A 109,811-nucleotide genomic window follows, 5' to 3' on the forward strand; every position below is an offset into this window, starting at 1 on the left:
GAGCCGGGGGCACCGGCCCCGGACACCCTGCCCGCCGTGGCGCCCCGCCAGCTCGGTCCCGACGGCGGTCCCGCCTTCGTGGAGGAAGGGGCGCAGCAGCAGTGAGCGACGTGATCCTCTCCCGGATAGCCGAGGCGCTGACCTGGACCGGCCGCTATGTCGAGCGGGCCGACGCCACCGGGCGCATCCTCGACGCCTACCTCCACCGCACGCTGGAGGACCCCTGGCGCGACGAGGACGCGGCCTGCCGGTCGCTGTACGCGATCCTCGGCGTCGACGCGGGCCCCGAGCGCGTCGACATGCAGCAGGTCCTTGACCAGCTCGCCTTCGACTCCCGCTCCACCTGCTCCATCGAGGGCGCGCTCGGGGCCGCCCGGCTCAACGCGCGCAGCGCCCGTGAGGCCGTCTCCTCCGAGATGTGGGAGTGCCTCAACTCCACCTGGCACGCCCTCGCCGACCAGCGCCGCGCGGCCCGCCGTACCGGCCCCTACGCCTATCTGGAGCTCGTACGGGCCCGTGCCGCGCTGTTCTTCGGGCTCGCCGACTCCACCATGAGCCGGGACGACAGCTGGCGTTTCGTGGTGCTCGGGCGGAGCCTGGAGCGGGTGGACATGACCGTACGGCTGCTGTCGGTACGGGTGTTGGACGCCGCGCACGCGCCGGACTGGACGACGCTGCTGAGCGCGTCCGGCGCCGACGAGGCGTACGCGCGCGTGCACAGCGGTTTCGGCGACAGTGCGCGGGTGGCCGAATTCCTGCTCCTGGACCGGGACTTCCCGCGCTCGGCGCTGCACGCGCTGACCACGGCGGAGGAATGCCTCAGCGCGCTCGGCCGCCCCCGCCAGGACCCCGCGCGCCGCCCCATCGGCCGGCTGCGTACCCGCCTCGAATACCTCGACTCGCCCGCCCTGACCGATCAGCTTCCGGCGCTCCTCGGGGACTTGCAGCAGGCCTGCATGGCCTCGGCGGAGGCGGTGGCGGAGCGGTTCTTCCCCTACCAGGGGCCCGTGATCTGGGCCCAGGAAGGAGCCTGACGTGGCCCGTCGTCTCCGTATCAAGCACGTCACGCGGGTGTCGTACGCCCAGCCCGCGGCCTCCTCCCATAACGAGGTCCGTATGACCCCGCTGACCCTGCCCGGCCAGACCACCCTGGACGCCCGGGTCAGCGTCAGCCCGGCGACCGCGACCTGGTCGTACTGGGACTACTGGGGGACCCAGGTCACCGGTTTCGACCTCCTCGACCCGCACGCCGACCTCACCATCACGGCCTCCAGCCTGGTCGAGACGGCCCCGCCGGAGCCCCTGCCCGAGCCACCGGGCTGGACGGAACTGGCGGAAGCTACGACGAGTTCACGCCTGTTGGAGTTCGCGGGGCCGACCGCCCGTACGACGGTCCCCGCGAAGCTCCTCAAGAAGGCGCGCAAGGCGGCCGCCGGCCTCGACCCGCACGCGACGGCCGCCGCGGTCTCCGCCCTGGTCGCCGACCGGGTCGCCTATCTCCCCGGCGCCACCGGGGTGAACACCTCGGCCACCGAGGCCTGGGAGCAGGGCGCGGGCGTCTGCCAGGACATCGCCCATCTCACCATCGCCCTGCTGCGGGGCCTGGGTCTGCCGACCCGGTACGTCTCCGGCTACCTCCACCCCGAGCGGGAGGCGGAGCTGCACCGGCCGGTCGCGGGGCAGAGCCACGCCTGGGTCGAGTACTGGGCGGGCGACTGGTGCGGCTACGACCCGACGAACCGGACGCGCGCCGACGAGTCCCACGTGGTCGTGGGACGGGGCCGGGACTACGACGACGTCACCCCGCACAAGGGCATCTACCGAGGCGTACCCGGCGGACCGCCGGAGGTGACGGTGGAGTTCACGCGGGTCGCGTGAGGCCCCTGGGGGAGGGCGCCCCGGCCCTCCCCTACGCCGGCGCGAACGCGAAGAACCCGTCCTCCGTGGCCAGATACCCGTACCCGCTCGCCGCGTCCACCGCCGGAATGCTCCCCTCCGGCAGGTCCTTCGCCAGCACCTTCCGGGTCTGGGTGTCCACGGCGGGCGTCTTGTGCGTGCCGACCCCGTCGAAGGTCTCGCCGTACAGCACCTCGCCGTTGCCGGAGGCCTACAGGACGGTGTTGACGTCGGCGCGCGGTCCTGGACCAGTTCTTGATCTTGCGTTTACCCGGACCGGCCTCCGGGCGGGCCAGGGGCCACATGCCCCCAGAACGTTCACTTCTTCCCGTCGGCGGCGCACAATCGCCCCTATGCCGACAGCGCGCCCGCTCCGCCTCCTGGCAGTGCCTCTGACCGCCCTGCTGCTCACCGTCGGCTGCGGAGGCGACGGCGACGAGCCCGGTACCGGTGCGGTCCAGCGGCCCCACAAGGACGGGCACCTCACCTTCACCCTGCTGTCCCTGCGCTGCGGGATCACGGGGGTGACGGGGTCCCACGCGGACGCTCCGCCGGAGGGACAGTTCTGCGCCGCGCGGCTGCGGGTCGAGAACATCGACCCGAACTACCACACCTACGAGTCGGCCCGGCAGCGCGTCGCGGGCGTCACCGGCGACCGGGCCAGGCCCGACTCCTTCGCGATGGCGGTGCGCCGCCAGTCGGAGACGGTACGGCTGGGCGGGCACACCCTCATGGAGGTCGAGCTCTGGTACGACGTCCCGAAGGACGCGAAGGTCACCGGTCTGAAGGTGTCCGGCGACAACGACCCGACCAGCTTCACCAGCACCAAGCCCGTCGGGCGGGCGCCGGACGGGGTGTTCCTCCCCATGACGCCCGCCGGACCGAGCGTCAGTTCAACTTGATCGCGGCGCAGGCCGAGGCGATCTTGGCGGTGCAGATCTGCTTGACGGTGTAGATGCCGTCGGCGACGACCGTGCGCTTGATGTTGGACTGCGTCAGCGCGGACACCGACACCAGCTGGGCCGGGATCTCCTTGTCGGTGGGGCTGTCGACGCGGTCCTGGGTGAGCGAGTCGAACAGGATGTCCTTGCCCTGGACCTTCGCCACGGCCATCTCGGCGGCGGCCTCGGCCTCCAGCGGGTAGGACTTGTAGACGCTCATGTACTGCTCGCCGGTGACGATGCGCTGCACGGCGTCCAGTTCGGCGTCCTGGCCGGTGATGGGCGGCAGGTCGGTCATGCCGGCCTCCTCCATCGCCTCGATGGCGGCGCCGGCCATGGCGTCGTTGGCGGAGTACACGGCGGCGATGTTGTCCTTGCCGATCGAGGCGATCGCGGCGGCCATGTCCTTCTTCGCGGTGGCCGGCTTCCAGCCGTCGACGTCGTACTTCGCGGAGATCGTCACCTTGCCGTTGAGCTCGGAGAGCGCGCCCGCCTTGAACTGCCCGGCGTTCGGGTCGGAGGGCGAGCCGTTGAGCATCACGATCTTGTCGGAGGTGTCGAGGCCCGAGCCCAGCGACTCTATGAGCGTGCGGCCCTGTACCTCGCCGACGAGTTCGTTGTCGAAGGAGACGTACGCGTCGATGGGGCCCTCGGCGAGCCGGTCGTAGGCGATGACCGGGATACCGGCGGCCTTGGCCTTCTTCACCATCGGGGCGATGGCGTGCGAGTCCACGGCGTCCAGCAGGATGACGTCGACCTTGTCGTCGATCATCTTCTGCATCTGGGTCGCCTGCTTCTTGGCGTCCGCCTCGCCGTTGGCGTAGACGGTCTGGCCCAACTTCTTCGTGAGCTCCGAGACCTTCTCCTGGATGATCGGATAGTCGAAGTTCTCGTAGCGCGTGTTGGTCGTCTCCGGCATCAGCACGCCCACGGTGACGTCGTTGCCCTTGGTCGGACTCGCGTCCGCGCTGTCCCCCGACACTCCCAGGGCCCCGCAGGCCGTCAGCGACAGGGCCATCGAGGACGCGGCCATGCAAAGGGCGATACGACGCATTGCGGTGCTCACTTCTGGTGCCTTCCGGACGCGGGCGCAGCATTGCGACCCAGATGACTGAAAAGCCAACGCGGCGACGCCCCCCAGCGTCAAGCGGAACCACTTAACGAGTGCGCAACGCCACTCTCCGTCTGCCTTGTGAAGACATCACGCAACCGCCTCCAAACACCCTTTACGGACCCTCCATTCAAGCGGAGCCCCGGCGGAGGCAAAGATCCGTACAACCAACTCCATTCCTCGCGAGTCGTGATCACGACGGCTTCAGTCGGCCGTTCCCCATCCGTGCAGAGGATCGAATGAACCCAGCCAGACGTACGACGATCACGTCCGCCGCCGTGCTCGCCGTCACCGGCGGTCTGCTCACCACGGCCACCGCCCCCGCGTCCGCCGCCACGACCTGCGTCTCCCCGGTCTTCAAACGGCAGTTCTTCGCGAACACGACGTTTTCCGGCACGCCGAAGAAAACGGACTGCGACAGCGCGATCGACCAGAGCTGGACCGGCGCACCCGTCTCCGGCCTGCCGTCCGACAACTTCGGCGTCCGCTGGTCCGTGACAAGGGACTTCGGCTCCGGCGGCCCCTTCGCCCTCACCGCCTCGGGGCTCGACGGGATACGGGTGTACGTCGACGGCGTACGCAAGATCGACCTGTGGAAGAACACCTCCACGACCGTCTCGAAGAGCGTCAACCTCACCGTCCCGTCCGGCAAGCACACCCTGCGCGTCGACTACGTCAACTGGACCGGCAGCGCGAAGGTCAAGTTCGCCTACACGCCCCGCACCTCCGCCACCGTCGACAAGGTCAAACCCCTTGCTCCGACCGGCGCTTCCGTCACGTACAGCCAGGCCACCGGCAAGGCCAAGCTCAGCTGGACGAAGAACAACGAGATGGACCTCGCCGGATACAAGGTCTACCGCCGCCTCAAAGGCACCTCCTTCGGCAGCACCCCGCTCGCGACGACGACCGGCACCTCGTACACCGACACCCCGCCCCCCACCGGCGAGACGTACTACTACGAGATCCGCGCCCACGACAAGGCCGGCAACGCCTCCACGGGTACCGCCGACCAGGGTGTCACCACCGTCGACCACACCGCCCCCACGGGGATCACCGGTCTCACGGCGGACGGTACGACGGCCGGTGTCTCCCTGAACTGGCAGGCCTCCGCGGCGAAGGACGTCGACCACTACGAGGTGTACGCCTTCCGCGACGGCGCCCCCGACCCGGACGGGCCGGACTTCGTGTTCGGGACGTCGTTGGCCTACCGGGTGCCGGCCGATGACGCGGGTGTGCCCTACGCCTTCTCCGTGGTGGTCGTCGACACCGCGGCCAATGTCTCACCCATGTCGGACGGAGTGCCCGCGAGCCGGGCCGTGGCCTCGACGGCGGCCGCGCCGACGGGGCTCGCGGTGCAGCCGCCCGCCGACGATCTCACGATGGTCACGTGGACGGCATCGCCCGACGAGGCCGGCGGCTACCACGTCTACCGCCGGACCAGCCCGACCGGTGCCTGGACGGCCATCGGTGCCACCAACGGCACCGGGTGGGAGGACCGGACCGCGCCGGCGGGCAAGGCCTCCTACTACGTCGCCACCGTGGGCGCCGACGGTCTGGAGTCGCTGCCCTCCGAGGAAGTCGCCGCCGAGCGCGTCACGAAGGCCACGGCGGTCGGGCCGAAGGCTCCGCAGCTGACACTGGTCACCAACGGTGTGCCCGGCCGTTCGGCGATCCAGGTCACCGCCGCGCCGGGCGCGGGTGACGAGGGCCGACAGCTGAAGGGGTACTCCTGGGACATCTCCGGGGCGTGCGGCGACAGCGGCCCGCAGGTGTCGGCCACGGGGGCGATCTCGTGGGTCGCGCCGTACAACGGGCCCTGCATGGTGACCGTCCGCGCCGTCGACCACTACGGCCGGGTCGGGTCCGAGGCCGCCTCGCTGGAGTTCTTCAGCGGACGGTGAGGACCACGGCACGCGGAAGGGGCCCGGAGGACGAACCTCCGGGCCCCTTTCCGTGCGTCTGTCTAGTCCTTGGCCTTCTTCGGCCGCCACACCACCAGCGCGCTGGTCTGCTGCACCTCCTGGTACGGCACCAGGTCGCGTCGGTACGACGCGTGCACCGCGGCCTCCCGCTGGCGCATCGTGGCGGCGGCGCCCTCCAGGGCCGCCTCCATCTCCGCGACGCGGGACTGGAGGCCCGCGACCTGGTTCTCCAGCTCGATGATGCGCTTGATGCCGGCCAGGTTGATGCCCTCGTCCTGCGACAACTGCTGCACGGTGCGCAGCAGTTCGATGTCGCGGGCCGAGTAGCGGCGGCCCCGGCCCGCGGTGCGGTCCGGGGAGACCAGGCCGAGGCGGTCGTACTGGCGAAGGGTCTGCGGGTGCAGGCCGGAGAGCTGGGCCGCCACCGAGATGACGTAGACCGGGGTTTCCTCGGTCAGTTCGTACGGGTTGCGTCGACGGCCGTCCATCTTGGTCATGCTCCCTTCGCGGCCTGGAACAGCTCCGCCCGCGGATCCTCGTCCGCGGTCGCCTCGCGATACGCCTCAAGCGCTTCCCGAGCCTTCCCCGTCACGTCCTTGGGGACACTCACCTCGACGGTGACCAGGAGGTCGCCGCGGGTGCCGTCCTTGCGGACCGCGCCCTTGCCGCGGGCGCGCATGGTGCGGCCGTTGGGCGTGCCGGGCGGCAGTTTGAGCGTGACGGGCGGGCCGCCCAGGGTGGGGACCCGGACCTCGCCGCCGAGGGCCGCCTCCGCGAACGTCACCGGGACGGTGACCGTGAGGTTGTCCTCCTTGCGGCCGAAGACCGGGTGCGCGTCCACGTGGACGGTGACGTACAAGTCGCCCGCGGGGCCGCCCCGTTCTCCCGGCGCTCCCTTGCCGCGCAGGCGGATGCGCTGGTTGTCCGTCACCCCGGCGGGGATGCGGACCTGCATGGTGCGCGAGGACTTGGCGCGGCCGCTGCCCTTGCAGTCCATGCAGGGGTGCTCGGCGATCAGCCCGCGGCCCTTGCAGTCGGGGCAGGGGTCGGTGAGCGAGAAGCCGCCGCCCGAACCCCGCGCCACCTGGCCGGTGCCGACGCAGGTCGGGCACACGCGCGGTGTGCCGTTCTTGTCGCCGGTGCCCGAACAGGCCTTGCAGGGGGACTGCGAGGACATCCGCAGCGGGACCGTGGCCCCCTCGATGGCTTCGGTGAAGCTCAGCGTGACCTCGGTGTCGATGTCCTGCCCGCGCCGCGGCTGCACCCGGGTGCCCCCGGTGCCGCCGCGGTTGAACAGGCCGCCGAACACGTCGCCGATCCCGCCGCCGAAGCCGCCTGAACCCTGGCCGCCACCGCCCTGGGCGCCGCCTCCGAAGAGGTCGCCCAGGTCGAAGTTGAAGGAGCCGCCGCCCGCGCCCGGCCCCGGACGGAAGCCGCCGTTGCCGAAGAGGGCGCGAGCCTCGTCGTACTCCTTGCGCTTCTTGGGGTCACCGAGGATGTCGTTCGCCTCGGAGATCTCCTTGAAGCGCTCCTCCGCCTTGACGTTGCCCTTGTTGGCGTCCGGGTGGAACTCGCGGGCGAGTTTCCGGTACGCCTTCTTGATCTCGGCCTCGGTGGCGTCCTTGGGGACGCCGAGGACCTTGTAGTAGTCCTTCTCGATGAAGTCCTTGGTGCTCATCCTCGACGCCCCTCCTCTCGATCGGTCCAGGTGACGTCAGCCCTCTTCAGAGCTGTTGTCCTTCTCCTCGGTCTCAGCGTCTTCGGCCTTGACCGTCTGCGCGCCCGGCTGCGGTTCGGCGACGGCCACCCGCGCGGGGCGGATGGTGCGTTCGCCGATGCGATACCCCGGCTGGAGGATCGCCACGCAGGTCGTCTCGGTGACGTCCGGCGCGTAGCTGTGCATCAGGGCCTCGTGGATCGTCGGGTCGAAGGGCTCGCCCTCCTTGCCGAACTGCTGGAGACCCATCTTCGCCGCGACGGTCTCCAGCGACTCACCGACGGACTTGAATCCGCCGACGAACTCGCCGTGGTCCCGGGCGCGGCCGATGTCGTCGAGCACGGGCAGGAGTTCGGTCAGGAGGTTCGCGACGGCGATCTCCTTGACCGTGATCCGGTCCCGCTCCACGCGGCGGCGGTAGTTCTGGAACTCGGCCTGGAGCCGCTGGAGGTCCGTGGTGCGCTCTTCGAGCGCCTTGCGGGACTGGTCCAGCTGGGCGGTCAGACCGGCGATCTGTGCGGTTGCGTCCCCGGCCGGGGCCGCCCCCTCGCCGTTCGACGAGGGTGCGGCCTTCGACTCGGCGTCGTCAGGGGTGGCGCCGGAGGGGACGTCGGGCTTCTCCTCGAAGCCCGGGGTCTCCTCCGTCACGCGGCACCGTCCTTACGGTCCTCGTCGACGATCTCGGCGTCGACGACGTCGTCGTCGGCCTTCGGGGCCTCCGCACCGGCCTCGGCGCCGCCCGCGGCCTGCGACGCCTGGGCGTCGGCGTACATGGCCTGGCCGACCTTCTGCGAGACCGCGGCGACCTTCTCGGTGGCGGTGCGGATCTCGGCGGTGTCCTCGCCCTTGAGCGCGGCCTTCAGCTCCTCGACGGCGGCCTCGACCTCGGTCTTGACCTCGCCGGGGACCTTGTCCTCGTTGTCCTTGAGGAACTTCTCCGTCTGGTAGACGAGCTGCTCGCCCTGGTTGCGGGTCTCGGCGGCCTCGCGGCGGGCGTGGTCCTCCTCCGCGTACTTCTCGGCCTCCTGGCGCATCCGGTCGACCTCGTCCTTCGGCAGCGAGGAGCCGCCGGTGACGGTCATCTTCTGCTCCTTGCCCGTGCCGAGGTCCTTCGCGGTCACGTGCATGATGCCGTTGGCGTCGATGTCGAAGGCGACCTCGATCTGCGGGACACCGCGCGGGGCCGGCGGCAGACCGGTCAGCTCGAACATCCCGAGCTTCTTGTTGTACGCCGCGATCTCGCGCTCGCCCTGGTAGACCTGGATCTGCACCGACGGCTGGTTGTCCTCGGCCGTCGTGAAGATCTCCGAACGCTTCGTCGGGATCGTCGTGTTGCGCTCGATCAGCTTGGTCATGATGCCGCCCTTGGTCTCGATGCCGAGGGACAGCGGGGTCACGTCGAGGAGCAGGACGTCCTTGACCTCACCCTTGAGGACACCGGCCTGGAGGGCGGCGCCGATGGCGACGACCTCGTCCGGGTTGACGCCCTTGTTGGCCTCGTTGCCACCGGTCAGCTCCTTGACGAGCTCGGCGACGGCGGGCATACGGGTGGAGCCACCCACGAGGACGACGTGGTCGATCTCGTTGATGGAGATGCCGGCGTCCTTGATGACGTTGTGGAACGGCGTCTTGCAGCGCTCCAGCAGGTCGGCCGTCAGCTGCTGGAACTGAGCGCGCGTGAGCTTCTCGTCCAGGTGCAGCGGGCCCTCGGCGGACGCGGTGATGTAGGGCAGGTTGATCGAGGTCTCGGTGGACGAGGACAGCTCGATCTTCGCCTTCTCGGCGGCCTCGCGCAGACGCTGGAGCGCCATCTTGTCCTTGGCGAGGTCCACGCCGTGACCGGACTTGAACTGCTGCACCAGGTAGTCGACGACGCGCTGGTCCCAGTCGTCACCACCGAGGTGGTTGTCACCGTTGGTGGCCTTCACCTCGACGACGCCGTCGCCGATCTCCAGGAGGGACACGTCGAAGGTGCCGCCACCGAGGTCGAAGACGAGGATCGTCTGGTCGTCCTTGTCGAGGCCGTACGCGAGCGCGGCCGCGGTGGGCTCGTTGACGATACGGAGGACGTTGAGACCGGCGATCTCGCCGGCTTCCTTCGTCGCCTGACGCTCGGAGTCGTTGAAGTACGCCGGGACGGTGATGACCGCGTCGGTCACCTTCTCGCCCAGGTACGCCTCGGCGTCCCGCTTCAGCTTCTGGAGGATGAACGCCGAGATCTGCTGCGGGTTGAAGGGCTTCCCGTCCAGCTCGATCTTCCAGTCGGTGCCCATGTGACGCTTCACCGAACGGATGGTCCGGTCCACGTTGGTGACCGCCTGGCGCTTGGCGACCTCGCCGACCAGCACCTCGCCGTTCTTCGCGAAGGCGACGACGGACGGCGTGGTCCTGGCACCCTCGGCGTTGGTGATGACGGTGGGCTCGCCGCCTTCGAGAACGCTGACGACGGAGTTAGTCGTGCCCAGGTCGATGCCGACCGCACGTGCCATGGTTGATTCCTCCAGCTGACTTGAGTGGAACGGACTCAAGTGTGCATGACGCACGCGTTTGGTGCAACAGACCTGAGTCTGTGACGCTCAACTCTTATCCGTTCCTTACACGCAAGGGCCCTCTGACCTGCGGCGACGCCTGGGCCGGTACCGGTCGAGAACCCCCGGAGGACTTCACCCGCAGCAGCGCGAGGACGACGACCAGGGCGCCCGCGGCCACCCACAGCGACCCCGTCGCCCCGACCCACCCGAGGTGCTCCAGCACTCCGACGAGCACTCCCGCGAAGGCCCCGAGGCCGAGCAGCACGACCGTCCCCTGCGGGGTCAGCCCCAGCCTGCGCAGCCGGTGCGCGAGATGGTCCGGGCCGCGCCGCCCGGCCAGTCGGCGGGCGACGACGACCAGAAGGACGTCGGCGACGGCCACCGCGTTGAGCGCGAACAGCACGCCCGCGCTGGAGGCGGCCTCGTGCCCGGTGCGGGCCACCACGCCGGCCGCGGCGAGGACGAACCCGGCGAACAGCGCCCCGCCCGAACCGAGCCCCACGCGCGCGGGGGGCCAGTTGTGCATCAGGAACCCGGTCAGTGCGGCGGCCAGCACGCTCAGCAGCACCGCGAGGCCGTCCATCACCTCGGCCGCCGCACAGGCCCCCACCCCGAAGGCGGCGACGACCCCGACGGTCCCGGCCAGCCCGTCGGCATGGTCGAGTGCCCGGAACCCCAGCGCGACACACGCGATCCAGCCCACGGCGAGCATCCCGCCGACGACGCCGGTCTCCTCGTAGGGCACCACACAGGCCGCCGCCACGGCCGTACCGACGAGGAGCACGCGCGGGCGGACCCGCCACAGGTCGGCGACGAGGCCGAGGGCGGCGACGGCGGCGGCCGCGACGAGCAGTTCGCCGCCGCCCGGGGGCGCGATGCCGGTCCGCTCCCCGGTGACGACGACCGCGCAGGTCGTGAGCACCACCGCGACACCCCCGGACAGCGGCACCTTGCGCTGCTGCCTGCGCCGGTCGGTCAGACCCAGGCGCAGGGCGGGGGCGCGCAGCAGCGCGGTGAGTACCGCGGTCAGCAGCAGGGCGGTGGTGGCGGCAGCGATCCCATAGAGCACGAGTCTTAAAGTAGTCACGAATGTACCAATTTGGTACGAATAACACGTTCAGACTTTCCACCGGCTCTTAAGGCAACCCTCAGCGACACAGATCACCGCAGTGCTGGCTACAGTGCGAACGAGGATGCGGGTACCCTCAAGAGAACTGCATAAGTTACCGCTTAGTAATCTCGCCCCGCCCAGGCCCGAGGAGCCCCCGACATGCAACTCGCAGCGATCATCGTGTCGCTGGTCCTGACCGTGGTCGGTGCCGCACTCTTCGCACGCGTCATCGCGCAGTTCGTCCGCTTCTTCATGCTCGGACAGCCGCTGCCGGCCGGTGCCCGGACCGACAACCCGTACCAGCGCAGCGTGACCCTGGTGAAGGAGTTCCTGGGCCACACCCGGATGAACCGCTGGGGCGTCGTGGGCGTCGCCCACTGGTTCGTGGCGATCGGCTTCCTGACCCTGATCCCGGTGCTCGGCCAGGCCCTCGGCCAGCTCTTCCAGGCCGACTTCCAGCTGCCGGTCATCGGCGGCTGGCTGCCCTGGGAGATGTACGTCGAGTTCATCACCGTGATGACGGGCCTCGGCATCGCCACGCTCATCGTCATCCGGCTGCTGAACCTGCCCTCTCGCCCCGGCCGCAAGTCCCGTTTCGCGGGCTCCAAGGCCTGGCAGGCGTACTTCGTCGAGTACGTCATCCTGACCATCGGCGCCGTGATCTACGTGCTGCGCGGCCTGGAGGGCTCGCTGCACCACGTCGACCACTACGAGGCCGCGTACTTCGCCTCGTACCCCCTGGTCGCCGCCCTGCGCGACCTCGACGTCTCCACGCTGCAGAACCTGACCTACCTGTTCGCGGGCATCAAGGTCAGCGTCTCCTTCATCTGGATGATCGTCGTCTCGGTCAACGCCAACATGAGCGTCGCCTGGCACCGCTTCCTCGCCTTCCCGAACATCTGGTTCAAGCGCGAGGGCGACGGCGGTACCGCGCTCGGCGCGCTCCAGCCGATGACGTCGGGCGGCAAGCCGATCGACTTCACCGACCCCGGTGACGACGACGTCTTCGGCGTCTCCCAGGTCGAGCAGTTCTCCTGGAAGGGCCTGCTGGACTTCTCCACGTGCACCGAGTGCGGCCGCTGCCAGTCGCAGTGCCCGGCCTGGAACACGGGCAAGCCGCTCTCCCCGAAGCTGCTGATCATGTCGCTGCGGGACCACTCGCACGCCAAGGCGCCCTACCTGCTCGCGGGTGGCGGCAAGACCATGGAGGGCGAGGAGAAGGCGTCCGAGGAGCAGCTGGCCGGTGTGCCGGCGGCGGCTCTGGCGGAGGCCGAGCGCCCGCTGATCGGCACCCTCGAAGAGAACGGCGTCATCGACCCGGACGTCCTGTGGTCCTGCACCACCTGCGGCGCCTGCGTCGAGCAGTGCCCGGTCGACATCGAGCACGTCGACCACATCGTCGACATGCGCCGCTACCAGGTGATGATCGAGTCCGCGTTCCCGTCCGAGGCGGGCACGATGCTCAAGAACCTGGAGAAGAAGGGCAACCCCTGGGGCCTGGCCAAGAAGCAGCGCCTGGAGTGGACGAAGGAAGTCGACTTCGAGGTGCCGGTCGTCGGCAAGGACATCGAGGACCTCTCCGAGGTCGAGTACCTGTACTGGGTCGGCTGCGCCGGCGCCCTGGAGGACCGCGCCAAGAAGACCACCAAGGCCTTCGCGGAGCTCCTGCACATGGCGGGCGTCAAGTTCGCCATCATGGGCGGCGACGAGAAGTGCACCGGTGACTCCGCCCGCCGTCTCGGCAACGAGCCCCTGTTCCAGGAGCTCGGCATGGAGAACGTGGCCGCGCTGAACATGGCGTTCGGCGAGGACGACGAGGACGAGAGCACCAAGAAGCCGAAGTCCTCCAAGAAGATCGTCGCCACCTGCCCGCACTGCCTCAACACCATCGGCAACGAGTACCCGCAGCTCGGCGGCGACTACGAGGTCATCCACCACACCCAGCTGCTCCAGCACCTGGTGGACGAGGGCAAGCTGGTCCCGGTCACCCCGGTCGAGGGCATCATCACCTACCACGACCCCTGCTACCTGGGCCGGCACAACAAGATCTACACGCCGCCGCGCGAGATCATCGCGAACGTCCCGGGCCTCAGGAACGAGGAGATGCACCGCCACAAGGAGCGCGGCTTCTGCTGTGGCGCCGGTGGCGCGCGGATGTGGATGGAGGAGCGGATCGGCAAGCGCATCAACAACGAGCGCGTCGACGAGGCTCTGTCGTTGAACCCCGACATCGTCTCCACCGCCTGCCCGTTCTGCCTGGTCATGCTCACCGACTCGGTGAACGGCAAGAAGAACGAGGGCAAGGCCAAGGAGTCCATCACCGTCGTCGACGTGGCCCAGCTGCTGCTGGAGTCGGTCAAGACCCCGGTGGACCCCGAGGACGCCGCGGAGACCGAGAGCGAGCCGGAGCCCGAGCCGGTCAAGTAGTGGTCGTGGCCGATACGGCCGTACGACGCCGCCCCCTGTCCGAGGAATCGGCAGGGGGCGTCGCCGTTAGCCGGCGCGCGCCGCAGATGACGAAGGTGACGCTGATCAGCAGCGCCCAGGACACCCACTTGCCGATCGCGACCGGCTGCCAGCCGTCCAGCTGGTCGGGATAGGTCCAGGCGCCGAGATACGTCGCCATGTTCTCCGCCAGCCACAGGAAGAACCCGATCAGCGCGAAGGACAGGGCCAGCGGCATCCGGTACCGGTGGGCGCCGATCGTGTAGTGCACCCAGGTGCCGGCGGTCGCCGCCAGCAGCAGCGCGGCGAGCGGCCAACGCAGGTCGGGTATCCAGTGGTGGGTGAGGAAGTTGGCGTACAGCAGCACGGCGACCGCGGCGGTGGCGCGGGGCCGGTAGCCGGTCAGGGACAGCCGCATCAGCCGCCAGGAGCGGCAGACGTAGCTGCCGACCGCCGCGTACATGAAACCGCCGTACAACGGCACCCCGGCGAGCTTGGCCAGGCCCGGCTCCGGATAGCTCCACGAGCCGACGTGCACCTTCACCACCTCGAAGGCGAGCCCCAGCCCATGGCAGAAGGCGACCACCGCCACCTCCCGCCGTGTCTCCCACCCCAGCAGGAAACCCACGCCGGTCAGCAGGACGCCGTACGCCAGCAGCAGGTCGTAGCGCGTCACCGGCAGCGGCGGGAGCAGTGTGGACGCCGCCATCCCGCCGAACAGGGCGACGGCGAAGGCACAGCAGCGGGCCTGGAGCCAGGTGAAGCGGGCGAGTTGGCGAAGGAGACGCATGGTGCTGTAGATCGCCGGCGGGGCGCGGACGGTTGCAGCGGTGACGCGATCTACATGGGCAGCGAGTGCAGACGCGCGCGGCCCGGCGGCCATGCGGCGCCGTCGGCGAGCGGTGTCCACATCGTGCGCAGCGGATGGTCGACGACGACTCCACCGGGCTGCTCCACCCGCATCCCGTCCGTCGACTCCCGCCAGCCGAGGCGCCGGTAGAGCGGCACCCGGTCCGGCAGACAGAACAGGAGCCCGAACTCCACGCCGGTGCCCCGGGCGTGGGTGACGGCGGCGTCCACGACCAGCCGCGCCAGCCCGTGTCCCCGCAGGTCCGGCGCGACGACGACGCCACCGAGACCCGCCACCGGGAACCGGTGCTCCCCGACCGACACCGTGGCGTCCACCAGCCCCGCGTGCGCCACGAGCCGCCCCTGATGCCGGACGCCGAAGTGCACGTCCTTGTCCCGGGACCGCACCCCGAACGCGGCGACCTCGAAGGGGTCGTCGAGGCCGCCGGTGATCTCGTCGAGGTCGGCCTTGGTGTACTGAGGGAGCCGGATGACCGCGTATGCCATGAAGATCATCGTCGCGCATCGGGCAGGGGGGTGGAACCCAGCCCCCTCAGCCACTCCGCGCACGCCGCCTCCCCCGCCGGAAGGCTCGCGCCCGGGAAGAGGCGGGTCCAGGCGCGGGTCGGGGCGAGGGCGCCCAGGCGGGTCGCGAGGGTCAGGGCGCGGCGGAGTTCCGGCAGCGTACGGCCGTCTTCCGTCCAGGGTTCCAGGTAGGCGTCGCGCAGCCCGGGGAGGGCCTCGGGGCCGTGCCGTTCGCGGACTCGGCGGGCCGGGACGGTGAAGCTGCAGAAGGGGTGGGAGACATGGGCGTCGCCCCAGTCGAAGAAGGTGAAGCGGCCGGGGGCGGGACGGAAGAGCTGGCCGTCGTGCAGGTCGCAGTGGTCGAGGGAGTCGGGGACGCCGGTGGCGGCGAGTTCCGCGCACCAGTCGAGGAGGCGGGGGCGCAGGGCGTGCAGACGGGTCCGGTCCGCCGGGTCCAGCGCGGTGTTCTGCGCCAGGGCGGTGTCGAAGATGCCGGGGAGAGCGGCTGCGCGCGCGTCGGGTACGCCGAGCCGGTCCATCTCGGCGGCGTACGGGATCAGCGCCCGCTGCATCCGCGCGTACTGCCGCAGCGCCTCCTCCCACGCCCGGACGTCGGCGTCGCCGCGCTCCAGCACATCCCGGAAGAGATCACCGCCGTGGGGCAGCAGCGCCCAGCCGCGCCCGGCGTCGACGGCGAGCGGCTCCAGTACGTGCTCCGGCACCCAGCCGGCCAGCGCGGCGGTGAGCGCGCCCTCGAAGGCGCTGCCGGGCGGATTGGCCTTGAACCAGACGTCGGCACCGTCCCGCACCGCGATGCGCACGAGGACCGACCACGGCCGCAGCCGCACGCCCCACCGCCCCGCCGGCCGCAGCCCGCGCGCCGCGAGCTGTTCCTCCGCCCAGCCGAGCGCTGTTTCCCGCCACTCCTGCTGTTCCCAGGGGGTCACGGTGTCCTGGTAGCTCCCACGGTCCACGACCGTCGACGTCTCGTGCCGCACCGGCCCATCCGAACATCCCCGGCGCCCCTTCCACCAGCGGTTTCCGTACGAGAAGATCACCGGGACCGTAGGCATGCGTGAGGTGGGGGAAAAACATGGGGCTCGTCGTGTTGCTGGGCATCCTGGCGTTCGTGGTCTTCGGGTGCGTGTGTGTGGTGTGGGCCGCGCGCGGCGGGCCGCGATGGGTGCGGGGCGTGGCCTGGGTGACGACCGGGCTGGGTGAGGTCGTGATGGCCCTGGCGAAGAGCAGCAAGGGGAAGAGCCGCTCCAACTCCAGTAGTGACGATGGCGACTGAGCCAACCCCTTAACCCCACCGTCGAACACGTGCATCATTGCGAGGTCGTTGTCGATGATGCTGACGAGGTGAGCGGTGCGCGTGCGAGGAGCCGGGACGGGGACGGCCGTGCTGTGCGGTGTGCTGCTGCTCGCCTCCTGCGGACCCCACCAGAACGCCGGCGGCGGCGACGGCCCGAGCGGCGCCCCCGTACGGGCCAACAGCGCGCCCGCGCTGCTGCCGGTGCCGCGCGGTGACGGCAGCAAGGTCGCGGACGACTTCAACGGCGACGGCCACCGCGACCTCGTCCTGAACGACCTCGTCAAGGCGGAGAGCCACACCGACGACCCCGGCATCGGCATCGTCTACGGCAGTGCGCGCGGACTCCGGGCGGGTGCACGGCAGTTGGTGAGCGCGAAGAAGCAGGCGGTGGCCACCAAGGGCCAACTCCCCGCCGTCTTCGACGCGGAGGCCGGCTGCGACCTCGACAAGGACGGGTTCACCGACCTCGTCGTCTCCACCGACCCGCCCTTCGACGGGCAGGGGCAGCCCCCGGTCCCGTTGCAGGTGCTGTTCGGCTCGCCCTCCGGGCTGACCGGCAGGGCCGTCAAGCTCGCCGTCCCCGCCAAGGCCCGCGCGGGCAACGACTGGGCGGACCAGCCGGTGTGCGGGGACTTCGACGGGGACGACGCCGCGGATCTCGTCCTGCACGCCTCGGGTGGCCAACTCACGTATCTGCAAGGCCCGTTCAGCAGAAAGGGCGCCCCGCGCAAGGCCGGTGCGCCGATCCGGTCGCCGGGGCAGGTACCGGTCGGCCCCGCCGCCGACGTGAACCTCGACGGATACGACGACCTGGTCGTCCGTACCGCCGAGGGCACCGCCGCCTCCGCCGTCGTCCTCGGCGGCCCCACCGGCCCGACCCGCACCGGCGCCACCCTGCCCACCGGTGTCGACGTGGCCCTCGGCCGCTTCGGCAGGGGCAGGGCGTGGGACGCGGCGGTCGGCGCGATGGGCGGCACCGCCCTGCGCTACGACCTGCCCACCGCCGTCCGCGGCACCCTCGCCTCCCCCGGCTCGATGCTCGACGCCGCCGACTTCGACGGGGACGGACTGAGCGAACTCGTCTCCAGCGGCTCGCGGGTGAAGGTTTTCAGGGGCGCTACGAAGGGGCTGTCCGCGGCGGCCATGGTCACCGTCGAGCCGAAAGCCGTCGGCACCACCCGGGTCGTCGGCATCGGCGACTTCGACGGCGACGGGCGGGCGGACCTCGCGCTGCGCACCTACCGGGGCGAGACGAAGGACAGCGTCACCGTGTACTCCGGGGCGAAGAAGGGACTGGTGGCGACGGAGCCGACGGTCACCTTCTCGACGGCGGCGTTCCTCGCCTCCTGACCACGAGCACCGGACGCCTCACCTCGCACAAACATTTACCGAACTCACGTACAACCCTTGCCCACCGGCAGAGGTCTCCTGATCGCCGACCGTGCTGTGCACCCGAGATGAGCCGAGAAGAGCTCCCGGAGAACCCGCGCGGTCCGCCCCCATCGACTGCGGGCGCCCGCCAGGCGCCCCCCGCATGCCGCAGGAGAACCCGCATGCACCAGCGTCATCTGCGACTCGCCCTCGCGACGGCCACCGCCGCCGCGCTGACGGGCGGTCTGCTGACGTTCTCGGCCGTGACCGCGACGGCCGCCGACTCCACCACCGTCCCGCAGGCCGACTTCAACAACGACGGCATCGGGGACACCGCCTTCTCGGCCGACGGCGCCTACGTCGGCGGCAAGAAGAACGCCGGTCAGCTCGTCGTCCTCTACGGCACCCGCTCCGGGGTGTCGTCCGCGCAGCGCTCCGTCGTCAGCCAGAACACCACCGGCACCCCGGGCACGGCGGAGACCGGCGACGGCTTCGGCGTCGACAGCGCCTACGCCGACTTCAACGGCGACGGCTACGACGACCTCGCCGTCGGCTCCCCGGGCGAGGACGTCGGCGACGACACCGACGGCGGCAGCCTGGCCGTCCTGTGGGGCTCGGCGTCCGGCATCACCGGCAAGGGCGTCACCATCCCCGACCCGGCGCCCGGCAAGCACGACCGCTGGGGCAAGACCCTCGCCGCCGGCGACTTCGACGGCGACGGCAAGGCCGACCTGGCCGTCGGCAGCACCGGCGCCGCGGTCTACGTCTTCAAGGACGGCATCTCCGGCGACGGCACCACGGGCGGCCAGTACACCGTCACACCCCCGATCGCGAGCCACGACGGTGCCGGCGCACTGCACCTGACCGCGGGTGACGTGACCGGCGACGGCCGCACGGACCTCGTCGTCGACGGCTACGAGAACACGACCGAGCACGGCTGGAACCGCAACTACTACTTCCCCGGAGTCTCCGGAGGCCTGTCGGACGGCCGCGTCAAGGAACTCAAGGCGGGCATCGTCAGCGGGATCGGCGACATCAACCACGACGGCTACGGCGACATCGTGACCGGCGCCTCCTGGAACGGCGATCCGAACTCCGCCACCGGCGGCAAGATCTGGATCACCTACGGCACGGCGGACGGCCCCGGCACCGTCAAGGGCATCACCCAGGACACCGGCAGCGTCCCCGGCACCTCCGAGAAGGACGACCACTTCGGCTGGGACCTCGACCTCGGCGACATCAACGGCGACGGCTTCCAGGACCTCGTCATCGGCGCCCCCGGCGAGAACATCGGCGCCATCACCGACGCTGGCATGGTCACCGTCCTCTACGGCACGGCCTCCGGCCTCAACACCTCCTCCGGCGCCCAGTCCTTCGCCCAGTCCACCGCGGGCGTCCCCGGCGAGGACGAGGCGAACGACGCGTTCGGCGCCGACGCCAAGCTCGACGACGTCAACGGCGACGGCAGGGCGGACCTGCTCGTCGGGTCGTACGAGAACGACGGCAACGGCGCGGTCCTTTACCTCCCCTCCAACGGCTCGAAGCTCACCACGGCCGGCTCCCGCACCGTCTCCCCGAGCGCGGTCGGCGTCTCCACGACGGGCGTCCCGGCGTTCGGCGTCAACTTCGCCGACTGACGTCCGCCGGCAGAGCCCACCTCCCTCACACCTCATCTGCTGACCCTCACCGGGAGCACTCCATGCGCAGAAGCACCGCGGCGGCCCTGACCGCCACCCTCCTCGCCACCGGCCTCACCCCGCTGTTCCTCGCCGCCCCGGCCTCCGCCGCCGTCGCCAAGCACTACGACGACTTCAACGGCGACGGCTACCGCGACCTCGCGTACAGCCACTACTACAGCGGTATCTCCGGCGACGACGGCTGGACCGGCGGCGCCGTCAACATCGTCTACGGCAAGGCGAGCGGCCTCGACACCTCGCACACCCAGGTCGTCCACCAGGACAGCCCCGGCATCCCCGGCACCGGCGAGGAGGACGACTACTTCGGCGGGTCGCTCACCAGCGCCGACCTCAACAAGGACGGCTACGCCGACCTGATCGTCGGCAACGACAGCGAGCACGTGGGCAGCGCGGAGTACCGCGGGACGGTCACCATCGTCTGGGGCTCGCGCACCGGCCTGTCCGGCGGCACCAGCCTCGCTCCGAAGGCGGGCGCGAGCGGCTCCCAGTCCCACTTCGGCAGCGCGCTCGCCAGCGGCGACTTCAACGGCGACGGCTCGCCCGACCTCGCGGTCATCGGCGGCGGCGAGGCGTGGCTGTACCGGGGCCCGTTCACCAAGTCCGGTACGACGGGCAGCGTCAGCAAGATCGACAAGGTGGACCAGGGCTGGTACTCGAACGGCCTCGCCGCCGGCAAGGTCAACGCCGACGGCAAGACCGACCTGGTCGTCCTCGGCACCCAGTTCGTCGACAACAAGCCGGCCCACCGCATCTGGTACCTCAAGGGCGCCTCGTCCGGCCTGACCTCGGGCGCCTCCAAGACGTACGCCAGTGAGCCGTGGAGCGCCACGATCGGCGACTTCGACAAGAACGGGTACGGCGACATCGCGGTCGGCCTGCCCGACAACAACGACGGCAAGGGCATCGTCAGCGTCTGGCGCGGCACGTCCTCGGGGCCGAGCGGCTCGATGACGTACAACCAGGCCTCCTCCGGCGTCTCCGGCAGCCCCGAGGCGGGCGACAACTTCGGCTACTCCGTGTCGGCCGGCGACACCAACGGCGACGGCTACGCGGACCTCGCGGTCGGTGTGCCCTTCGAGGACGTCGACGGCAAGGAGGACCAAGGCGGCGTCACCGTCTTCCGCGGCGGCTCGGGCGGCCTGACCGGCACCCGCTCCACCTGGATCCCGCAGACGGTCATCGGCCCGGCCGACTCCTACGCCTCCTTCGGTGCCCCGGTCCGGCTGCGCGACCTGAACCGCGACGGCAAGGCCGACCTGACGGTGGGCGCCAACGGCGACGCCCTGTTCATGCCCGGCACCGGCACCACGCCGACCGCGACGGGCTCCTTCCACCTGCCGGAGTTCGGCGGCGGCTTCCTCGACTGACGTACCTTCCCCCTCTTACTGGAGCACCTCTATGCGCCCCCTCAGAACCGCGCTCGCGACGGCCACCGCCGCCGCCCTCACCGGCGGTCTGCTCACCCTCACGGCCGCCACGACGGCGTCCGCGGCTCCTTCCGGACTCGCCGGCGACTTCAACGGCGACGGCTACCGCGACGTGGCCGTCGCCGCGCCCATCGCCAAGGTGAGCGGCAAGACCGGCGCGGGCTACGTCGCCGTCGTCTACGGCACCAAGAGCGGCCTCGACACCAGCAAGCGCCAGATCATCAGCCAGGCCACGGACGGCATCCCGGGCACCCCGGAGGCATCCGACTACTTCGGCGACCGCCTCACCTCGGGCGACTTCGACGGCGACGGCTACACGGACCTCGTCGTCGGCGTGCACGGCGAGCGGATCGGCTCCACCGACTCCTTCGGCGCGCTGACCGTGCTGTGGGGCGGCGCGACCGGCATCAAGTCCGGCACCGACATCTCCTCCCCGCTGCCGGAGTACCGCAACGAGCTGGGCTGGGTCATCGCGGCCGGTGACTTCGATGGCGACGGCCACACCGACCTCGCGGCCGGCAACAACTCCACGCCGGCCCTGAACATCTTCAAGGGCCCCATCTCCCGCACGGGCAAGGCGAGTTCGCTGGTCGGGATCGACACCGTCGACCAGACCACGATCTACCCCGACGGCCTGATCGCGGGCGAGGTCAACGGCGACGGGAAGACGGACCTGCTGGTCATGGGCCAGGAGGAGACCAGCACCGGCGACTACCGCACCCGCAGCGTCCTCTACAGCGGCGACGCCACCACCACCGTCAAGGCCGGCAAGAAGCTCGCGGGCGGCTACGCGGGTGTCATCGCCGACGTCGACAAGGACGGCTACGGCGACATCGTCACCGGCAACTTCATGGAGAAGTCCACGTCCGAGCCGAACGGCGGGCTGGGCGGCGCGGTGACGGTGACGTACGGCGCGAGCACGGGCCTCTCGTCCCGCACCCCGGTGAAGTTCACCCAGGACTCGGCAGGCGTCCCGGGCACGGCCGAGAAGAACGACTTCTTCGGCTGGAGCCTCTCCGCCGGTGACGTCAACGGCGACGGTTACGCCGACATCGCGGTCGGCGCCGAGCAGGAGAGCATCGGCTCGGCGAAGAACGCGGGCACGGTCACCATCCTGCGCGGCTCGTCCACCGGCCTGACCGGCACCGGCTCGAAGTCCTTCTCCCAGAACACCACGAACGTCCCCGGCACGGCCGAGTCCTACGACCACTTCGGCTACGCGGTGCAGCTCACGGACATCGACAACAACGGCCGCACCGAGCTGGTCGCCTCCGCCTCCGGCGAGAACAGCAGCGACGGCGCGGTCTGGTTCCTCAAGTCCACGACGTCCGGCATCACCGCCACGGGTTCGAAGTCCTTCAGCGGCCCGACCCTGGGCGGCCCGACGGGCGACGCGTACTTCGGCGACGTCCTGGAGGGCTGACGGCGACAGGAACCTCGCGGTACCACTCGCGGTACCCCTCGGGGATCCCCCGTAAGGGATGTCACAGCTCGGCAGCAAAGCCGGGCCCGAACCCTCGGGCCCGGCACGTCACTCTCCGGGAGCAGGTACGTTCGAAGGCGTGGCTGGATTCAGGATCGGACGCGGCCGGGACAACGGCGCTCCTCATACGCGACCGCAACAACCTCCGTACGGGCAGCAGGCCCCGCAGGGACCGTCGTACGGCGGCTACCCCGCGCCGCCGCAGCCGTACCCAGGGCAGCAGCAGGGGTACGGCGGCGGTCACCAGGGCGGTGGCTACGACGAGCCGGAGTACTTCGGCGACGGCGGCTACGGCCACCAGGGAGGGCATGGGGGCCAGGGCGGCCAGGGCCACGACCCGTACGCGGCGAACAACCCCGGTCACACCCAGGCCTTCTCCGTCGGGGAGGACCCGTACAACCAGGGCGGTACCTACCGCGCCGGCTCCACGCCCCCCGCGGGCCCCGTCGGCCCCCGTCTGCACTGGAAGCCGCTGCTGAGGGGCATCCTCACCGCCCCCAACCAGACCTTCCTCCAGATGCGCGACTACACGATGTGGGCGCCCGCCCTCATCGTGACCTTCCTCTACGGCCTCCTGGCCGTCTTCGGGTTCGACGGCGCCCGCGAGGAGGCGATCAACGCCACCCTCTCCAACGCGGTGCCGATCGTCCTGACGACCGCGGTCGCGATGGTCCTGTCGTCCTTCGTCCTGGGCGTGGTCACCCACACCCTGGCCCGCCAGCTCGGCGGCGACGGCGCCTGGCAGCCCACGGTCGGCCTCTCCATGCTGATCATGTCCCTCACGGACGCGCCCCGCCTGGTCTTCGCCATGTTCTTCGGCGGCGACGCGACCTTCGTCCAGGCCCTCGGCTGGGCCACCTGGGTGGCGGCCGGCGCCCTGCTGACCCTGATGGTCTCCAAGTCCCACGACCTGCCGTGGCCGAAGGCGCTCGGCGCGTCCGCGATCCAGCTGATCGCTCTGCTGTCGATCGTGAAGCTGGGGACGTTCTAGGGGTTCAGGCGGGCCATCACCGCCTCGAAGACCTCGGTGTACGCCGCGTCGCGATGCAGGTCGACGGTCAGGGTGTTCATGTCCCGCAGGATGTCGGCCAGCCTCGGAAGCCGGGCCCGGATCTCCGTGTAGAGGTCCATGTCCTCCCGGAACCCGTCGAGGTTGGCCGACGACACCGTCTTGAGCGCCTCGTCCAGCTCGCTCGTCCGCTGCTCCCAGTACCGGACGTACCGAATGCGGTCCACCGGTTCGTGGATCAGGGCGTCCGGGAGCACCACCGGGAACACCCGGTCACGGAACTCGCCGCGCGCGGCGACCTGAAGCAGCTCGAACAGGCAGTTCGGTGACTTCAGATACGCGTCGCTGATCACGAGGATCACGCACTTGCCCTGGCCGATCCGCTTCATGAAGTCACCGATGGACGCCTTGTAACCGGCGTCCCGGCGGTCCCGCACCATGGTGATGCCACGCTCCTGGAAGGCGCGGTCCAGCTCGTCGGCCAGGGCGTTGCTGTCCGCGCTCCAGGAGTACGACAGGTAGACGTCCGCGCTCTCCTCGGCCGACAGCTGCAACAGCCGCTCGGCCGTGGTGTCCACGAGCGCCATCCGAAGACCCCCGCGCAGCCCCTCGAACGCCGGGTGGCTGAACGGGATCGCGTAGAGCGTCAGCACCAGGTCGAAGAGGTTCACGACATACGCGAGGTCGTCCCGGAAGTCGCCGGGGACCAGCCCCCGCAACACGGCCGGACATGCCTCCTCCGCGAAGACGCCCCGCATCAGCGGGACGACCCGGCTCCGTGGGCCCCCGGGCGGACTCCGCCGCGCACGCAGCAGACCGGCGTCGTCGGCCAGCGGTCCCTCCGGCCGGGCGAGGGTCCTGCCGTACTCCGACGTCACGACCGCGAGGACGACGTCGTCCTCGCGTACGTCCTCGACGTCCTCCACCACCAGCACACCGGCCTTGCGCAGGTCGCGGGTGAGCAGCGCCACCCAGTCCGCGTCCTCGGGCAGATGGCTGACGTAGCACCGGGGTGCCGCACGGTCCGCGCGGAAGCTCTTCACCCGCACCAGGCGCGTCTCGTACGCACTGCGCACGCGGGCGACCGCCCGCTCCTTGCCCACGATCCGGTTGTCCTCCGCCCCGAGCGCGACCGGCCCCTCGATCTCCGGCAGGGTGATGCGCTCCCCGCACCGGGAGCAGAACATCGTCCGCAGCTCCTCGCGCAGGGAGCCGATCACCACCGTACGGTCCTGCTTGTGCCCGTTGCCGCAGGCGACCGGCGGGAACGGGGACACCGTCACGCCATGGCGCTCGTACAGAAAGCCTTCGAGCAACCCCTGGAAGGCCCTTCTCCCGTACGACGGCACCGCCTCGCTGTAATGCAGCACGAGCTCGATCTCGCCCTCCCGCTCCTGGAGGAGCCGCAGCCCGCAGATCTCGCCGCGACCCATCTCGAACTGGGCCTGGTTCTGCCACTGGTTGACCCGGACGAACCGCCGGGTGTGGCCGAGCAGGACCACGAGCGCGGGATAGACGTTCTCCACCCGGCCCCGGACGACGTAGGTCATGTCGTCGACCGTCTCCACGGTGTCGAACAGCGGCCGCTTGTACTTGATCAGCCCGGGGAAGATCAGCAGGATCTCCGCGCCGAGCGTCTCCCGGAAGCAGAGGTTGTGCTCCAGGAAGCGCACCACTGCGGCGTCGAGAAGGACCTGACGCTCGTCCGGCGACAACGCCTCGACCTCCGGGAACCGGTGCTCGCCGGCCAGCAGCGCGGCCTCGCTGACGGCACCGAGCTCCTGCGGGTGCTTGTCCGCCTGGAGGAAGATCGAGGAGGCCAGGTCGACCAGCAGCTCAGGGGCGAGCAGGATCGCCCGCGCGCCGGACGACGTCCGCAGCACGCACACATAGCCGTGGTTCTCCAGGTGGCCGACGGCCGTCATCATCTCGGCGTCGGTGAACTCCCAGTCGGGGTCGGTGGCCTCCAACCGGCGCCGGAGATCGGCCGGCAGCACCAGGACCTCCCCGCGCTCCGGCCGTTCCTTCAGCGTCAGGACGAACTCCTTGATGCGCTTGAAGGTGACGGTGGTGACCGTGGTGGTCATCCGCTCCCACGGGATCTGCTCGCGCAGCAGTTCCATCAGCCCGCCGACGCCGTCACCGGTCGCCGCGCTGGTGCTGACGTACCCGCCGCTGATCCCCTGCTGTTGGCAGAACTGTTCCAACTCCGCCCGGGAGCAGGCCGAGTCACCCCGGTCCACCCGTGCCCCGATCAGCACGGCGGGAGGCAACTGCCGTCCCCCGGACAGCTGCTGGAGCCAGAACCGCACGCCCTTCAGCGGCTCCTGCCGGTTGGTGGGGTCGAAGAGGACGAGTGCGACATCGACGTTGTCGAGGAAGATCGCGTGCACGGGCCGGTAGATGTGCTGTCCGGCGAGATCCCACAGCACGGCCTCGCAGTCCGTCCCGTCCACGCGCCGTGTCCGCATGGCGTCCACGGCCCAGAACTGCTGTCCGTGGGTGGAGGCATGCTCCCGGAACTCGTCGTGCGCCAACCGCCACCCGAGCCCGGTCTTCCCGACCCCGGAGTCACCGACGAGCACCACCTTCGCCGTCATGTAGCGCACGGATTCGACGGGGGCGGGCCGACCGAGGAGGACATCGGGGTCGTAGTCCCAGAGAGCCGCGCCCGTCCGACGGGACTGGACGGCGATACGAGGCAGGGTGGGGTGGAAGGCGAGGGCGGGGGCGGAACGCCAGTGGTCGTCGTCGCGCTGGGGGTTGTCGGTCTGGACGCCGATGCTGGTGCGCAGGACCGGGCTGCTGGGGCGGAGGGGCCTGTCCCGGACCGCCGCCATGTCGCCGGGGAGCTCCAGAACCGCGACGGTCGTCCAGTCGTCGGTGCGCCACAGCCGTACCGTGCCGTCCGCCGAGGCCGTCCCCAGGAGCGTCCCGTCGGCCGAGAACCCCACGTCCGAGACGCTGTCGGTGTGACCTTCCAGATGGACGAGGCCCGTGTCAGGGGAACTCTCATGGATGGGCAGACAGGTGACCTGGCCCCCACTGGTACCCACGACGAGCAGCTCGCCGTCAGGGGACCAGGCGAGGCAGGTCACGATGTCCGACTGACCCCAGTCTTTCCACTCCCGGGCGCCGTCGGACAAGGCATCGGTGTTCCACACCACGACGACCCCGTCTGCCGAACCGGTCGCCAGCCGACGATCGTCCGGCGACCAGGCGAGGCAGTTCACATACCCGCCGCCCGTGCGGAGGATGTGCAGCGGCACCCGACTGCGGATGTCCCAGACCACGGCATTGCCGTCCTGTCCACCGGAGGCGAACAAGTCGGCGGAGTGCGACCAGGCGACCTGGCCGACCCAGCGCCCGTGCTGCTTCAGACGCAAGGGCCGGTTGGGACGGTCGAGCCGGTTGAGACTGTCGAGCCGCCACACCCTGACCTCGTCGAACCCGCAGGCTCCGGCGATCCGTGACCCGTCCGGCGACCAGGACACCCGGTTGACGAAACCGCCGCCGGCGTTGCGGAACGTCGCGACCTCCACGACGCTCTCGGCACTGTCAGCACTCTCGACATCAAGGATGCGCACATGGCTCGGCCCGCTCGGCACGGCGAGCAGCCGTCCGTCCGGCGCCCAGGCGACATAGCGCCCGCAGTCCTCGTCAGCCGGCTCCCCCAGCCCCCGCGCGAGCCACAGCCCGGCGCTGGACGCATACCCGTACTCCGTCATGGCCCCCGCCCCTGCCCACACCCCACCGTCCGCCGCTGTGCGCATCAGGGTAGGGCGGTCTGCGGCCGGTGGCGGGCTGTGGACGATTTTTGCCCTACCGGTTCACAAAGCAGCAGGTCAGCGGCGTGGCACGGCGATCCTCGTCGTGATCTGTGCCGATGGCCACAGCGAGCGGGGTGCGCGGAGGCGCATACTGAGCCATGACAAAGCCTGCGGCATCGAAGCGTCATCTGCCTACCAGCCCCTTCCGGGCCCCGGTCGCACCGGCCACCAAGCACTTCGCCGAGGGCGACCGGGTCAGCCACGACATGTACGGTCTCGGGCGGGTGATCGGCGTCGAGGACGGCATCGCGGCGCTCGTGGACTTCGGCGCCACACAGATGCGGATCCTGAGCCCGTACACCAAGATGACCAAGCTGTAGGACTGCAGTGCCCGGTCGCGGCACACCGGGCCCCGTCCGGGGCCTGTAACGAAAGGCAGACTTCCCATCGACGCAACGTCGCTGTTCTCCGCCGTGGAAGGGCAACCCCGCCGTTCGACGGCACCCTCGCCGCCTCCGACGACGAGCCCCTTCCAGGCACCGGACTTCGGAGCCGACGAGCTCTCCTGGTCCGAGGACGAGGACACACAGGAGCCCGCCTCGGTCCCGACTTCGGTCCCGGCCAGGCGTAAGGCACGGCCCAGGGCCGCGTAGCGGTTGTCGTGAAGACCATGATCCGCAGCAGGAGAGCCCCTTGACGATCAGTCAAGGGGCTCTCCTGCTGCGGATCAGACCGCTTCCTTGTTCTCCTTGGGCGCCTCGCCCGCCTTCGCCACCGGAGGCAGCACACTCCACGGGAAGTTGATCCAGTCGTCGGTCCGCTTCCACACGTACTCGCACTTCACCAGCGACTGCGACTTCTCGTAGATCACGGCGCTGCGCACCTCGGCGACGGCGTCGAGGCAGAAGTCCCGGACCAGCTTGAGCGTCTTGCCGGTGTCGGCGACGTCGTCGGTGATCAGGACCTTCTTGTCGGAGAAGTCGATCGCGTTGGGGACGGGGGCCAGCATGACCGGCATCTCCAGCGTCGTCCCCACCCCCGTGTAGAACTCGACGTTGACCAGATGGATGTTCTTGCAGTCGAGGGCGTACGCCAGCCCGCCCGCGACGAACACCCCGCCCCGGGCGATGGAGAGCACGATGTCCGGCTCGTACCCGTCGTCGGCGATGGTCTGCGCGAGTTCACGGACGGCGGTGCCGAACGCCTCGTAGGTCAGGTTCTCCCGCACGCCCGCGCCGCCCTCGCTCATACCTGGGTCCGGTGGAAGTTGAGGAAGGAGCGGGAGGCGGTGGGCCCGCGCTGTCCCTGGTACCGGGAGCCGTACCGCTCGCTGCCGTACGGGAACTCGGCCGGCGAGGACAGCCGGAACATGCACAGCTGGCCGATCTTCATACCGGGCCACAGCTTGATGGGGAGGGTGGCGAGGTTGGACAGCTCAAGGGTGACGTGACCGCTGAACCCCGGGTCGATGAACCCGGCGGTGGAGTGCGTGACGAGCCCGAGCCGCCCGAGCGACGACTTGCCCTCAAGCCGTGAGGCGAGGTCGTCAGGGAGGGTGATGACCTCGTACGTGCTGGCGAGCACGAACTCCCCGGGGTGGAGGATGAACGGCTCGTCGCCCTCCGGCTCCACCAGCCGCGTCAGATCGGCCTGCTCCACGGAGGGGTCGATGTGCGGGTACCGGTGGTTCTCGAACACCCGGAAGAAGCGGTCCAGCCGCACGTCGACGCTCGACGGCTGCACCATGGATTCGTCATAGGGATCGATCCGCACGCGCCCGGCATCGATCTCGGCCCGGATGTCCTTGTCTGAGAGAAGCACGTCCCGAGGATACGCAAGGCGCGCGGACCGATTCGCATCGGAGGCCGCGCGCCGCTGTGACTGCGTACTGCCGCTTCTACTGCCGCTGCTTCTCCAGGGCCACCGGTACGACGCTACGGAGCCGAGCGCACCGCGGGCATCGGACCAGCCGGCCGGGGCCGAGCCGCTCGGCCTGCTGCATCGGGAACGAAGCGGTGCTGAACACGTGCCCATCGGCACAGCGGACGACGGTGCTTTCCATCAAGTCCTGTAGTCCCTTCCCCAAGAGCCCCGTCCGGCTGCTGCTCGCCGGACGACAAATGCCACATTACGGGATGGAAGGAACGACTCTCCAGGCGGCACTCCGGCCACTCCCGGACCCTCTCCCACCCCTCCACCGTACGCCCCAACTCCGGCCCCCCGCAGCCCTGTCACACCCCTTTAACGCACTCAGACCCCACGGCTCCAGCGCCGGGGGTCTGGCATGAGGTACAGTGGCGGAGCGTTCCGACACCGGTTCCGACCGGCGTCTTACGCGGGTGTAGTTTAGTGGTAGAACATCAGCTTCCCAAGCTGAGAGTGCGAGTTCGATTCTCGTCACCCGCTCCATGTGCAGCCCCAGGTCAGCGACTTGGGGCTGTTTTTGTATGCGGAAATCAGCGGTGCCGGGTCACAAGTGGACACGGCACTGGCCTCTGGCTAGGCTCGAATTACGGGTGCCACACCTGAAGTAGCCGTTGCGGCGCAAGGAAGTTGGCACGGTGCGCGTCGAAAATTCGCGGTTCACCACTACGCCCTGCGTTTTACGCAGTGAGGCCTCTCGGCTAAGCCGTCTTAATCAGGGGCAGGAGTCTGACATGCGGAAATTCAGCAGCATCAAGAGAAATACACTCGGTTCCGTCGCGGTGGCGGCCTCGCTGACGCTCGCCGCGTCCGTGGCAGCGGTCGGCACCGCGCACGCCGCTGTGAAGGTCACGATCACCGGAACGGTGAGCTGCGCCAAATTCGATGCCTCGACGCCGCAGCTCGTGACGATCACCCCCAAGACGGGGACTGCCGGCTCGGACGAAACGCCCGGCGAGGAGCAGGTCGAGCAGTACACGATCAAGCTCACGGGAATTCCGAGTGGTGGCACGACCGTCACCGCCAAGGTTGTCTGCGAAGACGATGAAGGCGACACGAACACGTACAAGGTCAAGAACGTCCCGATCAAGAAGCCCGCGAACGGCGCCCCTGTGACCCTCAACCTTCCGACATAGGGAGTCCAACGGTCCCGCCGCGGTACGGCACCCTTCGAGGCAGCGATCATCAGCAGACCCCATCGGCCGTGGCCGGACGCGAGCAGGCAGACGGTCGGTGGGGCCTGCGGCTGACTGGCCAGGCCCCCCTCCTCAACTCCGTGGGGCGAAACCACGTTGCGGCCAGCCCCAGGAACGCAGGGCCTGAAGCATCCGGGTGTCCCCTCGGCACACGAGCGTGACGCCGAGGGCCGCGTCGTGGTCGTGCAGCAGCCTCTTCTGCAGGCGTCGGGCGAAGTTCCAGTCGCGGCCCGGCGAGCAACAGGGCGAACCCGGGCCGGCATTCGGCGGCCACCAGGCGCCGCAGGAAGCGGGCACGAGCCGCCTGGCCGCCGTCCGAGCTGTGCGCGCAGGGATCGCGTCCTGGCCGCGCACATGCCGGAGCCGCCGAGCCGGGAACGAACGGCGCCGGCGCACGCGAGATCCTCGGCTCTTCCACGGAACTCCCGGGCACCCGACAGCCCGCGCATGCGCCGGAGGGCGGGATGATGGCCGCCATGCGCATCCGCATCGACGCCGTCGACCTGCCCGGCCACGGCGACCCCGCCCGCGGCGACCTTTACGTCGCCGTGCAACGCCGCGACCGTCCCGCCGAAGTCCTCGCGCCACAGCCCGGCAGCGGACCGTCCGCGACCTGGACCCTGGAGTGCACCGCAAGCACCTCGCCGACCGGTACCGAGGTCAAAGGCCCCTACGTGCAGGACCGTCTGGGCCGACGGTTCATCTATCTGTCGTGGGGCACGGTCGACGAGTCCGGCACCTTCACGATGTTCCGCCGGGCCAAGCTCATGCTCGACGTCATCCCCGCCGACGTGCTCGCCGCAGCCGCACGCGACGGGCTGCTGATCGGACACCTCGGCCTGACCGACGCGCAGGGCGGGCCGCTGTGCGCACGCGTCGAGCCACCGCACATCACCTGGACCGCCGCACGGGCCGACTGAGAAAGACTTCATCCGCGCGGATCAATATCTGCATCCGCGGCATGAGAAATAGACACGGTACACGGCGAGTATTCCTCGATCGCCGACCCGAGCAGAATTACTGACCGAACAGAGTCGCTCGCACCGTGCTAACGTAGTTGTCAGTTGCAGGTGTGGTTGCCAGAAGGTTCATTTCCCGACGGTCCAATCAGCACGGCGACGCGGAATTCGCACAGGGCGAATTCCGGGCTTCGTCTCCGAAGGAGAAATGACATGGCTACTGGCACCGTGAAGTGGTTCAACGCGGAAAAGGGCTTCGGCTTCATCGAGCAGGACGGCGGCGGCGCCGACGTCTTCGCCCACTACTCGAACATCGCCACCCAGGGCTTCCGCGAGCTGCAGGAGGGCCAGAAGGTGTCCTTCGACATCGGTCAGGGCCAGAAGGGCCCGACGGCCGAGAACATCGTTCCTGCCTGACACCAGCAGCAACGCATACTTCGCAGCTGGGGCCCGCACCTTGGGGTGTGGGCCCCAGCTCGCTGCATTTTCAGGGCGCATGACGGAATGCCTCACGGCATCACCGCATCACCGAACGGTGATGCCATTACCCCCGTCGATCCGAATCGGCGCCCCTCATCTCCGGCCCGTTCTCGCGATTCTCTGCGCCGTTCATCTTGCTGCGGAATCTCCTTGCTACGCGCCCCCGTGCTCACATCGAGGAAGGTTCCGCTTGAACCGCGCACGCACCGCTCCCACGACCCCCACGACCCGCACGACCCGCACAACCCGTGCCTCCGACCGCTCGCGGGGGTCTGCCGCCCAGCGCTCGGGGGCGTCGCGGCGTTCCAGCGGCTACGAACGTCGGCCGGCCGCCCGCCAGGGCGAGTTCGCGCTGCCCGAGACGATCACGCCCGCGCTGCCCGCCGCGGAGTCGTTCGCCGACCTCGCCCTGCCGGCACCGCTGCTGGCCGCGCTCGGGCACGAGGGCGTGACCGTGCCGTTCCCCATCCAGGGAGCGACCCTGCCGAACTCCCTCGCCGGACGTGACGTGCTCGGCCGCGGCCGTACCGGATCGGGCAAGACCCTCGCTTTCGGTCTCGCACTGCTGGCCCGTACGGCGGGCCGGCGCGCGGAACCACGACAGCCGCTCGCCTTGGTCCTCGTCCCCACCCGCGAGCTGGCCCAGCAAGTGACCGACGCGCTCACCCCGTACGCCCGCTCCGTGCGGCTGCGGATCGCGACCGTGGTCGGCGGGATGTCCATCGGCCGGCAGGCCGGGGCGCTGCGGGCCGGGGCAGAGGTCGTCGTCGCGACGCCGGGGCGGCTCAAGGACCTCATCGGCCGTGGCGACTGCCGACTGGACGAGGTCGCCGTCACCGTCCTCGACGAGGCCGACCAGATGGCCGACATGGGCTTCATGCCGCAGGTCACCGCCCTGCTCGATCAGGTGCGGCCCGAAGGACAGCGGATGCTCTTCTCCGCCACCCTGGACCGCAACGTCGACCTGCTCGTCCGCCGCTATCTGAGCGACCCGGTGGTCCACTCCGTCGACCCCTCCGCGGGAGCGGTCACCACGATGGAGCACCACGTGCTCCATGTGCACGAGGCGGACAAGCACCGGACGACCACCGAGATCGCGGCACGGGACGGCCGGGTGATCATGTTCCTGGACACCAAGCACGCCGTGGACCGGCTCACACAGCGCCTGCTGAACAGCGGCGTCCGCGCCGCGGCCCTGCACGGCGGCAAGTCCCAGCCCCAGCGCACCCGGACACTCGCCCGGTTCAAGACCGGGCATGTGACGGTACTGGTGGCGACGAACGTCGCCGCCCGCGGCATCCACGTCGACCATCTCGACCTGGTCGTCAACGTCGATCCGCCGACCGACCACAAGGACTACCTGCACCGCGGCGGCCGCACCGCCCGCGCAGGCGAGTCCGGCAGCGTCGTCACCCTCGTCACCCCCGGCCAGCGCCGCGCCATGAGCCGGCTGATGGCTTCGGCCGCCATCACCCCCCGGATCACCCCGGTGCGTTCGGGGGAGGCGGAACTGAGCCGCATCACCGGGGCCCAGGCCCCTTCCGGAATTCCCGTCGTCATCACCACCCCCGCCGCGGAACGCCCCCGCCGCGCCGGTGCGTCCGCGGCTTCCTCGCCCCGAGGCCGCCGCGCCCGTCCCGCCCAGGGGCACGCCACCGAACGAGCGGGGCGGCGCAGGACACAGCGGCCCGCCCTCGACCCGGCTGCCTAGAGGCATCGATCAGAAGCTCACCCATCCCCGCATCCCCGAGGAGACAGCTTTGACACCGGTACAGACACGGCGGCAACGAACGGTTCGAACGGTTCTCTCCCCCTGGAGCGCAGTCGACGACACGGACGCGGCCCGGCCCAGGGTCCGGGACGACATGACCGTCGAGGTCGCCCTGGCCGTCATGGCCGGTGCCGGTGTCGAGTCCCTCCTCCTGTGCGACGGGGACGACGCGTGCACGGGCTCGATCACCAGAACCGAACTCGCCGTTCACCGCCGCAGTGCCACGTACACGGACCGGCTCCGGCTCCGGGACGTCCTCGACGGACCGTTCGCCTCGCCCGCACCTCGGCCCGTCGCCGTCGGGGAACCCGGGCGGGCCCCGGGCGTTCTCGCCCTCTCCCGCTGATCCACCGCACCCGGTCAGCCCGTACTCCTTCTCCCTGTGAGGGCATCATGCGCTGTGTCATCGCCCGGTACCCGTTCGATCTGACCAAGAGCGGAGTGCTGGCCTCGATGAGGGGCGTCACGCCGGAGATCGTCACGGGTGAGTCCGTGACCATCGGCCGCCGCCGCTACCCCGTCAAGCAGGTGGGCCAGGTCATCACCCGGCAGGACCGCCGCGACTTCACCGGCGGCGAGGTCATCCGGGCCATGACCCGCCTCGGCTTCACCTGCCACGCCCACCCCGACGCCGCGCCCGTGCCTGTCCTGGCTCCGCTCCAGACCGCGTCGGACCTGCTCGGCGCCGCCTCCATGGACGTATGAGGCCGGGCGGCCAAGCCGCCACCAGGATCCCCGTGAGGGCCCTGCCGACATCTGTCGGCAGGGCCCTCACGGCTGTCACGCCGTCCGTTTCTCCACGACCGAACCGCCGGCCGCGACGACCTGCGTCACGCGTTGTTGCAGGTGGCAGGCTATCTGTTCCCCCAAAGAGCTGAAATCTACTCTTGCAAGAGTAGACATTGAGCCCTGCTGCGGTTAGCCTTTTTCTCGTAGACACCGGTCAAGCGAAACCCGGCAGACACGAACTGGCGGGTGGCAGTACCGCAGTAGCAGTTCATCGAGCAGTTGGTTCAGAGGAAGGACGGAGGACGCAGACGCCATCAGGATCGCCCGGCCCGGGGAGCACCCGGCCGGGTACCGCAAGACCCCGGATTGGAAGGTGGTCCCCGGTCACGCAGCCGCGATCCCCGCACCCCCTCTGCAGGGCTGGTAGCGGAAACAGAAGGTCGGCACAGCAGTAGGGCCGACAGATGGTGTTGAATTTCCTTCGGGGCCCTGGTGCCGTACGGCACCAGGGCCCCTCGACGCGTTGCGCAACGAGGTGACATGACAGCAGATATCCCCCTCAGTGATCGTCTGGAAGACGATGACTACCCGGCGTACACCATGGGGCGGGCCGCCGAAATGCTCGGCACCACTCCGGCTTTCCTCCGAGCCATCGGTGAGGCTCGTCTGATCACTCCACTTCGCTCGGAGGGCGGACACCGCCGGTACTCCCGCTACCAACTGCGGATCGCCGCGCGTGCCCGCGAGCTCGTCGACAGGGGCACTCCGATCGATGCGGCATGCCGCATCGTCATCCTCGAGGATCAGCTCGAGGAAGCTCAGCGCATCAACGCCGAGTACCGGAAGCGTGCCAAGCACGAGGCGCCCCACAGCGCCCTTCCCGGCGACAGCTGATCAAGAGGGCGCGTGCCGCTCGGCTCGAACACGCGGGGGCCCGATCGCCCCTGAGACGCCCGCGGGTATCACCCGTCAATATCGACGTCGACGCCCAGGTCCTGTTCACCGAGAACCGCGCCCAGACTCTGGTGGTCCTGTCCGCCCGCCCCGGCACGGAGAGCCAGGGAAAGCTGGAACTGCTCTCCGTCACAGGACACCAACAGCTCACCCTCTGAGCAGTCGCGAGGCGGGGATGACGGCTGCGACCGGCCGCGATGCGGCGGCGGTACGGCGACCGTCCCCGGCCACGGCGTGCGGTCCGTGGAGCAGGAAGCCGGAGCCGGTGATCTCGATGGCGCGGGCCATGACCGGCGGGGGACGGTGCAGCCGGAGGGCCGTTCCGGCGTGGGCGGCCTGTCGGAACGCCGCGAGGAAGACGTTGAGTCCACTGACGTCGCAGAAGGTGACCTCCGCCAGATCGACGTCGACGGCGCGGATGCCGTCGCGCACGCATCCGGTGAGCGTGGCGCGTACGAGCGGGACGGTGGCCAGGTCGATCTCTCCCGCGAAGGCGATCAGGGTGCGGTCGACGTGGTCGTCTCGGTGGACGTGCAGCTGGGGGAGAAGCATGGCTCCTCGATTCGGGGAGTCGGGAAGAGGGGTGACCGGGTCGGCCGTTCGCACGGTGGCCCCTCGGGAGCCTTGTCGTCGGCTCGGAGGGGGCGGGACACGCGAGGACCCCGGCCTGCGATGAGTGGTGCTGCGGCCGGGGTCACGGGCTGCGGTGGTAGCGGTGTGTGTCGGAAGGTTCGTGGTTCGGATCAGCCCATTCGTGCGTTCGGCGACGGAGGGGAGTACGTGCAGGAGGGCGGCGGGCGTGCCGGAGGGGCGGGAGTTCACCCGTCCCTCTTGCGGATCCGGCGCCGGCGGCGAAGCCCGCGCTTCCGCCGTCGCGATGGGCCCGACGATCCCGGCGGGCCCGCGACCGGCATTCCGGAGCCGCCGTAGTGGAAGGCCGCGATGCGGTCGCCGTGCAGTGCGTAGAGCCGGTGGATGAGCAACGCCCCGAGGGCGACGATCGCGACGAGCACCAGCCCGGTCACCAACGTCTCCATGGTGCTCACCGGCTGCCCGTCGCCCGTAGGGCCGGTTCGCGGGACGCATGGCCTCCCTCGGAGTCCCAGACCGCCCGCACGGCCCGGTCGGCCTCGGACACCGCCCGCCGACGCGCCGCCTGCTCCATCAGCCGGCTCGCGGTCGACGTGCCCAGTGGGTCGCTCGCGGCGGCCATCAGCCAGGCGGCCGAGACGGGGTCCGTACGCGGCGGGATCACGAGGAGGTTCCAGCGGCCCACGTGGTACGAGAGCAACAGCAGTTCGTGCGGGTCCTGTTCGGCAAGGAACCAGCCCACCTTCACCACGTGCCCGGCGACGGGCACCTTGCGCGGGACGACCGGCCAGTGGGTGGGATTCACCGTGGCGCGGGTGATCCGCCCCCACAGCGGGTCCAACACGGCGGTCAGAGAGGGGAGTTCCGCCGACAGATCGCGGGAGCGGGGCCACCAGGCGCCGTCCAGCAGCGGTGGTGCGGAACCAGCGGGAGCCAGCGACAGGCGAAGTGACGATGACGAGGACCGGTCTTCGGCTTCGTTTTCGTATGCGGCTGCCGTCGGGAGGGAAACGGTCGCAGTCATGACGCGGACCCTGCCCCGGGCCGGCCGCGAACCGGCCCGGCATATTCGATCGCCGAAAACGACACGAGCAAGGAAGCCGGTGCGCGAAATATCCTCGGTGATTCCAGGGTACTCCTCGAAGAGGTCCGACGGACCGGACAACCGGCCAAGGAACGACTTCACACGCACCCGTGTGTCGACACAGCCCCGTAGGTCGACCCGTGGGTTCCGTCCCATGACGACGGCAGGACGTTTCGGCCATACGATGACGAGTAGGTCGGCCCGGCCGTCGTACCGCCGATGGAGCGCGCAGACAGGGAGCAGGGCATGATCCGTGCAGCCGACATCCGTGAGTGGCGCAACCTCGCCGTGGTCGACCCGAAACAGCGCAAGATCGGCATGCTCGAAGGGGTCTACGTCGACACGGCCAGCGACGAACCGGCCATGGCCACCGTCCGTACCGGGCTGCCCACCCGCCACCGTCTGGTCTTCGTCCCCCTCGACGACGTGACCCTCGGGCCCGGCTACGTCAAGGTCTCCTACGACAGGGGACTGGTGCGCAAGGCCCCCTCGATCGGTACGGACGACGTGCTGCCGGCCGAGCAGGAGGAGGAGATCTTCCGGCACTACGGCATGAAGTACCAGCCGGGAGCAGGGGGCGAACGTCAGCTCGCCCGCCGCTGACCACAAGCACCGCGCCCGCCGCACACGCCGCACGGAGGGAAGTGATCTCGTTGATGGCGCTGTTTCTTCTGTTCGTCCTCGTGGCCGTCGCGCTGGGCATCATCGGTACGGCAGCCGACGGCCTGGGCTTTCTCCTGGCCATCGGTATCGCGATCTTCGTCGCCGACCTGGTCTTCTTCGCGGTACGGCTGTCCCGGCGCGCCAGACGGCGCCCCGTCCGCTGACGGCCGCCACAACTGGAGGGCGGCATGGTGGAGGACGCGGGAGGTGACGGGACGTCGTGGCCCGCGGCCGGGCCGGGTTTCTGGCCGGAGGTCGTCGAGCAGCTGGACACCGCCCTGCTGGTGGTGGATCCGGTCGGCCGGATCCTCGCCGTCAACCCGGCCGCCGAACGGCTGCTGGACCGGACCTCCCGGACGATGCGCGGGAGGGACGCCCACGACCTGCTGCACCGGGACACCGACGGCGGCACGCCCCCGCGGGAACAGTGCCCCCTGCTCCGGTCACTGGCCACGGGGGTCGCCGTGCGGGGGGAGGGCGACCGCTACCTGCGCGGTGACGGTCGGCTGGTCACGATCTCCTGGTCCGCCTCCCCCCTGGCGGCCGGCGGCTCCCTCAGGGGCATGGCGGTGCTCTTCACCGACGTCACGGGCGACCATGGCGCACGCCGCGAACGTGCCGCGTACACCAGCGCGTTGGAGGACCTCAACGAGCGGCTGACGCTGGTCGCGGAGATCACCGACGTACTGGGGCAGACGCTGGAGACCGACGAGGCCCTGGCCCGGCTGGGCCGGCTGCTGGTCCCCCGTCTCGCCGACTGGGCGGCGGTCGATCTCCGGGCCGGTTCCGGGCAGGTCCACCGGGTGACGGTGACGGGTCCGGCAGGCCGGGACGCCGTGCTGGAGGGCGGGCGCGAGCGCCTTCCCGAGGCGACGGAGGGAGACCGTTCACCGCTGGTCCAGGTGCTGAACGGCGGTGCTCCGGTGCTGCGGCAGGAGGGGGCGCCGGCCTGTCCGCCGCAGGGAGGGAAAGCGCGGACGGCGGCCCCGGCCGACTCCCCGCTGGCCGCCCTCCACGACGACTTCCTGCGCACCGTGCGAGCGACATCGGTCATCACGGTGCCGCTGGGCGCCAGACGGCAGATCACCGGCGCCCTGACGCTGGTGCGCACCGATCCGGCGCATCCCTTCGGCCCCGCCGACCTGGACGTGGTAAGCGACATCGGCCGCCGGGTCGGCCTCGTCCTCGACAACGCCCGCCGGTACGGACGTCAGCGCGCCGTCGCCGAGGCGATGCAACGCAACCTGCTCGCCCCGCTGCCCCAGCCGGGCGGCCTGCGGCTGGCCGCCCGCTACCAGCCCGCTCCGGTCGGCTCCCAGGTCGGCGGCGACTGGTACGACGCCTTCGAGCTGAAGGACGGCGCGCTCGCGCTGGTCATCGGGGACGTCGTGGGCCACGACCTGACCGCCGCGGCCGGGATGGCCCAACTCCACGGCATCCTGCGGTCCTTGGCCTGGGACCGCGCCGAACCGCCCAGTGCCGTCGTCGACCGCCTCGACGACGCCATGCCCGCCATCACCACCGTGTCGATGGCCACCCTCGTCCTCGCCCGCGTCGAGGGCGACCCGCACACCGGTCCCTGGACCCTGCGGTGGACCAGCGCCGGACATCCGCCGCCGCTGCTCCTGACGTCCGGTGGACACGCGCAGTACCTCGAAGCCGGACAGGGCCTCCTGCTGGGCGTTCCCCCGGGCTCGCGCTCGACCAGGCCCGACGCCACGCTGCCCCTGCCGCTGGGCGCCACCCTCCTCCTCTACACCGACGGCCTGATCGAGATCCCCGGCAGCGACCTCGACTCCGGCCTGGTCCGGCTGCGCCGCCACGCCCTCGCGCTCGCCGACGCGCCGCTGGACACCCTGTGCGACCAGTTGCTCGCGCGTATGCCACCCGGCAGTACGGACGACGTGGCCCTCTTGGCGCTGCGGCTGCCGACGCCGTGACAACCGCGGCCGTCGACCGCGTCGGTGGTGCTCAGTAGGGCCGTTGCGTGCGGCTTTCGTGCGCGAGGCCGTCCGGGCGGGCGGCCGTGCTTGAGCCGGTGGGGAGGATCAGGGCCCGCAGCAGGACGGGGTCCGCCGGGTGCAGGGCCGTGGGATCCGGTGGCCGGCGGAGCGAGCCGATGTCCTGCCATCCCCACGACAGGAAGGCGTCGCAGGTCGTGGCGTCGGTCTCGGCGACCAGGGTCGCCCCGAGCGAGGCATGGTGGTCGGCGAGCAGCCGCTCCTGGAGCCTGCGGGCGAGTTCCCGGTCAGCCGTGTGGGGGTGTACGACGATCTCAGTGACGGCGAAGACGTGCCCGGACGCGGTGAGTTGTTCGACGCTCTGCGGAAGGGTCCCGTCGAATCCGCGCCACCAAGTCCCCTGGCGCGGAACGGGGAAACCGTAGGCGCATCCGGCGAGGGCCGTGTCCTCCGCGAGCAGCACAGAGAAGCCGAGTCGGCGGACGGCGCTCGCCAGCCGCCCGAGAAACGCCTCCCGGCCCCGGTACTCCTGGCCCGGCTGGGCCCGGGTGGACTCCACGTACAGGTCGGCCAGCTCCTCCCGCACGGTCTCGGTCTGCCAGCGGTTCAGCCGGCGCAGGCGTAACGCGTGGGCGGGAGTCCGGGTGCCGGTCTCACGCCGAGGCTCCTCCGGGGAGAGCGGGGCGGTCACGAGCCACCGCCCGGGTGGGTCGATGACCGGGCGGCGTGCGGCCCGTCGAGCAGGAAGCCGGTGCCGCTGACCTCGATCATGCGGGCCACGGCCGTTGGCGGGTAGTGCAGTTGGAGGGCCGTACCGGCTTCGCCGGCGAGCCGGGATGCGTCGAGGAAGGCGCCGAGTCCGTCGGCGTCGCAGCGGGTGACCGCCGTGAGGTCGACGTCGACGGTGTGGATGCCGTCGCGCACACAGCCGGCCAGGGCCGCGCTCACGAGCGGGGCGGTGGCCAGGTCGATCTCTCCCGCGAGGGTGATCAGGGTGTGGCTGGTGCGGTCGTGCCGGTAGACGGCCAGCGGGGGAAGAAGCATGGCTTCTCCGTTTCTCCGTTCAGGGTTGCTGTCGGAGCGGCCGGGGTCCTGGGCTGCGGGGTGGCGCGGTGAGCCTGGCAGCGCGTCAAGTGGTCGTCCCACCCGCTGCTGCGGCAGCCCTGCGGTCACGCACGGGATCCGTGGCCGAACGGCCGGATCGCGGGGCGCGGGTCCCTCTTCGGAGTCCCGGACCTCTGCCACGGCCCGGTCGGTCTCGTACACCGTCCGCAGGCTCGCGGCTTCTTCCATCAACCGGCTCGCGGTCGACGTGCACATCAGGTCGGACGAGGAGGAGATGGGCGCAGTCATGACGCGGACCCTGCCCCGGGCCGGCCGCGAACCGGCCCGGCATATTCGATCGCCGAAAACGACACGAGCAAGGAAGCCGGTGCGCGAAATATCCTCGGTGATTTCAGCCTACTCCGCGGACAGGACGAACGGACCGTCGGGCGACGGCCGTTCTCACGTCGCGGGCGCGGTGCGTCCGGTACCCGTGTCGATGAGGATCTGTCCGGCCCGCGTCGCGCTGTCGGCGCGGACGGCCTCGGTCATGGCGGCGCGCGCGGCCTCGGGGGTCGCGTGCGGCGGGACCACGAGGAGGGAGAAGAGATCCTGCTCGCCCCGGGTGACGAGGACGGTGTCGTCACCGACCGCAGAGGAGTCGATGCGGACGACACGGCCGTCGACGGTCATCCGCGTCGGCAGCTGCTCCCAGGCGTCGGCGTCCAGGCCGACGCGGGTGATGGGTCCTAGGTACTCGGTCAGTGCGGTGATCAGGGCCGGAAGTTCGGCGGTGACGTCGCGCGAGCGAGGCCACCATGCCCCGTCCAGCGATCCCTGCCGCTCGTGTGTCGTCTCCAGCCGCACCACGGCCGTCCCGGGCCGCACGATGTCGTGCACGGCGTCCGGCAGAAGCCTGGTCACACGAGAGCCGGAGTCTGACATCGTTCTCGCCTGCCTGCCCGGAACATGGAAACCGTACGGCTTCCTCGTTTCACCGTACTCCCCGGTGTTGCACTGTGTCCCCACCCGTGACACATGCCCGGAGTACAGTGAAAGATCCATTCCGTCCCGTGCCAGGACATCGAACCCGGGCCATCGAACTCCGAGGTCGCCATGCAGCCCACGGAATCACCTTCGGACGGGCATGCCGAGGTCCGTATCGTCGCCGCCTCCCCCGAGGTCGCCCGCCGGATCGCGGAGGTGCTCCGCCGCTGCTTCGCCGCCACCGAACAGCGCAGTTACCCCGCCTCCGCCGACGGCGGCACCCGCCTCCAGCTCACCGTGGACACCACGCGCGCGGCCGAACCCGCACGGACGTGGCTGGAGACCAGCCGGTCCACGGAGCAGGCCCGTCGCCGCACTTGAGACGGCCGCCCTCGAACGGTCCGCCCGGTCCCTTCGGGGAGTAGCGTGAACACATCGGGAGCATCTCGCGCACCGGCCCCGACGTCGGTGCCGTTCCCGGTGAGTGACAACACCGGGCGGCTGCCTCCCGCAGAGGTCCGGAGACAGGTTCGTTCACGTGATGTCCGCGATGTCAGCGCTCCCCGCCTCCCCGCACACCCCGACAGCGCGCCTCACGCTGAAGTCCGAGAGCCTTTCCATCCGGCCCACCGACCTGGACGGCGCCTGGTGGCCCCGTTCGCGCGATCTGTCGATCGAACTCCCCGCCCTGGCGGACGTATTGGACCCACTGTGGGGACGGATCACCCGGATCGCGGTCAACCCCCGCAACTGGCCGGTCATCCCGCCCAGGATCCACGTCAACGGGCATGTGGTGCAGGTCGGTTGGTTCACCGCGGAGCTGGATCCGCACGCGATCCTGCTGATGTCCTTCACCGCGGGCTCCTGGCACCTCCTGGTCGTCCCCCCGGAGACCGGCGCCGCCTCGGCCGGCCGGCTGATGGCCGCCGCGGGCGCGGACACCGGCCCACCGATCACCGCGAGCGCGCTCATGGCGGCGGAACGAGCCCGCCCGAGGCGCCCGGAGGCCGGCCTGGGCGGCAGCGGCGGCGCCCTCCCGGCACCCGTCCCGGGTCATCGACTCGCCAGGGGGGCCTGACCGCCGTGGTCGCCGCCCTGGCCGTGAGCGCCCTGCTGATCCTGGTCGTCGCCGCGACCCGCCTGGTCCACCGGTTCGAGGCGCGGCAGAGCGTGGGTGCGTGGAGCCGGTTCCGTCGGCAGGCGGCACCGGAGACCGACGGCAGCGGCACCTAGGACCTGCGCACGGCGAAAGCCACCCCTGCTCGGAGGAGACGGGCCGCATGTGCCCGCATCCCGGTCTGCGGTACGGCGACGCCCTGGGATACGTGATGTACTGCGGTGTCCGGGCGGCGCCCCGCCCCTCGGACCCCCGCCCGCGGCGGAACGGAGCACGGTGATCAGCGAGGGCATGGCCGAGGTCCTGCGGTCGCTCCGCCTGAGTGGGGTGAACGGCGCCGCGCAGGCCTCCGTGCTGGCCCTGGGCGCCGAGGGCGTCGCGCTGACGCTGCTCGCGGGCGTGAACCGGCTCGCCGAACCCCTGTGGTGCCATCCGGAGCTCAGCGCACAGTTCGAGGAACTCCAGTTCACGCTGGGCGAGGGCCCGGGACACGAAGCGCTCCGTACCGGCTCGCCGGTGCTGGAACCCGACCTGACACGGGTCCGCCCCGACCGGTGGCCGGCGCTGCTGCCGGCCGCGCGGGACATGGGGGTGCGCGGGGTGTGCTGCTTCCCGCTGGGCATCGGGGCGATCCGTGTCGGCGTCCTGACCGTGCTGTGCGACCCGGACCGGCCGCCGGCCGATCAGCAGTACCGGGACGCCGCCGCCCTGGCCTCCGCGCTGACCGCGGCCTGTCTGGACGAGGAGCAGGCCCGGGAGCGGGGCGAGAAGCTTCCCTGGTCCGGCATCGACGTACCGCAGGCCTCGTCCTTGCACCGCGCGGCCGTGCACCAGGCCACCGGCATGGTCAGTGTCCAGCTGGACGTGTCCATGGAGATCGCCCTGCTGCGCCTGCGGGCCCATGCCTACGCCAGCGAGCGCGCCCTCGGCGACGTGGCGCAGGACGTGGTGGCCCGCAGGCTCCGATTCGACGACGATAAGAGCGGGCCGACTTCGCCCGACGGTGGAAAGGGATGATCGGCATGGCCCGCGAACAACGTCTGGCCGAGATCTTCGTAGAGGTCGCGGACTCCCTCGTCGAGGACTTCGACGTCATCGACCTCCTGCACCGGCTCTCCACACGTTGCGTCGAACTGCTCGACGTGTCGGCAGCCGGCATCCTGCTCGCGGACGCCCACGGTGAGCTGCAGATCATCGCCGCCTCCGACGAGCACACCCGCCTGCTGGAACTCTTCGCGCTCCAGCACGACCAGGGCCCGTGCGTCGAGTGCTACCGCACCGGCACCCAGCGCACCAACATCGACCTGACCCGCCCGGAGACGACCCTGGGCTGGCCGAACTTCAGCGCTCGGGCCCGCGAGACGGGGTACGTGACCACCCACGCCATCCCCCTGCGCCTGCGCAGCCGCGTCGTCGGCGCGCTCAACCTCTTCCAGACCACACCACACCGCCTCGGCGGCGACGACATCGCCCTCGCCCAGGCCCTGGCCGACGTGGCCACCATCGCGATCCTCCAGCAGCGCACGCTGGAGCAGTCGCACGTCGAGAACAGCCAGCTGGAGTCCGCGCTCACCAGCCGCATCCTGATCGAGCAGGTCAAGGGCGTCCTGGCGGAGCGCTGGAACACCTCCGTCGACCATGCCTTCGAGGTGTTCCGGTCCTACGCCCGGGCCCGCCACCTGCGCCTGTCGGACCTCGCCACGCGGATCATCTCGGGCGACTTCGACACCGCGGACATCCCCGCTCCGGCACCGGAGCAGCCCGCGGAGGACCGGAGCTGAGCGGGCCGGCCGCGGCTGACCGGGGCCGACCAGCGCCCCGGTGCCGGTCAGCCGTGGGACGCGGGGCCGCCGAGGTCGCCGGCCGCGCCCGCCATGAGCGGCTCCGCGGCCTCCTCGGCCGTGTCAGGGGGCACCACCAGCAGGTCCCAGCGGCCCCGTCCGGGGGCGAGCAGGACGACGGTGTGCGGTGCGGACGCCGTCAGGTTCCTGCGCAGTCGTACGACCTGGTTGGAGACGAGCATCCGGCCGGGCACCGCGGACCACGCCGCCCCGTTGACGGTGACGCTGGTGACATGACCCCACGCGCGGGGCAACCCGGCCAGCAGGCGCGGGAGCTCCACGAGGAGGTCGTAGGAGCGCGGCCACCACGCCCCGTCGATGGGCCGGGGCATCGCGCCGTGGGGCGCCAGGCGCAGTCGCAGGAGGGGATGGGAGGGAAGCGGGGGCTGTAGTGCGATGGCCATGATGCTCCTGCCGACTACGGTGTACGGACGGGTGGTTGACGTCAGGCGCGGCGGGCCGCGACCCGCTCCGGCGTCGGCCAGCGCACGTCGTGCACCCAGCCGAGGCGTTCGAAGAGGCGGATGACGGCGGCCGACAGGTCGATCTGTCCGCGGTCGACGCCGTGCCGGGCGCTGGTGGGGTCGGCGTGGTGGAGGTTGTGCCAGCTCTCGCCGAAGGAGAGCAGGGCGAGCGGCCACAGGTTGGTGGCCCGGTCGTGGCGCCGGGTGCGGAACGGGCGCTCACCGATCAGATGACAGAGCGAGTTGACGCTCCAGGTGACGTGGTGGAGCAGCGCTATCCGGACAAGTCCCGCCCACAGCAGGGCCGTTACGCCGTACAGCCAGGATCCGCCGATCGCCCAGCCCGCCGCGAACGGCAGCGCGAGGGTGGCCAGGCACAGCCACGGGAAGGCGCGGGAGACGGCGACGATGTCACGGTCGGCCAGCAGGTCGGGGGCGTAACGCTCAGGCGGCGTACGGTCGTTGCGGAACAGCCAGCCGACGTGGGCGTGCAGCACTCCGCGCAACTGGCCGCGCAGATGCGTGCCGTAGCGGTACGGGGAGTGCGGGTCGCCGGGCCGGTCGGTGAAGGCGTGGTGGCGGCGGTGGGTGGCGACCCAGCCGATGACATCACCCTGGAAGCTCAACGAACCGGCCACCGCGAGCGCGATCCGCACGGGGCGCTTCGCCCGGTAGCCGCCGTGGGTGAGCCCGCGGTGGAAACCGACCGTGACGCCGAGGCCCGTGACCAGGTAGAAGACGACGGCGAGCACGATGTCGGCGGGGTGGATCAGGCTGCCCCACAGCAGCCGGCCGGCGAGGGCGAGGGCCACGAACGGCAGGACGACGATCACCCCCGTCACGGCGACGTACAGGCGCTGTGCGCCCTCGCGGGCGGGTGCCGGGCCGTCCGGCGGGAAGGGGGAGGTGCCGTCGTAGGCGGACCGCGGAGGGGCTGTGGCCGTGGGCAGGATGGGGCTGAGAGACATAGAGGGGTGCTCCTGGACCTGGGCGAGGGCCGCTGGGATGGAGGTGCGGCCGGGGTCACGGGCTGCCCCTGAAGGGTGAGTGGTGTGCTGGAGACGACCTGTCCGGTGGGCACGAGACACCCTCGTTCTCCCCACCGTACTCCCCTTGCGGCCGGAACCACCGGGCCGTCACCGATCGGCCCCCTCCCGCGGCGCGCTGCCCTCGGCCCCGCGTTGACACGGCCCGTCGCCGGACGTTGACTGGCAGCACGGCGCAGGCGCTGCCCCGTGACACGACGGAAGCGGTACACACGAAGATGTACGACCAGACCCGCGCCCAACAGCCCGCCGACCAGCCACCGGGCCACTCCGGCCGCCGGGTTTCGGGCCCCGAGCCGCTGCTCCCGCCGGACGCGCGGGACGAGATCGTCCGGCGTCTGGGCCACGCCGTGAACGCCTTCACGGACGCCCCGCGCGAGGCGCTCGACGAGGCCGAGAGCGCCTTCGACCAAGCCGCCGAGCAGCTGGCGAACGCCCTCGCGGAACAGCGCCGGGCCCTGCGCGTGGGCTGGGAGGGCCGGGACCCGGAGACGGACTCCACCGAACTCCGGCTCGCGCTCCGGCAGTACCGGGAGATCACCCAGCGGCTGCTGCGCGTGTAGGCGACGTCCAGGACCTCGAAGACCCCGGCGACCGCGGGCAAGGACTCGACGGCCGCCGTCCGCGCCTGTGAACGCGGACGGCGGCCATCGGTGGCTCCTTGGCGCGTCCGCTTCCCCCCTCTCGGGCGCGCGTTCAGGAGCCGGGTGCCCCGCATCGGGCCGTGCGACGGCACGCGGGAGCACCGCGCAGGTCTCGCGACGAGGGGAGGCAAGAGGCAGCCAACTGCTCTGCGGGGAGGGCTAAACGGTCCTTGCCCGGGGTCACGGGGCACGGGCAGCTTCTGGTTGTCAGCTGCCGAACGGTGTGCGTTCCTGCGGATCTGCACGGGCGACCGAACATCACCACCCTATGTGCGCTTCTCCCGCGTGAGAACCCCCCGGACAATCCGGGGAGTAGCGTGGAAGGTACCGGGAGTTCTCCGTACGCCGGCCCCTCGTCGGCGTCGTTCCCGGCGCACCACGGCACCGGACCGCCGCACGGCGGTCCGGGGACAGGGACCGCGACATGAACGCGCCCACCGGTCAACTCGCCCCATCCGACCGGGCACCGTCCGCCGTACTCCGGCTCACCCTGCGCCCGCCGACCTTTCCGCACGGCCCCGTGAGCGGCGCCTGGTGGCCCCGTTCCGGGGATCTGTCGGCCGAACTGCCCGCGCTCATCGAGGCTTTCGACTCCTCGCGGGGCCGGGTGACCCGCCTCACCGCACACCGTGACACCTGGGACCAGGCACCGTACGACGTCCCCGTCGCCGGTCACACGGTGAAGGCCGCCTGGCTCACCTCCGGGTTCGACCCGCATGCCATCCGGTTGTTCTCCTACGGCGTCGGCCACTGGGACCTGCTGGTCGTGCCGCCCGGGACCGAGGCGTCCGCGGCCGGGCGGATGATGGCGGCGGCGGCCGACCCCGCGCTCCGCCGCACCGCGACCGCGCTCCTGAGGGACCGGGCGGAAAGCGAGTCGGTGACAGGCGCCTGACCGGTTCCCGGTTGGCGATCACCCGTACCGGGCATCGCACAGGGACAGGCCCGGTCGGGCAGCCCAGGAGGGGAAGTGATCCGCCATGCGTACGCATCGGCGTACCCATCGGCATTCCGAACGGGTCGAGTACCTGCTCCCCGACGAAGCCCAATCGGCGGGCCAGGCACGGAGGTTGACCTCCCGGTTCCTCGCCATGTCCCGCCCCGGAACCGCCGGGATCGACGCCGAGCACATCGCCGACGCCGCGCTCGTCGTCTCCGAGCTGGTCACCAACGCCACCCGGCACGGCGGCGCCTGTCGGCTGAGTCTGCGGGTGTCCGGGACCCGCGTGACCGTCGAGGTGTACGACGGCAGCCCGGGTCGGCCCCACGTGCGACCGTTGACGGGCTCGGGCGAGAGCGGGCGGGGTCTCGCCATGGTGCGCTGCCTGGCGGAACGCCTTGAGATGGACCGGACCGGCGGCGGTGGCAACCGGGTGCGCGCGGTCCTTGCCATCTGACGCCGGCCGGGGCCGGCGGCAGTACGTGGCGCGGCACCCGACCCCACATCGACGCGTAATGGCGCCACAACGGGCCGGTGACGTAGGGCAGTCCGTGCCGCTCGCAGAGCTCCCGCAGCCGGGGCGCGACCTCGGCGTAGCGGTTGCCGGGCAGGTCGGGAAAGGCGTGGTGCTCGTGTTGTGCGGCGCGGTCGGGTCAGTGGCCGTAGGCCGCCACGGCCGCCATGAGGTACTCGGCGTCCTCCGGGGCCAGTTCGGGGGGTACCACCAGCAGGTCCCGTCGGGCGTGATCGGGTTCGAACAGGCCGACGGTGTGGCGGCGGCGCCAGACGGACTCTCTGCGCAGCCGGACGACGTGGTGGCCGGCGAGGATCCGGCCCGGCGCATCGCCCCACATCTCGGTGTTCACCGTGACGGTGACGATCTTTCCCCACTCCGGGGGCAAGGCGCTGATCAGCGGCGGGAGTTCGGAGAGCAGGTGATGGGAGCGGGGCCACCACGCGCCGTCGACGCGCAGGGAGACGGCGCCGCGTGGCGCGAGCCGCAGTCGGGCCGTGGGGAGGGAGGACGGGGGCTGAAGGACGGCGGCCATCAAGGCACTCCTGTCTGGGACAGGGCCGGTTGGCCGTGCCCGGGTGTCCGCGGCTGGCCGCGGGACGAGAGGGAACGGACCGGCGGACGACGCGCCCTCGCCTCCCCACCGTAACCCCGGCCGCCGGGAAGGGCGCCGGGGCCGACGAGCCCGATGTTCCCGGGCTTCGTACGTCGACCCGTGCTCCGCGAACTCCCCGCCCGACCGGGCCGTCGACCCCTGCTCCGCGCGAACTCCCCCGCCCGACCCGGACGCTGCCTCAAGGGCCAGGTCCGCCCGGTGTCAGGGGTGGAGGATCAGGGCCCGGCGCAGGGCGGGCAGGTGCGCGCCTGGGCCGGCCGGGACGCAGCGCCAGCCCCAGGAGCGCAAGGTCTCCAGCATCCTGATGTCGCCGCGGCGCACGAGCGTGACGCCGAGGGCCGCGTCGTTGTCGTGCAGCAGCTGCATCTGCAGGCGCCGGGCGAGGTTCCAGTCGCGGCCCTGGTACCGCCGGCCCGTCTCGGGCGGGACGACGATCTCGGGGATGGCGAAGAGCCGCCCGGCCGCCGCGAGCCGGAACAGCCCCGGAGGCAGATACGCGCCGAGCCCCTCCCCCTGGCCTCCCTCGACCCGTACGGGGAACCCGTAGGCCAGTCCGACGGGGTCGGTGTTCCCGGCGAGCATCAGGGCGAAGCCGGGCCGTCGTACCGCTTCCGCCAGGCGCCGCAGGAAGCGGGCGCGGGCGGCCTCGCCGGCGTCCGGGCTGCGCGCGTACACATCGCCCAGCTCCTGGAGACGGTCGTCGATCTGGCACCGGGTCAGCGGGCGCAGCACCGCCCCTGCCCGGGGTGACGCGCCCCGTTCCCTGCTCGGCGGATCCAGCACGTGCACGGCCATGACGCGATCCCTGCTCCGGGCCGGACGCGTCCGCCCCGGCATCGTCGCTCACCGGGGACGGCACCGGCTACGGGGCCGGCGCGCGCGAGATCCTCGGTCCTTCCACGGTACTCCGGGGGCCACGACACCCCGCGCACGCGCCGGGCCGCCCCGTGATCGGCCGTCACCAGTTGACGGCGTCGCTCATCTCCTGCTGCCAGTACGTGACCTTGATCGAGTCGTCGATGTGGACGCCCTTGGCGGGCAGCGACGGGTGGGCGGAGGAGCCGACGCTCTCGCTCATGGAACGGCCGTAGAAGTAGACGGTCAGGGACCTCACGGTACGGCCGTTCGAGGCGCTGCCGTCGGCGGCGGAGAGACTCACGGCCGCGTATCCGGACTGGCCCGGCTCCAGGGTGACGACGGCCTGGGGCTGCGAGTCCTCGATGACCGGCGGCTCGGACTGGGCGTCGGCGAACTGGACACTCGGGTAGCCGTAGAGGAAGCAGGGCTTGCCGCCGGTGTTGGTCACCGTGAGCAGCATGTGGTTCAGGGGACGGCTCAGCGGGGCCGCGACCGTCTTGGTGTTGGACCCCTCGCAGGTGACCGGCGTGGCGGAGGAGCCGCCGGGGGCCTTCGACGCGGAGGCGTTGGACCCGCCGGTGGTGGACCCGCCCGAGGACGTGCCGCCGGAGGAGCCGGCGGAGCCCGAGGTGCCGGAGGAGCCGCTGGACCCCGTCGGCCCTGCCGACCCCGTGGAACCCGTGGAGTCGGAGCCCGTGCTCGGGGAGGAGGCCGCGCCCGGCGAGGGGCTCGTGGAGGTGGCCGCCGACGCGCCCTCGTCGTCAGTGCCCGTTCCGTCGTTGCAGGCGGTCAGGGAGAGCGCCGCGAGAACGGCGGTCGCGGCGGCTGCCACGAGACGGGTGCGGGAGGTACGGAGGTCGGACATGTCGCTGGGCCCCTTCGAGGGTCGGGTGGCTGTGATGACCGGGTGGTGACCGGACGACAGAAGCTTGTGAGGTGATCCGTCCCAGCCGCCATGCCCAGCGGGGTTTTCGGGACGCTGGAACGCTGGAACACACGCTGATCAGGGAGAACGCGGGTGCCCTGGAAGGGCGGACGGGACGCGGGGCGCTCCGGGAACAACATCGACAACGGCCGCGCATTCAGGTGAATCAGGTCAGTCGGCCCACTTTCCGCCGCTTAGCATCCCATCTCGTGACAGACAGTCAGATCGGGGGGACGGCCGACGTGGTCGTTCTGGGGGCGGGGCCGGCCGGGCTCACGCTCGGCAATCTTCTTCAGCGCAGCGGGATCGACTGCGTCGTCCTGGAGCGGGCCGAGCGCGCGCACCTCGTGACGCGGGCGCGGGCCGGGTTCCTGGCCGCGCACACCGTGCGGATCCTGGAGCGGCATGGGCTGGCCGAGGGGCTGCTCCGGTACGGACAGGCGCACAGCGCCTGTGAGTTCCGCACCGAGGACGGGCGGTTCCGGCTGGAGTACGGCGGGCTCGGGCTCGGGGAGCGGCACACCGTCTATCCCCAACAGCTGCTGGTCGGCGATCTGTTGACGCGGTTCCTGGCCGTCGGCGGGCGGGTCGAGTTCGGTACCGAGGCGGTCGCCGTCCTCGACGCCGACACCGGGCGGCCCTCGGTGGCCGTGCGGGAGGCGGACGGCCGGCCCGGCCGGTGGCAGGCGCGGTATGTCGCCGGGTGCGACGGGCGGCACGGTGCGGCCCGGCGGTCGCTGCCGGCCGGTGCCGTACGCCGGTACGACTGCGATCACGGCGTGAGCTGGCTGGGACTGCTGGCCGAGGCGCCGCCCAGCCTGGACGCCGTCGGATACGCGGTGCACGAGCGCGGGTTCGCCGGGCACATGGCGCGGACCAGCGAGATCACCCGTTATTACGTGCAGTGCGAGCGCGGCACTCCGGCCGACGCCTGGTCCGAGGAGCGGATCTGGGAGGAGCTGGAGCTGCGGATGCGGGCGAAGGAGTACGGCCCGCTGCGCCGGGGGCCATTCGTCCAGCGGTCCGTCGTCGACCTGGAGTCGGACGTGCTCGAACCGCTGCGCCACGGGGCGCTGTTCCTGGCGGGCGACGCCGCCGCCCTCATCAGCCCCTCTGCCGCGAAGGGCGCCAACCTCGCGGTCCTGGAGGCGGAGATGCTCGCCCGCGCGCTCACCGACGACCTCCTCCACGGCGACCCCACGGGGCTCGACACGTACTCGGCGCGATGTCTGCCGTACATCTGGCGGGCGCAGGAGTTCTCCCACTGGATGATCGGGCTGCTGCACCGCCCCGCCCGGCCCGGCGCGGACGGCTCCTCGCCGTTCCATGACGCGCTGCGGCGTTCCCGGCTCGCCTCGCTTCGTACCTCCCGCAGCCGACAGGACTGGTTCGCCGAGCACTACGTCGGCGTATGACCCCGCTCGCTCCACCCCGCGTCATCCGCACCCCGACAGAGGACTGCCCCATGATCACGACGTTGTCAGGCGAAACGTCCCGCCTGTCCGCCACGGTCGACTTCGTCAAGGAGCACGACACCACCGCACTGCTCCCACTGCTGCTGCCCGGCCTCGACGGCCCGGAGCTGCGCGGTGTCGCGGAGCAGTGCCGCTTCTCGCATGCCGCGCTGCTCGTCTTCCCTTCCGACGAGCGGGAGTTGGGCGCCATGCTCGCCGACTGCGGGCTCTGCGTCGAGGCATCGCCGCGGCCGAGTGTCGTCGTCCGCGAGCGGCTGGCCGTACGGCATCGGCGGTCGGCGGCCGAGCTGGACGTCGGCATTCTGCGCCCCGAGGTCATCGGCGTGGACGGGGAGCGGCGGACGGTCGAGGTGTTCGCGCTGACCGTGCCGCCGGGCTCGGGCCTTGAGGCGGTCGCCGCGGCCGAGCGGGCGCGGCAGCACGAGGCGCACGTCGCCTTCGACGTCGTAGCGCCTGATCCGCTGGTGCTGCGCGGGCTGTGCGCGAGCTTCGCGCGGTACGGGGCCACGCCGGACGGCGGTGGGTACAACCCGCACGAGAACGGCACGGTCTTCTACTTCGGTGTGCCCGTCGAGGCGAAGGTGACGTACCGGCGGGTGGAGTTGTACGTGCCCGGCGACCACCGGGACGTGCTGGCCGACCATCTCGACGCGTATCGCCTCCGGCAACCCGCGGAAACGCTCCTTCGGTTGCTGACCGGGGCGTGGACGACGCAGGCGCTGGCCACGTTCGCCCGGCTGCGGGTGGCCGACGCGATGGATGTCGAACACGAAGTCCAGGTCGCGGAGTTGGCGCGGACGGTCGGGGCGCGGGCGGAGAACCTGGCGATCCTGTTGCGGTATCTGGTGATGGTGGGCGTGGTGGCGGAGGGACGTGACGGTTTCCGGCTCACCGCGTCGGGTGCTCTGCTGCGGGCGGGTGTCCCGGGTTCGATGTGGGCGCTGGCGCTGATGTACGGCGGGCCGTTCTACCGGTCCTTCGGGGAGCTCGAACACACCGTGCGCACGGGGGAGGTCGCCTTCGAGCATCTCTTCGGCGAGAACCACTTCGACCACTTCGCCCGCGACCCCCGGCTCGCCGAGCTCTTCGACCAGTCGATGGCCGCCGGATCCGCCATGTTCGACCCGGTCCCCGCACACCCGGTGCTCACCGCGGCGGCCGAGGCGCCCGGCGGGGCCACGGTGGTCGATGTCGCGGGAGGCAACGGGGAGTTGCTGGGCCGCGTCCTCGCCGCGCACCCGCGCCTGAACGGGCTCCTGCTGGAGCGCCCGCACGCCGTGGAGGCGGCCCGGCGACGGCTCGACGAAGCCGGTCTCTCCGCCCGATGCGCCTTCCTGGCCGGTGACTTCGCGGACGTGCCGACGGGCGGGGACGTGTACGTCCTGTCGCGCGTCCTGCATGACTGGGACGACGAACGCTGCGTCGGCATCCTGCGGCACTGTGCCCGTGCGATGCCGGACCACGCCGATCTGCTGGTCGTCGAACGCGTGCTGCCCCGTGACGGCTCCGGCTCGCTGGCCACCGCCTGGGACCTGCACATGATGTGCAACGTCGGCGGGCGGGAACGCCACGCGGACCACTACGCCCGCCTGTTCGCGGACGCGGGCCTCAGCCTGGTGGGCCTCGCGCCGCTGCCCCTCGACGGCAGTGTGCTGCACGTGAGAAAGGCTCGGTAGTGCCGCGGTTGTCCGTGAACTCCCCCGGAATTGTCCGTGATCGGTAACGGACGCAGCCCGGGCCCGCGGTTCCCCGTCCTGCCATGCGAAGGTCGGCGAGGAACTGCGGGAGAGTGGGGCGGACATGGCGCGGCACGGTGGTGGGCGGGGCTGGTACGGCAAGGTCATCGGGGCGGCGCTCGGGGTGACGATCCTGGCCACCGGTGCGTCCATGTGGACCGCGCAGGCCGGTGCCGTGGGCTCCTCGCCGAAGACGAGCGCGTCGGCCGAGCCGGCCGCCGTGAAGCCCGTGGACGTCACCATCGTGCACGCCTCCGACGCGGGGGCGCACGGCGTCAACATCACCATCGACGACGGACCCGACCCCGAGTGGACGCCCCAGGTCCTCGACGTGCTCGCCGAGTACGGGGTCAAGGCCACCTTCTGCATGGTGGGAACGCAGGCGCAGGCCCACCCGGAGCTGGTGAAGCAGGTCGTCGCGGCCGGGCACCGGCTGTGCGACCACTCGGTGTCGCACGACACCACGATGGACAAGAAGTCCGAGGCCTACCAGTCCCAGCAGATCCTCGACGCCGAACGCATGATCACCAAGGCGTCGGGCGGCGTTCGCCCCATGTACTACCGCGCCCCCGGCGGCGCCTTCACCCCCTACAGCCGCAAGCTGGCCGCCTCCCACGGCATGCGCCCGCTCGGCTGGAACGTGGACACCAAGGACTTCGAACTCCCCGGCACCGCCGCCATCGTCACCACCGTCCAGCAGGAGATCGCCAACGGCCCCACCCTCCTCTTCCACGACGCCGGCGGCGACCGCTCCCAGACGGTGGAGGCCCTGCGCCAGGTCCTGCCCTGGCTGAAGGAGCAGGGGTACAGCTTCGGGTTCCCGGTGCGCTGAACCCCTTACGGAGTCATGACGTCCCCGCGTGCTCCCCTCGCCCCGCACGATCGCGGATCTAGCGTGGCCCCATGCGTGTACTGGTCACCGGCGGTGCCGGGTTCATCGGGTCCCAGGTTGTCGAGGCGCTGGGCGGGCGTGGGCATGAGGTCGTCGTGTACGACGTCCGGGTCGATCCGCGGGACGACGTGCGGGATGCCGGGGCCGTTCGGCGGGCGCTGCGGGGCGTCGACGCCGTCTGTCATCAGGCGGCCATGGTCGGGCTCGGCAACGGGGTCGCCGATGCCGCGGAGTACGTGGCGCACAACGACCTCGGGACCGCCGTCCTGGTCGCCGCCATGGCGGAGGCGGGGGTGCGGCGGCTGGTGCTGGCCGGGTCGATGGTCGTGTACGGGGAGGGGCGGTACGCGTGTGCGCGGGACGGGGTCGTGCGGCCGGGGCCGCGGGCCGTCGAGGACCTTGACGCGGGACGGTTCGAGCCGGTCTGCCCGGTCTGCGGGGCGGAGCTCTCGCCCGGTCTGATCGGTGAGGACGCGCCCGTCGACCCGCGGAACGTGTACGCGACCACCAAGCTCGCCCAGGAGCATCTGGCCGCCGCCTGGGCCCGGAGTACGGGCGGGTCGGCCCTCGCACTGCGGTATCACAACGTGTACGGGCCGGGGATGCCGCGCGATACGCCGTACGCCGGTGTCGCCTCCTTCTTCCGGTCCGCGCTCGCCCGGGGTGAGGCGCCGCGGGTGTTCGAGGACGGGCGCCAGCGGCGGGACTTCGTGCATGTGCGGGACGTGGCGGCGGCCAATGTGGCCGCGCTGGAGGCGGGTTCGGGTGGCGGGGCGCTGCTCGCGTACAACGTCGGCAGCGGTGAGCCGCACACCGTCGGGGAGATGGCCCGGGCGCTCGCCGACGCCTACGGCGGGCCCGCGCCGGTCGTCACCGGCGAGTACCGGCTGGGGGACGTACGGCACATCACCGCCGACTCGGCGCGGCTGCGGGCCGAGTGGGGATGGAAGGCGGAGGTCGGGTTCGCGGACGGGATGGCGGAGTTCGCGCGGGCCGGAATGCGGGACGGGCAATCCGGGGGCGGGGTGGGCGCCGTATAAGAGGGGGTCACAAGGCCGGTGGTGCTGCCCGTTTCAGGAAGCGGCAGCGGGCAGCACCACCTCGAAGCGGCAGCCGCCCGGGATGTTGTGTACGGTCGCCCGCCCCTGGTGGGCCTCCACGATCCCCCGGACGATGGCGAGGCCGAGACCCGCGCCCGCCGGAGGGGTACGGGCGTGGCTGCCGCGCCAGCCGGTGTCGAAGACGCGGGGCAGGTCCTCCTCGGGGATGCCCCCGCAGCCGTCCGTGACGGACAGGACGACCGCGCCGCCGGTGCCGCGCTCGGCGGCCACCGCCACCGTTCCGTCGGCCGGGGTCCGGCGGATGGCGTTGACCAGCAGGTTGCCCAGGACCCGGCTCATCTCCTTGGGGTCCACCTCCACCGGCAGCGGCTCGACCCGGCCGCCCACCAGCTGCACGCCCAGCTCCCGCGCCAGCGGATCGGCGCCCGCGAGCGCGTCGCCGACCAGGTCGTAGAGGGAGATACGGGTATAGGACAGCGGGAGCGTGCCCGCATGGATGCGGGAGAGCTCGAAGAGGTCGCCGACCATGTCGTTGAGGCGTTCGACCTCGGTGCGGATCTGGCGGAGGTAGCGGTCGGGGTCGGCGGCGACGCCGTCCTCCAGCGCCTCCGACATGGCGCGCAGTCCGGCCAGCGGGGTGCGCAGGTCGTGCGAGATCCAGGCGACCAGTTCACGCCGTGAGGTCTCCAACGCCCGCTCGCGCTCCCTGGATTCGGCGAGCTTGGCGCTGGTGGCCGCCAACTCCCGGCTCAGCGAATCGAGTTCGGCGGTGGCGGGGGCCGCAGGGGCGGCGAACTCACCCCCGTCGCCGAACGAGCGTGCGGCCACGGTGAGTTCGCGGCTGCGCGCGACGACCCAGCGGCCCAGCAGCAGCGCCGTCGCCAGCGACACCACGGCCGCCATCGCCACGACCGTGGTGACGACCTTCAGATCGTGCGGGGACAGGAACATCGCCCAGGCGACGGCGAGGGTCCCGGCCAGCATCGCGACCACGCCGACGGCGGCGACGACTGCCATGGACGCGGTCAGCGAGCGGCGCCGGACGACCCGGAGCAGGGCCGCTCCGGCGAGGCCCGTGGCGGCGGCGCCGACGAAGGCGTACACGGCGATGAGAAGGGTGTCCCGCATGCTCACTCACCGCCTGGTTCGAAGCGGTAGCCGACGCCCCACACCGTCTGGATGAGACGCGGCCGGGCCGGATCGTCCTCGACCTTGCCGCGCAGCCGGCGGACATGGACCGTGACGGTCGACAGGTCGCCGAAGTCCCAGCCCCACACCTCACGCATCAGGTCCTCCCGGCTGAACGCCCGCCCCGGATGCCGCAGGAAGAAGGAGAGCAGGTCGAACTCGCGGAGCGTGAGGGCGAGTTCGGCGCCGTCCTTGACCGCTCGGCGGGCCTCCGGGTCCAGGTTCAGACCGGCCGCGCCCAGCCGCTGTCCGCCCCCGGCAGGCCTGCTGCGGCGCAGTACCGACTCCACCCGCAGGACCAGCTCGCGGGGGCTGAAGGGCTTGGTGACATAGTCGTCGGCGCCGATCTCCAGGCCGAGGATGCGATCGTCCTCGTCGCCCCGGGCGGTGAGCATGATGACCGGCACCGGTCCGTGGCCGCGTATCCGGCGGCACACCTCCAGGCCGTCCATGCCGGGCAGCATCAGGTCCAGGACGACCAGGTCGGGCCAGTGGGCGGCGGCACGGGTCAGGGCGGTCGGCCCGTCGTCGGCGCGGTCGACCAGGTATCCCGCGCGGTCCAGATACCCGGCGACGACCTCGGCGACGGTCGGATCGTCGTCGACGACGAGGATCCGGGAGGGACCGCCGTCCACATTCGGCTGCTGCATGCCTCCAGCCTGGCACCGGGCACCCTCCGACGCCGCACCCGAGCGGCCCCCGGCGGCCGACGTCCGCGTTTCGTAAGGAGCGGGAGTCCGATATGCCCGATTCTCGTTCGTAGGGTGAAACCGTGACGACGACACCTTCCGACGTCGACGTGGTGCTTCCCTGCCTGAACGAGGCCGAGGCCCTGCCCTGGGTGCTGGGCCGGATTCCGGCGGGCTGGCGCGCCCTCGTCGTCGACAACGGTTCCACCGACGGCTCCGCCGACCTCGCCCGCCGACTCGGCGCGACCGTCGTGCACGAACCGCGCCGCGGCTTCGGCGCGGCCTGCCACGCCGGGCTGACCGCGGCCACCGCCGAGGTGGTCTGCTTCTGCGACTGCGACGCCTCCCTCGACCCCGGCCTCCTGCTCCCCTTCGTCCGCGAGGTCCTGGACGGGCAGGCCGACCTGGTCCTCGGCCGACGCCGTCCGCAGGCCCGGGGCGCCTGGCCCGCCCACGCCCGCGCCGGCAACCTCGCCCTCGCCCGCATGCTGCGCCGCCGCACCGGACTGCGCCTGCACGACCTGGGCCCGCTCCGCGCCGCCCGCCGTGAGCCCCTGCTCGCCCTCGGCCTCAGCGACCGGCGCAGCGGCTACCCCCTCCAGATGGTGGTCCGCGCGGCCGACGCCGACTGGCGGATCACCGAGCACGACGTGCCCTACCTCCCCCGCACCGGCGCCTCGAAGGTGACCGGCACCTGGCGCGGGACCTGGCAGGCGGTACGGGACATGAGCCGCGTCCTGGCCGAGCCGCCGACCGCCGGGAGGGCCGTACGGTGACCACACTCCTCGTCATCGCCAAGGAACCGGTGCCGGGCCGGGTGAAGACCCGGCTGACCCCGCCCTTCGCCCCCGAGGAGGCGGCGGCCCTGGCGGAGGCGTCCCTCGCGGACACCCTGCGCACGGTCGCGTCGACCCCGGCCGACCGCAGGCTGCTGGTCCTCTCCGGGGAGCCCGGCCCCTGGCTGCCGCCCGGCTTCGACGTCGTACGACAGTGCGCGGGCGGCCTCGACGAACGTCTCGCGGACGCCTTCGCGCACTGCACGGGTCCGGCGCTGCTGATCGGCATGGACACCCCGCAGGTGACACCGGGGCTGCTGACCGTGGACTTCGCGGACTGCGACGCGTACTTCGGCCCGGCGGAGGACGGGGGGTTCTGGGCACTGGGGCTGGCCGACCCCGATCCGGGACTGCTGCGAGGGGTGCCGATGTCGACGCCGGTGACGGGGGCGGTGCAGCGGGAGCGGCTGGTGGCGGCGGGGCTGCGGGTGCGGGATCTGCCACGGCTGCGGGACGTGGACACGGCGGCGGACGCGGAGGCGGTGGCGCGACTGGTGCCTGACGGGCGGTTCGCGGCAGAACTCGCCCTGTGCGACTCCCCAGGGGCGCGGGGAACTGCGCGACCAGCCCCCACCCACCCGCACCCCACGCACAACCCCACCCGATGACCGCCCCCGCCTGGGCGACGGCCGACCCCTACACGACAGCCCTCCGCACCGGCCGCGGCCCCCTCTTCCTGCGCCGCACCGACGGCTGGCTCCTCCCCCTGGAAGTGGAACGCTGGTGCGCCCGAGCCGACGCGGTCGACCGCGCCGTACTGGACCACTGCGAGGGCACTGTCCTGGACGTCGGCTGCGGCCCGGGACGGCTGGTGGCCGAACTGGCCACCCGTGCCGTCCCCTCCCTCGGCATCGACGTGAGCGAGGCCGCCGTGGCCCACACCATCCGCCTCGGCGGCCAGGCCCTGCGCCGCTCCGTCTTCGAACCGCTCCCCGGCGAGGCCCGCTGGGGCACGGTGCTCCTCATGGACGGCAACGTGGGCATCGGCGGCGACCCGCACGCCCTGCTGACCCGAGTGGCCCAACTCCTCAAGCCACATGGCCTGTTGATCGCCGAGACGGCACCCGTCGACATCGACGAACGCGTCCACGTCCATCTCACCGACGCCCGCACCACCACCGGCGCCCCCTTCCCCTGGGCGCGCCTCGGCACCCCGGCGCTGCTGCGGTACGCCCGCGGCTGGAAGCGGGAAGGTCAGTGGTCGGCCGACGGTCGCACCTTCGTCGCCCTGCGGACCCGCAGGGCCAGCAGCAGCGCCGAGCCGCCGAACAGAACGGCCGTGATCAGCAGCCAGCGCCCCAGGAACCCGTCCGGGGACAGCCCGGTGGCGGACCGGTAGCGCCGGTCCACCCTGCCGACGCCACTGATCAGCGGGAACCACACGAGCAGCAGCAGGCAGGACAAGGCCGCCGGCACGCGCACGTACATCGCCCACTCTCGGCGGCCGGCGGCACCCAGCCCCCGCACGACCAGCCGGTCCGCGACCGCGTACAGCGGCAGCAGCACGAGGTCGTGCAGCAGCGCCGCGCCCACCAGCCACAGCGCCACCCCGAACCAGTCGTCGGCGAGCAGCCGCACCCCCGCGTAGGCGGCGAGGGCGAACGAGCAGGCCAGCAAAAGGAGTTCGAAAGGGCTCCCGACAACAATCCTCGGTCGGCGCATCACAGGTCTCCGAAGGTCAGCCGGGCCACCCACTTGGTGTTCAGCACACCCGGTGCCGCGGGCACGATGACGCGGGCCGGGTGGCCGTGGTCGGGGGACAGTTCCTCGCCGTTGACGTAGAGGGCGAGGAGGGAGCGCGGGTCGGCGACCTGGTTGGCGCGCAGGGCCGCGCGGCGGAAGGCGCCGTGACGCTGGAGCGACTCCACGAACACGTCCGGCGGATCCTCCCGGTCGTAGCCCACCAGAGCCGCCAGGTCACGCAGCCGCACCCCCCGCCACCACTGGTCCGAGGTCGACCAGCCCTCCACGCACGCGATGGGCAACGCGGCGCTGTGCAAAGGCAGTTGAAGGAGGTCGGCGCGGCTCAACCGAACCGTTCCGGTACGCCCCGTCACGACGAGGCGCCACGCCTGCGCGCCGGTCTCCGCCGCGTCGATCCCGGCGTACGCGGCGGTCTTGTTGATCTGGAAGCCGTTCGGTCCGCTGCCGGGGTCACGACCGTGCGGGGCCAGGAGGGCGGTACCTCGCAGCGGGCCCCCCAGGGTCTGCCCGACGGTCGTGACGAAGAGCAGCAGCGAGCCGCCCCCGACGAACCACAGGGCGCCCCGCCGGGAGACGGTCGGCGCGGCGGGGCGCGGGGACACGAGGTCGCTGTCCGGCTCCGCCCTCAGCTGCCGCAAGGCCCTTAGCGCCGCGGGGAGTTTGAGGACGGCGTGCGCGACGAAGGCGGCGAAGAAGACCCAGGCGCCGTAGAAGTGCAGAGGGTAGAAGGAGCCGGGGAAGACGTAGTCGAGCTGGACGTTGAGGACGCCTGTCACGAACTCGAAGAGGCCGCCTCCGACCAGGAGCAGCAGTGAGATCCGCTCCGCCGCGTGGGCGAGGGAGCGGGCCGGCGGCAGGGTGAACAGCCGCGGGACGACCGACCACAGCTTGGCCAGCAGCACCGGGACGAGAGTGATCCCGAGCGTCACGTGCACGCCCTGGTTCAGGCGGTACAGCCAGTGCGGGTCGGTCGGCCAGGCGAAGAGATAGAAGCCGAGGAGGCCCTTGTCCGGCGTCTTGTCGTTCACCGGGGACAGGTCCGGGTTGTAGGCGGCGTACGAGAGCAGTCCCGTCACGAACAGCAGGGTGATGCCGACGAGCAGGACGAGGCCCAGCACCGAGGTGAACCAGGGGCCGCGCAGGGGACTGCGCCAGAAACCGGGGGTGGACGGAAGCCGCGGATCGTCTCGCATGGGCCGACCGTAGGCCCGGACCACCCCAAGAAAGGGTGCGCGACCCATGACGAAACGCTGACGTCCGGCCCGGGAGACCGCTCAGCGGCCGCCACCCGGCCTAGCGTTCCCGGCGTGACCCGTTCCCTCCGCCGTGACCTGTACGCCGCCGGGGCCGCGGCCCTGCTGGTGACGGTCGCCGTCCTGGTCGGCCGCCCCCGCACCAGCACCCTGCTCGTCGGCTGGCCCCCACTGCTCGCCTCCTGGGACCCGCACCTCGGCCCCGGCACCCCGGCGGCCGTCCTCGTCGCCGCCGCGACCGTCGCCTACGGCCCCGGCCTCGCCGCCCGGCTCCCCTGGCGGGCCCTGCTTCCCCTGGCCTGGGGCACCGCGCTCGCGTGGATCCTCTCCCTCGCCCTGATCGACGGCTGGCACCGGGGCATCGCCCGCCGTCTGACCACCCGCTACGAGTATCTCCAGGTCATCGACCGCTTCGACGACATCCCCGGCACCCTGCGCACGTTCACCGACCACATCCTCCTCACCTCCCCCGACCACTGGCCTGCCCACATCGCGGGCCACCCGCCCGCCGCCACCCTCACCTTCGTCCTCCTGGACCGGCTCGGGCTGCGGGGCGGCGGCGGGGCCGGCATGTGGTGCATCGTGATCGGCGCGACGGCGTGCGTGGCGGTGCTGGTCACGATCCGCGCCCTGGCCGACGAGAGGCTCGCCCGCCGCGCGGCCCCCTTCCTCGTCCTGGCCCCGGCGGCGGTGTGGATGGGCACGTCGGCGGACGCGTACTTCGCGGCGGTCGCGGCCTGGGCGGTGGCGCTGCTGGCGCTGGCGGTCACCCGCGGTTCGCTGGGGTGCGCGGGCGCCTCCGGCCTCCTCTTCGGCCTGACCTGCTATCTCTCCTACGGCCTCACACTCGTCGCCCTGATCGCGGCGACCGTCCTCGCCCTCGGCCGCCCCGGCATCCGGGCCCGCCCCGCCCTCCTCCTGCCCCTGCTCGCCGGACTGGCCGTCGTCCCGGCCCTGTTCACGCTCGCCGGGTTCGACTGGTGGGAGGCGTACCGCCTGCTCGTCACCCGCTACCGCCAGGGCGCGGGCGGCATCCGCCCCTACGGCTACTGGGTGTGGGCCAACCTGGCCTGCACGGTCCTGATCACCGGCCTGGCGACGGCGGCGGGCCTGCGCCGGACGGGCGCGGTGCTGCTGCGACGGGTACGGCGGGTACGACAGGAAGGCGGCGCCCACTGCGGAGCGACGACGCGTCTCGCGCTCCTCGTGACCGCCGCCCTCGCCGCCCTGCTCATCGCCGACCTGTCCGGGATGAGCAAGGCGGAGACGGAACGCATCTGGCTGCCGTTCGCGGTGTGGCTGCTCCCGGCGGGTGCGTTGCTCACCCACCCTCGCGCGTGGCTGGCCGCGCAGGCGGTACTGGCCCTGCTCCTCAACCACCTGCTGCGCACCGGCTGGTGAGCGCCCGGCAGCTCAGTGGTCGGTCTCCAGGTGGAGCTTGAGGAGGTCGACGCCGTAGTCGTTGCCGTTGGGCGTGCGGATGATGGTGTGGATGTGCTGCTGGGTGGGGGTGCCGTTGGGGCCGCCCGAGCTGGTGTCGCCGTCCTCGTGGTAGGCGAGCGGGGACTCGGCGTCGTACTCGATCAGGACGACCGGGGAGTGGACGCGGTAGTAGAACGCCGAGTCGTCCTCGGACTCGCCGATCCAGTAGAAGTACGTGTCGTCGAGGTGCTTCTCGATGTCCCGCAGCCAGACCCGGGAGTGGCCCTCGTCGATGGTGCCGGTGTAGACCTCGACGAGGTCCAGCAGCAGCTTCTGCTGCCTGCGGTTCAGGGCTGAGCCCTGGAGTCCCTTGTACGGCAGGACCGCGTTGTCGTTGCCCGCGCCCGCGGTGAGGTTGGTGCCGGTCTTCGTCTCGGTGCCAGGGGCGGCGGTGGCGAGCTGGGTGTCGTCCAGGGCGCGCAGCAGCTTGAGTCCGGCGGCGGTCTCCTCCCTGAACAGGTGGTAGTCCACGCCGTCGTACGTGATCTTCGTGGGCTCGGAGCCGCGGAAGGTCGGGGTGGCGACGACCTGGTCGCCCAGGACGAAGTAGTTGACGACGATGTGATGGCCCTCGAACTGGAAGCCCCAGGGAGCGGTCGCCGACGGTGTGCCCATGATCGTGAACCAGTAGGCGTCGAAGTTGAGCGCCTTGGTGGTGTCGCCACTGGCCTCGCCGAGGTAGTGGTTGAGCTTGCGGATCTGGGTGGCGTTCTCCAGGCCGCGCGCGGACAGCGCCGCCTTCAGCAGCTTGATCGCCAGCTTGTACTGCTTCTCGGTCATGTCGCGCAGGGCGAGACCGTCACGGTCGTTGGAGTCGACGTTCGTCCAGTCGAGCCACTGGTCGGCATCGATGTCGAAGAGCGTGGCCGACTTCTGGTCGTCGGTGAGGGAGTTGACGAAGGCCGCGCCCGCGCGCACGACCGGTGTCGTGGAGACGCCGGTGCGGTGGATCGCGTACAGGTCGTCGATGACCGTGCCGTCCGTGGTGACGCCGACGAAGTCGTCGTAGGCGATGGTCTGCCCGAAGCCGCCACCGCCTGCCGGGGGGCCGGACGGGGCGGCACTCGCGCTCGCCGTGGCGTCGGCCTCGGTGGCGGACGTCGTCTCGGCACCGGCCTGGGTGGCGGCGTAGCCGCCCATGACGGCGACGGCGGAGACGCCGCCGGCGAGAAGGGCCTTGTTCATGAACCAGCGGCGCGAGCGGTGCGCGGCGGGGGTGCGGGGCTTGTGTCCGTGTCCGTGCGATGAGTTGACCATGCCGGTGACGATTTCGTTGACACTTAAAGCCAACGTGGCAGGGACCTGTGGATCGGCTGGGAGTGGCCTACCGCAGCGAGTTCAGGAACGCGGTGAAGGTGGCGGGGGTGACGCGGAGAGGGGGGAGGGAGGGGGTCTTGGAGTCGCGGATGGCGATGTGGGTGGGGAAGGGGGCCATTTCCACGCACTCGCCGCTGGTGCCGCTGTACGACGACTTACGCCACGGTGCTCCGGTCAGGTCCTGGTTGGTGCCCATAGCGATCCTCCATGACGCGCCCGATCAGTTCCGCCGAGTCCTCCGGGGAGAGGGCGCAGGCTTGCAAGCGAGCGTAACTGACCGAACGCTCCCTGATCACTTGTGGGTTGGCCGTCATATGGCCTTGATCGTAGCCGTCGGCGTAGAAGAGATCCGGGTCGCGATCGAAGCGCAGCAAGGTGAACGAGCCCATCAGCCCCGGGTGTTGCCCGACCGAGGACGGGAGCACCTGAATCTGCACCCAGGGGTTCTTCGCGAAGCCCAACAGGTACTCCAGTTGCCCCCGCATGACGGCTGGACCGCCGACCTGCTGGTCCAGCACCGCCTCCGAGAGCACCACCCACAGCGGGGGCGGCGCTTCCCGGCTCAGAATGCGCTGCCGCTCAAGTCGCGCTGCCACCTGCTCGTCCACCTCGTCAGGGTGGCCCACGCTCAACAGCGCCCTCGCATATTCCTCCGTCTGCAGCAGCCCGTAGACCACCTGGCACTGGAACGAGGAAATGTACGCCGCCTTCGCCTCCATTCCTGCGAACGGCTGGAACCAGCTCGGCAGTTGGCTCTGCAACACCAACCCGACCAACCCCGAGAAGAACCCCTCCGCCCCCAGCGCCGCATCCACGCGCTCACTGAACTCCCGCGTCGGCACCTTCTGCGCGCACTCGATCTGGCCGACCAGCGACCCCGTGCAGAAGATGGTCGACCCCAACTCGCTCAAGGTCAGCCCCGCGCCCTCGCGGCGGCGTCTCAGCTCGTAGCCGTAGTAGTCCAGCGGGGACGCGCTGGGATCAAGGTCTCGGCGGACGTTCGCCACGGGCGGTCACCCCTCGCAGGCTCGACTCATAGCCGAGAGTAACCGTCCGACTGCGCACCGGTCACGCGAATGGCGTAAGTCGCCGTCACCCCATCGTCGGAACACCCGCCCCGAACAACACCGGAACAACAGCCGCGCAACGTACCGTTGGTTGACTGCTTGACCAGACGGCCACATACCGTGTTCGTCCGCGGCCCTTCGCACCAGGCACAGCCGCCCAGGAGGACCCCACTCCGGTGAACTCCCGTCACGTCGCCCCCGGCTGCCCGAACTCCCCCGCGACGTCGTGCCGCACACCCACACCGCGTCCGCCCGGCAGCTGCGCGCGGCGGGCCCCATGGCTCCGGACATGTCACCGCGGGTGACAGCGACCGGGTTCACTCCCCACTCTCCTCATCTCAGGAGTCCGCGATGAGCACCAAGACAGGACCCCAGCGCTACCCCGGCGCCAGCCGCGCCAACTGGTACCAGGACGACTTCGGCGGCGACCCCATGGAGGTCAACGTCGTCGTCCTGCACACCACCGAGGGCCGGACCCTGCCCGGCTACGAGGGCGGCGGCACCGCCCCCAACCTGACGGCGGTCCCCGACCTCGCCGCCAAGAAGCTGAAGTGGTACCAGCACTTCGACGTGGAGACCTCCTCGCGCGCCCTGGTCAACCTGAGCGGCGGGGTCGAGACCAACACCATGAACGTCTGCCAGGTCGAGCTCGTCGGGACCTGCGACCCCAAGACGCACAAGAAGTGGATGGCAGCGGGCCAGGCCCACATCTACTGGCCGGATGCCCCCGACTGGGCGCTCGAAGGTGTCGCCCGCTTCCTGTCGTGGATGCACGAGCAGCACGGCGTTCCCCTGTCCGGCCCGACGGAGTGGCCCGCCTACCCGAAGTCGTACGGCAGCGGTGGCCAGCGGTTCACGGGCGCCGAGTGGAAGGGCTTCAAGGGCGTCTGCGGGCATATGCATGTCCCCGAGAACGTCCACGGCGATCCAGGTGCCGTCGACTTCGCGCAGCTGCTCAAGTACGCCAAGGCCGACCTGGACGTGGACGACGACACCCCGAGCGGTACCGGGGGTAGCGGGAGTAGCGGGGGCAAGACCACCCCGGCCAAGCCGAAGATCCCCGCCTTCCCGGGCCGCAAGTACTTCACGGAGGGCGCGTCCAACGCCCATGTCCTGCGGCTGGGCAAGCAGTTGGTGAAGCGCGGGTTCGGCGACCACTACAAGGTCGGGCCCAGCAGGACCTGGGGCGAGGCGGACCGGCTCAACGTCCGGGACTTCCAGAAGTCCCGCAAGGAACTGCGCGGCGACGCGGACGGCACGCCGGGTCCGCTGACGTGGCGGCTGCTGTTCTCGTGACCACGGTCTGACTCGGCGCCCCGAATCACCACCCCTCTGAATCACCCGCTGCCCGGTCCGTCGCCGCAGAGACGGACCGGGCAGTTCCTTGCTCCCGCACTCTTGACCCGCGATCCCCCCGGGCATACGTTCCCGTTTCGGTAAACGGTTACTACCACATTCTGCTCCGCGGAGAAGAGGTCCCTTGTCGATGAGAGCTTCAGGAGCCCCGGGTTCACCGTCCCGGCGGGGAGTGCTCAAGGGCGCGGCGCTCGCGGCCGGTACGGCGGTGGTGGGGCTGGGCGGCACCGCGTACGCGGCGGGCCCTCGCGACTGCGCCGCCACGGCCCGCATGGGCGGCAACGCCCTCACGCTGTCGGTGGTGGACGGGGCGCTGCGCTGGTCGGCGACGCGCGACGGCAGGACGGTCGTGGACACCTCGGCGCTGGGCCTGACCCTGGCCGACGGGACGGTGCTCGGCAACGATGTCATCGTCCTCGACGACGGCCGCTCCACGGTCGTGCACCGCACCTGGTCTCCCGTGTACGGCCGCAACGCCACCGTCACCGACCACTACCAGGAACGCCGCTGGCACTTGCGGGACGCGGCGACGGGCATCCGCTTCGGCGTCCAGTTCCGCGCGTACAGGTCAGGGGTGGCCCTGCGGTACGTGCTGTTCGGCACCGGAACGGCCGTCCTGGCCGACGAGTTGACGACGTTCACCTTCCCCGAGGGCACCACCGTCTACAGCGCCCGCGACGAGGACGCGTACGTCCCCGTGGCCCCCGGCGCGATCCCGGTCACCGGCACCTCGACCACCGACAACGGCCCCCTCACCGACCTCCCCCTGACCGCGACGCTCTCCGAGGGCCTCATCGCGTGCGTCTGCGAGTCCGCGCGGCTCGACTACCCGCGCCTGATGCTCGGTTCGGCCGCCGATACCCCCAACGCCCTCTCCGCCTTCCTCATGGAGCACACGGCCCGTGGCACCGGCGAGGTCGAGACGACCTCCACCGTCACCACCCCCTTCGCCACGCCCTGGCGCGCGGTGGTGATCGGCTCCACGCACGCCGAACTCGTCGACAACGCCGAACTGGTCCTCAACCTGGCCCCGCCGAACGTCCTCCCCGACACCTCCTGGATCAAGCCGGGCAAGGTCTTCCGCTGCGAACTCACCACCGCCGCCGGTCTCGCGGGCGTCGACTTCGCGGTGGCCCGGGGCATCGACCACATCGAGTACGACGCGGGTTGGTACGGCCCGGAGTTCACCACGGTCGACGCGACGGCCCCGATCGCCGCGATCGACCTGCCGTCGGTCATCGCGTACGCCACGAGTCAGGGCATCGGCGTGTTCCTCTACGTCAACCGCCTGGCCCTGACCGACGCCGACGCGCTCTTCGCCCTCTACAAGGGCTGGGGCGTCACCGGCATCAAGCTCGGCTTCATCAACGACGGCACCCAGTCGATGACCGACCGGATCACCGGGTGGGCCCGCACGGCCGCCGAGCACGAGCTGCTGATCGACATGCACGACGACGTACGCCCGTGCGGCCTTGAGCGGACGTACCCCAACTACCTGAGCCTGGAGGGCGTGCGCGGCAACGAACAGTTCCCGACCGCCACGCACAACGTGACCCTGCCCTTCGCCCGCAACATCGGCGGCCCCCTCGACTACACCATCTGCTACGGCCAGTCCCGCAACAGGACGACCAACGCCCACCAGATGGCGATGGCGGCGGTGTACTACCAGCCCCTCAACTTCCTCTTCTGGTACGACAAGCCCTCGAAATACGCGACCCCGGGGAACTGGCCCGGCCTGCCGTGGTTCAACGCGATTCCGACCACGTGGGACGAGAGCAGGGCGTTGGCCGGCTCGATCGGAGAGTACGCGGCGGTGGCCCGCCGCAACGGCTCCACCTGGTACCTGGGCGCGATGACGAACGAGACGGCGAGGACGCTTTCGCTCCCGCTGACGTTCCTGGACGACGACACGACGTACACGGCGACGGTCTACGCGGACGGGGCGGCGGGCACGAGTCCGTACCGTACGCCGGTGGTGGTGAGCACGCTCTCGTCCGTCACCTCGGCGACCACGTTGGACGTGGCCATGGTCGAGGCGGGCGGACAGGCCGTCATCCTCACCGCCGACTGATCAGAGCCGTCGCCCGAACAGCTCCAGCAACGCCACCCAGTGCCGTTCCGAAGCCTCCGCGCCGTACATGGCCGTATCCGCCTGTGTGAACCCGTGGTGTGCTCCGGCGTAGACCTCGGCCCGGTGCTCGACCCCCGCCTCCGTGAGGGTCTTGTCCAGGCGTTCGATCTGCTCGGCGGGGTTGGTGGAGTCCTGGTCCGCGTGGCCGAAGTACAGCTCGGCCGTGATGCGGTCGGCGACGAGGTGGGGGCTGTCGGCGGCGTCCGTGGCCAGGTGGGCGCCGTGGAAGCCGGCCGCCGCGGCGACCCGGTCCGGGTGGGTGCCCGCGGTGCGCAGCGCGAGCCCCGCCCCCATGCAGTACCCCACGACCCCGGCCGGGCCGTCCGCCGTGAGCGGTGAGGCGGCCAGCCAGTCCAGGTACACCGCCGCGTCCCGCATCGCGCCCTGCGGTGTCAGGGTGCGCGCGGGTTCGCCGAGGCTGCGGAAGATCTCGGGGCGTTCGGCGGGGTTGATGAAGTCGGGGAGTTCCACGACCGGCGCGGGGCCGTGGCGGTAGAAGACGTTGGGGACGAGGACGACGTACCCGGCTCCTGCCAACCGGTCGGCCATGGACCGCAGATGGGGGCGCAGACCGAAGGCGTCCATGTACAGCAGCACGGCGGGGTGAGGGCCTTCGGTGGCCGGGTGGGCCAGGTACGCGTCGGCCGCTCCGTCGGGCGTCGGGATCGTCACCTCGGCGGACGCGACGGCCCCTGGACGTCGTACGGCCCGGCCCGTCAGCTCCTTCACGCGGGCCGCCGGGACCGGCACCCCCAGGGTCTCGAAGAACCAGCGTCGGGCGGCTTCCTCGTCCAGCCCTTCGGGGCGGGCCGCCAGATACGGCTGTACGTACACCGGGGTGCCCGGCTCGCTGCGCCAGCTGTCGGTGAGCGCGCCGAGGTCGACGGTGTCGTAGCCGAGCGCGTCCAGCAGGTGCGCGACCTCCGCCTTCGCCGCCTCGTCGTCGCCCGCGACGGGCAGTGCGCTGCGGTCGTCCGCCCCGGCGGGCCGCGCGCTGGTCGTCAGACGGCGGAAGTCGATGTTGTTGAAGGCCTTCACGACCCGGGAGCCGGTGAGGTGGCGCTGGACCAGTTCCGACGACGTCACACGGTCGCCGGTCTCCAGTTCGGCAAGGCGTCCGTCCCGCTCCGGGTAGTGGTTCATCGTGTCGATCACCACCTTTCCCGCGAGGGCCTGCGCCGGGAGCGTGCCGTAGTGCTTCAGCGGGATCGTCGCCACCACCACGTCCCCCGCCCGCGCGGCCTCCTCCGCCGTGCCCGCCCTCGCCCGCTCGCCGAGCGCCGCGACGAGGTCGGTCAGGGTTTCCGGGCCACGTGAGTTGCTGACGACGACGTTCAGCCCCGCCTTCACCGCGAGATTGGCGAGCGCGCCGCCGATCATGCCGCTGCCGATGAGCCCGAGAGTGCGCGTGGTCACGACGACCGTGCCTCCTGACACCGAGAAGGGAATGTGAGACTGAGTGTCACAGTAGGCATCCCGTCGCACTCCTGCAAGTGGGGTTCGTGCCGGGCGGTACGATCGCGGCGTGACAGCAGCAGGACGGACGAACACCCGGGACATCGCGCGGGCCGCCGTGCGCGCCGAGCTCGGGCAGGTGGCCTTCGAGCTGTTCCGGCGCGACGGCTTCGACAAGGTGACGGTCGACGATCTCGCCCGGGCCGCCGGGGTCTCCCGCAGCACCTTCCTGCGCTACTTCGCCACCAAGGAGGACGCGGTCCTCAGCGCCCTGGAGAGCGACTCGGAGGCGAAGGGCGAGCGGGTCGCCGAGGCGCTGCGCGCGCGGGCCGCCGACGAGGACGACTGGACCGCGCTGCGGCGCGTGCTCGCAAAGGCGGCACTGGAGCCCTACCACCAGGACCCGGCCGCCGCCCTCGCCCTGACCCGGCTGATCCGCGACACCCCCGCCCTGTGCGACCGCCGGCTGGCGAAGCAGCACCGGTGGCGCCCGGCCCTCGCGCACGCCCTCGCGGAGCGCGGCGGCAGCCCGGAACCGACCCTGGCCCACTGGGTCCGTGCCTCGGCCGCCCTGGACTGCCTCAACGCCGCCGTCGACCACTGGAGCGACTCCGAGGGCACCCTCGATCTCGTCGGGTTGCTGAACGAGGCGTTCGCGGCACTCGCTCCCGAGGGCTAGGTCCGCGTGCTCACGTGGCTGCGCCACACCTGCGTCGCCTCCTCCGCCACCCCCGGCGCCGCCAGCAGCAACGGCTCGCCGTAGGAGGGGAGTTCAGGGAGGGCGAGCGCGCCCGCCTCGCGTGCGACGAGGAGGGCCGGAAGGCCGTCCACGTGGTGGAAGGAGCCGATCCCGGCCGCCGTGGCCCTGCCCGCCGCCACCTGCGCGAGGGAGAGGGCCGTGGAGCCCATCACGCGGACCGTGCAGTGGCGGCCGGCCAGGTCGGCGAGGAGGGGGTCCATGCCGGGCCAGTGGGCGTGGGCCGCCCACTCGGTGAGGAAGACATGGCCGGTGAGGGTGGTGTGGGACGCGGCTCGGACCGGGGTCCCGTTGAGGCGGGCGCCCCGGCCCCTGATCGCGGTGAACGTCTCGTGCCGCCACGGGTCCGCGACCACGCCCAGCAGCGGGGTGCCGTCGGGGGCGGCGAGGCCCAGGGAGAGGGAGCACCAGCCGATGCCGTGGGCGTAGTTGGTGGTGCCGTCGACCGGGTCGATGACCCAGTGCGGGGCGTCGGGGGCGCCCTCGGTGACGCCGTACTCCTCGCCCACGATCCCGTGGTCCGGGAAGGCCGCGGCGAGCGTCTCGCGCAGGTGTGTCTCCACGGCCTCGTCGGTGTCGGTGACGATGTCGGCGGGGCCGTCCTTCTCCCGGACGGCTTCGGGGCGGGGGCGGCGGAGCAACTCGGCGGCCCAGGCGGCCAGTTCCGTCGCCACGGCCATCGCCCGGTCCAGGTCCACGTCCCGCTCGGGGCCCGGGTCCCGCTCCGGGTCATGCCACTCCCACACCGGTCCTCACCTCGCCTTCCCTCGCCCGCCCTCGCGTCAGCTCTTCGCCGCCATCGGGACCACCGCCGTCAGGATCTCCTGTACCCGCTCCGCGATGTCCGCACGGTCGTTGAGCACCCAGGAGATGTGCTGGGCGCCGAAGAAGGCGGAGACCAGGACACGGGCGGTGGCCTCGGGGGAGGTGCCGGCGGGGAGCTGGCCCGTCTGCTGGGCCTGGCGCAGCCAGACGGTGAGGGACTCGGTGTAGCCGAGGTAGGGCATGGGCATCTCGGCGCCGATCAGGGACCGCTCGATCTGGAGGCGGGCGCCGGCCTGGACCATGGTCTCGTCGCGGAAGGCGCGTGCGGTGCGCTCCAGCAGCTCGGTCACCGCCTGGAGCGGGGAGAGCTCGGCCTCCTCCACCTCCTGCCCGATGACGCCGAGACGGTGGTAGAACTCCTCGGCACAGGCCTGGGCGAGGGCCTCCTTGTTGGCGTAGTGGAAGTAGACCGCGCCCTTGGTCACCCCGGCGAGCGCGGCGACGTCCTGCACGGTCACCGCCGGGAAGCCCTGGGTGGCGAAGGCCTCCGCCGCCGCGTCGAGCACCTGCCCGCGGGTGCGCACGGCCCGCTCCTGCTTGAGGCCCGTGTCCCGGTGCCGGGGGGCGGTGCCCCGGGCGGGCCGGGACCTGGCTGCGCTGCGTTCCACGGCCATGCTGTCCATCCTCTGGCGATCCTCTGGCGTTCCTTGAAATATACCTTCGGGAATGTATTGTAAGTGGCGGCTCGACCGGCGCCAGTCCTGTGCGGATGTTGTGCCGGTGTTGCTGTCTGCGTGAATACATTCACTGGGGGTTCAGACCATGCATCAGCCTGTCGCCACACCTGTCTCCACGCCCATACGCGCCACGGCGGCCTCGACCGCCGTACGAGCGGAAGCCCAGGGTCCGCAGCTCCGCTGGCTCCAGCCGGTCCCGCGCCACATGGTGCACCGCGCCGCCATCGCCGAGGTCTTCCTCACCGACGCCGTCCGCACCGACGAGCACTCCTTCCTGGTCGCCGCCCAGTGGCCGCGCGACCACGCGCTCTACTCGCCGGGCAGCGACGGCACCAGCGACCCGCTGCTCTTCATGGAGACGATCCGCCAGGCCCTGGTCTACCTCGCGCACGCCTACTACGAGGTGCCGCTCACCCACCGCTTCATCGGCTTCGGCTCGGAGTTCGAGATCACCGACCCGGCCGCCCTGCGCATCGGCGGCGAACCGGCCCCGGTGGTCCTGGAGGCACAGTGGGTGTGGGTGGGCAACCGTCCGCCGCATCGATTCGGCATGCGGCTCGAAGTGGTCCTCACGGTCGGCGGGCGCACCTGCGGGCGCGGCGCGCTGCACGTCGTCGCCGTGGACGACAAGCGGTACGCGATGCTGCGCGGCCGGGGCGCCAAGCCGCGCGGTGTCGCGGTGACCGGCCCGGCCCCGCGCACGCTGGAGCGGGTACACCCGGCGGCGGTGGGCCGGCTGCGCGCCAAGGACAGCGTCCTGGTGCGCGAACGCACGGACGGACCCTGGCAGTTGCTCGTCGACGTCAACCACCCGATCTTCTTCGACCACCCGAGTGACCACGTCCCGCTCATGGTCACCCTGGAGGGCTTCCGCCAGCTCGGCCATCTGCTGCTGCACCCCGGCGACATGGCGCGGGGCGCCGGGCACACCCTCCTCGGCATGGAGTCCGACTGCCTCGCCTTCGGCGAACTCGACGCCCCCATCGACCTGGTGGTGCGCGAGCGCACGCCGGAGACCGGGTCCGGCCGGACCCGGGTCACCCTGGACGCCGTACAGAACGGCACCGCGCTCGCCACCTGCCGCACCCTGTGGGGCACCCGGGCGGCGGACGGTGCCGCTCACGTGGATCACCGGGTGCCCGTTTCCTCTACGGCCTGAGCGCCGTCCACCGTCTCCCACAGCCCCCGCACCCGCTCGGCCAGACCGCGCCGTTCCGGATCGGGGGCCGTGTAGTAGGCGCCCACCAGGATCACCACGGCGAGGTCGGCCAAGGACTCGGCGGACAGCGTCCTCAAGTCGGCCGGGAGCCGCGGGGGTTCGGGCGTCGACTGGGCCTCGTCCATCACCAGGCGCAGCGCCGCGTTGAACCGGACGTCCGACTCCACCCGCTCGGCCAGGGCGCAGCACAGGGCGCGCAACCGCTCGTGCGCCGGGAGGTTCCCGTCCTTGTGCCGGGCGAGAAGCTCGTCGACGACCTGGTCGAGGTGCTCGGTGAGCGCCCGGGCCAGTTGCTCCTTGGAGGCGAAGTGGGCGTACAGGGCGCCCTTGGTGAGCCCGGTGCGGGCCGCCACGTGCTGGAGGTTGGCGCGCGGATACCCGTGTCGCACGAACTCGGCCGCGGCGGCGTCGAGGACCAGTTCATGGGTGCGCAGTGAGCGCGCCTGTTTCGCCATCACGGTCCCCTTCGGCCGATTGCCTCGAACAATACCTTCTTGAACGCACTTTTTTTACCTGATCCTGACAGAGATGACTAGGAGCAGTCACATGCCCCCCACGTCCGCAACAGCCACAGCCGCCGAACACGCTCAAGCCGCCGACCGTGAGGGACGGTTGGCAGCCGAGGTCGTCGCCGCACTCGCCGCCACGGGCCTTGCCCGGCACTTCGTTCCCCGCCAATGGGGCGGTACAGAGGGCACGTTCACGAACCTGCTGCACGAGGTCGCCGAGGTCGGCGAGGCCTGTACGTCGGCCGCCTGGGTCGGCATGCTGTGGGCCGCGCACGGCAGGTACGCCGCGCTGCTGCCCGAGGAGGGGCAGCGGAGCATCTGGGGGGACTCCCCCGACGTACGGATATCGGCGGCGCTGATGCCGCCCGCCGGTCGGGCCGAACCGGCGCCGGGCGGCTGGCGGTTGACCGGCACCTGGGGATGTGTCAGCGGGGTCGACAGCGCCGAGTGGGTGCTCGCGGCCGCGCCGGGGGCGGACGGGGAGACACGGGTGTTCGCGGTGCCGGGCGCCGCCGTCGACGTACTCGACACCTGGGACGCCACCGGGCTGCGCGGCACCGGCAGCCACACCGCGGTCGTGCAGGACGCCTTTGTCCCACACGAACTCACCTTCCTCTTCGCGGAGTTGATGCGCGGCGGCTCGGCCCCCGGCATGCCCCGCTGCCATACCGCACCCGCTCAGCTCGCCGGCGGTCTGCTGTTCTGCGCGCCGGCGCTGGGCGCGGCCCGCAGGGCGCTGGCGGTGTGGTCCGCGTGGGCGGCGGCCAAGACACCGGGCAGCGGGCGCCCGCCCCACGACAGCGCGGCGGTGCGCGAGACGCTCGCGGTGACCTCGGCCCACGTCGACGCGGCGGGCCTGCTCCTCGAACGGGCCGCGCGGCGCGCCGACTCCGACCCGGTCACCCCGGCCCTCGTCACCGGCAACCAGCGGGACGCGGCCGTCGCCGTCGGCCTCCTCGCCGACGCCGTGGACCGGCTGTTCCGCACCGGCGGCTCGCAACTGCGCACCGGTTCCGGCGAACTGACCCGCCTGTGGCGGGACGTCCACACGGTCGCCTCGCACGGTGTGCTCCGCCTGGAGCCGGTGGCCGCGGCCTACGCCTCCACCGCGCTCGGCACGGGGACGGACGCGGCGGCCGTCCGTGCGAGCACCGCCTCGCGCTCCGCGTAGAACCCGATCTTCCAGTCCAGGTAGCGGAGCGTGGCGGTGAACTCGCCGGTCCGTGCGCGCAGCGACTCCCGGTGCGCTTCGAGGAGTTCACGGCGGGCGGCGATGGTCGAGTCGCCCGCCCGGTACAGCTCGACGTAGTGGTTCATGTCCGCCGGTGACATCCCGGTGCTGCGCAGATGGTTGAGGAACTCCAGCCAGCGCAGATGGATCGGACTGTAGGCGCGCACCCCGTACGGGTCCTCCTCGGCGCCCTCGATCAGCCCCTGCCGCTCGTACCAGCCGAGGGTGTCGGCGTCGAGTCCGCTGATCCGGACGACCTCCTCCAGGGAGTAGGTCTCGGCATGGGTGGTGACGTAGGCGGTGGGGCGCTTGCGGTCGTAGGCGGCGTACTCGGTCGTGGTGTCGCTCACGGACATGGTGATCCTTCTCTGGGGAGGGTCGGACGGTCTTCAGCGGCGCCAGGACGCGGCGGTGCGGTGCGTGGTCAGGGCCGGGCGGTGCCAGTTCGCTGCGGCGACCGGGGCGGGCGCGGGCTCCTCCGCGGCAGGCGTCCGCCGGGCCAGTTCCAGCAGTACGGCGGTGGCGGCGGCGAGTTCCTCGGGGGTCGGCGCGCCGCGCAGCACCCTCAGCAACGGCTCTTCGGGGGGTGCGCTCATACCGGCTGGTTCCCGTGTTTGCGGGAGGGCAGGTCGGCGTGTTTGGCGCGGAGCATGGCGAGCGCGTGGACCAGCACGGCCCGGGTGTCACGCGGGTCGATGACGTCGTCCACCAGTCCGCGCTCGGCGGCGTAATAGGGGTGCATGAGCTCGGACCTGTACTCCTTGATCCGCCGCTCGCGCACCGCCTCCGGATCGTCCGCGGCGGCGATCTCCCGCCGGAAGACGACGTTCGCGGCCCCCTCGGCCCCCATCACGGCGATCTCGTTGGTGGGCCAGGCGAGGGCGAGATCGGCGCCGATGGACCGGGAGTCCATGACGATGTAGGCGCCGCCGTACGCCTTGCGCAGCACCAGCGAGATCCTCGGCACGGTGGCGTTGCAGTACGCGTACAGCAGCTTGGCCCCGTGCCGGATGATCCCGGCGTGCTCCTGCCCGACGCCCGGCAGGAACCCGGGGACGTCCACGAGGGTGACCAGCGGGATGTTGAAGGCGTCGCAGAACTGCACGAACCGCGCGCCCTTCTCCGAGGCGGCGATGTCCAACACCCCCGCGGTGGCGGCGGGTTGGTTGGCGACGACGCCGACGACATGGCCGTCGAGGCGGGCGAGCGCGCACACCAGGTTGGCGGCCCAGGTGGGCTGCACCTCGAAGAAGTCGCCGTCGTCGACGATCTCCTCGATGACCCGGTGGATGTCGTACGCCTGGTTAGGCTCGGCCGGCACCAGGTCGAGCAGGGCCTCGCAGCGCCGCTCGGGGTCGTCCGACGGCGGTTCGTAGGGCGGGAGTTCGCGGTTGTTGGCCGGCAGCAGGGACAGCAGATGCCGTACGTCCTGAAGACAGCTCGCCTCGTCGTCGTAGGCCGCGGCGGCGACACCGGAGACATCGGCGTGCACGTCGGCACCGCCGAGGCCGTTCTGGCTGACCTTCTCGCCGGTGACGGCCTGGACGACGTCGGGGCCGGTGATGAACATCTGGGAGATGCCGCGGACCATGAAGACGAAGTCGGTGAGGGCCGGGGAGTAGGCGGCGCCGCCGGCACAGGGCCCGAGCATCACGCTGATCTGCGGCAGGACGCCGGAGGCGGCGACGTTGCGGGTGAAGATCCCGCCGTACCCGGCGAGGGCGCCGACGCCCTCCTGGATCCGGGCGCCCGCTCCGTCGTTGAGGCTGACCAGCGGTGCCCCGGCGGCCAGCGCGAGGTCCATCACCTTGTGGATCTTCGTGGCGTGGGCCTCGCCGAGGGCGCCGCCGAAGATACGGAAGTCATGGGCGTAGACGAAGACGGTCCGGCCGTCCACGGTGCCCCAGCCGGTGACGACACCGTCGGTGTAGGGCCGCCTCGCCTCCAGGCCGAACCCGGTGGCGCGGTGCCGCCGCAACGCCTCGATCTCGGTGAACGACCCCGGGTCCAGGAGCAGTTCGATGCGCTCACGGGCGGTGAGCTTGCCCCGCGCGTGCTGCTGGTCGCTCGCGCCGGGGGCGGGGCCCTCGTGCGCGAGCTCGCGTATGAGCTGGAGCTCGGCGAGGCGGGTGCGGGTGGTGTCCGGTGGGGGTTGGGGAAGGGTGCGTTCTTCCATCACGGTCATGGCATCCATCCTGCCTGCTTTAAATTCCTTCGTGAAGGTATTTTAATGACTGTTGACGAAACGGGACCTGAAAACGCAGGTCCCCCGCGCCCACCCGAGGGGCGCGGGGAACTGCGCGACCAGCCACGACGAACCCGCGGCCGAAGTCCTACGACGCACCGCCCTTCTTGGCGCCCCGCGGCAGCAGCACCGCCGTACCCGCCGCCGTGGCCAGCAGCATCACCACACACGCCACGAAGCTCGTGTCGAAGCCCCGCTGGAAGTGCCCCGTGTCCGCGATCAGCGCGCCGAAGGCGGCCACCGCGATGCAACTGCCCACCTGGCGGAAGGTGTTGAGCACCGCCGCCGCCGTACCCGCCCGGTCGCCGTCGATGTTCTCCAGGATGGCCGCGGTGAGAGAGGGCACCGCGAGTCCGCCGCCCAGGCCGATCGGGACGAGGAGCAGCACGGGGATCCAGTACGACGTGGAGGAGGTGACCGTCAGCATCAGCAGCGAGCCCGCCGTCATCACCAGCTGGCCGATCGTCATCGGCACCCAGGCGCCCTTACGGGCGGCGAGCTTGACGCCCGCCATGTTGACGACGGAGATCAGCGCGCACATCGGGATGAACATCGCGCCGGTGCTGACCGGGGAGGCGCCGCGCACCTGCTGGAAGTACATGCCGAGCAGGAAGATCGTGCCGTAGAAGACCGCGTTGATGGTGAAGCCCGCCGCGAGGCAGACGAGGACCGTGCGGTTCTTGAAGATGCTCAGCGGCACCATCGGCTGCTCACGCCGCGACTGCGTCGCCACGAACACCGCGATCCCCACCGCGGCCAGCGCCAGCGTGCCCAGCACGTCCACGCTCCCCCAGCCCGCACGGCCGCCCTCGATCACGGCGTACGTCAGACCGGCCAGGGACGCCACCACCGACAGCTGCCCGACCAGGTCGACCGGGGCCGCCCGGCGCGGCGAGGGGGCGATACGGGTCAGCAGGGCGAGCCCGAGGGCACCGACCGGGAGGTTCAGGTAGAACACCGCGCGCCAGCTCAGCCCGCTGGTGAGCATGCCGCCGATGACCGGCCCGACCGCCACGGCCACCGAACCGGCCGCCGTCCAGATCGCGATGGCCCGCGCCCGCTTGCCGGGGTCGGTGTAGGTCTGCCGGATCAGCGCGAGCGAGGCAGGCACCATGAGCGCCGCCGCACCGCCCTGCACCATCCGGGCGCCGATCAGCGTGCCCAGGTTGGGGGCGACACCGCAGGCCAGGGACGCGACGGTGAAGGAGGCCAGACCCCAGGCGTAGGCGCGGCTGGCACCGATCCGGTCCGAGAAGGTACCGGCCGACAGCATGAACGCCGCGAACATCAGGGTGTAGCCGTCGACGATCCACTGGAGGTCGGCCATGGTGCCGCCGAGGCTGTGGGAGATGGCCGGGAGGGCCACGTTGACGACCGAGCCGTCGAGGGAGATGACGAAGAAGGCGAGCAGGGCCGCCGCGAGGACGGTGGTGGTGGAGGAGGTCGAGGGGGAGGCGGGGGCGGACGGGTCCGCCGCCGTTCCGTCCGGGGTGCGGGGCCGGTCGGTCCGCGCGGGCCGGGTCAGGATGGCCATGGGAACTCTCCTTGTGAGAGGAAGGGGTGGTGGGGGGAGGGGCCTCGCCAGGGAGGGCCGGGGCGGGTTGGCTCAGGCGTCCACCGGCGCGGCGCGGCGGCGGCTGAGCTCGGCGAACTCCGGGTCGGTGCCGAGCACCCCGCCCTCGCCCCAGCGGTTCTGCGGGATCTCCTGGATGAAGACGGTGATCTTGTCGAGGGGTGCCCCGATGACCCGGTGCACGGTCGCGGTGAGCTCCTCGATCAGCTCCTGGCACTTCTCGTCGGTCTGGTTCGGCCAGGTGGTCATGGAGAGGATGGGCATGACGAAGCTCCTTGTGGCGCAGGTGGGTTGAGGGTCGAGCTGAAGGAGAGGGCGGACCGGCCCTAGAGGCCGGCCGAGGCTCCGCCGTCGAGGGTGAGGGCGGCGCCGGTGAGGTGCCGGGCGGCGGGCGAGAGGAGGAAGGCCGCGAGGCGGGCCACGTCCTCCGGGTCGGCCAGTCTGCCCAGCGGGGTCTGGGCGGCGACCTGGGCGGTGACCTCGTCGGCGGTGGCGCCGGTGCGGTCGCCGATCGCCCCCGCGATCTCGTCCCACAGGGGGGTGCGGACGGCACCGGGGTCGAGGACGTTGACCCGGACGCCCCGGCGCCCGAGGTCCTTGGAGACGGCCTTGGCGAAGGCCGCGACGGCGGCGTTGACCGCGCTGTTCACCGGGAAGAGCGGGTCGGGGTCCTTGCGGAAGACACCGCTGACCAGGACGACCGAGCCACCGTCGCCCTCGGCCAGCGGACCGGCGAGCGCCCGGGTGAGCCGTACGGCCCCCATCAGCTTGCCGTTGAAGGTGGCCTGCCACATCGCGTCGTCGGCTTCGGCGAGCGGGGCGAGCGGGCCGTCGCCGGCGGTGTGCACCAGGCCGTCCACCCGGCCGAGCTCGGCGACCAGGACGGCGACCGTGGCGTCGACCGAGGCGGTGGAGTTGATGTCGGTCTCGTACGTCACGAGCCGCCCCGCACCGCCCGAGCGGGCGTCGATCTCCCGCCGGGCCCGTTCCAGACGGGCAGCGTCCCGGCCGAGCAGGACGACGGTGGCGTCCGACCGGGCCAGTTCCTCGACCACGGCCGAGCCCATGCCGCCGGTGGCGCCGCTGACGACGATGACGGGCGTGGTGCTGTTCACGGGGACCTCGGTTTCCGGGCTCGCGCCCCTGATTGACGGTTCGTCACATCTCACCGGCGGCCCCCGACTGAGCGGGTCCGGCCTGGTGATGAAGAAGGTAGCCCGGTTCAGGAGAGTCCGCAACCATCTAGTTGGTTTTTAAGAACCAACCAGATGGTTACACCCTGCCGACCAGCAGAAAGGGAGCCCGGGAAATCCCGGACTCCCTTGCCGTACGGCCGACTTACGAGGCGGTGCCGCTCAGACCGACCCCTGTAGCACGTTGTCGATGATCGAGTGCCCGTGTGCCACCACGCTCGCCCGCAGCAGCGCCCATCCGCTCTCCGTGTCCCCGTCCGGGCCCAGCATCAGCCGGCGCTGCTGCGGCACGATGAACGGCCAGGAGGCGATGCCGATCAGGGCGATGAGCACGCGGGCGGCGGTCGCGGGGTCGTCGACACCGAGGGCGAGGCTGAGCGCGGCCGTCTTGTGCACGTAGTACGTCTCGCGCTCCTTCTCGTCCGGGATCGGCTTGTCCCGGTAGTGCAGACCCTCCCAGGCCAGCAGCCGCACCAGGTCGGACTGGCGGTGGTAGTCGAAGACCTCGCCCACGTAGGAGCGCAGCCCCTCCTCCGTGACGGGGATGGGGACGGCGTCCGACATATGGGCGTAGACCTTGGTCATCACGGCCGCGAACAGGGCTTCCTTGTTGCCGAAGTAGGCATAGATCCGCTGCTTGTTGACGCCGGAGCGCTCGGCGATGCGGTCCACGCGGGCACCCGCGAGCCCGTGCTCGGAGAACTCCGCCTCGGCGGCTTCCAGAAGCTTGGCGCGGGTCGCCTGCGCCTTGGGTGTCTCAGCCATGGGAACAGCGTAGTCCACGGCACAACCAACTGGATGGTTCAGGTGAACCAGAAAAACCAACTAGATGGTTGCACTCAGGCCGAGACTCCTCTACGGTCTTTCACATCGGCCCCGCCACCCCGGGAATCCCCAGGAGATCCGGTGCGGAAGAGGCGGCAGGCCCGTATGACTCCGATGCTCCTCCCTCGTCAAGGACACCCAAGGAGACACCCATGTCAGCCACAGCCTCCCTCCGGACCCTGCTGCTCGTCGGTGACCGTTTCGCCGGATTCGCCGCCCAGCAGGACGTTCTCACCGTCAGCCAGTTCATCGAGGAGATGCGCCTCGGGGTGTACTCCTGGGACAGCCGGCCGGTCCGGGTCCGCGCCGGTCAGGGCGTCACCGCCGAGGACGCGGACCTGGTCCGGGACGCGGCCCTGCTGCTCGGCCTGGGCGACCGCCTCGACCTCGACTTCCGCCCGCCGGCCCTGGCCGGCCGCGGCGAGGCCCACAAACACCGAAGCGACAACACCCTGATAGCCGACCTCAGGCGGGACGGGGCGGACCTCTTCTCCGCCACCCTGCGGGTCCACAACGACAACGAACTGCTCATCGACCACCAGACCGGCGAGCACGTCCAGGGCATGGTCGCCGTCGAGGCGGCCCGGCAGATGTTCCTCGCGGTCAGCGAGCGCTACCACGCCGCCCGCTACCTGGACCGCTCGTACTACTACGTCATCGAGTCGATGAACACGACCTTCGAGAACTTCCTCTTCCCGGTCGACGCCACCGTCGTCTACCACTCCCTGCGCGCCGAGCTCGACAACCCGGACCGGCTGTCCTTCGCCGCGGAGATCTCCCTGCACCAGGCCGACCGCCGCGCCTCCATCACCACCGTCACCTACACGGCCTTCGACGCCCCGGTCATCGAGGCCAAGGAGCACCGCCGGGGCCAGTTCGCCGTGGAGCACACGCTGCGCAACGCGCGGCAGACGATCACGCCGGCGGAGCCGGTGCTGGCCACCGTCTGAGCACCGCACGACTCCGCGACTCCCGTCGTACACACGCCCGTACGCACGCACATCACGCACGCACTCACGCACTCACGCACTCACGCACTCACGCACTCACGCACTCAAGGAGATCCGTCATGTCCGCTTCCGCCGCCCTCATCACCGCCACCGAACTGTTCGCCAAGCCCGAGCAGCTCGACGCCGTCGCCGAGGCCTGGCAGGCCCACAACGACGCGTCCGGCTTCGAAGGACGCATCCTCTACCGCGGTCTGGAGAGCAACTCCGTCCTCGAACTCGCCTCGCTGGACCGCGGGTTCGAGCAGATGGAGGAGCTGCGCGCCGACTGGTGGAAGCTGTGGGAGGCCGTCGGCCCGCTGGGCGAGGGTGACTTCCGCCGCCAGTTCCTGCAGTTCGTCGAGGCGCCCAAGCCGGCCGCCGGCGCGCTGCCCGACACGCACTACGTGCAGATGCGGCACGTCGAGGTCGTGCCGCGGGTCTACCGGCAGTACCGCGCCTGGCGCGAGGAGACCATCTTCGACGTCGTGCGCACCACGGACGAGGTCAAGAGCTTCCAGGCCTTCCACTCGCTGGCCAGCACCGAGCCCGGCGTGATGTTCGTGTCCGGCTTCGACGCCGACCCGGCGAAGTACATGGAGGCGTTCACCTCCCCCCGCTACCAGCAGATCGTCCGCGAGGCGGGCGACACCTACATCACCGGAGGCGACAACGGCCTGTACACCCGCATCTACGAGCGCGTCACCGCCTGACGCCGACTCCCCTTCCCGCCCCACGGCCGGCCGCTGAACTCCTGTGCACCCGCGCGGCGTTGCGCGGCCGGCCGTCCGTATCCGCGAAGGAGCACCCGACATGACCATCTCCCCCGTGGCCCCCGCGGCACCCGTAGCCACCCCCACGGTCCCCGCGGTTGCGGCGCCCGCCCCCGCCGCCCCCATGACCCGCACCTACGACCTGAGCGTCACCACCCAGGGACCCCTCTACCCGCCGAGCGAGATCGTGGACGAGAACGGCGACTTCGTCGTCATCGGCCGCGTCAACCGGCCCGGCGCGGACGGCTCCACCGTCTCCGGGTGGGGCGGTGCGGTGGTCTCCCCGGACAGCCCGCTGCCCCCGCTCGGCCAGAACCTGCCGTACGACATCGTCCGCGAGCTCGACCTCACCGACCCCACCGGGCCCGACGCCCAGGTCCAGCTGTTCACGCTCCCTCTCCCCCTTCCCTGCAACAACTACCCGATGCTGTTCGCCCCGGAGCAACGCCCCGACGCGCACGACGTGCGCCGGCCGAGCTATCCGCTGCACGGGGCGCCCATCCCGGACCTGCGCGAGGAGGACGGTCCGAAGCTGCGTGAGCCGATCACGCTGGGCCAGTGGACCAAGGCACGCGGGCAGTTGGAGGTGCATGTGCCGGCACACGGGCGCGGCGCCGACTTCTCCTTCGCCTTCACGGGCCTGATCCCCGACAGCCTCTACACGGTCATGTCGCTGCGCGAGCACGACCTCGACCCGGCGGGCCCGACCCGTCCCGGCCCGCTCGGCGTGCCGAACGCGTTCATCAGCGACAGCAACGGCATGGCGCACTACCGGGCGAGCCTCCCCAACCCCTTCCCGGCGCCGGGCACCCCCGGCGCGAACCGGGTGATCAACGTGGTCGTGCTGTGGATGAGCTACCAGCAGAACTACGGCGGTGCCATCGGCCACTTCGGCCTCGGCGGCGACATCCACGCCCAGCTCAAGCTCCAGGGCCCGAGCTTCGGGGAGTTCACGACGCGGCCCGCGAACTGACCGTATGCATACGTCCGTTACGACTTCCGCCCGTTACGACTTCCGCCCGTTGGGACTTCCATCCGTTGGGACTTCCATCCGTTGGGACTTCCATCCGTTGGGACTTCCATCCGTTGGGACTTCCATCCGTTGGGACTTCCATCCGTTGCGACCTCAGGAGTGACCATGACCGACCCCGGCTCCTCCATCGGCATCATCGCCACCGGCTCCTACCTCCCCGCCACCGTCGCCCACAACGACGAGGTCGGCGCGGCGGCCGGTGTGACCGCCGAGTGGATCGAACGCAAGACCGGCATACGACGACGACACCGCGCCGCCCCGCACGAGGCCACGTCGGACCTCGCGGCGCACGCGGCCCAACGAGCCCTTCGCCAGGCGGGCCTGACCTCGGACCAGATCGCGTACGTCATCGTCGCCACCTCCACCCCGGACCACCCCCAGCCCGCCACCGCCGCCATCGTCACCGACCTCATCGGAGCGCGCCGGGCCGCCGCGTTCGACGTCAACTCGGTGTGCAGCGGCTTCATGTTCGCGCTGACGGCGGCGGACCGCATGCTGCGCGCCGAGCCGGGAACGGCGTCGGGGCAGGGGCCGTACGCCCTGGTCATCGGCGCGGACGTCTACTCGCGCATCCTGGATCCGGCCGACCGCAAGACGGCCATCCTGTTCGGCGACGGCGCGGGGGCCGTCGTCCTCGGGCCCGTACCGGCCGCGACCGGAGGCATCACCACCAGTCTGACGACCCGAGGCGACCAGCACCGGCTGATCAGCGTGCCGGCGGGCGGCAGCAGGCGGCCGGCGTCGGCGCAGACGGTGGCGGAGGGCGCGCACTGGTTCACGATGGACGGGCGCGGGGTGCGCGGTTTCGTGCACGACAACCTGCCGGGTGCGATCCATGAGTTGCTGGCCAGGGCGGCCGTACCCGCCCGTTCCGTACGGCACTTCGTCCCGCACCAGGCCAACGGCGTGATGCTGGCGGAGGTGTGGCCCGCGCTCGGCCTGGACACCGCCCGGATGCACCTCGCCCTCGCCCACCACGGCAACACCGGCGCCGCGTCCGTCCCGATCACCCTGGACGTGGCCCACCGCCGCGGCCTGTTCACCGAGGGCGACCTGACGGTCCTGTCGGCCTTCGGGGGCGGTATGTCGGTCGGCTCGGCCCTGTTCCGCTGGGCGCCGACAGCGCACGCCCGCCCGGCGAGGGAGCGGACGCAGACGCGGGTGCCGCTGCGCGAGCCGGCGCTGGCGGGGGCGAGGTAGCGGACGGACAGCCGAGCAAGCCATCAGCACCACGACGGAGAAACCCCACGCGTGCGCAGACCATCAACGGCCTTCAGGAGAACCCATGCTCACCTTGCCGACCACGACCCCCCATCGCACCCTGCACGTCCTGGCCAACGGCGCTTCGGCCTCGGTGCAGCGCGGCGGCACCTGGTACCTGCTGAACACCGGGCCCGAGGCGAAGCGCCCCGTCCTCCACCTGGCGGGCGACGCCGACGACGCGGAGCTGGAGCCGCACATCTGCCGGAGCATCGACTGAACCGGCGGATGCGACACGGGGAGGGGCGGAGGCCACCACGGCCTCCGCCCCTCTTCTGTCCGTGCGCGCGCTCAGCCCAGCGGCAGCGCGCACTCCCCGGTGCAGCCCTCGGACTGCTCGTCGCGGCCCATGGACCAGCAGGCGAGCGCACACCCGGAGACGGCGACCGCGGCCCGGTCCGCACGCCGGGCGAGATAACCGCGTACGACGGGGTCGTCGCCGACGCCACGGGGGTGGCCGACGCAGTCGAGGAGGGGGAAGTCGGAGGGATGGTCGCCGTAGGCGAAGCAGTCGCGCGGGTTGACGCCCGGGTGCTCGGCGAGCAGCCGCAGGGCCGCCGCCCTCTTGCCCTCGCCGATCACGGGCTCGGGCAGCTCACCGGTGTAGCGGCCGTCGCGCACGACGGGCGAGGAGCACAGGACGTGCCGGGCGCCGACGTACTCGGCGACGGGGTCGAGGCAGGGTGCGAAGGAGCCGGAGACGAGCACGATGTCGGCGCCGGCCGCGCGGTGCCGGGCCAGTTCGGCGACGGTGGAGGCGATGAAGAAGCCGGGTGCGGAAGCGGCGAGGGAGAACCACTCCCTCCCCAGGGCGGCCATCTCCTCGGCGCTCTCCCCGGCGTAGGAGCGGTAGTAGGCCCGGTTGACGTCCTCGCGGGCCACCCCGGCGGCGGACCGCCCCTTGAGGTCGGCCTCGACGAGCCGGTACCGCAGCTCTCCCTCTTCCCCGTACCTCCGCACCAGCTGGAAGCGCAGGAACTCGAACATGCTCTTGCAGTCGATGAGCGTCTCGTCGACGTCACAGAAGACGAGGTAGGCCGGCCGGTACGCCGTGTCGACCCGTATCTCGCCGCTGCCTATGCCCGCGACCACCGTCATTCCCAGCCCCTCCCGTTCGAAAAATTCCTTCGCGAAGGTATCACTCACCGGGTGCCGTTGTCAGTGGCCCCGGTTAGCCTCCGAGGGAGATCGCACTCCTCCTGGGAGGTTTCTGATGGCCGCGCGCCTCAACCCGTACCTCAGCTTCGACGGCACCACTCGACAGGCGATGGAGTTCTACAAGGACGTGTTCGGCGGCACTCTCGCCCTGAACACCTACGGCTCCTTCGGCCAGGAGGACCCCGCCCTGACCGACAAGATCATGCACGGCATGCTGGAAACCCCGTCCGGCCTCACCCTCATGGCAGCCGACGCCCACCCGGACATGCCGCTGACCATCGGCAACAACTACTCGATCAGCCTCAGCGGCGACGACGACCCGGAACTGCGCGGCTACTGGGAGAAGCTCTCGGCCGAGGGCACGGTGATGGTCCCCCTGGACAAGCAGATGTGGGGCGATGTCTTCGGGATGTGCACGGACCGGTTCGGGGTGACTTGGATGGTGAACATCGCTCAGGGGGAGCGTCAGGGCTGAGTCAGAGGGGCAGGTCGTCGGGGAGGACGCGGAAGGCCTTATGCCGCCCCAGCGGCCGTACGGCACGGAAGTCGCGCCGGTCGAGGGTGAGGACCGCGTCGGTGTCGTAGTCGGCGGCCAGCGCCACGTTCACCGCGTCGGCGAGATCGAGGTCCAGCGCGCGGTAGCGGACCCGCACGGACTGCGCGGCGCCCAGATGATCCTCCGTGATGTCCGGCACGACGACGCGTCCCCGGCTCATCCAGCGCCGGATGTCCTCGACCGCACTGAAGGCTGCCTCCCGCCCGAGCTCACGCGTGGCCACGTGGTCGAGTTCGGCCAGCAGCAACGGGGACATCACCAGCAGGCCGGCCGCCATGATCGCCTCGTTGGCCGCCGCGTGCTCCGGGTGGGCCGAGTCCAGGGCCGCCAGCAGACCCGACGTGTCGGCGATGACGATGATCACGCGGCGCTGCCCGGATCGGTCCGGGTCTCACGCAGCACCGCGTCGGCGACCGCGTCCCGAACGTCGGCCGTGGACGGCGTCCGGCCCGCCCCCTCAAAGGTCCGCGAGAACAGGGGCTCGTCCCAAACGCGGTTCGCCATGGCAGCGAGGTGAATGCCCTGCCGGATGATCTCGGCCTCGCTTATCCCCCGCCGCTTGGCGGCCTCCTTGATGATCGCCAGGTCCTCGGGGTCTGCGTAGACGTTGGTGCGCTTCATGGACATGTACCAACAGTAGGACATGTACCAGGGGGCGGGCATGTGCCGAGGTCAGCGCACCACGGCGACCCCCCGCTCACTCGGCGGCAGTGCGAACGCCGCCCGTTGAGATTGGCCGGGTCCAACGGGTCAATCAGACCCAGCGAGACATGCAAACTCACAGCAGGACGTAGCCGAAGTTCTCGTTCGCCGGCCAGGCGTCGGACACGAGAGCGGACACCGCCGTGCCGCCGAATCGGCTGGGCCCGGAGTGCCACGACTCGGCGATGGAATCGACCAGCAACAGACCCCGACCGTGCGCCTCGCTGGCGTCCGGGTGCCGCAGGCGCAGGTCAGTCCGGAAAGCGGCCGTAGATCACCTCAGCTTCCCAAGCTCAGGGCTCATCACACTGCGCCATCTGCATGGCAATTGTGGTAAGTGAACGCCCTGGTCACTGCACAATGCTACGGGTGCATCAGGCCTCAGCAGCTTGAGGGATTTGCACTCAGCAATCCGACTCCCACTCCGTATGAGTGGCCCCCAAGGCGCCGCATTTCTCGCACTTCATAGACGAATACCAGCGGATGCGGCCTCTTGGCCACCGCTCGTCAGCCATACGTCGGTCCTCGCCGTGGTCAACGACGAGCCAGCAATGAACCACGCCAGGCGTGGCCTCGTTATCGCCGGGCCGGCAAGTAGCTTTTGCCAGTCTTCCTGACTTGGCCTCGTCAATCGCTTTCTTTTTGGCCCTCTCTTTACTTCCGAATGCTGACCATTGTTCTGGAACTTCTCGCCCCAGCGCTATGGTCCACAGCGCCTCCACGGCAAACCCTAGCAAGAGAACAGCTGCGACAAATAGTAGAAAGAATGCCAATCCCATCCATAGAGTATTTGCATTTAGGTCGCTGGACTGAGATTCGAAATCCACCGATTTAGTCGCCAGGATGTACCAGGCACCCCCAAGGAAGGGTATCGAGAATACCGCGCACCCGAACGGTGGGATTCGAGCCTTCCGTGCCATTTGACCGCCAAGCGAATCGCCGAGGTTGCCGGATTTGACAATTAACACCCACTTGTATCGATCAGTGCGTCTGAATTACTTTCCCGCAATACTCGCACGGGTCGTTATGACCGTCTCTAACCCATGTCTCACGCCTACAATGGGGGCACGTGACCTTGATGTTCTCTCCGTAACCAAACATAGGAACCCCTCATTTCCTGAATGTGTCATCGACATAGTTATGTCGCGGGGCGAGCATGAGGTGCTAGTCACTGCTTGTCCACCCATCAAGCCGCTGTCAATTCTGCAACCAGGATCCGGCCAGGGGCCATACGTAATACGGCGCATCTCATCTTGGCATCGGATTCATTTGTTCGACGCCGCTTGAGTGGTAGCTGTTCTGGAGGAGTGCTGGTCGCGCTCGACCCAGGCGCTACCTTGGCTCGGGTCAATCCAGCCGAGTAGCTGCCCGTCTCCGGACCGCAACTCAGTTCGCTGCTGATCCCTGATGCTGCTGGGCGATGCACGGGGTGTACGGCATCGACCGCGTGAGCGCTGTGGATCTCCCGCCACATAGACCTCAATTGGCCGTGGCCGCACCCTCGTACCGCCGTCGGCCGACCGTCTCAGTTTCCGTCTCATTCAGTGCCGTTCACGTACGTTCAGACGGGACCGAAGGCGGGAGCCCCTCCCAAGACCAGTCGCCCATGAGCGCACGTGAACGCCCTGCACGCAGCGCAAGACCCCACCACCACAGTTGGAAAACGTGTTGGGGAAGAGGCCTCCACACAAGGCCAGCTACGGCACAAGGCCTCCTCGTTTCCATGCTTGCGCGCGCAGCAGCATGCAGGTTCAGCCTCGGTCAGGCCCCCTACCGGAGGGCCGACGCAATCGACGGACCTACCCCAACCCCCGCACCCGCCCCACCGCCTCCGCCAAGTACCCCCGGCTCCACGCCACATGACCGGTGTCGTCCGTGGCGCGGGGGCCGTCCTCGACCACGAGGATCAGGGCCAGGTAGAGCTGGTAGAGGGCGAGGCGGTGGTGGAGGGCCGGGGTGAAGTCGTGGGTCGGGGTGACGTCGAGGGAGCCGCCGGCTGCCACGTAGCCGGCGACCACGTCGCTCGTCGGGCCCGCGTCGCCGCCGAAGGCCAGGGAGATCAGTTCGGCCGCCGGGTCGCCCCAGAAGGCGCGTTCGTGGTCGATGAGGCCGGTGATACGGGAGGCGGGGCCGTCGGTGACGAAGACGTTGCCGGGCCACAGGTCGAAGTGGACCAGGTGCGGGACGGTGACCTCGTCGAGGGCGTAGCCGCCCTCGGCCACCAGTTTGCGGATCGTGTCCGGCTCTTCGGGCAGGGCCGCGTTCCAGTGCGCCGCGTCCTCCAGCAGCGCCTCCACCATCAGCGTGAACGCCGTCCGCCAGTCCGGCGCCGACAGGCCCGACTCCGGCGCCGGGTAGCCGAAGCGGCCGTCCGACGCGGTGATGGCGTTGAAGCGGGCGGTCAGCGCGCCCAGTTCACGGCGCAGGGTGCCTGCCGCCGTCGAGGGGAGGGCGGTCGCCGCCTTGTCCCAGGGCGTGCCCTCCAGGAGGGAGACCATGAGGAACTCGTCGTCCGCGTAGAGGAGTTCGGGGCCGGGGACTCGTCGCTCGGCCGGGAGTTCGGCCAGGCGGCGGTACACCATCGCCTCCGTCGCCATGATGCCGCGCTCATAGCGCAGGACCGGGACCTCCGGCAGCGGGGCGAGCTTCACGATCGCGGGGCGGCCGTCGTCCAGACGGACCCGGTAGGCCGTGTTGTAGCAGCCGTCGGTCAGTTCGGTCTCCACCCGGCAGCCCGTACCCGCCGAGGCCCGCAGCAGGGCGTCGAGGTCGGCCGGGGACAGGCGGCGCTTGGTCTGACTCTGCATGAGCACACACACGCTTTCCACGAAGGCACGCTTTCGGACAGCGGACAGCGGAGGGGCCAGCTGAGATCAGCCGTCTGGGAGCGCTCCCACCATGCCGACCCGCCACCCCGACGTCAAGGGTGACCGGGCCGGGCACAGCAACTGCCGTGGCCCTTACGGCAGTTCCACCGTCGCATGGTTCGCCAGCGCCCTCAGGAAGTCCGCCGCGTCGAACATCTCCCCGGCCGACACGACACCCGACGCCACCTTCGTCCGCCCCGAGAGCACCCGCTCCGTCGCCTCCACCACCAGCGGCGCCGTCACGGCGTAGATGTCCCGGCCCCGCGCCACCGCCCGCCGCTCCGTGCCGCCCGACCGGACCACCACGTCCACCAGGAAGGTCTGGTCGGACCGCCGGTCCGCACCCCCGTCCGCCGCCCCGCCCCCGTCCGCCGCCCCGCCCCCGTCCGCCGCCCCGCCCCCGACCGGCGCCGGGGTCTCCGGCGACGCCAGGTCCCGGGCCGCCTCGACCGTCATGTACGTCCGCACCTCGGGAATCGCCAGATGCCGGGGCACGGTCACCACGTCGGCCATCGTGAACTCCCCGATGACCTCCCGCGCCCCCAGCGGCTCCGGAAACGTCCACTTCAGCACCGGAGCCGCGTCGTCCCGGTACTCCAGCCGCCCCCCGCTGAACCGCACCCGCCGGCCGTCCCGCCGCCCCCGCGAGACCTCGCCCGCGATCCGCGTCCCCGGCGTCGGGTGCCAGCTGTTCAGGCCGTACGCGACATGCGCCTCGTCGGCCGCCGTCCACTCCCCCATCGCGGCCGTGGCCAGCAGGTCGCCGAGCCCGCCGTAGAAGGCCATCGCCGGCACGACCGGTACGCCCGCCGCGCGGGCACGGTCCGCGAAGCCGGCGAACGTGTCCACGTTGGCCTCGATCTCCGCCGCCACGTCCAGATACGGGATCCCGGCCCGCAGCGCCGCCTCGATCACCGGCGCGGCGGTCGTCGCGAACGGCCCCGCGCAGTTGATCACGGCCGCGGCACCGGCCAGCGCACGGTCCAGCGAGACCGGGTCGTCGACCGACGCGGGACGCGCCTCCGCGTCGTACTCGACCGCTACGACCTTCAGTTTCTCCGCGTCGCGGCCGGAGAGGACCGGCACGAATCCGCGTGCCGCCAGCTCCGCCACCACGAAGCGCCCGGTGTGCCCGTACGCCCCGAACACCGCGACCTTCTGACCGGCTCCCGCTCCCATGACTCCCCCAGTTTCTGCCCGGCTGATCCGTTGACGACCATCCTGGGCGCCGACCTCGCTCCACCGTGAGTGTCCGGAACGACATGCCCCGTACAATTCCGGACATGGCCCCTACCGTCGCGCTCGCCGTCACCGACGGCATGCTGCACTTCGAACTGTCCCTGGCGTACGAGGTGTTCGGTGCCGCACCGGACGGGGTGAGCGTCCCCTGGTACGAGGTGAGCGTCTGCGGCTCGGCCCCGGTCCAGGTCGGCCGGTTCCGGCTCGAACCCGACCACGGGCTACAGCGGCTGCGGGACGCGGACACCGTGATCGTGCCGGGCTGGGCGGACGTGGACGTGGACCCGCCGGCCGAGCTGGTCGACGCGGTGCGCGCGGCCCATGAGGCGGGGGCGCGGGTGGCGTCCCTGTGCACGGGCGCGTTCGTGCTGGCCGCGGCCGGGCTGCTGGACGGCCGACGCGCGACCACGCACTGGGCGCACACCGATGAACTGGCCGCCCGCCATCCCGAGGTGGAGGTCGACCCGGACGTCCTCTACGTCGACAACGGCACCGTCCTGACCTCCGCCGGGAAGGCCGCGGCGATGGACCTGTGCCTGCATCTCGTACGACAGGACCACGGATCGTCGGTCGCCAACGCCGCCGCCCGCCGACTGGTCGTACCCCCGCACCGGGCCGGCGGGCAGGCGCAGTTCGTCGCCGCGCCGGTCCCCGCCCGCGACGACCATCCGCTCGCCGCGCTGCTGCCTTGGGTGATCGAACGTCTCGGCGAACCGCTGACGGTGGAGGACCTGGCCCGCCGGGCGGGGATGAGCTCGCGCCACCTCACCCGCCACTTCCGGGCAGCGACCGGCACCACCCCGCTCCAGTGGCTGCTGACCCAGCGCATCCGCCGCGCCCAGGAGCTGCTGGAGACCACCGACGACGGCGTCGACACGATCGCGACCGCCACGGGCATGGGCACCGCCACGACCCTGCGCCGCCACTTCCACCGCACGGTCGGCGTACCGCCGGACACCTATCGCCGCACGTTCCGCACCCGGCCCGCCGCGGCTCAGGAGCCCCCTGCGGCGACAATGACCCCATGAGCATTGTGAAGATCAACGCACTCACCGTCCCGGCGGAACAGCGCGAGGTACTGGAGAAGCGGTTCGCCGCGCGGGCCGGTTCCGTGGAGGGTTCGGACGGCTTCGAGTGGTTCGAGCTGCTGCGGCCCGTCGAGGGCACCGACACCTACCTCGTGTACACGCGCTGGCGCAGCGAGGAGGACTTCGAGAAGTGGAGGGCCGGGATGGCGCAGGCCGCGCACGGTGGAAGCGGTGAGGCCGGTGAGCGGCCCAAGCCCGCCGCGAGCGGGGCGACGCTGTGGTCCTTCGAGGTGGTGCAGCAGGCGGCACCCAAGGCCACGGAGAGCTGACCCCAACCCCCTCATTAGTTCATGGTCATGAACAGTAATCACGTACACGTCTATTGACGCGTACACGGCAGGCCCTTACGGTCCGGAGAAAGCGCTTTCCCCTCTCTGGAAGAGGTGCGGCGCAACGTGGTGTGTTCCTTCACGTTCATTCACGCGAACACGAACGCGACACGCCACGTTGCCACACCCAACCCGCAACAGAAAGGGCACGGCCCCCATGACCAAGCTCTCCGGTCCCCGTACGAGACGCATCACCGCCTCCATGGCCACCACCGTCGGCCTGCTCGCCGGCACCCTGGTCGCCCTCTCCGGCACCACGGCGAACGCCGCCACCACCCGCTACGAGGCCGAGACCTCGCCGGCCGTGTGCACCGGCGCCGTCGAGACCGAGTGGACCGGCTACTCCGGCTCCGGCTACTGCAACGGCAACAACGCGTCCGGCGCCTACAACCAGTTCACCGTCACCGCCTCCGCCGCGGGCACCGCGACCGTCAGCGTCCGGTTCGCCAACGGCACCACCACGGCCCGCGCCACGGACGTGGTCGTGAACGGCTCGACCTCCGCATCGGCCTCCTTCGAGGGCACCGGCGCGTGGACGACCTGGTCGACGAAGACGTTCACCGTGCCGGTGAACGCGGGCAGCAACACCATCCGCCTCAACCCGACCAGCGCGGGCGGTCTGGCGAACATCGACTACGTCGACGTGGAGACCTCGGGCACCACCACCCCGCCCTCCTCCAGCGCCCTGTACGTCTCGCCCACGGGTACGGACGGCGCGGCCGGCACGGTGACCGCGCCGACCACCCTGACGTCGGCGATCAGCCGCATCGCCTCCGGCGGCACGATCTACATGCGCGGTGGGACGTACGCCTACTCCTCCACCGTGACGATCCCGGCCGGCAGCAACGGCACGTCCAGCGCCCGCACCCTCCTGTCCGCCTACCCGGGCGAGACGCCGGTGCTCAACTTCTCCGCGCAGAGCGAGAGTTCATCGAACCGCGGCATCCAGCTGAACGCCAACTACTGGCGGATCTACGGCCTCGTCGTCGAGCGGGCGGGCGACAACGGCATCTACGTCGGCGGCAGCAACAACGTCGTCGAGCGCACGGTGACCCGCTACAACCGTGACACGGGCCTCCAGTTGGGCCGCATCGCCTCCTCCACACCGAGCAGCGAGTGGCCGTCCAACAACCTCATCCTCAGCGCCGAGTCGCACGACAACGCCGACTCCGACGGCGAGGACGCGGACGGCTTCGCGGCGAAGCTGACGACGGGCACGGGCAACGTCTTCCGGTACGCCGTCTCGCACAACAACATCGACGACGGCTGGGACCTGTACACCAAGACGGACACCGGCGCGATCGGCCCGGTGACCATCGAATACTCGCTGTCGTACGGCAACGGAACCCTGAGCGACGGCTCCCAGGCCGGCAACGGTGACCGCAACGGCTACAAGCTCGGCGGCGACTCCATCGCGGTCAACCACGTCGTCCAGCACAGCATCGCCTACGGCAACGGGCATCACGGGTTCACGTACAACAGCAACCCCGGCAAGATGACCATCACGAGCAACGTGTCCGTCGCCAACACGGAACGCAACTTCAACTTCGAGACCGGTACGTCGGTCTTCCGCTCCAACACCTCCTGCAACAGCGGCGCGAACGACCGGTACGTCGGTGACGCCGACAGCTCCAACCAGTTCTGGTCCGGCACCAACGGCTCCCGCTGCTCCTCGTACGCGGGTGCCCTCGGCTGGTCGTTCGCCTCGAACGGCAGCCTGGTGGTGACGTTCGGCGGGGTGCAGGTCATCCTGTAGAAGCCAAGAAGCGCCGACTGTCCGGCCCGCCCTGTTCACCTCGGGCGGGCCGGACAGTCGGCGTACTGGCCGAAGACGGCACAGAGAGACGCGTGAACGTTTCCCCGCCACCCGAAAGCATGAACGAGCCAAGGTATCCGCCCAGGCCCGCGCTTGATCCACCTAGCTTGCGCACATGGTCACATCAGCTCACGAGGGCATGCACCGGATCTTCCAGGAGCGGCCCGAGATCCTGACGCCGGTCTTCCGGGCGCTGGGTCTGCCGCTGTCCGAGAAGGCGACCGTCACGACCGGGCCACCGCGAAGTGGGCTGCCGGGCCCTTCGAATGCGGGACACGAGGCTGGACGGCCCAGCGCACCTGCCCCCTGGTCATCGGACCGGACAACCTTCCGGTGACAGGCCCTCCAGGGCATGGACGGGGAACTCGCCGACTACTTCTACCAATTCCTGGATGTCACCCTGGCGGAGAGCCCCGCCGGTGAAAAGTGGAGGAACATCATGGGTTTCGTCAACTACTTCCCTGGCCGGGGGCATGCGATGGAGTTGGTCTACCTCGAGGGCAAGGCACAGGGCGAAGCCGAGGGTGAGGCCAAGGGTGAGGCCAAGATGATCCTGCGCGTCCTCGAGGTTCGTGGCGTCCCCGTCTCCGACGCCCTGCGCGAGCGCGTCACCACCTGCACCGACCTCGACCTCCTCGACACCTGGGCTACCCGAGCCGTCACGGTCGAGCACGCCGAGGAGCTCTTCGCCGAGGGAGACTGACCCGCTCCGAACCCCGGTCGTGACGACGTGACAGGTCAGGTGTGGCGAGTGACAGGACGTGACTGACTGCCCTGCCTTACATTTGGCGCCGTGCGGCACGCCGGAGGGGGCACGGTGGACTACGACTACGACGTCTTCATCAGTTACAGCCATCGCGGACATGTGCGGGACTGGGTGAAGAACCACTTCAGCCGCGAACTCCAGCTGTATCTGGAGGACTTGCTTCCCGACGACCCCCGCATCTTCGTCGACTTCGAGATACCCGCGGGCTCACCCTGGCCGGAACGGCTGGAGCAGGCGCTGCTGCGCAGTCGCTGCCTGGTGGCGATCTGGTCGCCGCCGTACTTCCGTTCGGAGTGGTGCATGGCGGAGTGGAAAAGCATGCAGCGACGGCAGGAGTCGCTGTCGGCGGCGAACGGCCAGGCGCCGACTCTCGTGTACCCGATCAACTTCATGGACGGCGACCACTTCCCCGAAGAGGCGCAGAAGATCCAGCAGTACAAGGAGCTCACCAAGTACGGCTACGACGGGCCCCAGTTCCGGGACACCCCCGCCTATCTCGGGTTCCAGGACCGGATGCGTACGGTCGCCGAGGAGGTCGCGGCCTGTCTCGCGTGCGCGCCCGAGTGGCAGGAGGGCTGGCCGATCGTCCGCCCGGCCGCCCACGCCGAGTCCTCGCAGAACTCCGTCCCGAGGCTGTGACGACCATGACCATGCCTCAGGCCCAGGGCCGGATCGCGACGTTCTACTCCTACAAGGGCGGCGTGGGGCGCAGCTTCCTGCTCTCCAACTCCGCCGTACTGCTGGCCCAGTGGGGCTACCGGGTCCTCTGCATCGACTGGGACCTCGAAGCCCCCGGCCTGCACTACTACTTCCGCCCCTTCATGTCCGTCCCCCGGAGCGGGCTGACGGACATGGTGCTGCGGGTCCGGGAGGGGGAGCGGGTGGGGGCGCTCGACGACGTCACGCAGGTCAACCTGCCCGGCGGAGCGACCCTCGACCTCATCCCCGCGGGGGCTGTCGGGGACGACTACGTAGCGAAGGTGCAGAGCATCGACTGGGACGCGCTGTACCGGGAGCGCGACTTCGGCAACGTGCTGGAGGAGTGGCGAGAGCACTGGATCGACTCGTACGACGTCGTCTTCGTGGACAGCCGGACGGGGATCTCGGACTCCGGCGGCATCTGCACGTCGCAGTTGCCGCACATCCTCGCCTTCGCCTTCACCGCGAACCAGCAGAACGTCGACGGTGTGCTGGACGTGGTGCGGCGCGCGGCCGTCGCCCGCAACGGACTTCCCTACGACCGCTCGCGCCTCCTCACGCTGCCCCTGCTCTGCCGCTTCGACATGAGCGAGGAGTACGAGCGAGCCGCGGAATGGCGTGACAGGCTGCGCGGCGACCTGAAGCCCAGCTACGACGCCTGGGTCCCGGACGGTTCCCCCGTGGAACGGGTCCTCGACAACTGCACGGTCCCCTACTCCGCGTACTGGTCCTTCGGCGAGGACCTCCCGGTGATCACGGAGGACTTCCGCAACCCCCAGCTGATCAGCCACAGCATCGCCTCCATCGCGGCGCTGATCGCCCGGAACCTGGAGGACGCGCGGCTGTTCACGGAGAGCCGGGACGCGTATGTGGACGCGGCGGTGCGGACGGGGCGGCGTGGGGGCAATTACGAGTACGACTTCTACATCTGCGGTACGTCGAAGACGCATGGGGAAGCCAGGAAACTCGCGACCCTGTTGACAGCGGAGGGCCTGTCCAGCTTCGAGACCAGCGTGGACGCCGGCCCGCGGGAAGGCCTTCGCGCGACCATCGACACCTGCCGCCATCTCATCCTGCTGGCCCGCGACTCCGTGGACCCTTGGCACCGTGACGAGTTGAACTACTTCCTCCGCCAGACCTTGGACGAACAGTCCGATCGCACGGTGTTTCCTGTCGTCGGCTCCCAGCGTGTCCTGCGCGGCCTACCAGCCCTCGTTCAGTCACTGCCGTCCTACGGCCTCGCCGAGGATCAACTGGTGGACGTCGCCAGGTCGATCACCGCGAGGGTTCGCTCTGACTCCCCCCACGTCCGTTTCGACACGCCCGCTCCTTCGGAGAGAGGTCACGTATTCATCGCTCACGCGAACGCGGATCAGGCGTGGGCGGAGTGGGTGGCCTGGAACTTGCGGGAGGCAGGCTACGAAATCGACGAGGACTGGCCCGGACGGCCGGAAAACAGCTTCGCCACCGATCTGCTGACCCTCCCCGATCAGTACCGGATTGTGTCCTTGCTCGGCGAAGGTGAGATATCCGTCGACGATTTGCCGGCGCTGCTCCAGATACCGGAGAAGTTCGTGCCGGTGCGCATCAAGGAGACCGAACTGCCGCCGGCCTTGCAACGGCACGGGGTCACCGACCTGTTCGGAGTGGCCGAGCAGGAGGCGCGGAAGGCGCTGCTGCGGGCGGTCGCCAACCCGGCTGCCACACCGGTGACTCCGCCCGCGTTCCCGGCGTCGAGTACGACAGAGGCTCGGTCGCCGGGGAGCCGGCCGAGCGTGTGGAACGTACCCACGCGCAACACCGGGTTCGTCGGGCGGGATGGCCTGTTGTCAGAGATCAGGGCCAAGTTGGTGGACGCGCCCGCCGCCGGGCCCCTGGCGCTGACAGGGCCGTGCGGGGTCGGCAAGACGCAGTTGGGCATCGAGTACGCGCACCGGCTCAGCGACGAGTACGACCTGGTCTGGTACATGCGGGGGGCGCGAAGCTCGGACCTTGTCGAACTCGCGCTGGCCATCGGCTGCGCACCGCCCGACAGCTCCCAAAGCGAGGTGATGGCGGCCCTCCGTCTGGAGCTGGTCGCCCGGTCACGGTGGCTGTTGATCTTCGATGACGTAGAAACCCTCGACGATCTCGGCAACTTCCTGCCGAGCGGCAACGGACATGTGCTGATCATCTCCCGCAACCCCCACTGGCGTCAGCTCGCCATCACACTCGACGTCCCTGTCCTGCCTCCCTCGGACGCGGTCGCCCTGCTGACCTCCCGCACTCGCGACCTGACAGAACAGGACGCGGCACAACTCGCCGAAGCCCTTGACCTGCTGCCGCTCGCACTGCTCCAGGCATCCGAGGCGCTGTACGTCTTCCCTCCGGATCAGTACCTGCAACTGCTGGAAGAGCGTGCCGCAGATGCTCTCCATGACGACGGGCCACCCGACTACCAGGGGTCCTTGGCCTCCCAGCTGGCGAAGAGCATGGACAGGCTGGCCGAGGAGAGTGCCGAAGCAGCCCTCCTGGTGCGAGCGTGCGTGCTGCTCGCACCCGCCCCCTTTCCGCTGAACCCGTCCGCCCTGGACGCCAGCCCACACACCTTCCGACAACGCCTCATGCTGGTGGAGCGGCTCGGGCTGGCCCGGGTGTTCGGGGGCAGTATCCAGATGTCCCGGCTGACCCAGGCCGTCCTGCGCAACCAGCTCACCTCCGAGCAGCACACCCAGGCCGCCGTTGAAGCCAGCCGGCTGCTGACCACGCCGGCCGACGAGCAGCGCCGGACTGCACTTCTGCCCCATCTGCTCGCCATCGAACCGCGTGACCTCACCACGGACAGCGCTCGGTCCGAGGCGGTCAGGGCCTGTTGGGTTCTGGTGGGCCAAGAGGATGTCCATCGGGCCGCGCGCAGGCTGCACTATTTGCACTGGGTCTGGCAACGGGAGCTGGGCGAAGACTCCGGGTTCACCTTGGCGGCAGCCGCCTGCCTCGCCCACACCCATGCCTCCGAGGGGCGCCACGAAGACGCCCGCCAATTGGACATGAAGTCCCTCGATCTGCTGCGGCTCAAAATTGGCGCCGACGCCCCCGACACCCTGCGCACTGCCGGCAATCTCGCCATCGACCTCGCGGTCCTGGGCCGCACCGAAGAGGCCGTCGCCCTGGGCGAGGACACTCTCGCCCGCCTACGCCAGCAGCTGGGCGACGACGCCCGTGACACCCTGCGCACCGCCTCCAATCTCGCCATCGACCTCGCGGTCCTGGGCCGGACCGAGGAAGCGAACGCCCTGCGCGAGGACACTCTCGCTCGCCAGCGTCGACGGTTCGACGAGGACCATCCCGACATCCAGCACACCATCGAACGCCGCAAGTGGCGCAGTCTCCCGGGGCTCCCCCTGTTCTGACCCTTTGGCCAGCCTTCCTCACACAGCCGTACTCTCAACCGCCCGCACCCCGCCCCCCACCCCAGCCACGACCTTCCGGCGCCGCACCGGATACATCACCGGCTTGGCCACCCCCCAGTACGCGCCCTTGCAGATGAACTCCTTGTAGCGGGCCGCCCCACGCCCCGCCCACGCGCGGTCCGTCACCGTGTCGTCGGCCTTGACCATCTGGATGAGGCCCTGCTTGCGGCCGAGGCTGATGCACTGGTGGAAGTAACGGATCGGCGCCTTGGGGACCTTGACGTCGGCGAGGCGGGCGGCGATCGCGTCGGCGGCCTGCCAGGCGGCCGGGGTGGCCGAGGCGCAGGACATGCGCAGCGGCTTGTCGCCGGGGCCCATCGCGTACGCGGCGTCGCCGACGGCGTAGACGTCGGGGTGCGAGACCGAGCGCATGGTGTCGTCCACGACGATCTGGCCGGTGCCGGTGACCTCCAGGGAGGTCGCGGCGGCGATGGGGTGGACTCCGAAGCCGGCGGTCCAGACGGTGACGGTGGCGGGGATCGGGGCCGTGGTCGCCGTACGCACCGCTCCGTCCTCCACGGCGGTGACCGTCGTGTGGTCGTGGACGGTGATGTGCAGGTCCGCGGCGACCTTGCGGACGTGGGCCCGGCCCTTGGGGGACAGCCAGTCGCCGAGACCGCCGCGGGCGACGAGGGCGACGTCGAGGTCGGGCCGCGTCTCGGCGAGTTCCGTGGCGAGTTCGAGGCCGGTGAGGCCGACGCCGACGACGACCACGGGCGCACCGGCGGTCAGTTCGGTGAGGCGGTCGCGCAGGCGCAGGGCGCCCGGGCGGCTCGCGATCTGGTGGGCGTGCTCGGTGACACCGGGGACGCCCTGGTCGGCCCAGCGGCTGCCGAGGGCGTAGACGAGGGTGTCGTAAGGGAGGCGTTCCTCGGCCGTACCGTCGACGGTGACCGTCTTCGCGTCCACGTCGACCGACGTGACCCGGCCGATGCGGAGTTCGACGCCCGTGTCCTTGAACAGGTCCGCGAGCGGGCGGGGCGTGAGGTGCTGGCCGGTGGCCAGCTGGTGCATGCGGACGCGTTCGACGAAGTCGGGCTCGGCGTTGACGAGGGTGATCCGGACGTCGTCGCGGCGCAGCCGGCGGGCGATGCGCCCGGCGGTGATCGCTCCGGCGTAGCCGGCTCCGAGGACGACGATGTGGTGCTTCATGGTTCGGGCTCCTGTCCGGTTCGGGTTCGGGCTCGCACCTTGAACCGGACAGGGACTTGATTCCTGACAGAGGCGGGATGTGAGCTGCGTCACAGCCCTCCGAAGCCTGCTCAGAACGCCAGGAACAGCGGCTTTCCGTGGTCGACGGCCGCCCACTGCTCGGTCGCCCGCGTCAGCTTGTCGGGGTTGACCTGGTTGCGGACCGCGACGATGCCCTCGGTGGTGACCTCCAGGCACATGATCCCCACGACCCGGCCGTCCACGACCGCGACGGCGGCGGGCTCGCCGTTCGCCGTCCAGGCGTACATCTCGGCCCGGCCGCCCGCGTAGTCCCGCTTGACCTGGGCGGGCTTGAACAGGCCCCGCAGGAACTTCGCGACCGACAGGGCGCCCGCGAACGGGGTGGTGCGGGCGGGGATCTTCCCGCCGCCGTCGCCGACGCTCATCGCGTCGTCGGTGAGCAGGCGTACGAGAGAGCTGGTGTCGCCGCTGGTCGCGGCGGCGAGGAACTCCTCGACGATCTGGCGGGCGGCGGCCTCGTCGGTCTCCGCGCGGGCCCTGCGCGCCTTGTCGTCCGCGACGTGCTGCTTGGCGCGGTGGTAGATCTGCTGGCAGGCCGACTCGGTGAGGTCGAGGATCTCGGCGATCTCGCGGTGCGGGTAGTCGAAGGCCTCGCGCAGCACGTACACCGCGCGCTCGTTCGGCGAGAGCCGCTCCATCAGGGTGAGCACGGCGTACGACACCGACTCGCGCTGTTCGGCCGTGTCGGCGGGGCCGAGCATGGGGTCGCCGCCGAGGAGGGGTTCGGGGAGCCACTGGCCGACGTAGGTCTCACGGCGGGCGCGGGCGGAGGTCAGCTCGTTGAGGCAGAGGTTGGTGAGGACCTTCGTCAGCCAGGCCTCGGGCAGCTCGATCCGCCCGGTGTCGGCGGCCTGCCACCTCAGGAACGTCTCCTGTACGGCGTCCTCGGCCTCCCCGACCGAGCCGAGCAACCGGTAGGCCAGAGCCTGCAGGCGATACCTGGAGGCCTCGAAACGATCGACGTCCGTCACGCTCAGAGACATACCCCCGACCCTAAGCGGCCGCTGACGATCAGACCAGCGGCCGGCACCGCCCCACCCCGCCCTACTCCAGCCCGATCGCCGCGCAGTCCGCCGCGTACTCCGGTGTGCAGATGTCCTTGACCGTGTAGACGCCGTCCTTGATCACCGTGGTCTTGATGTTGTCCTTGGTCAGGGCGACCACCGGGACCAGCATCGAGGGGATGTCGTCCTGGGTGGGGCTGTCCACGGTGTCCTGGGTGAGGGAGTCGAACATGATGTCCTGCTCCTGGATCTTGGCGACGGCGATCTCCGCGGCGTTGTTGGCCTCCTCCAGGAAGGACTTGTAGACCGTCATGTACTGCTCGCCCGCGACGATCCGCTGCACCGCGGGCAGGTCGGCGTCCTGGCCGGTGACGGCCGGGAGCGTGGTCGCGCCCGCCTTCTTCAGCGCGTCGATCGCCGCGCCCGCCATGCCGTCGTTCGCCGAGTAGACCGCGGCGATGTTGTTGAGGCCGACCGCCGCGATGGCCTTCTCCATGTCCGCCTCGGCGACCTTCGGAAGCCACTCCTGGACGTCGTACGACTTGGCGATGGAGACCTTGTTCTGGAGGACGCCGAGCGCACCCTGTTTGAAGCGGGCCGTGTTGGGGTCGGCGGGTGAGCCGTTCAGCATGACGATCTTGCTGGTCTCGGCCTCGGTACCGAGCGCCTCCATGATGGCGCGGCCCTGCACCTCGCCGACGAGCTCGTTGTCGTGGGATATGTACGCGTCGACCGGGCCCTCGGCGAGACGGTCGTAGGCGATGACATGGATGCCCGCCTCCTTCGCCTTGCGCACGTCCGGTGCGATGGCCTTGGCGTCGACCGCGTCCACCAGGATCGCGTCGACGCGCGCGGCGATCATCTGGTCGAACTGCGTGCTCTGCCGCTTCGCGCTCGCCTCGGCGTTGGCGTAGCGGACCTTGCCCTTGCCGTGGGTGAGGTCGGCGACGCGGGCCTTGATGAGGGGGTAGTCGAACTTCTCGAACCGCTTGGTCTCCTTGTCCGGCAGGAGCAGCCCCACCGTGAGGTCCTCCCGCTTCTCCGGGCGCTGCGTGCTGTCGCCGCCGTCCGCGGCGTCGACGACCCCGCACGAGGTGAGCAGAAGGGCGGAACCGACGGCCAGCGCGAGACGTGCGGCGGCGGTTCTGTGGGGGGTGGGAGCGTTCACTTCAAAAGGGCCTTCCGAGCGATGGCGCGACAGGGCGGCCGGTTCACTTCACGGCAACACCAGCCCTGCGGGATCCGAGCCTCTCGCGCAGGTGCGCCGCCCACAGGAGTCCGGTACCGAATCTCCCCCACGCGTCACGCCTTGTTTCACAACTCCCGCCGGCCCCACCCGTCCCTCGGCCGTTCGGCCGAGGTCGCGGACGTCGCCGCCGCCTAACGTGAGCCGTATGAAGTCCCCTTCCCTCCGGGGCCTGGGGCGAGGTGCCTGCGTCGGTGCGCTGCTTGTGCTGGCGGTCGTCGACGTGCTGTCCTCGGGCAGCGCGGGCTTCGGCGCCCTGCGCCCGGTGCTGGTCCTCGCCGTCGGTCTGGCCGCCGTCCTGTGGCCGTCCGCGCGTCGCCCCGCCTGGCTCACCCCGCCACTGCGCACCGCCGTGCCCGCGCTCGCCTCGCTCCTCTACACGGCGACGGCGTACGCCGGGCACCGCACCGGCGTCTTCGGTCCGGGCGAGACCGCCGTGCTGCTGTGCCTGCTGTTCATCGCCGTACGGCACTGTCCGCCCCGCTGGGCCGTGGTGTGCGGACTGCTGGACGCGGCGGCGCTGCTCACCACACCCGCCCGGTACTACGGCTCGCTCACCGAGAACGAGGCGCCGGGCTATCTCCTGGTCGGCGCGCTGCTCGCCGCCCTCGTCGCCTCGCTCGCCGCCTATCTGCGGTCCCTGGACTACCGCAGGACCGTCGCCGTCGCCGACACCCGTCGCGAGGAACGCCTCGCCATCGCGGCCGACCTGCACGACTTCGTCGCCCACCATGTGACCGGCATCCTCGTGCAGACCCAGATGGCCCGCATGATGGCCGCCACCCAGCCGCAGGCCCTGGACCCGGTCCTCGCCGGTATCGAGGGCGCCGCGACCGAGGCGCTCGCCTCCATGCGCCGCACGGTCGGGGTGCTGCGGGACGCCACGGGCGGGGCGGCGGACCACCGGCCCGTCGGCGACCTCGCCGGCATCGCCGAACTGACCTCGCGTTTCGCGAACCCCGGCCAGCACCCCGACCAGGGGCCCGGTCAGACCGTCACTCTGCGCTCCGACGTCCCGGCCGACCTGCCGCACGAGGTGCAGGCGGCGGCCTTCCGGGTGGTGCAGGAGGCGCTGACGAACGTACGCCGGCACGCGGCCGACGCGACCCGGGTGGACGTACGGCTCCGTCTCGACGGCGGGCGGCTGGTGGTGTCCGTGGCCGACGACGGGCGCGGCGGCACCCAGCTCCCGGACGCCGCGCACGGCGGCGGATTCGGGCTCGTCGGTCTGAAGGAGCGGGTCACGGCGCTGGGCGGTGAGCTGACGGCGGGACCTCGCGAAGGGCACGGCTGGGAGATCAGGGCGGCGTTCCCACTGCCCTGACCCCCTCAGCCCGGTGCCACCGTCAGGGCGCGTTGATCAGGTCGACCGGCGGGACCTTGACCGTGCGGTGGCCCGGCGTACCGCCGAGAACCACCTTGCGCAGGGCGACGTTGTTCTTGAGGTTCGTCTCCTGGAGGCGCTTCTCCGGGTTGGCGATGACCTCGATGTAGTACGTGCCGTTCGGCAGGTCCGTCACGTCGAAGGACTGGCCGGGGCGGTACTGGGTGTAGGTGTCGCCGGAGCCGACGTCGAGGACCTCACGGACCGAGATGGAGTTCTGCTGACCGCAGGCCGTCGACAGATCGGTGTTGTACGGCTTGAAGTTGGCGTTCTTCACCGTGTAGTCGATCGCGTCGGTGTTGGCGAGGCAGAACGCCTCCTTGCCGCTCTTGACGATGTCCTGCTTGTCCGCGCTCAGCAGCCGGTAGCTGGCGAAGTCGGTGAAGTGCCAGTGCTCGTGGCCGACGCGCGGGTCCCACTCCATGGTGCCGGTGGGCGCGTAGCCGATCTGCTTGCCCTTGGCGTCGTAGAAGTACTGGTAAGCGTCCATCAGGTCGGCGCCCGGCTTGCGGAAGCCGTCGACGACGAGCGGCGCGGGTCCCGCGTTCCAGACGTTGGCGCTGAAGGCCAGGTAGTCCTTGCCCGCCACGTCGCCGTCCTCGCCGTCGGTGATGGCGATGTCCCAGGCGGGCAGCGAACGCAGGTCCGGCTTGGGCACGTTCGACGCCACGCCCGCCCGGCCGGTGGGCCGCTTGCCGTTGGGCTTGAGCGCGGGCGCGATCCGGGAGCCGTCGGTGTGCCCGGCGCCGTCGCCCAGGTGGTGGGCCAGGCCCCGGTCCTCCAGGGCGTGCGACAGGGCGCCCGGGGTGGGCTCGTCGGCGCCGCGCGGGCCGTAGTGGTGGGCCATGGAGTGGTCCGCCGTGCCGGACATGCCGGCCATGTCGTGGCCGCCGTGCAGGGCACTCATGCCGCGGCCCGCACCCCCGCCTCCGCCGCCGTCGCTGATCTGGCGGACGGTCACCTTGATGGTCCGCTGGTCGTTCGGGATGCCGAAGGCGTCCCGGTACTTCTTGGCGACGGACACCTTGGCCGTGTACTCACCGGCCGGCAGGTCGACCGGCTTGTCGTAGTCGACGGTGGAGGAGTTGGCCGCCCAGCCCTTCTCGACACCCCACACCGAGCCCAGGGTGAACGGGTTGGTGGGGCAGCTCTCCGGGTAGTGCGAGGTCGCCGGGGCGTCCGGACGGAGCCGGCCCGAGGCGTTGTTCGGGCAGAACGTGCCCTTGGACTTCGACACCTCCTGGCCCTGCGCGTTCTTGATGGACACCTCCAGGAAGCCGGGCAGCCCGGAGAAGTCCTTCACCAGCCCCGCGGGCAGGGCCTTGCTCCCGATCTTCCTGCCCTTCGCGTCGCGCAGGATCTGCTGCGCGACCACCGGGTCCTTGTACGACTTGCGCTTCACCTGGAACTCCAGCGGCGCGTTGTCGACGGTGACGTACGTCCCGAGGTCGAGGTAGACCCCGGGTTCCCCCTCCCACCGGTCGAGCGTCACGGCGTTCGACGCGGCGATCAGCTTCAGCTTCGGCTTGCCGGGTGTGGCCGCCTGCGCCGCGCCGGCGCCGGGAGCGGCCCCGGCGCCGGTGACGACGACGGTGAGCGCGGCCGAGGCCGCGAGCGCCACGCGTCGGGCGCGGCTGCGTTGGTACTGACTGGTCATCGGTTCCTCGTCTGCGAGTGCCATGGTCAGTGGCATCGGACTGGACAGCCCACCGGCCGGCCACTGCTACGGGCGCACCCCAACGCGCCTGGACCGGTTCTGTGAGCAACCTGTGAGACTGGTAAATGGTGTGTCGAGGTTGCCTGTTGAACCGAAAGGGACGTCACTTTTCCTCCGAAGGAGGGACCTCACGCCCCGGTTACGTTTCGCTCAACCCCTGGTTGCGACGCGGTGAGCGGGCGACGATGGGTGCATGACGCTGGCCGAGCGCGCCCTGGAGCGCCTGCGAGTCTGGCCCGACCTCCGTACGGGGCAGGCCAGTTGCGGTACCGGAAGCGCCCTGCGCGCCGGCCGCAGCGAGATCGTGCACTTCCACTCCGCCCACGACGTGGATCTGCATCTCACCGACCGGGCACTCGACCGCTTCGCCGCCGACCTCTCGGAGTCGACGGCCATCCGGCTGGTCCCGGGTTCCCGCTGGGTCACCGTCCACCTCGACTGCGACACGGACGTCGATCTGCTGATGAGCCTGGTCAGCATGGCTCTCAAGGCCCATCAGGCGCCGCAGGCCGACACGGCGGACGTGTGCAACTTCCACCGGGTGACGGTCATCCCGTCGGCGTCCGCCAGGCCCGGTGGTGATCGAGGATCGTCTCCTCGAACGGGCGGTAGGTGACGCCGAGTTCGTCGCGGCTGCGGTGGTTGTCGACGCGGAAGCGGATGCCGAGGTGCTTGCGGATGTAGTCCTGGGACAGCCCGAAGGCGGGGCCCAGGATGCGCACCGGCCAGTGCGGCAGACGGGTTCGGGGCAGCCGGAGGTCGCGGGGGCGGTGGGCGCGCAGGACGCGGGCCATGTCGTAGAAGGAACTCATGGTCTCCGCCGCGAGGATGTACCGGCCGTGCGCGTCCTCGTGCTCCGCCGCCGCGATGTGCGCGTCGGCGACGTCCCGCACGTCGACCGTGGTGAAGCTGAAGTCCGGGGCCCCGTAGAAGAAGTAGCCCTTGAACAACTCCTCCAGGAGGAAGAGACTGCCGGACTCGGAGGCGGGGGTGAGGGACGGGCCGAGGATCAGCCCGGGGTTGAGCGCCACCATCCGCCAGCGGTCCTGCGCCTCCGCCGCCGCCCAGGCCGCCTGTTCGGCGACCGTCTTGGCGTAGTGGTACGGGTTGTTCTCCACCGTGCTGGTGGTGTTGACGTACTCCTCCGTGAGGACCTGGTCCCTCATCGTCTCCAGTACGTCGATGTAGTCGCCGAAGATCGCGCCGACGGTGGACGTGAACACCAGGCGGCGGACGGTCGGGGAACGTTCGATCGACCCGACGACATTGCGGGTGCCGAGCAGCGCGGGCTCGACGACGTCCCGCCGGCCGTCCTTGATCTTCTCCGGCATGAGGAACGGGGAGGCGACGTGGAAGACGGTCGCGCAGTCCCGCGCCGCCTCGTCGAAGGAACCCTCGACGAGCAGGTCCGCCGCGAACAGGTCGAGCCTGCCCGGGAATCGGTCCCGCAGGGCGAACAGGGGCCTGGTCTTCGGTGAGGGGGCGGTGGCGCGGACCGTGGTGCGGACCTGGTAGCCGCGCTCCAGGAGCCGCTTCACCAGATGACTGCCGACGAAGCCGCTGCCGCCGGTCACCAGGACCGGCGCCGCCGGTCTGTCCACCTCGCCCACCCGCGCTCCTCGTGCCGGTCAGAGTCCGTAACGGCTCTTCAGATGGCGCCAGAAGTCACGCAGCATCCACTTGTCGAAGTCCGTGATCTGCGTGGCCGATCCGGCGTTCATGAGGAAACAGCACTGGCCGGTCGGCGTCCAGTCGTAGAAGTCGTCCAGACCGAAGGTATGGCCGACCTCGTGGAGATAGATGTGGATGTTCTCCTGGGCCAGGGCGCCGGTGAAGTACTCCTGTCCGACGCGCTGTCCCCAGTCACCGCCGGCGCCGCCCTGGAATCCCTTGGTCAGCCACAGGGACTGGTCGTAGTGGCGGGTGACTCCGCCGGGACACCTGGAGTAGTTGCCGTCCTGGTGGAAGAAGCGTCCGCAGTCGGGGGCGCACTGCGGGGCGCCTGCGCTGTCGAGGTTGCCGGCGTAGATGTCGACGGAGTTGTCCGTCCACTGGAGCGTGGAGCGGTTCTTCACCGCCCAGCCGACGATGTTGACCGGAACGCTCGCGTACGGCCAGGCGTTGGTGCCGGTGCCGTTGTCGAGCATGGCCGCCATCCACTTGCCCCACTGCTTCTTCAGGGCGGCGTGGATCTGGTCGCGCAGCGCGGTGCTGACGGGGGCGTCCGACTCCCAGCGGACGCAGTAGTTGATGCTGCCCTTGTTGGCCATGACCTGGTCCCAGCCGTAGTTCTTGAAGCCGTAGAGGTCGGGGTAGGTCGACGAGACGTGGTTCCAGACCTCGTTGAGGGGCTGGACCAGGTTCGAGGGCGGGTTCCAGTTGTCCGCCGACTGTGCGGGGGCGGCCGTCGTGAAGGCCGCCGCGAGCACGGCGGTGAGGATGGCGATCAGTCGTGCGACGCGGATGCGCATGGAAGTGAACTCCCTTCGTGGGGTCGGGATTTCACCTCTCAGTCGGCGCCGGTCCGGAACGGGTTGCCGTCCTGGCGTTCACATCGTTCACATCCGGGCTGTGCACGTTCTGCGTCCGACGCGCCACAGAACGTCACGGCTGACGTCGGAACCCCTCGGGAGCACTCCCTATTTCTGCCGTTTCGGTGATAATTGCGATATGAGTACGGCAGCGTTCGTAGAAGCGGCCGCGGGGAGCGATGTGCTCAACGCGATCGCCGCATTCGTCGGTGGCGCGGTCATCGCCGGGGCACTGATCTGGGCCGTACAGTTCGGCATGCGGGTCCGGGACCGGGAACTCCCCCGGCCGCGCCCCGAGGAACAGCCCAGTCTTCCCAGCACCGGCGCGATCCACGAGATCAGAGAGATGCGGGAACCGGACGAGCTCCCGCTCGCTGAGCAGGAACGGCTCATGCCGTACCAGCTCCATCACTCGGGTACGAGACGCGGAAAGGACCAGAACCGCAAACGCTGGCTTCCGGGGTCCAGTGGGGGCTTCGGCAGCGGCGGCATCGGACACGTCTGACACCTGGCATCGCACACAGGCCTCCCCGCGTCACGCCGTGTGACGCGGGGAGGCCGGCGGTGTTGTCTCAGGCGGTACGGCGCGGGGGAGTGCCGGGCGCCGTCGCCAGGGCCCAGATCACGAAGAAGTCGACGGCGATCATGATCCCGGACCACACGGGCTGGTACGGCAGGAACAGGAAGTGCAGCACCATCGCCGCCGACGCCAGGAAGATGCCGGTCATCCGGGCCCACCAGGCGCCCTTGAGGACGCCGTAGCCGACGCCCACCAGGACCGCGCCCAGGACCAGCATGATCCAGCCCCAGCCGGTCAGGCTGATCTTGTAGACGTAGTCGCCGATCCGGTCG

General features: G+C 70.7%; 112 protein-coding genes, 1 tRNA gene and 3 pseudogenes (2 of these 116 only partly in view). 60 read left to right on the top strand and 56 right to left on the bottom strand.

Translation table 11 applies throughout. The features are described 5' to 3' along the window. The 3 genes in view from ACIHIX_RS10260 to ACIHIX_RS10270 are tightly spaced (at most 1 nt apart) and all read left to right on the top strand, a layout consistent with a single transcriptional unit that may run on beyond the window. On the top strand, nt 1-105 hold the final stretch of the coding sequence (locus ACIHIX_RS10260; protein ID WP_399952623.1) for a circularly permuted type 2 ATP-grasp protein. Its footprint begins 1,440 nt before the window's first position; 105 of the gene's 1,545 nt are visible here — the last part of the coding sequence; its start codon lies off the left edge, out of view; the stop codon is at nt 103-105. Continuing rightward, nucleotides 102-1,034, top strand: a complete 933-nt coding sequence (locus tag ACIHIX_RS10265) for an alpha-E domain-containing protein (protein WP_399952626.1) — start codon at nt 102-104, stop codon at nt 1,032-1,034. Before ACIHIX_RS10260 ends, ACIHIX_RS10265 begins: the two co-directional genes overlap by 4 nt. Nucleotide 1,035: 1 nt before the next feature. Further along, on the top strand, nt 1,036-1,878 hold the full coding sequence (locus ACIHIX_RS10270; protein ID WP_399952629.1) for a transglutaminase domain-containing protein: 843 nt from the start codon (nt 1,036-1,038) through the stop codon (nt 1,876-1,878). A gap of 31 nt (nt 1,879-1,909) precedes the next feature. Here the strand turns inward: ACIHIX_RS10270 and ACIHIX_RS10275 are convergent, their stop codons facing one another. After that, nucleotides 1,910-2,089 carry a hypothetical protein gene (locus ACIHIX_RS10275; RefSeq protein ID WP_399952632.1) on the bottom strand — a complete coding sequence of 60 codons (180 nt, stop codon included), beginning with the start codon at nt 2,087-2,089 and terminating at the stop codon, nt 1,910-1,912. A gap of 160 nt (nt 2,090-2,249) precedes the next feature. Between ACIHIX_RS10275 and ACIHIX_RS10280 the strand changes: the two genes are divergently transcribed. Beyond that, entirely contained in the window at nt 2,250-2,798 is a 549-nt protein-coding gene (locus ACIHIX_RS10280) for a DUF4352 domain-containing protein (protein WP_399952635.1), read from the top strand. Here the strand turns inward: ACIHIX_RS10280 and ACIHIX_RS10285 are convergent. Beyond that, nucleotides 2,785-3,870, bottom strand: coding sequence for a sugar ABC transporter substrate-binding protein (locus ACIHIX_RS10285; protein ID WP_399952638.1), 1,086 nt, complete (start codon nt 3,868-3,870; stop codon nt 2,785-2,787). The two genes, ACIHIX_RS10280 and ACIHIX_RS10285, sit on opposite strands and share 14 nt — an antisense overlap. A gap of 317 nt (nt 3,871-4,187) precedes the next feature. Between ACIHIX_RS10285 and ACIHIX_RS10290 the strand changes: the two genes are divergently transcribed. Continuing rightward, complete coding sequence (locus ACIHIX_RS10290; protein WP_399952641.1) at nt 4,188-5,849, top strand: fibronectin type III domain-containing protein; 1,662 nt, start codon at nt 4,188-4,190, stop codon at nt 5,847-5,849. Between the two features lie 62 nt (nt 5,850-5,911). Here the strand turns inward: ACIHIX_RS10290 and ACIHIX_RS10295 are convergent, their stop codons facing one another. The 5 genes from ACIHIX_RS10295 to ACIHIX_RS10315 all read right to left on the bottom strand — a co-directional run bounded on the left by ACIHIX_RS10295 (nt 5,912) and on the right by ACIHIX_RS10315 (nt 11,187). Continuing rightward, nucleotides 5,912-6,358 carry a heat shock protein transcriptional repressor HspR gene (locus ACIHIX_RS10295; protein WP_399953762.1) on the bottom strand — a complete coding sequence of 149 codons (447 nt, stop codon included), beginning with the start codon at nt 6,356-6,358 and terminating at the stop codon, nt 5,912-5,914. Between the two features lie 5 nt (nt 6,359-6,363). Continuing rightward, complete coding sequence (gene dnaJ / locus ACIHIX_RS10300; RefSeq protein WP_399952644.1) at nt 6,364-7,548, bottom strand: molecular chaperone DnaJ; 1,185 nt, start codon at nt 7,546-7,548, stop codon at nt 6,364-6,366. Nucleotides 7,549-7,584: 36 nt separating this feature from the next. After that, nucleotides 7,585-8,235, bottom strand: a complete 651-nt coding sequence (grpE, locus tag ACIHIX_RS10305; RefSeq protein ID WP_399952646.1) for a nucleotide exchange factor GrpE — start codon at nt 8,233-8,235, stop codon at nt 7,585-7,587. Beyond that, entirely contained in the window at nt 8,232-10,076 is a 1,845-nt protein-coding gene (dnaK, locus tag ACIHIX_RS10310; protein WP_399952649.1) for a molecular chaperone DnaK, read from the bottom strand. Before dnaK ends, grpE begins: the two co-directional genes overlap by 4 nt. 94 nt (nt 10,077-10,170) lie before the next feature. Continuing rightward, complete coding sequence (locus tag ACIHIX_RS10315) at nt 10,171-11,187, bottom strand: MraY family glycosyltransferase (RefSeq protein ID WP_399952652.1); 1,017 nt, start codon at nt 11,185-11,187, stop codon at nt 10,171-10,173. 201 nt (nt 11,188-11,388) lie between these two features. Between ACIHIX_RS10315 and ACIHIX_RS10320 the strand changes: the two genes are divergently transcribed. Next, nucleotides 11,389-13,656 carry a (Fe-S)-binding protein gene (locus ACIHIX_RS10320; RefSeq protein WP_399952655.1) on the top strand — a complete coding sequence of 756 codons (2,268 nt, stop codon included), beginning with the start codon at nt 11,389-11,391 and terminating at the stop codon, nt 13,654-13,656. Here ACIHIX_RS10320 and ACIHIX_RS10325 read toward each other — a convergent pair. Genes ACIHIX_RS10325 through ACIHIX_RS10335 form a run of 3 tightly spaced genes read right to left on the bottom strand, consistent with a single transcriptional unit; the run spans nt 13,649 to nt 16,046 of the window. Then, complete coding sequence (locus tag ACIHIX_RS10325; protein ID WP_399952658.1) at nt 13,649-14,464, bottom strand: DUF817 domain-containing protein; 816 nt, start codon at nt 14,462-14,464, stop codon at nt 13,649-13,651. The two genes, ACIHIX_RS10320 and ACIHIX_RS10325, sit on opposite strands and share 8 nt — an antisense overlap. Before the next feature lie 50 nt (nt 14,465-14,514). Continuing rightward, nucleotides 14,515-15,030, bottom strand: a complete 516-nt coding sequence (locus ACIHIX_RS10330) for a GNAT family N-acetyltransferase (protein ID WP_399952661.1) — start codon at nt 15,028-15,030, stop codon at nt 14,515-14,517. Between the two features lie 5 nt (nt 15,031-15,035). Continuing rightward, entirely contained in the window at nt 15,036-16,046 is a 1,011-nt protein-coding gene (locus tag ACIHIX_RS10335; protein ID WP_399952663.1) for a phosphotransferase, read from the bottom strand. Between the two features lie 95 nt (nt 16,047-16,141). Here ACIHIX_RS10335 and ACIHIX_RS10340 point away from each other — a divergent pair, with 95 nt between their 5' ends. From ACIHIX_RS10340 to ACIHIX_RS10365, 6 genes are all read left to right on the top strand, one after another. Next, complete coding sequence (locus tag ACIHIX_RS10340; protein ID WP_399952666.1) at nt 16,142-16,342, top strand: hypothetical protein; 201 nt, start codon at nt 16,142-16,144, stop codon at nt 16,340-16,342. Between the two features lie 75 nt (nt 16,343-16,417). Beyond that, nucleotides 16,418-17,713, top strand: coding sequence for an FG-GAP repeat domain-containing protein (locus ACIHIX_RS10345; RefSeq protein WP_399952669.1), 1,296 nt, complete (start codon nt 16,418-16,420; stop codon nt 17,711-17,713). Nucleotides 17,714-17,916: 203 nt separating this feature from the next. Then, nucleotides 17,917-19,371, top strand: a complete 1,455-nt coding sequence (locus ACIHIX_RS10350) for an FG-GAP and VCBS repeat-containing protein (RefSeq protein WP_399952670.1) — start codon at nt 17,917-17,919, stop codon at nt 19,369-19,371. Between the two features lie 62 nt (nt 19,372-19,433). Then, the gene (locus tag ACIHIX_RS10355) at nt 19,434-20,798 is read left to right on the top strand and encodes an FG-GAP and VCBS repeat-containing protein (RefSeq protein ID WP_399952673.1); all 1,365 of its coding nucleotides are present in this window, start codon (nt 19,434-19,436) and stop codon (nt 20,796-20,798) included. Nucleotides 20,799-20,829: 31 nt separating this feature from the next. Then, nucleotides 20,830-22,281, top strand: a complete 1,452-nt coding sequence (locus tag ACIHIX_RS10360; RefSeq protein WP_399952676.1) for an FG-GAP-like repeat-containing protein — start codon at nt 20,830-20,832, stop codon at nt 22,279-22,281. Nucleotides 22,282-22,339: 58 nt separating this feature from the next. Next, nucleotides 22,340-23,332: a Yip1 family protein gene (locus tag ACIHIX_RS10365; protein WP_399952679.1), complete on the top strand. Its 993-nt coding sequence runs from the start codon at nt 22,340-22,342 to the stop codon at nt 23,330-23,332. Here ACIHIX_RS10365 and ACIHIX_RS10370 read toward each other — a convergent pair. Beyond that, complete coding sequence (locus ACIHIX_RS10370; RefSeq protein WP_399952681.1) at nt 23,329-27,078, bottom strand: TIR domain-containing protein; 3,750 nt, start codon at nt 27,076-27,078, stop codon at nt 23,329-23,331. The genes ACIHIX_RS10365 and ACIHIX_RS10370 overlap by 4 nt on opposite strands. A 200-nt stretch (nt 27,079-27,278) precedes the next feature. Here ACIHIX_RS10370 and ACIHIX_RS10375 point away from each other — a divergent pair, with 200 nt between their 5' ends. Next, a complete protein-coding gene (locus ACIHIX_RS10375) occupies nt 27,279-27,500 on the top strand; it encodes a hypothetical protein (protein WP_399952683.1) in 222 nt (73 codons plus the stop codon). Nucleotides 27,501-27,847: 347 nt separating this feature from the next. On the opposite strand, the gene ACIHIX_RS10380 is transcribed toward ACIHIX_RS10375, so the two are convergent. Both ACIHIX_RS10380 and dcd read right to left on the bottom strand, forming a co-directional pair. Beyond that, nucleotides 27,848-28,369, bottom strand: a complete 522-nt coding sequence (locus ACIHIX_RS10380) for a phosphoribosyltransferase (RefSeq protein ID WP_399952686.1) — start codon at nt 28,367-28,369, stop codon at nt 27,848-27,850. Further along, on the bottom strand, nt 28,366-28,941 hold the full coding sequence (dcd, locus tag ACIHIX_RS10385) for a dCTP deaminase (RefSeq protein ID WP_037735257.1): 576 nt from the start codon (nt 28,939-28,941) through the stop codon (nt 28,366-28,368). The genes ACIHIX_RS10380 and dcd overlap by 4 nt, the downstream gene beginning before the upstream one ends. Before the next feature lie 514 nt (nt 28,942-29,455). Here dcd and ACIHIX_RS10390 point away from each other — a divergent pair. The 8 genes from ACIHIX_RS10390 (at nt 29,456) to ACIHIX_RS10425 (ending at nt 35,072) form a co-directional block, all read left to right on the top strand. Next, nucleotides 29,456-29,529: transfer RNA gene (locus ACIHIX_RS10390), tRNA-Gly, on the top strand. Nucleotides 29,530-29,777: 248 nt separating this feature from the next. Next, nucleotides 29,778-30,179, top strand: coding sequence for a hypothetical protein (locus ACIHIX_RS10395; protein WP_399952689.1), 402 nt, complete (start codon nt 29,778-29,780; stop codon nt 30,177-30,179). 536 nt (nt 30,180-30,715) lie between these two features. Continuing rightward, complete coding sequence (locus ACIHIX_RS10400; protein ID WP_399952692.1) at nt 30,716-31,159, top strand: DUF5990 family protein; 444 nt, start codon at nt 30,716-30,718, stop codon at nt 31,157-31,159. Nucleotides 31,160-31,411: 252 nt separating this feature from the next. Beyond that, on the top strand, nt 31,412-31,615 hold the full coding sequence (locus ACIHIX_RS10405) for a cold-shock protein (RefSeq protein ID WP_093912074.1): 204 nt from the start codon (nt 31,412-31,414) through the stop codon (nt 31,613-31,615). A 253-nt stretch (nt 31,616-31,868) separates the two neighbouring features. Continuing rightward, the gene (locus tag ACIHIX_RS10410; protein ID WP_399952695.1) at nt 31,869-33,389 is read left to right on the top strand and encodes a DEAD/DEAH box helicase; all 1,521 of its coding nucleotides are present in this window, start codon (nt 31,869-31,871) and stop codon (nt 33,387-33,389) included. A gap of 154 nt (nt 33,390-33,543) precedes the next feature. Further along, nucleotides 33,544-33,795: a hypothetical protein gene (locus tag ACIHIX_RS10415; protein WP_399952698.1), complete on the top strand. Its 252-nt coding sequence runs from the start codon at nt 33,544-33,546 to the stop codon at nt 33,793-33,795. A 47-nt stretch (nt 33,796-33,842) separates the two neighbouring features. Continuing rightward, nucleotides 33,843-34,154, top strand: coding sequence for an SCO5918 family protein (locus tag ACIHIX_RS10420; protein ID WP_399952700.1), 312 nt, complete (start codon nt 33,843-33,845; stop codon nt 34,152-34,154). A gap of 564 nt (nt 34,155-34,718) precedes the next feature. Beyond that, nucleotides 34,719-35,072 carry a MerR family transcriptional regulator gene (locus ACIHIX_RS10425; protein WP_399952703.1) on the top strand — a complete coding sequence of 118 codons (354 nt, stop codon included), beginning with the start codon at nt 34,719-34,721 and terminating at the stop codon, nt 35,070-35,072. A 207-nt stretch (nt 35,073-35,279) separates the two neighbouring features. Here the strand turns inward: ACIHIX_RS10425 and ACIHIX_RS10430 are convergent, their stop codons facing one another. The 3 genes from ACIHIX_RS10430 to ACIHIX_RS10440 all read right to left on the bottom strand — a co-directional run bounded on the left by ACIHIX_RS10430 (nt 35,280) and on the right by ACIHIX_RS10440 (nt 36,747). Next, nucleotides 35,280-35,684, bottom strand: coding sequence for an STAS domain-containing protein (locus ACIHIX_RS10430; protein WP_399952706.1), 405 nt, complete (start codon nt 35,682-35,684; stop codon nt 35,280-35,282). Nucleotides 35,685-35,950: 266 nt separating this feature from the next. Continuing rightward, a complete protein-coding gene (locus tag ACIHIX_RS10435) occupies nt 35,951-36,169 on the bottom strand; it encodes a hypothetical protein (protein ID WP_399952709.1) in 219 nt (72 codons plus the stop codon). 5 nt (nt 36,170-36,174) lie between these two features. Further along, nucleotides 36,175-36,747 (bottom strand): DUF5994 family protein, encoded by a 573-nt coding sequence (locus tag ACIHIX_RS10440; protein ID WP_399952712.1) that lies wholly within the window; start codon nt 36,745-36,747, stop codon nt 36,175-36,177. 306 nt (nt 36,748-37,053) lie between these two features. Between ACIHIX_RS10440 and ACIHIX_RS10445 the strand changes: the two genes are divergently transcribed. From ACIHIX_RS10445 to ACIHIX_RS10455, 3 genes are read left to right on the top strand one after another with little or no spacing between them, the layout of a single operon-like run. Next, the gene (locus ACIHIX_RS10445) at nt 37,054-37,410 is read left to right on the top strand and encodes a PRC-barrel domain-containing protein (protein WP_399952714.1); all 357 of its coding nucleotides are present in this window, start codon (nt 37,054-37,056) and stop codon (nt 37,408-37,410) included. Between the two features lie 53 nt (nt 37,411-37,463). Then, entirely contained in the window at nt 37,464-37,634 is a 171-nt protein-coding gene (locus ACIHIX_RS10450) for a hypothetical protein (RefSeq protein ID WP_399952716.1), read from the top strand. A gap of 24 nt (nt 37,635-37,658) precedes the next feature. Then, nucleotides 37,659-39,410, top strand: coding sequence for a SpoIIE family protein phosphatase (locus tag ACIHIX_RS10455; RefSeq protein ID WP_399952718.1), 1,752 nt, complete (start codon nt 37,659-37,661; stop codon nt 39,408-39,410). 31 nt (nt 39,411-39,441) lie between these two features. On the opposite strand, the gene ACIHIX_RS10460 is transcribed toward ACIHIX_RS10455, so the two are convergent. The 3 genes from ACIHIX_RS10460 to ACIHIX_RS10470 form a co-directional block, all read right to left on the bottom strand. Next, complete coding sequence (locus tag ACIHIX_RS10460; RefSeq protein WP_399952721.1) at nt 39,442-40,122, bottom strand: hypothetical protein; 681 nt, start codon at nt 40,120-40,122, stop codon at nt 39,442-39,444. Then, complete coding sequence (locus tag ACIHIX_RS10465) at nt 40,119-40,475, bottom strand: STAS domain-containing protein (protein WP_399952724.1); 357 nt, start codon at nt 40,473-40,475, stop codon at nt 40,119-40,121. The genes ACIHIX_RS10460 and ACIHIX_RS10465 overlap by 4 nt, the downstream gene beginning before the upstream one ends. A 462-nt stretch (nt 40,476-40,937) precedes the next feature. Further along, nucleotides 40,938-41,420: a DUF5994 family protein gene (locus ACIHIX_RS10470; protein WP_399952727.1), complete on the bottom strand. Its 483-nt coding sequence runs from the start codon at nt 41,418-41,420 to the stop codon at nt 40,938-40,940. 171 nt (nt 41,421-41,591) lie between these two features. Here ACIHIX_RS10470 and ACIHIX_RS10475 point away from each other — a divergent pair, with 171 nt between their 5' ends. The 5 genes from ACIHIX_RS10475 to ACIHIX_RS10495 all read left to right on the top strand — a co-directional run bounded on the left by ACIHIX_RS10475 (nt 41,592) and on the right by ACIHIX_RS10495 (nt 44,360). Beyond that, a complete protein-coding gene (locus tag ACIHIX_RS10475) occupies nt 41,592-41,843 on the top strand; it encodes a hypothetical protein (RefSeq protein ID WP_399952729.1) in 252 nt (83 codons plus the stop codon). Between the two features lie 160 nt (nt 41,844-42,003). Then, nucleotides 42,004-42,540: a DUF5994 family protein gene (locus ACIHIX_RS10480; RefSeq protein WP_399952731.1), complete on the top strand. Its 537-nt coding sequence runs from the start codon at nt 42,004-42,006 to the stop codon at nt 42,538-42,540. A gap of 5 nt (nt 42,541-42,545) precedes the next feature. Further along, nucleotides 42,546-42,695, top strand: a complete 150-nt coding sequence (locus ACIHIX_RS10485) for a hypothetical protein (RefSeq protein WP_399952734.1) — start codon at nt 42,546-42,548, stop codon at nt 42,693-42,695. A 160-nt stretch (nt 42,696-42,855) separates the two neighbouring features. After that, nucleotides 42,856-43,596: a GAF and ANTAR domain-containing protein gene (locus ACIHIX_RS10490; RefSeq protein WP_399952737.1), complete on the top strand. Its 741-nt coding sequence runs from the start codon at nt 42,856-42,858 to the stop codon at nt 43,594-43,596. Continuing rightward, entirely contained in the window at nt 43,593-44,360 is a 768-nt protein-coding gene (locus ACIHIX_RS10495) for an ANTAR domain-containing protein (protein WP_399952740.1), read from the top strand. The genes ACIHIX_RS10490 and ACIHIX_RS10495 overlap by 4 nt, the downstream gene beginning before the upstream one ends. Nucleotides 44,361-44,407: 47 nt before the next feature. On the opposite strand, the gene ACIHIX_RS10500 is transcribed toward ACIHIX_RS10495, so the two are convergent. Both ACIHIX_RS10500 and ACIHIX_RS10505 read right to left on the bottom strand, forming a co-directional pair. Beyond that, nucleotides 44,408-44,824 (bottom strand): DUF5994 family protein, encoded by a 417-nt coding sequence (locus tag ACIHIX_RS10500; RefSeq protein ID WP_399952742.1) that lies wholly within the window; start codon nt 44,822-44,824, stop codon nt 44,408-44,410. Nucleotides 44,825-44,865: 41 nt separating this feature from the next. Next, entirely contained in the window at nt 44,866-45,852 is a 987-nt protein-coding gene (locus ACIHIX_RS10505) for an acyl-CoA desaturase (RefSeq protein ID WP_399952745.1), read from the bottom strand. Between the two features lie 296 nt (nt 45,853-46,148). Between ACIHIX_RS10505 and ACIHIX_RS10510 the strand changes: the two genes are divergently transcribed. The 3 genes from ACIHIX_RS10510 to ACIHIX_RS10520 all read left to right on the top strand — a co-directional run bounded on the left by ACIHIX_RS10510 (nt 46,149) and on the right by ACIHIX_RS10520 (nt 47,971). Next, nucleotides 46,149-46,493: a hypothetical protein gene (locus ACIHIX_RS10510; RefSeq protein ID WP_399953765.1), complete on the top strand. Its 345-nt coding sequence runs from the start codon at nt 46,149-46,151 to the stop codon at nt 46,491-46,493. A gap of 505 nt (nt 46,494-46,998) precedes the next feature. Next, complete coding sequence (locus ACIHIX_RS10515) at nt 46,999-47,469, top strand: DUF5994 family protein (RefSeq protein WP_399952748.1); 471 nt, start codon at nt 46,999-47,001, stop codon at nt 47,467-47,469. Nucleotides 47,470-47,554: 85 nt separating this feature from the next. Then, nucleotides 47,555-47,971, top strand: coding sequence for an ATP-binding protein (locus ACIHIX_RS10520; RefSeq protein WP_399952750.1), 417 nt, complete (start codon nt 47,555-47,557; stop codon nt 47,969-47,971). A 196-nt stretch (nt 47,972-48,167) separates the two neighbouring features. On the opposite strand, the gene ACIHIX_RS10525 is transcribed toward ACIHIX_RS10520, so the two are convergent. From ACIHIX_RS10525 to ACIHIX_RS10535, 3 genes are all read right to left on the bottom strand, one after another. Next, on the bottom strand, nt 48,168-48,563 hold the full coding sequence (locus tag ACIHIX_RS10525) for a DUF5994 family protein (protein ID WP_399952753.1): 396 nt from the start codon (nt 48,561-48,563) through the stop codon (nt 48,168-48,170). A 282-nt stretch (nt 48,564-48,845) separates the two neighbouring features. Then, nucleotides 48,846-49,439: a hypothetical protein gene (locus ACIHIX_RS10530; protein ID WP_399952755.1), complete on the bottom strand. Its 594-nt coding sequence runs from the start codon at nt 49,437-49,439 to the stop codon at nt 48,846-48,848. A 163-nt stretch (nt 49,440-49,602) separates the two neighbouring features. Then, nucleotides 49,603-50,367, bottom strand: coding sequence for a DUF4232 domain-containing protein (locus ACIHIX_RS10535; protein ID WP_399952757.1), 765 nt, complete (start codon nt 50,365-50,367; stop codon nt 49,603-49,605). Nucleotides 50,368-50,669: 302 nt separating this feature from the next. Here ACIHIX_RS10535 and ACIHIX_RS10540 point away from each other — a divergent pair, with 302 nt between their 5' ends. The 4 genes from ACIHIX_RS10540 to ACIHIX_RS10555 all read left to right on the top strand — a co-directional run bounded on the left by ACIHIX_RS10540 (nt 50,670) and on the right by ACIHIX_RS10555 (nt 55,570). Then, nucleotides 50,670-51,842 (top strand): 4-hydroxybenzoate 3-monooxygenase, encoded by a 1,173-nt coding sequence (locus ACIHIX_RS10540; RefSeq protein WP_399953768.1) that lies wholly within the window; start codon nt 50,670-50,672, stop codon nt 51,840-51,842. Nucleotides 51,843-51,892: 50 nt separating this feature from the next. Beyond that, nucleotides 51,893-53,578 carry a methyltransferase gene (locus ACIHIX_RS10545; protein WP_399952760.1) on the top strand — a complete coding sequence of 562 codons (1,686 nt, stop codon included), beginning with the start codon at nt 51,893-51,895 and terminating at the stop codon, nt 53,576-53,578. A 124-nt stretch (nt 53,579-53,702) separates the two neighbouring features. Further along, nucleotides 53,703-54,470, top strand: a complete 768-nt coding sequence (locus ACIHIX_RS10550; RefSeq protein WP_399952763.1) for a polysaccharide deacetylase family protein — start codon at nt 53,703-53,705, stop codon at nt 54,468-54,470. 71 nt (nt 54,471-54,541) lie between these two features. Then, nucleotides 54,542-55,570, top strand: coding sequence for an NAD-dependent epimerase/dehydratase family protein (locus ACIHIX_RS10555; protein ID WP_399952766.1), 1,029 nt, complete (start codon nt 54,542-54,544; stop codon nt 55,568-55,570). A 33-nt stretch (nt 55,571-55,603) separates the two neighbouring features. On the opposite strand, the gene ACIHIX_RS10560 is transcribed toward ACIHIX_RS10555, so the two are convergent. After that, nucleotides 55,604-56,719, bottom strand: coding sequence for a sensor histidine kinase (locus tag ACIHIX_RS10560; RefSeq protein ID WP_399952769.1), 1,116 nt, complete (start codon nt 56,717-56,719; stop codon nt 55,604-55,606). A 2-nt stretch (nt 56,720-56,721) separates the two neighbouring features. Beyond that, entirely contained in the window at nt 56,722-57,429 is a 708-nt protein-coding gene (locus ACIHIX_RS10565; protein ID WP_399952772.1) for a response regulator transcription factor, read from the bottom strand. Nucleotides 57,430-57,551: 122 nt separating this feature from the next. On the opposite strand from ACIHIX_RS10565, the gene ACIHIX_RS10570 reads away from it, so the two are divergent. From ACIHIX_RS10570 to ACIHIX_RS10580, 3 genes and pseudogenes are all read left to right on the top strand, one after another. Then, nucleotides 57,552-58,244 (top strand): glycosyltransferase family 2 protein, encoded by a 693-nt coding sequence (locus tag ACIHIX_RS10570; protein WP_399952775.1) that lies wholly within the window; start codon nt 57,552-57,554, stop codon nt 58,242-58,244. Next, on the top strand, nt 58,241-58,912 hold the full coding sequence (locus ACIHIX_RS10575) for a DUF2064 domain-containing protein (protein WP_399952777.1): 672 nt from the start codon (nt 58,241-58,243) through the stop codon (nt 58,910-58,912). Before ACIHIX_RS10570 ends, ACIHIX_RS10575 begins: the two co-directional genes overlap by 4 nt. Next, a pseudogene (locus tag ACIHIX_RS10580) lies at nt 58,909-59,319 on the top strand (methyltransferase domain-containing protein); the annotation flags it as partial. The gene ACIHIX_RS10575 and the pseudogene ACIHIX_RS10580, both read left to right, overlap by 4 nt. Before the next feature lie 179 nt (nt 59,320-59,498). Here the strand turns inward: ACIHIX_RS10580 and ACIHIX_RS10585 are convergent. Continuing rightward, nucleotides 59,499-59,966 (bottom strand): hypothetical protein, encoded by a 468-nt coding sequence (locus ACIHIX_RS10585; protein WP_399952779.1) that lies wholly within the window; start codon nt 59,964-59,966, stop codon nt 59,499-59,501. Continuing rightward, nucleotides 59,966-61,201, bottom strand: coding sequence for a molybdopterin-dependent oxidoreductase (locus ACIHIX_RS10590; protein WP_399952782.1), 1,236 nt, complete (start codon nt 61,199-61,201; stop codon nt 59,966-59,968). The genes ACIHIX_RS10585 and ACIHIX_RS10590 overlap by 1 nt, the downstream gene beginning before the upstream one ends. Before the next feature lie 114 nt (nt 61,202-61,315). On the opposite strand from ACIHIX_RS10590, the gene ACIHIX_RS10595 reads away from it, so the two are divergent. Next, on the top strand, nt 61,316-62,662 hold the full coding sequence (locus ACIHIX_RS10595; protein ID WP_399952785.1) for a hypothetical protein: 1,347 nt from the start codon (nt 61,316-61,318) through the stop codon (nt 62,660-62,662). A 12-nt stretch (nt 62,663-62,674) separates the two neighbouring features. On the opposite strand, the gene ACIHIX_RS10600 is transcribed toward ACIHIX_RS10595, so the two are convergent. From ACIHIX_RS10600 to ACIHIX_RS10610, 3 genes are all read right to left on the bottom strand, one after another. Then, nucleotides 62,675-64,000, bottom strand: a complete 1,326-nt coding sequence (locus ACIHIX_RS10600; protein ID WP_399952786.1) for a DUF3500 domain-containing protein — start codon at nt 63,998-64,000, stop codon at nt 62,675-62,677. Nucleotides 64,001-64,067: 67 nt separating this feature from the next. After that, a complete protein-coding gene (locus ACIHIX_RS10605; RefSeq protein WP_399952789.1) occupies nt 64,068-64,256 on the bottom strand; it encodes a DUF397 domain-containing protein in 189 nt (62 codons plus the stop codon). After that, nucleotides 64,216-65,067 carry a Scr1 family TA system antitoxin-like transcriptional regulator gene (locus ACIHIX_RS10610; protein ID WP_399952792.1) on the bottom strand — a complete coding sequence of 284 codons (852 nt, stop codon included), beginning with the start codon at nt 65,065-65,067 and terminating at the stop codon, nt 64,216-64,218. Before ACIHIX_RS10610 ends, ACIHIX_RS10605 begins: the two co-directional genes overlap by 41 nt. A 411-nt stretch (nt 65,068-65,478) precedes the next feature. On the opposite strand from ACIHIX_RS10610, the gene ACIHIX_RS10615 reads away from it, so the two are divergent. Both ACIHIX_RS10615 and ACIHIX_RS10620 read left to right on the top strand, forming a co-directional pair. After that, complete coding sequence (locus ACIHIX_RS10615) at nt 65,479-66,423, top strand: peptidoglycan-binding protein (RefSeq protein ID WP_399952795.1); 945 nt, start codon at nt 65,479-65,481, stop codon at nt 66,421-66,423. Between the two features lie 190 nt (nt 66,424-66,613). Further along, nucleotides 66,614-68,554, top strand: coding sequence for a glycoside hydrolase family 97 catalytic domain-containing protein (locus tag ACIHIX_RS10620; protein ID WP_399952798.1), 1,941 nt, complete (start codon nt 66,614-66,616; stop codon nt 68,552-68,554). Here the strand turns inward: ACIHIX_RS10620 and ACIHIX_RS10625 are convergent, their stop codons facing one another. Then, a complete protein-coding gene (locus ACIHIX_RS10625) occupies nt 68,555-69,334 on the bottom strand; it encodes a dienelactone hydrolase family protein (RefSeq protein WP_399953770.1) in 780 nt (259 codons plus the stop codon). A 402-nt stretch (nt 69,335-69,736) separates the two neighbouring features. Next, a pseudogene (locus tag ACIHIX_RS10630) lies at nt 69,737-70,174 on the bottom strand (NADPH-dependent F420 reductase); the annotation flags it as partial. Here ACIHIX_RS10630 and ACIHIX_RS10635 point away from each other — a divergent pair. After that, nucleotides 70,140-70,748, top strand: coding sequence for a TetR family transcriptional regulator (locus ACIHIX_RS10635; RefSeq protein ID WP_399952801.1), 609 nt, complete (start codon nt 70,140-70,142; stop codon nt 70,746-70,748). The pseudogene ACIHIX_RS10630 and the gene ACIHIX_RS10635 overlap by 35 nt on opposite strands. On the opposite strand, the gene ACIHIX_RS10640 is transcribed toward ACIHIX_RS10635, so the two are convergent. After that, nucleotides 70,745-71,506, bottom strand: coding sequence for an inositol monophosphatase family protein (locus ACIHIX_RS10640; RefSeq protein ID WP_399953773.1), 762 nt, complete (start codon nt 71,504-71,506; stop codon nt 70,745-70,747). The two genes, ACIHIX_RS10635 and ACIHIX_RS10640, sit on opposite strands and share 4 nt — an antisense overlap. A 102-nt stretch (nt 71,507-71,608) precedes the next feature. Continuing rightward, nucleotides 71,609-72,265, bottom strand: coding sequence for a ScbR family autoregulator-binding transcription factor (locus ACIHIX_RS10645; RefSeq protein ID WP_399952804.1), 657 nt, complete (start codon nt 72,263-72,265; stop codon nt 71,609-71,611). 148 nt (nt 72,266-72,413) lie between these two features. Between ACIHIX_RS10645 and ACIHIX_RS10650 the strand changes: the two genes are divergently transcribed. Continuing rightward, on the top strand, nt 72,414-73,487 hold the full coding sequence (locus ACIHIX_RS10650) for a ScbA/BarX family gamma-butyrolactone biosynthesis protein (RefSeq protein WP_399952807.1): 1,074 nt from the start codon (nt 72,414-72,416) through the stop codon (nt 73,485-73,487). Here ACIHIX_RS10650 and ACIHIX_RS10655 read toward each other — a convergent pair. After that, nucleotides 73,457-74,002, bottom strand: coding sequence for a TetR family transcriptional regulator (locus ACIHIX_RS10655; RefSeq protein ID WP_399952810.1), 546 nt, complete (start codon nt 74,000-74,002; stop codon nt 73,457-73,459). The genes ACIHIX_RS10650 and ACIHIX_RS10655 overlap by 31 nt on opposite strands. A gap of 91 nt (nt 74,003-74,093) precedes the next feature. On the opposite strand from ACIHIX_RS10655, the gene ACIHIX_RS10660 reads away from it, so the two are divergent. Beyond that, nucleotides 74,094-75,227: an acyl-CoA dehydrogenase family protein gene (locus ACIHIX_RS10660; RefSeq protein ID WP_399952813.1), complete on the top strand. Its 1,134-nt coding sequence runs from the start codon at nt 74,094-74,096 to the stop codon at nt 75,225-75,227. Here ACIHIX_RS10660 and ACIHIX_RS10665 read toward each other — a convergent pair. The 7 genes from ACIHIX_RS10665 to ACIHIX_RS10695 all read right to left on the bottom strand — a co-directional run bounded on the left by ACIHIX_RS10665 (nt 75,152) and on the right by ACIHIX_RS10695 (nt 81,063). Continuing rightward, nucleotides 75,152-75,637, bottom strand: coding sequence for a MerR family transcriptional regulator (locus ACIHIX_RS10665; RefSeq protein ID WP_399952816.1), 486 nt, complete (start codon nt 75,635-75,637; stop codon nt 75,152-75,154). The genes ACIHIX_RS10660 and ACIHIX_RS10665 overlap by 76 nt on opposite strands. A 39-nt stretch (nt 75,638-75,676) precedes the next feature. Next, nucleotides 75,677-75,883: an acyl-CoA carboxylase subunit epsilon gene (locus ACIHIX_RS10670; protein ID WP_399952819.1), complete on the bottom strand. Its 207-nt coding sequence runs from the start codon at nt 75,881-75,883 to the stop codon at nt 75,677-75,679. Continuing rightward, nucleotides 75,880-77,481, bottom strand: a complete 1,602-nt coding sequence (locus ACIHIX_RS10675; RefSeq protein ID WP_399952821.1) for an acyl-CoA carboxylase subunit beta — start codon at nt 77,479-77,481, stop codon at nt 75,880-75,882. Before ACIHIX_RS10675 ends, ACIHIX_RS10670 begins: the two co-directional genes overlap by 4 nt. Nucleotides 77,482-77,620: 139 nt before the next feature. Then, complete coding sequence (locus ACIHIX_RS10680; RefSeq protein ID WP_399952824.1) at nt 77,621-79,066, bottom strand: MFS transporter; 1,446 nt, start codon at nt 79,064-79,066, stop codon at nt 77,621-77,623. Between the two features lie 72 nt (nt 79,067-79,138). Then, a complete protein-coding gene (locus tag ACIHIX_RS10685; protein WP_399952827.1) occupies nt 79,139-79,369 on the bottom strand; it encodes a 4-oxalocrotonate tautomerase family protein in 231 nt (76 codons plus the stop codon). A gap of 62 nt (nt 79,370-79,431) precedes the next feature. Continuing rightward, nucleotides 79,432-80,220 (bottom strand): SDR family NAD(P)-dependent oxidoreductase, encoded by a 789-nt coding sequence (locus tag ACIHIX_RS10690; RefSeq protein ID WP_399952830.1) that lies wholly within the window; start codon nt 80,218-80,220, stop codon nt 79,432-79,434. A 240-nt stretch (nt 80,221-80,460) separates the two neighbouring features. Next, nucleotides 80,461-81,063, bottom strand: coding sequence for a TetR/AcrR family transcriptional regulator (locus tag ACIHIX_RS10695; protein ID WP_399952833.1), 603 nt, complete (start codon nt 81,061-81,063; stop codon nt 80,461-80,463). Between the two features lie 212 nt (nt 81,064-81,275). Between ACIHIX_RS10695 and ACIHIX_RS10700 the strand changes: the two genes are divergently transcribed. From ACIHIX_RS10700 to ACIHIX_RS10720, 5 genes are all read left to right on the top strand, one after another. Next, nucleotides 81,276-82,073, top strand: coding sequence for an AfsA-related hotdog domain-containing protein (locus ACIHIX_RS10700; RefSeq protein WP_399952836.1), 798 nt, complete (start codon nt 81,276-81,278; stop codon nt 82,071-82,073). Nucleotides 82,074-82,192: 119 nt separating this feature from the next. Continuing rightward, nucleotides 82,193-82,822, top strand: coding sequence for a hypothetical protein (locus ACIHIX_RS10705; protein WP_399952839.1), 630 nt, complete (start codon nt 82,193-82,195; stop codon nt 82,820-82,822). Between the two features lie 100 nt (nt 82,823-82,922). Further along, entirely contained in the window at nt 82,923-83,855 is a 933-nt protein-coding gene (locus ACIHIX_RS10710; protein WP_399952842.1) for a hypothetical protein, read from the top strand. Nucleotides 83,856-84,020: 165 nt separating this feature from the next. Continuing rightward, nucleotides 84,021-85,115 (top strand): 3-oxoacyl-ACP synthase III family protein, encoded by a 1,095-nt coding sequence (locus ACIHIX_RS10715; RefSeq protein WP_399952845.1) that lies wholly within the window; start codon nt 84,021-84,023, stop codon nt 85,113-85,115. An 85-nt stretch (nt 85,116-85,200) separates the two neighbouring features. Next, a complete protein-coding gene (locus ACIHIX_RS10720) occupies nt 85,201-85,395 on the top strand; it encodes a hypothetical protein (RefSeq protein WP_399952849.1) in 195 nt (64 codons plus the stop codon). Nucleotides 85,396-85,466: 71 nt separating this feature from the next. Here ACIHIX_RS10720 and ACIHIX_RS10725 read toward each other — a convergent pair whose 3' ends face one another. Further along, the gene (locus ACIHIX_RS10725; protein ID WP_399952852.1) at nt 85,467-86,273 is read right to left on the bottom strand and encodes an HAD family hydrolase; all 807 of its coding nucleotides are present in this window, start codon (nt 86,271-86,273) and stop codon (nt 85,467-85,469) included. A gap of 115 nt (nt 86,274-86,388) precedes the next feature. On the opposite strand from ACIHIX_RS10725, the gene ACIHIX_RS10730 reads away from it, so the two are divergent. After that, the gene (locus tag ACIHIX_RS10730) at nt 86,389-86,808 is read left to right on the top strand and encodes a VOC family protein (RefSeq protein ID WP_399952855.1); all 420 of its coding nucleotides are present in this window, start codon (nt 86,389-86,391) and stop codon (nt 86,806-86,808) included. A 1-nt stretch (nt 86,809) separates the two neighbouring features. Here ACIHIX_RS10730 and ACIHIX_RS10735 read toward each other — a convergent pair whose 3' ends face one another. The 5 genes and pseudogenes from ACIHIX_RS10735 to ACIHIX_RS10755 form a co-directional block, all read right to left on the bottom strand. Continuing rightward, entirely contained in the window at nt 86,810-87,253 is a 444-nt protein-coding gene (locus tag ACIHIX_RS10735) for a PIN domain-containing protein (RefSeq protein ID WP_399952858.1), read from the bottom strand. Next, nucleotides 87,250-87,516: a CopG family transcriptional regulator gene (locus tag ACIHIX_RS10740; protein ID WP_399952861.1), complete on the bottom strand. Its 267-nt coding sequence runs from the start codon at nt 87,514-87,516 to the stop codon at nt 87,250-87,252. The genes ACIHIX_RS10735 and ACIHIX_RS10740 overlap by 4 nt, the downstream gene beginning before the upstream one ends. A 151-nt stretch (nt 87,517-87,667) precedes the next feature. Further along, nucleotides 87,668-87,853: pseudogene (locus tag ACIHIX_RS10745) on the bottom strand (hypothetical protein); the annotation flags it as partial. Nucleotides 87,854-89,390: 1,537 nt separating this feature from the next. Continuing rightward, the gene (locus ACIHIX_RS10750) at nt 89,391-90,398 is read right to left on the bottom strand and encodes a phosphotransferase family protein (RefSeq protein WP_399952864.1); all 1,008 of its coding nucleotides are present in this window, start codon (nt 90,396-90,398) and stop codon (nt 89,391-89,393) included. A gap of 153 nt (nt 90,399-90,551) precedes the next feature. Further along, nucleotides 90,552-91,637 carry a saccharopine dehydrogenase family protein gene (locus tag ACIHIX_RS10755; protein ID WP_399952867.1) on the bottom strand — a complete coding sequence of 362 codons (1,086 nt, stop codon included), beginning with the start codon at nt 91,635-91,637 and terminating at the stop codon, nt 90,552-90,554. 104 nt (nt 91,638-91,741) lie between these two features. On the opposite strand from ACIHIX_RS10755, the gene ACIHIX_RS10760 reads away from it, so the two are divergent. The 6 genes from ACIHIX_RS10760 (at nt 91,742) to fxsT (ending at nt 99,784) form a co-directional block, all read left to right on the top strand. Then, nucleotides 91,742-92,725 carry a helix-turn-helix domain-containing protein gene (locus tag ACIHIX_RS10760; protein WP_399952870.1) on the top strand — a complete coding sequence of 328 codons (984 nt, stop codon included), beginning with the start codon at nt 91,742-91,744 and terminating at the stop codon, nt 92,723-92,725. Then, on the top strand, nt 92,722-93,054 hold the full coding sequence (locus ACIHIX_RS10765; protein WP_399952873.1) for an antibiotic biosynthesis monooxygenase family protein: 333 nt from the start codon (nt 92,722-92,724) through the stop codon (nt 93,052-93,054). Before ACIHIX_RS10760 ends, ACIHIX_RS10765 begins: the two co-directional genes overlap by 4 nt. A 262-nt stretch (nt 93,055-93,316) precedes the next feature. Beyond that, entirely contained in the window at nt 93,317-94,870 is a 1,554-nt protein-coding gene (locus ACIHIX_RS10770; RefSeq protein WP_399953776.1) for a carbohydrate-binding protein, read from the top strand. A gap of 412 nt (nt 94,871-95,282) precedes the next feature. Continuing rightward, nucleotides 95,283-95,633: a hypothetical protein gene (locus ACIHIX_RS10775; protein ID WP_399952876.1), complete on the top strand. Its 351-nt coding sequence runs from the start codon at nt 95,283-95,285 to the stop codon at nt 95,631-95,633. Nucleotides 95,634-95,723: 90 nt separating this feature from the next. Next, on the top strand, nt 95,724-96,335 hold the full coding sequence (locus tag ACIHIX_RS10780) for a TIR domain-containing protein (RefSeq protein WP_399952878.1): 612 nt from the start codon (nt 95,724-95,726) through the stop codon (nt 96,333-96,335). 5 nt (nt 96,336-96,340) lie between these two features. Then, nucleotides 96,341-99,784, top strand: a complete 3,444-nt coding sequence (fxsT, locus tag ACIHIX_RS10785; RefSeq protein ID WP_399952881.1) for an FxSxx-COOH system tetratricopeptide repeat protein — start codon at nt 96,341-96,343, stop codon at nt 99,782-99,784. 18 nt (nt 99,785-99,802) lie between these two features. On the opposite strand, the gene ACIHIX_RS10790 is transcribed toward fxsT, so the two are convergent. From ACIHIX_RS10790 to ACIHIX_RS10800, 3 genes are all read right to left on the bottom strand, one after another. Next, nucleotides 99,803-100,996 carry an NAD(P)/FAD-dependent oxidoreductase gene (locus ACIHIX_RS10790; protein WP_399952884.1) on the bottom strand — a complete coding sequence of 398 codons (1,194 nt, stop codon included), beginning with the start codon at nt 100,994-100,996 and terminating at the stop codon, nt 99,803-99,805. A 110-nt stretch (nt 100,997-101,106) separates the two neighbouring features. Next, nucleotides 101,107-102,060, bottom strand: a complete 954-nt coding sequence (locus ACIHIX_RS10795) for an RNA polymerase sigma-70 factor (RefSeq protein WP_399952885.1) — start codon at nt 102,058-102,060, stop codon at nt 101,107-101,109. Nucleotides 102,061-102,121: 61 nt separating this feature from the next. Beyond that, nucleotides 102,122-103,249 carry a sugar ABC transporter substrate-binding protein gene (locus ACIHIX_RS10800; RefSeq protein WP_399952888.1) on the bottom strand — a complete coding sequence of 376 codons (1,128 nt, stop codon included), beginning with the start codon at nt 103,247-103,249 and terminating at the stop codon, nt 102,122-102,124. A gap of 226 nt (nt 103,250-103,475) precedes the next feature. Here ACIHIX_RS10800 and ACIHIX_RS10805 point away from each other — a divergent pair, with 226 nt between their 5' ends. Further along, nucleotides 103,476-104,651 carry a sensor histidine kinase gene (locus ACIHIX_RS10805; RefSeq protein WP_399952891.1) on the top strand — a complete coding sequence of 392 codons (1,176 nt, stop codon included), beginning with the start codon at nt 103,476-103,478 and terminating at the stop codon, nt 104,649-104,651. Nucleotides 104,652-104,673: 22 nt separating this feature from the next. Here ACIHIX_RS10805 and ACIHIX_RS10810 read toward each other — a convergent pair whose 3' ends face one another. After that, on the bottom strand, nt 104,674-106,392 hold the full coding sequence (locus ACIHIX_RS10810; RefSeq protein ID WP_399952894.1) for a lysyl oxidase family protein: 1,719 nt from the start codon (nt 106,390-106,392) through the stop codon (nt 104,674-104,676). Between the two features lie 229 nt (nt 106,393-106,621). Between ACIHIX_RS10810 and ACIHIX_RS10815 the strand changes: the two genes are divergently transcribed. Further along, a complete protein-coding gene (locus ACIHIX_RS10815) occupies nt 106,622-107,044 on the top strand; it encodes a luciferase family protein (RefSeq protein WP_399952897.1) in 423 nt (140 codons plus the stop codon). Here ACIHIX_RS10815 and ACIHIX_RS10820 read toward each other — a convergent pair. After that, nucleotides 106,977-108,038 carry an NAD-dependent epimerase/dehydratase family protein gene (locus ACIHIX_RS10820; RefSeq protein ID WP_399952900.1) on the bottom strand — a complete coding sequence of 354 codons (1,062 nt, stop codon included), beginning with the start codon at nt 108,036-108,038 and terminating at the stop codon, nt 106,977-106,979. The two genes, ACIHIX_RS10815 and ACIHIX_RS10820, sit on opposite strands and share 68 nt — an antisense overlap. Before the next feature lie 18 nt (nt 108,039-108,056). After that, nucleotides 108,057-108,899, bottom strand: coding sequence for a hypothetical protein (locus ACIHIX_RS10825; RefSeq protein ID WP_399952902.1), 843 nt, complete (start codon nt 108,897-108,899; stop codon nt 108,057-108,059). A 199-nt stretch (nt 108,900-109,098) separates the two neighbouring features. On the opposite strand from ACIHIX_RS10825, the gene ACIHIX_RS10830 reads away from it, so the two are divergent. Further along, nucleotides 109,099-109,464: a DUF6479 family protein gene (locus ACIHIX_RS10830; RefSeq protein WP_399952904.1), complete on the top strand. Its 366-nt coding sequence runs from the start codon at nt 109,099-109,101 to the stop codon at nt 109,462-109,464. A 67-nt stretch (nt 109,465-109,531) separates the two neighbouring features. On the opposite strand, the gene ACIHIX_RS10835 is transcribed toward ACIHIX_RS10830, so the two are convergent. Continuing rightward, a protein-coding gene (locus tag ACIHIX_RS10835) for a hypothetical protein (RefSeq protein WP_399952907.1) crosses the window boundary here: on the bottom strand, nt 109,532-109,811 show its 3' portion. It continues 215 nt past the right edge of the window; 280 of the gene's 495 nt are visible here — the last part of the coding sequence; the start codon falls outside the window, past its right edge — the gene reads right to left on this strand; it ends in the stop codon at nt 109,532-109,534.

This window comes from Streptomyces sp. NPDC051913, assembly GCF_044593635.1.
GTDB lineage: Bacteria > Actinomycetota > Actinomycetes > Streptomycetales > Streptomycetaceae > Streptomyces.

Bases quoted from the DNA above. Each gene is read 5' to 3' on its own strand.
- ACIHIX_RS10500 (WP_399952742.1), bottom strand. From the start codon at position 44,824: ATGGCCATCGCACTACAGCCCCCGCTTCCCTCCCATCCCCTCCTGCGA.
- ACIHIX_RS10740 (WP_399952861.1), bottom strand. From the start codon at position 87,516: ATGTCCATGAAGCGCACCAACGTCTACGCAGACCCCGAGGACCTGGCG.
- ACIHIX_RS10805 (WP_399952891.1), top strand. From the start codon at position 103,476: ATGAAGTCCCCTTCCCTCCGGGGCCTGGGGCGAGGTGCCTGCGTCGGT.
- ACIHIX_RS10555 (WP_399952766.1), top strand. From the start codon at position 54,542: ATGCGTGTACTGGTCACCGGCGGTGCCGGGTTCATCGGGTCCCAGGTT.
- ACIHIX_RS10415 (WP_399952698.1), top strand. From the start codon at position 33,544: ATGACCGTCGAGGTCGCCCTGGCCGTCATGGCCGGTGCCGGTGTCGAG.
- ACIHIX_RS10620 (WP_399952798.1), top strand. From the start codon at position 66,614: ATGAGAGCTTCAGGAGCCCCGGGTTCACCGTCCCGGCGGGGAGTGCTC.
- ACIHIX_RS10470 (WP_399952727.1), bottom strand. From the start codon at position 41,420: ATGTCAGACTCCGGCTCTCGTGTGACCAGGCTTCTGCCGGACGCCGTG.
- ACIHIX_RS10505 (WP_399952745.1), bottom strand. From the start codon at position 45,852: ATGTCTCTCAGCCCCATCCTGCCCACGGCCACAGCCCCTCCGCGGTCC.
- ACIHIX_RS10670 (WP_399952819.1), bottom strand. From the start codon at position 75,883: ATGAGCGCACCCCCCGAAGAGCCGTTGCTGAGGGTGCTGCGCGGCGCG.
- ACIHIX_RS10675 (WP_399952821.1), bottom strand. From the start codon at position 77,481: ATGGATGCCATGACCGTGATGGAAGAACGCACCCTTCCCCAACCCCCA.
- ACIHIX_RS10440 (WP_399952712.1), bottom strand. From the start codon at position 36,747: ATGACTGCGACCGTTTCCCTCCCGACGGCAGCCGCATACGAAAACGAA.
- ACIHIX_RS10400 (WP_399952692.1), top strand. From the start codon at position 30,716: ATGCGCATCCGCATCGACGCCGTCGACCTGCCCGGCCACGGCGACCCC.
- ACIHIX_RS10330 (WP_399952661.1), bottom strand. From the start codon at position 15,030: ATGGCATACGCGGTCATCCGGCTCCCTCAGTACACCAAGGCCGACCTC.
- ACIHIX_RS10715 (WP_399952845.1), top strand. From the start codon at position 84,021: ATGACCGACCCCGGCTCCTCCATCGGCATCATCGCCACCGGCTCCTAC.
- ACIHIX_RS10760 (WP_399952870.1), top strand. From the start codon at position 91,742: ATGGCCCCTACCGTCGCGCTCGCCGTCACCGACGGCATGCTGCACTTC.
- ACIHIX_RS10535 (WP_399952757.1), bottom strand. From the start codon at position 50,367: ATGTCCGACCTCCGTACCTCCCGCACCCGTCTCGTGGCAGCCGCCGCG.
- ACIHIX_RS10320 (WP_399952655.1), top strand. From the start codon at position 11,389: ATGCAACTCGCAGCGATCATCGTGTCGCTGGTCCTGACCGTGGTCGGT.
- ACIHIX_RS10680 (WP_399952824.1), bottom strand. From the start codon at position 79,066: ATGGCCATCCTGACCCGGCCCGCGCGGACCGACCGGCCCCGCACCCCG.
- ACIHIX_RS10465 (WP_399952724.1), bottom strand. From the start codon at position 40,475: ATGCTTCTTCCCCCGCTGGCCGTCTACCGGCACGACCGCACCAGCCAC.
- ACIHIX_RS10435 (WP_399952709.1), bottom strand. From the start codon at position 36,169: ATGGAGACGTTGGTGACCGGGCTGGTGCTCGTCGCGATCGTCGCCCTC.
- ACIHIX_RS10480 (WP_399952731.1), top strand. From the start codon at position 42,004: ATGTCCGCGATGTCAGCGCTCCCCGCCTCCCCGCACACCCCGACAGCG.
- ACIHIX_RS10645 (WP_399952804.1), bottom strand. From the start codon at position 72,265: ATGGCCGTGGAACGCAGCGCAGCCAGGTCCCGGCCCGCCCGGGGCACC.
- ACIHIX_RS10560 (WP_399952769.1), bottom strand. From the start codon at position 56,719: ATGCGGGACACCCTTCTCATCGCCGTGTACGCCTTCGTCGGCGCCGCC.
- ACIHIX_RS10520 (WP_399952750.1), top strand. From the start codon at position 47,555: ATGCGTACGCATCGGCGTACCCATCGGCATTCCGAACGGGTCGAGTAC.
- ACIHIX_RS10710 (WP_399952842.1), top strand. From the start codon at position 82,923: ATGACCATCTCCCCCGTGGCCCCCGCGGCACCCGTAGCCACCCCCACG.
- ACIHIX_RS10790 (WP_399952884.1), bottom strand. From the start codon at position 100,996: ATGAAGCACCACATCGTCGTCCTCGGAGCCGGCTACGCCGGAGCGATC.
- ACIHIX_RS10765 (WP_399952873.1), top strand. From the start codon at position 92,722: ATGAGCATTGTGAAGATCAACGCACTCACCGTCCCGGCGGAACAGCGC.
- ACIHIX_RS10545 (WP_399952760.1), top strand. From the start codon at position 51,893: ATGATCACGACGTTGTCAGGCGAAACGTCCCGCCTGTCCGCCACGGTC.
- ACIHIX_RS10755 (WP_399952867.1), bottom strand. From the start codon at position 91,637: ATGGGAGCGGGAGCCGGTCAGAAGGTCGCGGTGTTCGGGGCGTACGGG.
- ACIHIX_RS10770 (WP_399953776.1), top strand. From the start codon at position 93,317: ATGGCCACCACCGTCGGCCTGCTCGCCGGCACCCTGGTCGCCCTCTCC.
- ACIHIX_RS10395 (WP_399952689.1), top strand. From the start codon at position 29,778: ATGCGGAAATTCAGCAGCATCAAGAGAAATACACTCGGTTCCGTCGCG.
- ACIHIX_RS10565 (WP_399952772.1), bottom strand. From the start codon at position 57,429: ATGCAGCAGCCGAATGTGGACGGCGGTCCCTCCCGGATCCTCGTCGTC.
- ACIHIX_RS10730 (WP_399952855.1), top strand. From the start codon at position 86,389: ATGGCCGCGCGCCTCAACCCGTACCTCAGCTTCGACGGCACCACTCGA.
- ACIHIX_RS10775 (WP_399952876.1), top strand. From the start codon at position 95,283: ATGGACGGGGAACTCGCCGACTACTTCTACCAATTCCTGGATGTCACC.
- ACIHIX_RS10280 (WP_399952635.1), top strand. From the start codon at position 2,250: ATGCCGACAGCGCGCCCGCTCCGCCTCCTGGCAGTGCCTCTGACCGCC.
- ACIHIX_RS10325 (WP_399952658.1), bottom strand. From the start codon at position 14,464: ATGCGTCTCCTTCGCCAACTCGCCCGCTTCACCTGGCTCCAGGCCCGC.
- ACIHIX_RS10700 (WP_399952836.1), top strand. From the start codon at position 81,276: ATGTCAGCCACAGCCTCCCTCCGGACCCTGCTGCTCGTCGGTGACCGT.
- fxsT (WP_399952881.1), top strand. From the start codon at position 96,341: ATGACCATGCCTCAGGCCCAGGGCCGGATCGCGACGTTCTACTCCTAC.
- ACIHIX_RS10360 (WP_399952676.1), top strand. From the start codon at position 20,830: ATGCGCCCCCTCAGAACCGCGCTCGCGACGGCCACCGCCGCCGCCCTC.
- dnaK (WP_399952649.1), bottom strand. From the start codon at position 10,076: ATGGCACGTGCGGTCGGCATCGACCTGGGCACGACTAACTCCGTCGTC.
- ACIHIX_RS10655 (WP_399952810.1), bottom strand. From the start codon at position 74,002: ATGGCGAAACAGGCGCGCTCACTGCGCACCCATGAACTGGTCCTCGAC.
- ACIHIX_RS10420 (WP_399952700.1), top strand. From the start codon at position 33,843: ATGCGCTGTGTCATCGCCCGGTACCCGTTCGATCTGACCAAGAGCGGA.
- ACIHIX_RS10350 (WP_399952670.1), top strand. From the start codon at position 17,917: ATGCACCAGCGTCATCTGCGACTCGCCCTCGCGACGGCCACCGCCGCC.
- ACIHIX_RS10495 (WP_399952740.1), top strand. From the start codon at position 43,593: ATGATCGGCATGGCCCGCGAACAACGTCTGGCCGAGATCTTCGTAGAG.
- ACIHIX_RS10355 (WP_399952673.1), top strand. From the start codon at position 19,434: ATGCGCAGAAGCACCGCGGCGGCCCTGACCGCCACCCTCCTCGCCACC.
- ACIHIX_RS10365 (WP_399952679.1), top strand. From the start codon at position 22,340: ATGTCACAGCTCGGCAGCAAAGCCGGGCCCGAACCCTCGGGCCCGGCA.
- ACIHIX_RS10750 (WP_399952864.1), bottom strand. From the start codon at position 90,398: ATGCAGAGTCAGACCAAGCGCCGCCTGTCCCCGGCCGACCTCGACGCC.
- ACIHIX_RS10450 (WP_399952716.1), top strand. From the start codon at position 37,464: ATGGCGCTGTTTCTTCTGTTCGTCCTCGTGGCCGTCGCGCTGGGCATC.
- ACIHIX_RS10550 (WP_399952763.1), top strand. From the start codon at position 53,703: ATGGCGCGGCACGGTGGTGGGCGGGGCTGGTACGGCAAGGTCATCGGG.
- ACIHIX_RS10425 (WP_399952703.1), top strand. From the start codon at position 34,719: ATGACAGCAGATATCCCCCTCAGTGATCGTCTGGAAGACGATGACTAC.
- ACIHIX_RS10290 (WP_399952641.1), top strand. From the start codon at position 4,188: ATGAACCCAGCCAGACGTACGACGATCACGTCCGCCGCCGTGCTCGCC.
- ACIHIX_RS10445 (WP_399952714.1), top strand. From the start codon at position 37,054: ATGATCCGTGCAGCCGACATCCGTGAGTGGCGCAACCTCGCCGTGGTC.
- ACIHIX_RS10795 (WP_399952885.1), bottom strand. From the start codon at position 102,060: ATGTCTCTGAGCGTGACGGACGTCGATCGTTTCGAGGCCTCCAGGTAT.
- ACIHIX_RS10815 (WP_399952897.1), top strand. From the start codon at position 106,622: ATGACGCTGGCCGAGCGCGCCCTGGAGCGCCTGCGAGTCTGGCCCGAC.
- ACIHIX_RS10685 (WP_399952827.1), bottom strand. From the start codon at position 79,369: ATGCCCATCCTCTCCATGACCACCTGGCCGAACCAGACCGACGAGAAG.
- ACIHIX_RS10295 (WP_399953762.1), bottom strand. From the start codon at position 6,358: ATGGACGGCCGTCGACGCAACCCGTACGAACTGACCGAGGAAACCCCG.
- ACIHIX_RS10340 (WP_399952666.1), top strand. From the start codon at position 16,142: ATGGGGCTCGTCGTGTTGCTGGGCATCCTGGCGTTCGTGGTCTTCGGG.
- ACIHIX_RS10695 (WP_399952833.1), bottom strand. From the start codon at position 81,063: ATGGCTGAGACACCCAAGGCGCAGGCGACCCGCGCCAAGCTTCTGGAA.
- ACIHIX_RS10525 (WP_399952753.1), bottom strand. From the start codon at position 48,563: ATGGCCGCCGTCCTTCAGCCCCCGTCCTCCCTCCCCACGGCCCGACTG.
- ACIHIX_RS10370 (WP_399952681.1), bottom strand. From the start codon at position 27,078: ATGACGGAGTACGGGTATGCGTCCAGCGCCGGGCTGTGGCTCGCGCGG.
- ACIHIX_RS10705 (WP_399952839.1), top strand. From the start codon at position 82,193: ATGTCCGCTTCCGCCGCCCTCATCACCGCCACCGAACTGTTCGCCAAG.
- ACIHIX_RS10510 (WP_399953765.1), top strand. From the start codon at position 46,149: ATGTACGACCAGACCCGCGCCCAACAGCCCGCCGACCAGCCACCGGGC.
- ACIHIX_RS10605 (WP_399952789.1), bottom strand. From the start codon at position 64,256: ATGGGCACCAACCAGGACCTGACCGGAGCACCGTGGCGTAAGTCGTCG.
- ACIHIX_RS10825 (WP_399952902.1), bottom strand. From the start codon at position 108,899: ATGCGCATCCGCGTCGCACGACTGATCGCCATCCTCACCGCCGTGCTC.
- ACIHIX_RS10830 (WP_399952904.1), top strand. From the start codon at position 109,099: ATGAGTACGGCAGCGTTCGTAGAAGCGGCCGCGGGGAGCGATGTGCTC.
- ACIHIX_RS10405 (WP_093912074.1), top strand. From the start codon at position 31,412: ATGGCTACTGGCACCGTGAAGTGGTTCAACGCGGAAAAGGGCTTCGGC.
- ACIHIX_RS10725 (WP_399952852.1), bottom strand. From the start codon at position 86,273: ATGACGGTGGTCGCGGGCATAGGCAGCGGCGAGATACGGGTCGACACG.
- ACIHIX_RS10590 (WP_399952782.1), bottom strand. From the start codon at position 61,201: ATGCGAGACGATCCGCGGCTTCCGTCCACCCCCGGTTTCTGGCGCAGT.
- ACIHIX_RS10640 (WP_399953773.1), bottom strand. From the start codon at position 71,506: ATGGCCGTGGCGACGGAACTGGCCGCCTGGGCCGCCGAGTTGCTCCGC.
- ACIHIX_RS10600 (WP_399952786.1), bottom strand. From the start codon at position 64,000: ATGGTCAACTCATCGCACGGACACGGACACAAGCCCCGCACCCCCGCC.
- ACIHIX_RS10285 (WP_399952638.1), bottom strand. From the start codon at position 3,870: ATGGCCGCGTCCTCGATGGCCCTGTCGCTGACGGCCTGCGGGGCCCTG.
- ACIHIX_RS10810 (WP_399952894.1), bottom strand. From the start codon at position 106,392: ATGGCACTCGCAGACGAGGAACCGATGACCAGTCAGTACCAACGCAGC.
- ACIHIX_RS10650 (WP_399952807.1), top strand. From the start codon at position 72,414: ATGCATCAGCCTGTCGCCACACCTGTCTCCACGCCCATACGCGCCACG.
- ACIHIX_RS10720 (WP_399952849.1), top strand. From the start codon at position 85,201: ATGCTCACCTTGCCGACCACGACCCCCCATCGCACCCTGCACGTCCTG.
- ACIHIX_RS10615 (WP_399952795.1), top strand. From the start codon at position 65,479: ATGAGCACCAAGACAGGACCCCAGCGCTACCCCGGCGCCAGCCGCGCC.
- ACIHIX_RS10455 (WP_399952718.1), top strand. From the start codon at position 37,659: ATGGTGGAGGACGCGGGAGGTGACGGGACGTCGTGGCCCGCGGCCGGG.
- ACIHIX_RS10475 (WP_399952729.1), top strand. From the start codon at position 41,592: ATGCAGCCCACGGAATCACCTTCGGACGGGCATGCCGAGGTCCGTATC.
- ACIHIX_RS10515 (WP_399952748.1), top strand. From the start codon at position 46,999: ATGAACGCGCCCACCGGTCAACTCGCCCCATCCGACCGGGCACCGTCC.
- ACIHIX_RS10380 (WP_399952686.1), bottom strand. From the start codon at position 28,369: ATGAGCGAGGGCGGCGCGGGCGTGCGGGAGAACCTGACCTACGAGGCG.
- ACIHIX_RS10585 (WP_399952779.1), bottom strand. From the start codon at position 59,966: ATGCGCCGACCGAGGATTGTTGTCGGGAGCCCTTTCGAACTCCTTTTG.
- dnaJ (WP_399952644.1), bottom strand. From the start codon at position 7,548: ATGAGCACCAAGGACTTCATCGAGAAGGACTACTACAAGGTCCTCGGC.
- ACIHIX_RS10375 (WP_399952683.1), top strand. From the start codon at position 27,279: ATGACAAAGCCTGCGGCATCGAAGCGTCATCTGCCTACCAGCCCCTTC.
- ACIHIX_RS10430 (WP_399952706.1), bottom strand. From the start codon at position 35,684: ATGCTTCTCCCCCAGCTGCACGTCCACCGAGACGACCACGTCGACCGC.
- ACIHIX_RS10660 (WP_399952813.1), top strand. From the start codon at position 74,094: ATGCCCCCCACGTCCGCAACAGCCACAGCCGCCGAACACGCTCAAGCC.
- ACIHIX_RS10530 (WP_399952755.1), bottom strand. From the start codon at position 49,439: ATGGCCGTGCACGTGCTGGATCCGCCGAGCAGGGAACGGGGCGCGTCA.